Genomic DNA, 97,742 nt, shown 5'->3' with positions numbered 1-97,742 from the left:
TCGTCTCACCTCTTACATTTCGTCATCGTAGTTCATTTTCCATATCTTGTGTTTTATCCACCATTTTATCAACATCTTGTGGATAAAGAATCCCCCGCCAGGCTGTGACACCTGGCGAGGGACTGTCAAAGGAGGGTAAAATCAATGGGTTTGGGTCTATCCACTGCTTCCAGCTTATACTATAGCACTTAAAAACGGGACATTGGGGACAAATGGGACAAACTTTATTTTTCTGCCATAAATCTCTGAAATTCCTTCTTTACACTGTCCGCCGTCGCCTTCCGCCCCATCCTCTGAGCCACCTCTTCCCACGTCATTCCCTCGAATACCTTGTATCGGATAATGCGCTGCATCCGCAGCGGCACTGTCGCCAGCCACTCCTCCACCTGCAGCTTGATCGCCTCTGCAGCGGCCTTGCGCTCCTCCAGGATGCGCTCTTTTCGGTCCTGCATCTCACGGTCCTGGACATCATAAGGAATCCCGTGGATGGTGCAGCTGATCTGCCCGAAGGGAAACTCATAATCCGACATCTTGACCTTATCGGTGACAATCTCCCGCCGTCGGCGCCGGATCTGCTCAATCTCCCGCTCCGTCTCTTTGACCAGCTCGCAGGCGTCTATGTACTGGTACAGGATCTGCTTGTCCACTGGCATCACCTCCACACTCTCCCGGTCTCCGCATCCCGCAACACGATCCGCCCAACCACCTCAAAGCCCAGGCAGTCCGCCGCAAACTTCATCAGCCGGATGGCCCGGGACAGATCTTCTGGCGGTCGATCTGCTTCCCGGATGGCTTTGGCCGCCACGGGGTCACGCACACCGCTGCCGTTTACCTCATAGTCTTTCATTACCTGCCCTCCTCTAATTTCTGATTGGCTCGTACAGCTTTTTCTTTTTATTCCACGTAACTACAACTGGTGCCCCACATTCTGGACAGTTTACATCAAATTCCTCATCTGTCATATTTGTCATGTATTTTGCCCTGCGACCACACTCACAGTTTATGTATAACGGGACAAGGTCTTCCAAATCAGTCTTTCTGCCACATTCACGGCACAAATAATATTTAATGTTTATTTTAGTGCAGAACGCCTTGACCTTTCCACAGTGAGAACACTTGACGTAAAGAAATCCACTATATCCTCTTGGCTCCTCCTTTATTTCCGGATATTCCGTTTCCAGATCCAGTGCTTCCGGATCCAGTAGCTCAGGCTCTGGTTCGGTGGCCTCTCCGGAAGGTACTTCCATTGGAACCTCCCGTCCTGGTTCTGAAAGCTGTTCTTCCGTTTTTCGGAATGTAACGCCAAACCCTAACAACTGTAACGCCAATTCTTTATATACTTTCCCCGCTTTACTGTCTTCTATCTCCGCCATTGTGGCCATACCTGGCATAGATACCCTTACTTTCATCTGTCACTCCTCCTCAATCCCGCCTTTCCGGATAATTTCCAAAGCATCTTCGAGGGGCACATACACATCTAGTTCCTTTGCTTCCTGCAATTCCGATACCACCTTTTCCACGTCAAAGGCAGTCGGCTGATCCTCAATAGCTTCTTCAAGTTCCGGTGTAACATCAACCAACACATTTCCTCTAAGTCTATCCAACAACGCTTTCCGGCTGATTAAGTCGCTCATTCTGTACCGTCCTTTCCTAATAATTCTGGGTTGTCGAAGATATTTCCGATAACTTCAACCTCTCCATCATCGTATTCTAAAATGTCATACAGGTTATTGTTTGGTTCTCCGTCCACGTACCACATGCCACCATAAAATTCTACATTTCCAATTCCTTCGTCCATTGAATTTTCAATTCTTACAATATCATTCTCCCATATCCGATTACCGTTCTTGTCTTTCAGTTCGGTATATTGGCAGAGTGTTTCAGGATTAACTTCGACAATATCAAAATCTTCAATCCCGAAGATATATCCAATGTACGCCTTCTCCTTGTCTTGTTCGTCTGTGATATAATTTCCTTCAACCCAATCTCCGTTGTCTATCCTCTTCGCTTTAAAGAGTATCTCTCTCATTGACTCGCTCCCTCCCCTACTCATCAAACAAACTCATCTGCACCGCAGGATAATCCTCCCACGGCACTCCTATATAATCCAGCACCCGACCCCAGCCATATTTCTCACCGGTCACTGGATCCGTGCAGCACCGATACATCCAGAACTCCCATTCTTTGGGATTCCGCTCCCGAAGGCGGTCAAAACGATGCGGCCGCGACTCCAAATGGATTCCAAACCCACACATACTGCACCCAGTGCGCTGAGCACCAGTGGTATAGAGCGTCCCATCCGGTTTACGAACGATCTTCCCGTAGATTTCCGGAATCGGCGCATTCAGATCCAATGCAAGCTGCAGCAGGTCCTGCCTCAGGAACGGAGTAAACGGTGCGCTCCGAATCACTCCCTTGCCAAAGTAGTTGCAACTAGTTGCAACCGTGTTCTATCAACGCTTCCTCGCGCTGCCCTCCTTCTGACGCCATCAGCCCCAGGAAGGGGCGGCTCTTGTGCTCTTTTGCCCAGCGATCACAAGGCATCTCTTTCATGTACAGACAGCACTTATTGGACACCAGGAACGGCGCAATCTGATAGTTCACTCCCTCATTCTCGTTCTCATATCCTGCGAACAGTTCCAGCCATTTCTGTGGCAGTTTCATGCGGCTGTTCTTTGCGAAATGGCCCTGTGCGCCGCATTCGCCGGTGATAATCGCATGGCGAACCGTCTTATTCTTCTCCGTCGGGTGCTGCAGAGTGTCAATCCGTCCAGCAATCTTTTTGGAGATCACCGGAAATCCATACTCCTGCAAAATCTGCACCTTCGGTTTTCCGGGTGCCAGGGAAATCACTCCCAGCGCCTTATGTACCTTTTGAATGCTCTTGTCCTCCAGACTGGACACCGATATGGCCGGCACATCAATGCCTATTTTTCTCAGAAACATCAGCAGCACAATACTGTCCAATCCCCCAACACTCACGTGTGCCTCCAGGCCCATATCGTCCAGCTTCTCTATGAACTCAATAGCCCTCAACTCCGCTCGCTTGACCTTGACTTTATACGGGAGCGCCTGCATGGCTGCCATTTGCGCTTTCTTGCGCTTCTTCTCCGCTTTCCACTCTTCGTTTTCCATGACACCCTCCTCCTTTGCATACATTAACCGATCCATCAACTGAATCCATCAATTCATCAACTCGATACATCAACAGCTGATCACGATCCCCACTTCATCCCGCACTTTCTCTTTCAGCTGCTGTACGCTCTCTTTGCTGCTGACGTAGGGCTCCATGTAGCTGTCCACTCGTCTCAGCGCTCTCAGGCAGCGTTCTTTCCCGAAACCAAACTCCTCATGCAGCGCCAGCACGAAGCACGTCATCAGTGCCTCTACACGGTCATTTTCCACTTCCTGGAGGATTTGTCCAGTCAGCTCTTTCTGAAGCCTCCTGACCGCCTTCTGCTTCTCCACACGCCGTCTTTCTGCCCGGTTCATCGTACCGCCTCCCTACCAGCTGATTGTGTACGTGGTATCATTCAGGTAAAAGCTGCTGTCCACAGTAAAGCCATTCGCACGTAATTCTGCCATCAGCTCCTGCGGGATCGGCCCGCCGATATGGATCACGACCTCTCCTCTCGCAGCCGCTTCTGAAATCTCTTTTTCCACCCGTCTTCTGGATTCCCCTATCCGATTCTCCAGAAATTCATCTGCCATTTTTCTGGCTTTCTCTGCCGTTATCATGTTCACGCCTCCTCATTCTCTGATCCAGTTCTTCCACCATGCTGGCCACCGTATCCCGCAGGAAGGGATACTTTTTCATGAGCACCACGGCCCAGGTGTGCATCCGCTCCCACTCGTCCGAATCTTTCGGTAGCGGCTTGTCCCGGTAATTCAGCCAGAACCGGTTGTACACCTCCGTAAATCCTGCCTGCACCTCCGCGTTCGTCATATGTTCTCCACCTTCACGTAAATCCCCGGGATCTGTGCCCAATACTTTTCGATCACCTCACTGGCCACCTGGGCGTCATCCTTCCAGAACCCCAACTCCGTCATCACATCCTTGAGCATCTTCACCAGGTTGTCCGTGTCCGGCTTGCTGGTCCGGTATTCCCCGTCACGATGTTCCCCTCTGGGGAAGCACCACCAGGTCGTAAGCCGGACCGCCCCTTCAAACGGCCGCTCCATCTGATGGCGTCCCAGGTGGTCCCGCAGTTTCTGTCTGGCTGCCTTCAGCTCCGCCGGCTCGTAGAAGACCGGCTTCCCCTTCACGATCCGCACCTGTTTCTCCTGATGCGTTTTCGTGGGCGGGACCATCGGCATGAAAAATTCTTTGACCATGATCACCACTCCTCCCTCTTTGCTTTATCGAATTAACGTTTAAAACTTTTCTTTTTATCCACATCTGCGCCCTGTCATCGGGGAGGGGGAAGGGAGACGGGCCGGGCAGCCTTAGGCCCGTCCCTCTCCTACCCCCGTGACCACGCGACTGCGGGGGAAAATATTTACCCTTTAGGGTACAGTCTTCCCCGCACTCGGGGGAAGACTGAAAAGTATGTCTTCCCCGCACTCTGCTGCCCTGGAGGGGAAGACTGAAATTCAGTGTTCCCCGCACGGACCTCCTTGACGGGGAAGACTTAAAATTCAGTCTTCCCCCTCTTCCTCGTTTTGCGGGGAAGTCTTAACTTCCAGTCTTTCCCGCACTGGGATTTTTGTGGATAACTCCGTTTTGTGGATAACTTTTTCATTGTGGATAACTCTATTTCTTCTGAATGACTCCGTCCTCAATGGTATAACCCCCATGTTCTTTGACCCGATCCCGGACGGACCGCCCGGAAATTCCGAGGTAATTGGCCACCTCTTCTACCGCCGGTGCCTCCCCGAAACAGGCATTCTCCACAGCTTCCTCCAGGGATTTCCGGCGCTCCTCTTTCCGATCTTCGGCATTCTTTTTATTTTTCGCCGCGCCCTTTTTCCACGGCGGGAGATCCGTTTCCGGCTGGATATCTCCCAACGCCCCGCTGCGGTCAATGTAATGCACCGGGTACCCGAACCACACATTCACCGGCGAAAACTTCGGAAATTCCCGGAGGGTTCCTTCGATCCTCCAGGCCGTCATAGCTGCCACCCGCGCCCTTTCCGCATCCAGGATCCGGTTTAACGCCGCCATCTGCCACCGATCCAGATGGTCCTTACAGTACCGCAGCATCTGCGCGCTGCTGCACAGATCGTCCTGGGAGAGATCGTCTTCCCATTTAAAATGCGCGTCCAGATACTGCCTGCAGGCCTCACAGATAGCCTTGTTCTCCTCCTGTTTCATCAACGCTTCCGTGGTCTCCAGTTCGATCAGGTCCAGCAGAGCGTCCGGATCCCTGGCGAACACACCGGACCCGGATGCGCGGTCCATCGACCGCTTGCTCCCCTGGGCGCCCTTGCTGTGATGGTGGCAGTAGATCACCGCTGTCCCCAGCTCCGTGCATACCTTGTCAAACTGGTTGCAGAAGTTCGCCATCTGATCTGCGCTGTTCTCATCCCCGGTGAGGACCTTGTAAATCGGGTCAATGATCACTGCGATATAGTCCTTTTTCGCCGCTCTGCGGATCAGCTTCGGCGCCAGCTTGTCCATCGGGACGGACCGGCCTCTCAGATTCCAGACGTCAATGTTTTTCAGGTTATTTTCCGGGTATCCTAACGCCTGGTACACGTCCTTAAAGCGGTGCAGGCAGCTGGCCCGGTCCAGCTCCAGGTTGACGTAAAGCACCCTCCCCTGAGCACAGTCCCAGGACAGCCACTTCTTTCCCTCTGCGATGGCAATGGCCAGCTCGATCTGCAGGAAGGACTTTCCCGCTTTGGACGGGCCGGCGATCAGCATCTTGTGCCCCTGGCGAAGTACGCCGTGGATCAGCGCCGGCGCCAGGTCAGGAAGGTGGTCCCAGACCTCTTCCAGGGGCTCCGGATCCGGAAGATCATCGTTGATCCCCTCGATCCATTCCTGCCACTGGGACCAGCTCTCTTTTCCGATATTCACGTCCACCAGGAACTGCTTCTTCCCATTCCGCATGACTCCCGGCATCCGGGAGAGCCGGGACGGGTTCCGGTTCTGCTTGTCAATCTTTAAGCCGTTCTTCTCGCACACCTCATACAGGTAATCCACCCGTTTCCGGTATTCGCCGTAATCCGCGGCGTCCACCCGCACAATAGCGTGCAGGCTCTTCTTTCCGGAATGCACCAGGCAGGCCACCGGAAGCTCCAGTTCCCGGATGATGGCATTCTGTTTTTCAATCTCCATGCTGTCCGATTCCACCAGGGCATAACGGAAATCGGTCACGTTCTCATTCCGGACCCCGTTCCCATCCAGGGGATTGAATCGGATCCATGCCCCCACCTCCGGGTTATAGTCTCCCAGCACGCTGCCGATGTCCCCATTACAGTGGGACAGCTGTTCAATAAGTTGCCCGGCCGTGCGGTCCCAGCTCCCCTTGGTGGGCATATATTTTCCGTCTTTTTCAAAACTCTGGGTCACATACCCGACGTTTTCCGTGGAGTCAAACAGGGTTTCCAGGTAGAGGGTTAAGTCCCGGACCGGATCCCAGTGGGCCGGCTCTTCCACTTCCTTTCCCTCCACCCAGTTGCTGTCCACAACCACACCGTCCTCTGTGATCGCATCATCCCAGCCCAGGGGCGTCCCCAGGTCCGTCGGAGGCGTCCAGCCCTGCTCCCTGGCCAGCTGGACCAGCGTTCCTCCCTTGACGGGCGAACTGCTCCCGGAAAAGGACCTCCACTTCCGGATGCACTCCCCGGTATGAAACCGGCCGGGATCCCGCCGGCTCCAGTCCTCCCAGATCCCCACGTCGTACCCTTCATATTTCAGGGCCATTCCCACGTTGACCCAGTCCTGGTAGGACAACTCCGCCGGGTCAATCGATTGCAAGACCTCCAACAGGTCGTACTGGTTCTGTTCCATCTCTTACTCCTTACTCGGGGACATACTCCTGGGGGCGGATCCCCGCCGGGATCCTCCATCCATTCCCCGCGATCCGGTCGATCAGAGTCCGGGCCGCTTCAAATCTCCAGGTCCCCACGTGCTGGAACCCTCTCTGTTCCAGGAAACGGATCTGCTTCGGGGTCGTCAGTCCCTCTTCTTTCCGCTTGTGCAGCCGGTCCAGCAGCAGGCTGGCTTTCCCGGCATTGTCAATCTCATCCGGCAGAATCCCCAGCTTTTCCAGGGCCGATTTCTGTCCGTCTGACGGCGGCGCCATCTCCCAGCCAAACGCAGGCACGTAGCCTGACAGGTCTTCCGCCTGGATGCTCATCTCGAACTGCAGCGGATCCACCAGGGCCCGCTTTCTCCGCTTCATCTCCGACAGCTTTTTGGCCAGGGCTTCCTCCCTTTGCGCCACCACATCCTCCGAAGCCTGGTGCTCCGCTTCCTCCAGGTCCACCGGGCATCCGGCGGCCTCCTCCAGGTTCTCCGTCATCTTTTTCGCCACTTCCTCGCTCTCACAGATCAGGGAAGCCGGATGGCACAGCTCATGCCGCTCTGTGTGCCACAAAAAGTCCAATAACAGCAGATGGTCCTTTCCCGGCGCCAGGCGGGTGCCCCTTCCCACCATCTGGCAGTACAGGCTCCGCACCTTGGTCGGCCGGAGCACCACGACACAGTCCACGGACGGGCAGTCCCAGCCTTCCGTCAGCAGCATGGAATTACAGAGGACGTTGTAACGGCCGGCCTCAAAATCCGCCAGCACTTCCGCCCGGTCCCCGCTCTCTCCATTGACCTCCGCGGCCTGAAATCCTGCCTCGTTTAAGATGTCCCGGAACTTCTGGGAGGTCTTGACCAGAGGGAGGAATACCACGGTCTTCCGGTCCCTGCAGTACCGGCCCATTTCCTCCGCGATCTGGTGCAGATATGGGTCCAGGGCGGTGCTGATCTCCCCCGCCTTAAAATCCCCGGTCTGGATTCCCACGCCGGACAGGTCCAGCTTTAACGGGATCGTCAGGGCCTTGATGGGGGAAAGGTATCCTTCCCGGATGGCCCTGGGCAGGGAATACTCATAGGCCAGGCTCTGGAAGAATTCTCCCAGGTTGCGCATATCCCCCCGGTCGGGCGTGGCCGTCACTCCCAGCACTTTCGCGTTTGGGAAGTGTTCCAGTACCCGCTGATAGCCCTCCGACAGGCAGTGGTGGGCCTCATCGATGATGATGGTGGAAAAATATCCGGGCGGGAACTGTCCCAGACGCTTTTCCCGCATCAGTGACTGCACAGATCCCACGGTCACCCGGTACCAGCTTCCCAGACAGGTCTCTTCCGCCTTTTCCACCGCACACCGCAGGCCGGTGGCCTGCTGCAGCTTGTCCGCCGCCTGGTGCAGCAGCTCTCCCCGGTGGGCCAGGATCAGCACCCGGTCCCCCCGCCGCACACAGTCCTCCGTGATCTTCGCGAACACGATGGTTTTTCCGCAGCCAGTGGGCAGCACCAACAGGGTGCGCAGTGTCCCCGCCTCCCAGCTCTCAAACACCGCGCGTTTCGCTTCCTCCTGATAAGGCCGCAGTTCCATTAAAACTCACCTGCCACAAACTTTTTCGGTTCGTACGGAAGGTATTTCGCCACCCGGTTGTTTTTCCGGGCCTTCCCGTTCTTGTCTACATACTCATGAACCTCGATCTCTACTTTTCCGCAGGAAGTGGGCACCGCCGCCCAGTTGGGGCGCAGGGGCTCCCCCTTTTTCTTCTGCCCGATGGACAGGAAGAACTGGCTCAGCCTCCACTCTGCCTTGGAGTTTAAGTACAGGGTGTCAAACACCCGGCAGTCGTTTCCGGTCTCCGGGTTGCGGATCAGCAGGGTCAGGTTGGCGCAGTTGCAGGCGGCCATCCGCTCGCTTCCGGCGAACCTCCCCCGCGCCATACTCTCCACCGTGTAATCATAGGTTCCTTCCGGCAGGAGCTCAAACTCCTGCCCTTCGTTTTCGATCTGGTCATCCCAGCTCAGTTCTTTTCCCAAATCTTCTGCCATGTCATTACCTCCTAATTAAATGGAATCGCTTCTTTCTCTTTCATTTCCCGGATCATCCGGTAGACCTGTCCCCATGCCCCGACCAGTACACCGTCAATAAAGTCCGGATCGTATGCCTGGATCGGGGTATCTGCCGGATAATATCCCCTAGCTGCCACTACGTTCTGGATGTCCCACTCATCCACCTTGTTGGCCTCCATCAGATCCCGTAGTGCCTTGGGAATATTTTCCGGGAGGGACCGCGGAGCCATGGGCGCCGGCGGAGTGTCCGCAGCGTGGCGGCCTGGCGGATCCGGCATCCTCTCCGCACGTTTCTCCTGCGAAGGATCCGCCCTTGAAGATGTCTCCTCTTTTGGTCTTGCCTCCTCCCGCATCGTTTCCTGGCGCATAAACGGCGGGAGATCCGGATTCTGATCAGAAGGCTCTGCAGCTGCTTCTGATGGCTTTTCCGGACCCTTGCGGGGCGGAGAGGGAGTTTCTTCCGGTACTGCCGGCGCACCCTCGGAAATTGCCAAAATCGAAGCGATCTCCCTATAATCAAACGACAGTTCTTCCGGCAGCCCATACCGGTTTTTAGCATCCCAGCAGGGATGATGGGTGGTAAACATCACTCGTTTTCCGCCCTGAGCCTTGTTCTTTCCCTTCTGGGCACCCTGGCCGTCCACGTTGACCACGAACGTCTTATAGTTGGCGAACAGCACCATGTCCGCCCATTCCTTGACCATGGGAGCCGTCTGTTTCGTCAGCTTCATCTCCCAGCGGTCATAGGCCCCCAGTTCGTCCGGCTGCTCAAACTTGCGCATCTTCGCGTGGGCCGTCATCACCACATGGATCCCCAGCCCAACGACTTCCTCCAGCAGGTTCAGCAGCCGGCCGAATTCCTCCTGCACGTAGGTGTATCCTTTTCCATAGCCAAACTCCTCCAGTCCGTCCTTGTGGTACCGGGCACAGATATGGTCAATGCAGCGCATCTCCGCCCAGTCTGCCGTGTCCAGGACCAGCGTCCGGCAGATTTCCGGATGGGCTTTTACATAACGCACCTGCTCCAGGATCATCTGCCAGCTGGATGGAGCCTCAAACCGGGCTACATCCATGTCCTTGGTACTTCCCTCCGTATCGATAAACACCGGATCCGGGAACCGGGAAGCGAACGTGCTCTTCCCGATCCCTTCCGGACCGTACACCACGATCTTTTTTGCGCTGGGCTGCTTTCCGCGGATAATCTTCATTAAAATTCACCTGCTTTCCATTTGTTTGCCTTCGGCGCTGGCGCCGCGGCTGTTTCCTCCTGGCTGTAGCCGTCCTCAATGATGATGCTGCATTCCCCTCCGGTACTCACCCGGGTGGCAATGGCCTGCAGTCCTTCCTTCTCCAGCCAGGCGCCGAACTCCTTTAATGTCCGGACATCCATCTGCTCCAGCTTGTCCAGCAGGACGAACCCGCACTGAGGATTCAGCCGACGCACGACGGCGGTGGCCACCTTCAGCCGGTCCGATCCGGACATGTTGTCCCACTTCTGTCCCTGGTAAACCAGCTCCCCATCCTGGACGGACAGGCCGGGAAGGGGCAGTTCCGCCTGGTTTAACAGTTCCGTCTGGGCTTCCCTGACCCGGTTGATCTCTCCGGTCAGCCGGTCGTACTGCTCCGCATAATCCCTGGCGTCCTCCTCCGCCTTTTCCTTGTCCAGGTTGGCGCGCACCCTGCGGTTGATCTCATCAATCTGCGTAATACTCCTTTCCAGTTCCTCCGTGGATTCATCCATCAGATCCTGCGCCGATTTCCGGGCCGTGAACAGATCCTCTTCCAGGGAGGCCTGGCGCTTTAACAGCCGCGCCATTTCTTCCGTGACCTGCTGGTATTCCTGTTCCAGGCGGTGGAGGTTTTCCCGCTTCCTCTGGTTCTCCCCGTTCCTTGCCAGGATCTCCTGCTGCTTCCGGATCAGGTCCGCTGCGGAGATGATCTCCCTGGGTGCATCCGGATAATAGGTCTGCTCGTTTGCGAACTTCTTTTTCTGATCTGTGATCCGCCCGATGGCCAGCCGCTCATTGTAGAGCTGCTTCTCCTCCTGTTCCAGCTGGGTCAGCCGGTCCCCCACTCCGATGATCTGCAGAAGGATCTGGGCCTTTTCTTTTCCATTTGCCTCCATGAACTTCGGCAGATCCAGGGCCAACTGGTTCACAAACTCGTTGAGAAGCTGCTGGCCGGCTTTCTTTCCGCTGGGATCCGTGACTTTCAGATCGCTGTTCTTGCCTTTCCGTTCCACCACCAAACCATTATTCATCACGATATGTAAATACGGCGGAATGACAGATCCTTCCCGGACTGCCTGGGAAGGCCGGTACCGGTCCCCGCCCAGCGCCCAGGCGATAGAATCCAGCACGGAAGTCTTTCCCTGGTTGTTGTTCCCGCCGATAATCGTCAAGCCGTTCTCTGCCGGTTCCAGCTTGACCGCCTTGATCCGCTTGACGTTTTCGATCTCCAAACGGTTGATTTTCATGCTCATCAGTTCTCCACCTCCCTTAAGATTATTTTCAAGATTTTCCGGTTAATTTCATATGCCAGCAGACGTACCAGATCCCGCTTCTCCTTCGGGGATTCCCCTCGATTGGAAACCTCATGGACTACGGCATCAGCAACCGATACCACAAAATCTTCTGCTGTTAATCCGCTGCCCATGGCTGATGATTGTAAGCCAATCTTGTCATCCTTGTCCTTGATCCCGATCGCTACAATCGCGTCACATTCTTCAATCTCTATCTCGCGATACTTTCCGCAAACAGTTCCCCAGATTCTTCCTTTTACCATTGACTTATCCTCCTTAATTCGCTTAAAATAAAAATGGTTATTTACTCATGGCCCTGACCGGTTGCCGCCGGCGGGCCTTTTTCATTGCTTGCATGGCCTGTCCACGGCCGTTGCCCCAGCCGTAGGGGTTTAAGCCCAGCCGTGCCCCGGCCCGCAGGGTGCCGTTCTTCCGCTTGCTCATGTGGTCACCTCCTCTCACAATACGGCCCCCGGAGGAATCAGTTCAAACTCCTCCAGAAGTGTCTTGAATTCCTCTCGCGTGATCAAGTCCGCATAGAACGCGTAACACACGCCTCCGTACGCCCAATTCAGGCCATGGTTCTTACTATCCTCTATGGTTTTGCGGCAGTACTCCCGCAACCCCTCCGCTGCCTTCTTCGACATCTCGTAACCTCCTCTCACACTGGCACGTTGGCCAGCACATACCCCAGCGCCATACTTGCAATTACAAACATCCAAAACAGCACCGCCCGATCCCGCTCCAGCCGCTCCACTTTACCCTGGAGCTTGTCCATGTGGCGGGCCATCGCTCTCAGCTCCCTCGTCTCTACTATCTGACAATCAATCACATTCATCCAGATCACCTTCCTTCTCTCACCCGATTACCCCGGCTTTTTTCCGATACTCCTGCAGCATACTCTGTACCCGCAGAACCAACCCGCCGTTTGCGCTGCAAGGATCCTTTCTGATATTCCTGAGTGTGCGATCGGTTACTCCTAACCGCTGTGCAAACTCTTCGTCTGTCCAGCCGGTGTACCGTTTCACTCCATCCATAGCAATTTGGAATTCGATTATGTATGCCGGCAATTTCACCATACAAGCCACCTCCCTTCTATTATTTCAGGAGTTCTTCAATTGCCACTCCCAGATACTCGGCCACCTTCTGAACTTTGCGGATCCCAGGTTCATTGTCGTTCCATTTGCAGATACTACTGCGTGGAAAGCCAAGTGCTTTTTCCAAAGATAAAATTGACACTCCCTTTTCCTCGCATAGCTTTTTTACGTTGTCATATAACACCATCTCACCTCCCGTGATATAATAAATAATACGTGCCGCAAATCGCCTCTTGAAAGGAGGTGATAGCATAAAGAGAATCGTTTACTCCAAGTCTCTTGCGGACAAGTGGGTAAAGCTCGGATATAAGATAGTAGCCCTGTCTTACACCGGGTGCTTCGGAGAAACTCCGATGGCATTCCACTTAGAAAAGGCGCTGTAAAGCGCCTGCAACTATCAACCCTGCTCCAATGCGGCACGCATTTTAATGATTGCGTAAGATTTTGAGAATTATATATTGACATATTGCGTAAAATATTCTAAAATCAGAAGTACCACCAACCGATAACAGAATCTCGCAATAGTTTTTTATTCGCAAAATCTTGCGCAACTCATATCTTTATTATACACAAGATTTTACGTATGTCAAGGACTAATTGCGCAAAATTTTGAGGTATATTATGGGTTTATATGAGTGCATTCGCGATATTGCAAAATCAAGGGGCTATTCTATCAATCGACTTGAAAAAGAACTAGGATTTGCTAGAAGTTCAATCAACAAATTTAATAAAAACATTCCCAGCGTAGACAAGCTTCAGCAAATTGCAGATTTACTGGAAGTTTCTTTAGATGATCTCATGACTGGCGAGACATCATCTGATAAAAAAGGAACCGCGCTTACCGCGAAAGATGAGCGCGACATAGCAAAAGACCTAGATCGGATCATGGGAGAAATCCGCAAAGGCGATGACGGTCCTCTGTACTACAATGGTGTGGAGATCAGTGAAGCCTCTCTGGGATTGCTCCAGAACGCCATTGAATATGCTTTACGGGAAACCAAGAAAGAAAACAAAGAAAAGTACAATCCTAACAAAAATAAAAAGTAGGTGATGCCGTTTGGAGAATATTGAACATAAGATCCGGCGGTTAATACGGTATTACGATAGGATGATGGGCACTAGAGATCCGGTGAGCATCGCCCGCCAGTTGAATATAGGAATTGCTATTGTTCCGCTGGGAGAAATCGCCGGAAACTATAAACTGTTAAAAAGAAAGCGCTGGATCTTCGTCAACGAAGATATTGCCGATAGCCAACTTTTCCGCGTTGTTGTTGCCCACGAGCTGGGACACGCGGTTCTGCACCGGAAAGAGAACTGCGCTTTTATCAAGCATAAAACCCTGCTTCTCACGTCCGGAATTGAGCGAGAAGCAAACCAGTTTGCAGCATATCTCTTGATTTCTGATGATATGTTGGAGGAATATGCTGGATGCACGGAAGAACAATTTTGTAATTGTACCGGGTATCCAAAAGAACTGATTGAGTTAAGGTTAAAACAGCCTATGGCGTTTTAATAAAAATACTTTAGGAGGTAACTTTATGAAATGTCCGAAATGTGGGTGTGAAAATTGTCAGGTCACCACTGAAACAACTTCAAAAGGAAAGGATTTTTCTGTAGGAAAAGGATGCTGCGGGGCGCTTCTTTTAGGTCCGATCGGTATTCTTTGCGGAGCCTGTGGAAAAGGAAAACAGATTAATTCGACCACGTATTGGGTATGTCCCCAATGTGGGAATAAATTTAAGGCATGACTAAGGCCGATCAACGCTGGATATGGTGGATGGAATTTTCAAAAAAGTATTGCCATTGCCACCAGATGCCTGAAAGGAGTTTTTTTATTAAAGGGTATCAATTTCCCTTATGCGCGCGGTGCACGGGAATCGCGATAGGACATTTTTTTGCTTTTATGATTGCTCCTTTTCACACTTTTAAGCTATCAATCGTGGTACTAGCGTTGCCACTGGCACTTGACGGAACAATACAATATTTTACCCCTTACGAATCCAGCAATACAAAACGAGTTATATCTGGATTTTTATATGGCTTTGCTTTTACATCAATTATGTGTTTGTGCATAAAACGTATTTTTCGCAAAATTTTTTAACTCATCCATCAGGTCATACCAATAATACATAAAATGTCCGCAAAAAAGGCCCCTGCCCTAGCAGGGAGCCAATCCACCTTGACAATAATATACTTACCCGGGCAGCCGGGGGACGTGCTCCAGCCCGTTCCGAAATCCTGCGGAAAGGGGTGGTAATTATGAGTACATATGAAGAATTGCAATTAATTACATCTGTAGCAATGCTCATTGTTGCAATCCTGACTTATACCCATAAAAAATAGCCGTCCTGCCCTGACAAGCCGACGACTATTTTTTAGTTGAGCTTCGCCGGGACGGGTGAGGTGCATTCACCTTCCGGCTGTCCTGTTAAGTATATTATATGTCAAATCCCGTTAAATGTCAAATGACAAAAACCGGCTCTCCGCGCCAACGGAGAACCGGCCTGATCACTCCGGTGCCAACCGGAGCAGCACCCCGAAGAAGTGCTCTAAAATCCGATTTCTATTGTACCATCTTCGGGGGACAGTCGCAATCAGAACATTTGTGCGGCTGTTATTTTTGTACCCAAAAAGGAGGATAAGATTATGGCGAAAACCCCGAAGAAGAAAAAGAATCAGCTGCCCAGTGGCAGCTATCGTGTGCAGGTGTACGACTACACCGACGTGAATGGAAAAAAACACTACAAATCCTTTACCGCTTCCTCAAAAAAACTGGCTCAGCTGGCCGCCGCAGAATGGCAGACCGGCAAATCAAATCAGCAAACTACGCCTGAAAACTTAACTGTTTACGAGGCAATAAGGCGATATATGGAAGTTAAAAATGGAGTTTTAAGCCCGTCTACCATGAGAGGTTACAAAAGTCTTCACGAACAATATTTCAAGGGTCCTCTCGGGCTCACACGTCTTCCGGATCTCAGCAATACTGCGATTCAGATATGGATCTCTGATCTGGCAGTGAAGCTGACTCCGAAAACTGTACGGAATGCCTACGGGCTGCTATCCGCAACATTGGAAATGTTTGCTCCTGACTTCCGTCTGAACGCCACCCTCCCGGCCAGGCAAAAACCGGAGCTCTACTGTCCCAATGATAATGACATAAAAAATCTTCTTGATCATATCAAAGGAACAGAACTGGAAATTGCTGTATTACTTGCCGCCTTTGGTCCGCTCAGGCGGGGAGAAATATGTGCGCTGGACACCGATGATATTCATGGCAATATCATCACAGTATCAAAAAACATGGTATTGGGTCCAGATAAGGATTGGATCATCAAGCAGCCCAAAACCTACAGCGGCTACCGTGAAATTGAAATGCCGGATGTTGTTATACAGCGATTATCCGGATGTTGTGGGAGAATCATCCACTGTACTCCCAATCAGCTTACCGGCAAATTTCAAAGGGCTATAAAAGCTACTAAGCTGCCCCACTTCCGCTTTCATGATCTGAGACATTATTCGGCGTCGATCATGCACGCCATCGGTGTTCCTGATCAGTATATCCTGCAGAGAGGAGGATGGTCCAGCGACAATATCTTAAAGGGTGTGTACAGAAATGTTATTGATCTGGAAGCCAGAAAACAGAATCGAAAAATATTAGATCATTTTGAAAAAGTATCACACGATGTATCACACGAAGCCTGAAAAGCCGCGTAAATACAAGGTTTTATTGCGGGTTCGAATCCCGTATGCTCCACTGAGAAGAAACCTCGTATTTCGGTGACGGATACGAGGTTTTTGTTATAAGTGAATCTATCCGCCAGCCTTGCTTTTTTCCCCTGGCCATGGTATAGTTAAATCGTAAAAAGAACAACCGCCCACAAGGGGTTGGCCAAATAAGAAAGATAGAAATTCCACCCTTACTACTTCGCCAAAGTTTACAAGGGTGGTTTTTCTTTGCCCATCTCTGGGACTTAGAAAACGCTACTTACGATTATTAAAAATAAAGGTAAGCAATGCGATAATGAACATTCCAAACGCCATCAGGTCTTTGAAATCAAAATTCATCCGCACCACCTCCCCTCTTATGTATTCGAGTGGGAGGCCAACGCCCTTGCAGTGACACGGTTGTTCCTTGCGCTATTATAGCATAGCGGCAGTCATCCCGCAATCCGTTCAAGCCGTTCATTTATCGTGCTATTTATCGCTATTTATCGTGGGAATTTTTTTAATTTAAGTTGAATCCTTCAAAAATTTTATTTGTAACCTGACTGACATTGGCCATAAATTGTAACAATGCCCGGGCATTCGCCGCTGGGAAACCGCTGGAAAATTTTCATGGTATCTTGTAAATCTGATCTGCATATGCTATAATGCCGGTAGGCAAACGAAACTAGTAGTCCAATATGGGCACAAGTGAAAAGCCCCAGAGATGCGACCTCTGGGGCTTTTCTATTCCTATTTTATAGCGGGAAGGCTTAGGCCCGCAGGCCGGTTACCGGTTACTCATCACCGTCCAGCCATTTGCAGATGAGGTGGCAAACCACACCTGCCGCAACAGTGACGAAAAACGAAACTAGTACTTCCAATATGTGCACCCCCTTCCTGTTGCCAGTATCGGGGCGGTAACATAGGCATTATAGCATAGCAGCAGTCATCCCGCAATCAAATAGCCCCGGAGATACAACCTCCGGGGCCTTCCTATATCCATATTCATAACATTCCAAACTGCGTCCCAGCCTCTGGGGCCCCTTCCGTCACCACACAACCTTCACCCGCCCCAGCGGTTTCACCTGGGCGTCTGGGTGGCATTCCAGGTATTCCAGCACGGTGGACTGCATATCCCCCGAAAAGACCTCCGGCTCCGGACAGGACTGGAAACACTCATAGCCCCCGGTGCCCGTGGCCCGGTAATCGCTCATGGCCAGGCGGTAGGTCCGCTCCGGCTCCAGCGGGGCGCCGTTTACCAGGACGCCGCTCACCCGGTTCCCCACGGGACGGCGGATGTCGGCGGTGTACTCCACCCCCGCGTAGTAATCGTAGTTGTAGTGCTCCGCTTTCGGTTTCGTGAACCGTTCGGAGATCACCACCTGCCCGTCCTCCAGGTCAAAATAGGAGGCGCACCGCTCCAAAGCGGCCTTCAGCACCGCTCCCGTGACCGTGAGCGTCACCTGCCGGTTGGGGAAGGGAAATACCTTCAGCATATCCCCCAGGCGCACCTGGCGCTCCAGGCCAAGGGGCACGTTTGCCAGGCCGATGCAGGCCATGTCCGCCCCTGTTTTCCAAAGCTGCACCTGGTTTCCTAAGTCTGCCAGACGGGAACCGTTCATAGCCCGCTCCAAAAGAGGCTCTGGGGGGATCTCCTCCGCCAGGCTGCCGATCACCCGGTCTCTCCACCGGCTCTCCGCCTCCTGCACCGGCTTTAAGGCCTCGCTCATGGCCGCCGGCGTCTCCTCCCCGGGAGCGATCAGCTCCCCGGAAATCTTCCAGCCGCCTTCCCCTTCCTCCAGCTCCACCTTCCCGTACTTCCCTCCGTTTGGAGGAAGCTGCAGGGTGTAGGTGCCGTTTACCGTCCGCCCCGCCGTCTCCATGTGCTGGTGGGCGGTGAGCAGAAGGTCAAAATCCAGCTTCTCCAACATTTCACAGGCCACGTTTTCCTTCCCCTTGCAGAGCCGGTTTCCCGTCTCCAGGTCGCACTCGTAGCCGCCGTGATAGACGCAGACCGTCACGTCGCACTGCCCCTTCATCTCCTCCAGGGCCTTTTTCGCCGCCGTGAAAGCGTCCGTCACCTGAAGGTGCTCCAGATTCTCCTTCGCCTCCCACAGGTTCACACAGTCCGTCACCACGCCGCAGATGCCCACCCGCAGGCCATTTTCCAGCACCCGCAGGGTCCAGGGCTTGACCGGCAGGCGGCCCAGGCCGTCGATGAGGTTGGCCGTCAGGCACTCCGCCTCCATGGCTGTCAAAAATTCCTCCAGTTTTTCATATCCGAAGTTAAAATCGTGGTTTCCCAGGGTAAAATAGTCATATCCCGCCTGGTTGAAGGCCCAGGGAATGACCTTCGCGAACTCTCCCGTCTCCCGCAAATACTTGAGGAGAGGAGAACCCTGGATGGTGTCTCCCCCGTCTAAAATCAGGGTATTTCCGTCCTTTTTATATGCCCCGAAACACTGGAGCATACTTCCCCCGCCGTTTTCCGCCGGGAACAGGTTCCCGTGGGTGTCCGACGTATAGTAAATGGTCACTTTCCGTCCCATGTGCTACCCCCTTACCAGTTTATTCCGGATCCTGGTGGAGAACACCTCGATCACCAGAATCAGCACGATCAGGCCGATGAGAATGGATCCCACCTCGTTCCAGCGGTAGGAGTTCATGGCAAAGATCAGAGGAGCTCCGATACCGCCGGCGCCCACCAGGCCCAGCACCGTGGCGTCTCTTAAGTTCATGTCAAACCGGTAGATCACCGTGGAGGCAAAATCCGGCAGAAGCTGGGGCAGAATGCCGTAGCGGATCTTCTGGAAAAAGGTACAGCCCGCCGCGTCTAAGGACTCCAGAATCCGCTTGTCCAGGTCCTCGATGGTCTCAATGTACATCTTCGACACCATTCCCACGGAACAGAGGCTCATGGTCATCAGGCCCGCGAACGCGCCGGGGCCGGTGACGCGGATAAACATCAGTCCGTATACGAAGGACGGAATGGTGCGCACCGCCATGACCACCACGCGGCTGATCAGGGCCACGCCCTTAGGCACAATGTTGGACGCCCCCAGGAAGGCGAAGGGGATGGCGATCACCGCTCCTACTAGCGTTCCCATAAAGGCGATGCAGACCGTCTCCAAGAGCAGATAGGGCACGCCCTGGGAGGTAAAGTCAAATAAAAACTCCACGTCCGGCGTCACGATTCCCCTCAAAATGCTGGCCGCCACCGCCATGCCGTTTCCCACGGCGGAGGTAGACCGGATGCCCACGCTGCTCCAGATGAGCACCGCCAGGATCACCGCCGTCAGGATCAGCCGTTTCAGGAGGGGGGATTTCTCCGCGTTTAACTGCGCTGCTACTTTCTCATTCATCCTCGTTTCCTCCTTACGTCAGCTTTTTGCGAATCTGATGGCTGATAAACTCAATGACCACCACGGCTCCGAACAACGTCAGCAGAATCATTCCCACCTTGTCGTACTCTCTCCAGCCCACCTTCTCATTGATGATCAGGCCCAGGCCGCCAGCTCCCACGTAGCCTAAGATGGCGGCGTAGCGCACATTTCCCTCAAAGCAGAACAGACAGTTGGAAATGTAGCCCGGCAGGATCTGGGGAATCACCGAATACAGGAAAGCGTGGAACCTGGTGGCTCCCAAAGCCTCCATGGCCTCGTAAGCGCCCATGTCCACCGTCTCGATCTGCTCGTAAAGGAGCTTTCCCACGTAGGAAAAGGTAAATACGCCGATGGCGATGGTTCCAGCCATGGTGCCCAGGCCGAAGATATAGGTGGCGATCAGGGCCGTCACCAGAGTGGGCAGGGTGCGGACAATGCTGTAAAAAATCCTCACCAGGCTGATGACCACCCGGTTTTTCACGATGTTGGAGGAGGCGATCACCGAAAAAGGCACCGCCAGCACAGCTCCCGCCGCCGAGCCCAGGACGGACATTTTGATGGTATCAAAGAGCGGTCCCCACACCTTATCTAAGTAGGAGATATTGGGCGGGACCATCTGTTTTAAGATGTCAAAGAAACGGTAGCCTCCGTCCATCAGCACCGACATTTTAAATCCCGTCACCCGCACGGACAGGGCTGTCGCCGCCACCACAAGAAGGAGGATGGGCAGGGTGTAGGACCGGGGCCGTTCTACCGTCTTTCCGTTTGACAGGGTAATCTGTCTTCCTTCTCTCATCCTGCCGCCTCCATTTTCCCGTATTCCTTTCCATTATAAATAGAAGAAAGGACTGCCTCGTCCACCTGGGACGCCGGGCCGTCGTAGACGATCCGTCCCGCCCGGATGCCGATCACCCGATCCGCGTACTCCAGGGCCAGGTCCACATGATGGATGTTGATGATAACCGTAATCTTCATTTCTTTATTAATATGGCGGAAATCGTCCATAACCTGCTTGGCTGTCACCGGATCCAGGGCCGCCACCGGCTCATCCGCCAGGATGATGGACGGATTCTGGGCCAGAGTCCTGGCTAAGGCCACCCGCTGCTGCTGTCCGCCGGAGAGCTGATCCACACGGGAATAGGCCTTGTCTAAGATTCCCACCTTGTCCAGCGCCTCCAGGGCCGCGATCTTGTCCTCCCTGCGGTAGGCCCCCAGCAGGGAACGCCACCAGGGCAGGTCCGGCACACGGGAGGTGAGCACATTGTTGATCACCGTAGTTCTGGTGATCAGGTTGAAGGACTGGAAGATCATGCCGATCTTCCGGCGGAATTTGCGCAGCCCCTTGCCCCGCAGGCTGGTCACGTTTACGCCGTCCACCGTCAGGCTGCCGTCCGTGATGCCGTGCATCCGGTTAATGGAGCGAATCAGGGTGGATTTTCCGGCTCCGGAAAGGCCGATGATGGCCACAAACTCTCCCTGTTCAATGTCCAGTGTCACATCGTCCAGTCCCTTCACGCCGTTGCTGTATACCTTGCTTACGTGTTCAAATCGTATCATATCTCTACCTCATCGCATATTTTAAGCGCCGCCAAAAATGACGGCGCCTCTTATTCTGTCACAGGAAACCGTGTCTCCTGTGACACAAAAGCCTCCGGCCAAGGCGCACACGTTTTCGGGTTTCCTCGTGCTGTCCGTGCCGAACGTCCATACCGGACATTACTCGTTCATGCTGCGGATGATCTCCTGAGCCTTTCTCTCGTTGTCGTAGTCAGAATCCTGGGCTACCTGATAGCCGTTGTGAGAGTAGATGGCGATAACCTCTTTGCCCTCGTCGGTGTTGCCGATGTTGATGAACGCCTGCTGAAGGGCTGCCTTCAGGCCGTCATCCATAATGGGGGAGAACTTGCTCACGCTCACCGTATCGTTGTAGATGCCGGGGGTTACGCCGATCACGCCTACTTCCTCCCAGATGGAGCCCTCTCTGCCGTACTCAGCGTTCCACTGGTCCACATAGTCGTTGCGGACATCCGCGTAGCTCACCATCACGTCGATCTGACCGGATGCCAGACGGGCCATGGTGCTGCCGTAGGAGTCAGAGGTCACTACGTTGGAAAGGTCGGTGAGGGCTTTTCCGTAGTTGTCCTGCAGCCAGATGGACGGATAGATGTAGCCGGCCGGGGAGGTGGTGGACATCACGGCCCAGGTAGCGTTGTTTAAGTCGTCCCAGGTCAGCTCCTCGCCGCTGTTGACCTTCTCCACCAGAGCCTGTCCTTTCTCGGAGGGACCTGCAAGCACCAGGGCGCGGTAGTAGGTCACCTGCTCGTCGGTGAAGGGGTTGGGCTGATCGTCGTTCCAGTCTGCCGCGTTGTCAGAATCCTTGGTCAGGCCGTTTCTCGTAGCCGTCAGGATCACCTCTGCGCCGTCGTCATACATCACGTAGGTGCCGCCGGGGATCAGGCCCACATCCGCGGTTCCCGCGCTTAACGCCTCGCCAACGGCCTCGTAGTTCGTTCCAACAGTAATCTCCACATCCTTTACGTTGTAGCCAAGACCGGCTAACTCCTCCTGGAGCATTCCCTTTAAGGGCTCGGTGGCCGTCACGATCTCCTCCGGATCCTTGGACGGCACGAAGGCTACCGTCAGCTTGTCGATGTCCACGGCCTCTGCCGCTTCCGTGGCCTCTGCCTCATTTCCGGCCGTCTCACCGGATTCCGCGCTGGTCTCCGCCGGCTTGTCGGAGCCGCCGCAGGCGGTCAGGGTTCCCATTGCCAGAGCCAATGCCAATACTGCTGAAAGTGATTTCTTCATGTTTTTCCTCCTCTGATTGAGTATGAATTGATTGATATATGTTAAAGCGCAATGCCTTTAACCGCTGTTACTTCGCCCGCACGTACCGGGACGGGAAGATCATGGTAATGGTCTCCTGCCGTTTCTGCTCCACCCGCTCCAACAGGCAGCGGAGCATATTCTCCCACATGAAATCGGTGTAAATGCGGATCGTATCACAGGAACTGGTGGCAAACAGCCTGGTTTCTATATCCTTGTAGACCGTCACCGACAGATCCCTTCCGGGGGCCAGGCCCGCCTCTGAAAGGGCCCGCAGGGCTCCCTCCGCCACCTCGTCGCTCCCGATGAGAAGGCCCTCCGGCAGCTGTCCCGCCTCTATGGCCCCTTTTAACAGGCCGTAGCCGGACTCCGCCGTGCACTCCCCCACCAGGAACTGCTCCGGCCGGTAAAGTCCCTTTTCCTTTAACAGGCTCTCAAAAAACCGCATCCGTTTCTCCCCGATGCGCACCTGGGCGTCCTCATAAATCCCGCCCAGATAGCCCACGGTGCGGACGCCCTGTTCCTCCGTCATAGAGCGGACCATCTCCCTTACACCGGACTCGTGGTCAATGCGGATCTGGTCAAAGAGGTAATCCTTCCGGTTGGAGCCCACAAAAATCAGGGCACAGGACTGGCGCAGCAGGTAAGCGGTCTCATCCTCCGTAAAATACCCCAGGGCGATCACCCCGTCCACCTCCGCGTCCTGCCCGTAAAACAGCCGGATAAACCGCACCGGATACCGGCAGTCCCGCTCCGCCATCTTGGTTAAGTCCGCCAGTTTCTGATTGGTGCTCTCCCGGCGAAGGACGTGCCAGTCCGCCACGCCGATGGTAATGCCTTCCGACACGGACAGATGCCTGAGCTTTACAGGCACATAGCCCAGCTCATGGGCAATGGCAAAAATCTGATTCCTCACCCCGTCGGAAACCGCCAGGGTTTTATCCTTATTCAACACACGGGACACGGTTGCCATGGACACGCCGGCCTTCTGTGAAATCTCTTTTATGGTCGCCATCTCCCACCTCCGTTCCCTTTCCTTTTCGTTTCAATTACAGTGTATCCGCTGTGAGGAAAAAAATCAACTGGTTTAGTTAATATTTTACTAAAATTTTACCTGGGAATAGATTCAGACCTTTCCACAGATGGAAACCTGTGCCCTCCCGCCGGGAGCTTTTCTGCCATAACTGTCATAATTGTCATAGCTGCCATAGAGAACGTCCTTTCCTATGACGCGAAAAAAGGCGGCCCTGGCTTTCGCCAAAACCGCCTGACCTTCCACGGACTCCAGGCCATGGAGCCTTTATCAGAACTTCTTTATATTGTTTTCAGGGCCTTTACTCCCTGAATCAGATGATTCACCGCCTGTTCCACATAGGCCGGATCTGTCGCCAGGTTCACGCGGATAAATCCCCGGTACTCCGCCCCGAACCATTCGCCGTAATCCACGCCCAGGCGGCAGCGCCCCTGGACAAACTCCTCCACCTGTTCCGGATCCACATAGGCCCGCAGGTCTAAAAGGGCCAGATACGTCCCCTCCATGGCGCACACCGTGAGACGAGGCAGCTCCCGGTTTAAGGTCTCTTTTACGTAAGCGTAATTGTCCTTCACCACTGCCAGCAGCCCTTCCAGCCAGTCCTCTCCCGTCTCATAGCCCGCTTTCGCCGCCAGCATTCCCATCAGGCTCACCTCCGTCCGGTTCAGCCCGGCGGCGAAGGCGTCGTAGGTCTTTCGCAGCTCCTCGTTGGAAATCAGGATGTGGGAGTGGATCAGGGTGGCCAGGTTGAAGGTCTTGGAGGCGGAGTTTAAGGTCACAACCATGTCCCGGTATCTCCCTCCGGAAACGGCTGCCGCCGGCACAAAGGGATGGTCTCCGATCACAAGATCCTGGTGGATCTCGTCGCTCACCACCAGCACGTGATGTTTTTCGCAGATGGAGAGCACCCGGTCCAGCTCCTCCTCCGTCCACACCCGGCCCGCCGGATTGTGGGGGGAGCACTGGATCAGCATTTTCACCTGGTGTTCCACGATGGCCGCCTCTATGGCCTCATAGTTCATGGTGAAATAGCCGTGACCATCGTAGTCTAAGGGGACCGTCACCAAATTCCGGTGATTGTTGGTCACCACGTTGTGGAAGGGGTAATACACCGGCGTCAAGATCATGCAGCTGTCCCCCGGCTCCGTAAACGCGTGGATCATCCAGGCGATCCCCGTCACGCAGCCTGTGCTGAACCGCACCCACTCCCTGGGGATAGGCAAATGATACCGCCTCTCCATCCAGTCAGAAAACACGCGGTAGTAGTCCTCCGGCACAAAGCTGTAGCCGTAAATCCCGTGTTTCACCCGTTCCATGAGAGCCTCCGTGATCCCGTCGCAGGTCTGAAACTCCATATCCGCGATCCACATTCCCACCAGATCGGACTCTCCAAATTTCTCCTCCAGGCCGTCCCATTTGGAACAGTACGTCCCCCGGCGGTCTGTAAGATACCGTTTCAAAAATTCCTGTTTCTCCATATTCCTTCCCCTTTCTCTGCTCTGCCTAGATCACGCCGCTCCAGCCGGTGGCCGTTAAGAAAAACACGATCACGCAGGCCAGCACGATAAACAGCAGCACCTTCGGAAATACCCACTTCAGCCATGTGCTGTAGGGCACATTTGCCATGGCGCAGGAGCCGATCATCCAGCCAAGGAGGGGGGAGAGCAGGTTCGTAAAGCTGTCGCCCATCTGGTAGGCCACCACCGCCAGGTTCGACTGAAGTCCCAGGGCGTCCGCCACCGGTTTCATAATAGGCACCAGGATGGCCGCCTTGGAGGTGGCGGAGGGGATAATGGGGTTAATGATGGATACGATAACCGTAAGCCCCACGCTGGCCACGGACTTCGGCAACTCCAGCAAAGGTTTGGTCAGCACGTACACGATGGTGTGGATCACATTTCCGTTGTCCAGTACCAGGGAAATCACCTTTGCCATGCCGATGACGAAGGCCACAAAGGCCATGGACGCCAGTCCCTTGGCAAAGCTCTGGCCCAGCTCGTCGGCGTTCATGCCGCCGATGATGCCCACCAGGATCATGGTGCAGATCATCACCGCGATCATAAAGTCAAAGGTGAGGCTGGAATCCCCTCCCATCAGGGGATAGAGGGCGATGATCAGGTACTGAAGGATGAAAATGACGATCACGGCCATCTTTCTCCAGTTCATCTCCACCTTTTTTAAGAGCTGATCCTCCGATTCTCCCTCTGCCATCGTATCCGGACGCCAGCCCTGGGCGTACATCAGGGACGCCTGGGGATTTTTGCGGATCTTTTTCACATATAAGAGCATCATGCCGATGGCCACCGCCAGGAAAACATTCATGATCACCAGCCGGGTAAAGAACGCCGAGTAGGGGATCACCCCCATCAGCATCTGAGTGGTGGCCTGCTGGGCCGGGCCGGTGCCGAAACCGACCAGGGCCGCGAAGGTGGTCACTCCCAGGGCACAGATGGGATCCAGTTTCAGTTTCTTCGCAAACAGCACTCCGATGGGAACCACGGCGATCAGGGCGTCCGTTCCTCCAAAACCGCCCAGGTAAGCCATCAGAATCATCATCATGGCCACCAAAAGCCCCGCGCCTTTGTCCTTTAATTTATAAACGGCCCAGTTCATCAGATCGTCCAGCACTCCCGTGTCCAGCACCACGTTGATGGTGGCACCTGACACCATGACCACAAACATGATGGTGGCGGCTCCCGCCAGCCCGGACTTCATGCTCATCAGGGCATTCCAGGGGCTGACCGGCGTCTGGTATCCCAGATACTGAAACTCCGTCCCGATGATCTCCCCCGCCTCGTTCACCGCGAACTGTCCCGCGGGAATCAGATAGGTGGCCACGCAGGAGAGCAGGATAATCCCAAACATGATCCACAGCAAATGCGGCATTTTAAACGGTTTCTTCTCTTTCGTTGTTTCCCCTTTCATCTCATTCACCTTCCCTATGATTTATTCTCCCAGGGCAAACGCCATCTCGGCGCACACGCCCAGGTACAGTACCGACTCGTCGATGTCGAATTTTCCGTTGTGGTGGGCGGCCCCGCTGCCGTACTCCTCGCTGCGGATTCCCAGAAATCCCAGGGCACCGGGAAATTTCTCCAGGTAGGCGCTGTAGCACTCGGAGGCGTACCATTTATCACACTCTCCCAGCACTTCCTCCCCGCAGATGGCCGCCAGGTTTTTCTGCACCTTCAGGGCCGTCTCCCTGTCATTTACCACCGGATAGGGGCTGATGCCGTTTCTCCTTTCAAACTCGATCCCGCAGCGGTGGCTGGCAGCGGTGCTCTCCGCGATGCGGTTGACAATGGCCAGGGCCTTTTCCCCCTCCTGGCGGCTGAAAAACCGGGCGGTCCCCCCTACGTAGGCATCGTCGGGAATCACGTTGGTGGCCTCTCCCGCCTTCACCATTCCCAGGCCCAGGGTGACCGTCTCCTCCACGTCCAGCTGGTTCATAAAGGCAGAATTTAACTGGGTGATAATGTGGGCCGCCGGGATGATGGGATTTACGGCCTGGTCCGGACGGGAGCCGTGGCCGCTCTTTCCCTTGATGTGAAACCCGATCCCCACAGTGCCGGCCATCCTGGGGCCCGGGGCGATATTCACCTTGCCCGCCTCCAGGCCGCTGTAGACGTGGAGGGCAAAGCAGGAATCCACGGGATATTTTTCCAGGGCTTTGATCATGGCCTCAATTCCGCAGTTGGTCTCCTCTCCCTCCTCAAAGCAGCAGTACACCGTTCCCGGCAGCTCCTCTTTCATCCGGCACAGCAGTTTCATAGTCCCCAACAGCATGGCCATATGGGCGTCGTGGCCGCAGGCGTGGCAGACGCCGTCGGTCTGGGAAATACACTCCTTTTCCCTTTTTAAGTTCTCCCGTTCTTCCTGTAAGGGAAGGGCGTCGATGTCTGCCCGCAGCACCTTGTTTTTCCCCGGCTTTTCCCCCTTTATGACGGCGATCAGGCCCGTCCCGGGAACCTCCTCATAGGGGATCCCCATGGCCTCGAACTCGGCGATCAGCCGTTTTCTGGTCTCCCACTCCTTTCCCGATACCTCCGGATGTTTATGAAACTCCCTCCGCATCTGAATGACATAGTCCTGCTCTCCCAAAGCAAGCCCTTTGATCTCGCGAATATCCATCCTTCTCCTCCGTTTTTATGAATTTGTTTCCCCTGTGTACTTTTCCGTATGTTTCGTATTGACCGCCTCGCAGATCCGCTTTAAGCCTTCCGCCAGCACGGATTTCGGACAGGCTAAATTTAAGCGGATAAAGCCGTCGGAATTCTGTACAAACATATTTCCCCCCTCCAGCAGCACGCCCGCCCGGTAGGCGAAGAACATGGGAAGGCTCTCGTCCGGCTCAAAGTAAGCGTTCAAATCCACCCAGGCCAGGTAAGTGGCCTCTGAAATGCGGAACTTCGCCTTGGGAAGGTGCTCCGCCAGATATTCCTTCGTAAACCGGAAGTTTTCATCCAGATAAGCCCGCAGCTCCTGCACCCACGGCTCTCCCTTTTCGTAGGCCGCCTGGGCCGCGGCGATGCTCAACGGGTTGTCAAAGTTGTAATGGCGGCTCAGCCAGATCTCCCGAAGTGTTTCGTCCCGGATGATAATATTGGAAATCATCATTCCCGCCAGGTTGAAGGTCTTGCTGGGAGCCATGCAGGTCACCAGGCGCTTGTAGTCCGGCATCACCTTTCCCATGGGGATGTGGGTCTGATCTAACCGCAGCAGGTCGCAGTGGATCTCGTCGGAAATCACCCACAGCTCGTATTTTTCCGCGATCTCCGCCATCCGTTTCAGCTCGTCCTCCCTCCAGACACGTCCGCTGGGGTTGTGGGGGTTGCAGAGGATAAACAGGGTGGTTTTTTCATCCGCCGCCTTTTTCTCAAAGTCCTCGAAGTCGATGGTGTAGTATCCGTCCTCCACCTTTAAATCGGAGCAGATGTAGCCGCGCTTGTTAAAATCCGCCGCGTACTTAAAATAGGCGTAGGACGGAGTTAAAAACAGCACCTTTTCATCCGGCTCGCAGATGTACTCCACCAGCTCGTAGAGGGCCGGGATCACGCCGTTGGACATCACCAGCTCCTTCCGGTCAAAGCCCCAGCCATACCGTCTCTCGCACCAGGCGGACAAAGCGTCGTAGTAGCTTTTCTCAAATACTCTGGTATAGCCGAAAATCCGCTTGGAAAGCCGCTCCCTCATGCCGTCGATCACCACGTCCGGAGTGGCAAATTCCATGTCCGCCACCCACATACGGATAAATTCCTCATCTTTATAAGGAAAGGTCATGGTCTCATCCGCGTGGAAAATATAGTCCCGGAACCCGTCTGTGTTCATGGCGTTGGTGTGGCGTCTGTCAATGATCTCATCAAAATTATACATATGTTCTATCTCCCTTCTGAGCGGCCGTCTCTCTATGCGGCGATTTTACCAATTTTTTCCCTTCTCCGTCAAACCGGCCGAAGTTTACTCACAGGAAACTTTTTTGTCAATATTTTATTTACAGTGGAAATTTCGACTGGTTTGTGATAGATTTTAAGAAAGAAATGAAAAAATGACTGGTTTTCGCATTTTTGTTGATTTATAGGAAACTGTAAAACCGTGTGCGCCTGGCGCACACTCGCGCCGGAGCGCGGCTACGTAAACAGCCATATTCCTCCCCGCGGAGTGTGCCTCCTTGCGATTGCGGAAAACCGGTTCACGAAAGCTGAGAACGGGAGGGAAATGATGTCAGAAATCAGTATGCAGGTGGGCGAACGCATCCGTTCGTTCCGCAAAGGGAGAAAAATCACGCTGGAGGAGCTGTCCTCCCGGATTCACAAGTGCAAATCCACCATCTCCAAATACGAAAACGGGGAGATCGCCGTGGACATTGAAACCCTCTATGAGATCGCCGACGCCCTGGGCGTCCACGTGGAACAGCTCCTGTGGTGCCCGCCCCAGCGGGCGGACATGGCCTTTTCCGGCACTCCCACCTTCTTTAACGGGGTGTCCCAGTTTTTCTCCTATCTCTACGACGGGCGGAGCAACAGCCTGATCCGCTGCGTCTTCGACGTCCTGTCCAGATCGGAGACGGATCAGTACCGGATTATGATGTACATGAATTTCCAGGATTACCAGTGCTATCAACGGTGCGAGAACACCTACTGGGGCTACATCGAGCACTACGACGCTATCACCAACATCCAGCTCACCAACCAGGATATGCCCATGGAGAAGGCCAGCGCCCAGATCCTCGCCTCCTCCTTAAATTCCGATACGAAATGGGGGCTGTTCAACGGCTTTTCCTCCCGCCCCATGATGCCCATCGCCGTCAAAATGCTCTTTTCCAGGGAGCCTCTCCCGGAGGACGCCAAGCTGATCCAGAGCTTAAAGGTGTCCCGGGACGATATTCGGCTTTTGAAACTTTATAATATGCTGTCTGTGACGTGAGGACGGGGCGGGCGGCAAACGGTTTCGTTTTTTCGTAATTGAAACATCCGGACTACCATACAGGAGGTGCTGACATGAGCTACTGCGGCTAGAATTCCTCATCCGAACAGAACTAGCAGTATCATGACCCGGAGCAAGAAATCTCTCTTCACAACAACCGGAAACTATTTGAATTTCTGATGCTGGAGATCATGCAGTGTGGACTGGGCTGCGCCTGCTGTTTCACAAAAAAGAAATCTTCTACCTTTATTTCGACCAGTTCGACTACAACAAAATCTCACGGTACGAAGAACGAGATGTGGAACGAATTTGAACACAAAAAATAAACTGTCCCTCTAATAGCAAGGCACAGAGAATACTATGCTAAACTATTATAGAGGGACATTCGCCATATCGATAAAAATATAGAAAATTTTTAAAAATTCCAGACATATGTATTTGTAATATTAATAACTATCGCTAAAGAAGTTTGAATAAATGTTTTTTAATGTATATTATACTCTACTTCAAACAAATCATCTTAAAGAAATATTGAATCATAACCATGAAACAATATTTTCCTATTTTAAAAAAATATGTCTATCCTTTCCATTCTATTTTTGATTTTGTTTCATCTCTCAAAAAACTATTGTATTGGATAATATTTCCGTAATAAATCATTAATTTTTTCAACAGACTCACAAACAGACTGACGTTTTACATATTTATTATAGTTTTTCCTTTGACTAGAGTTATGTTTGTTTGTAGGTATCTCATCCATATCTCCCCAGAGAATGCACGAATCCATACTAACGTTTTTTATATTTAAATTTGGATCTCCTTCAACTTCAACTGAAATATTTATTCCTGGTCTTAATATAGTATAAAATGAAAATTTGGTATTTTCATGTTTTATCACATTATCAATATATTTTATTCCAGACATAAAATGCTTATCTATCGCAAGTATTTTCTGTTTATCTATTCTTTCATACAACGCGACCGCCCATGAAATCACTTCCCTTATTGCCAAAAATATCTCTGATTCTTCTGTTAAAATAACCACATTGTCCCTCGCTTTTTTACATTCATCCAAATAGGCTCTATTTATTGAGAAAAATCTCTCACGTGCCTTTACATATCCATCTACAGCAATTTCAATATTATTTTTCATTATTATTCCTCCTCTTACTATAAAACTACATTTTTACCAAAAATATTTATTCTTTATCATTTGGAGAACGATCTTTTAGAGGTATTTTATTAATTACAACACCGTTTTGAAATGTATATTCATTACCATCTTTTTCTAACTTCCCGTCAAGTTTTGCAATGCCTGATTCATCGAAATATCTTGTTTTACCGTTTATTGTTACAAATTGCTTTCTCACCATTGCTCCATTACTATCGACATAATATACTCTGTCACCATTTTTCTCAAAAATTAGTTTTTCTTTTTCAATGTACCCATCATTTCCCATATAAAACCACTTATCACCGCTCTTTTTCCATTGATTTCTCGCCAACTCTCCATTTAAATAATAAATCCATTCTCCATTTTTATTTTGGGACCAACCTTGGTTTCCTGTTTTAATCTCATTTATCTTCTCTTCCACTATTTCTTTTGCTTTATTTGCTTGCTCCACATTATAAAAACTAAGCCACAACGAAATTATACCAACAATTAGAGCAACCAGACCTAGGACAATACTAACCCAATTATTCATATCTGATAAAGTAATATTATCTTCCGATATGAGACTAGCAATAAACAGCCCTATAATACTTGTTGCTAATACATACACAATAAATTCTCCCCAAAAATTTCTGAACTTTTGGATTAAATCCTCTAAATTATTTCTCTTAATTTTTAGAAGTTTTACAATACATATACCTTGTATAATTATTATCAAAATCAAAATTATAAATACCACTATTATATAATTTGAAACCGTAGGCCACTTCGACATAATAATCTTCCTTCCTATCCAATATTTTTAATATTATACCATATCTATTACAACCCAAAAAGCAAACTAGTGTTCTGTTTCTTTGAATATAGTTTAGTATCATAGAATACATACTGCGAAATATTGAGAAATCCCTCTTATTTCTCAATGTTACACCCTTTCTATAGTATCTTGAATTACTTAACAGTATAATATGGATTTTTTGATTTTTGTGTCGAATTTTAGAATAAAGAAATAAAATTTATTTCTTTATATAGTCATCCACTTTCATATTTCTCTTTTCTTCAACCGCTAGACCATCCTACACCACGTTTCCCACTGCCCCAAATTCGCATTTTCTCATGATAACAGATCGCCACATCCCCAAAACAAAAGAGGCAGCAAACCGGATCCCCCGGCCTGCTGCCTCTTTTGTTTTCTCTGTTTTTCTGTTGCTACTCTATGATGGATTCATTTCTAAGGTTCCAGCTTATTCCGTTTCCTCTGCCGTCTCCCCGCCGCCTGTCCGTCTCCTTCCAAGAAAGACCAGCAGCCCCAAACCGGCCGCCGCCGTAAACAGGGAGATAAACTGGGATGTGGAAAGTCCTCCCACCGTTCCCCGCTCCAGATCCCCCCGAAGGAATTCGATCCCAAAGCGCCCGATGCTGTAAAACAGCAGGTAAAACGCCCCGATCCGCCCCGGCCGGTTATTGTTCCGGGCCAACAGGCAGAGCAGGAAGAAGTGGCCGAAATCCAGGGCGCTGGAGAGGAGCTGGGAGGGGAATAGAGCCACCCCGTTGGGGGCAAGCTGGGAATTTGTGAACGTGATGGCGCACACCCCGTCCCAGGGCATCCCATAGCAGCACCCCGCCAGGAAACAGCCGATGCGCCCAAAGCCCTGAGCCAGGGCCACCGACGGCGCCACCAGATCCAGATACCGCAGGAAATCAATCTTTCTCACCCGGCAGTACACCCAGCCCGCTCCGATCCCGGCGATAATGCCGCCGTAGACCACAAATCCTCCGGTCAGATCCAAAAGGCGGCTGGGATCCGCCAGAATCTCCTTCCAGATGGTGACGTAGTACAGCAGCTTGGCTCCCAAAATCCCGCTGCCCACGCCAAAAATCAGGATCCAGAACAGGTGGTCCGGATCCAGCCGGTACCGTTTCGACCGCCAGTCCGCCATCCAGTAAGCCGCCACAATGCCAATCCCTATCATAAGCCCATAGCCGTGAATCGTAAATCCACCTATGGTCAGAAGGTCATTTTTCATCTGCGTTCATCCTTTCTTTTGCATAGATGCTCCTTCACTATACCATAGGTGGGGGGTCTGGCTCAAGTAGGTTTTATCCTTTCTTCTTTTCGCTCATTTTGATAATTCCCGTCTTATACAGAACGTAGGCGCAGGCAACGCTCAGTGCCATACAGCCGATGACCACGTAGCCCTGCTTGCCGGAAAGGGGGTAAAACTGGTTTACCAGCAGGACGGCCAGGATGGGAACGATCAGGGTCAGGGTCTTGTTTTTTGCCCGGTATTCGCCGCAGTTGTCATTTACATAGTTTAAAAACAGACCGCCGAACAGCGCCGGGAGCAGGTAGGTGGTAGCCGTCTGCACCGTGGGGCTGGTGAGCACCGGGCGCAGGGGCACCAGAAGGATCACGCCTGCCACGATCACCAGAGTGGTGACTGCGGAGGAAACGGCCACGCTGATAGCGGCCACGGTGTCGCCCTCATCCGTTCCCTGGGCTGCCTCCGCCAGGGCCTGGGCGTTGACCACCACCGGGATTTTCAACTGGGTCACATTTCCTGTAAGGAAGGTGATGTAGGACGCAGAGCCGAGGATCGGCGTATAGCCGAATACCTCGGATACGTTGGTGGGAATGTATACTGCCAGCAGTCCCGCGCCCACGGCGAGGAGCTGGCCAAAACTCTCGGGCCAGACGTCATAAACAGCGCTGACCACGGCGGGAATGCCTAACATAAAGAGAATACCAACGATCACTCCGATTCTGCCAAGACGGTGTATGCTTTTCTCATATTTCTCATCCATATGCTTTTCTCCTTTTCCTGCTGCCCCGGCAGACCGTCTGCCCGGGGCAGTTTCTATTCTTAAAAACCTTCGTCTCTATATCCGTATAAAACCAAACGGCTCCGTCAGCCTTTCGCAGCAGCTCCCTGTTTTACAGAATCTGAACCCAGAACAGAGAGGACGCCATACCCAGGATCAGGGTCACCGCCATAATGAAACTCCGATACCATTTCAACCCGGTAATCCGCACAAACTGCCGCTGAAGGAAGGTGAGCACCAGGGCGGTAAAGGCCACTGCCAGGTACACCGGTCCCTTGATCATCTGGAGAGGCAGAAGGGCCTCGATAATAGCCATGGACAGCACGCTGGTGAGCAGGGCTCCCAGCATTCCGTTTTTACTTCTGGCGCTGGCCACTCCCTCCTGAATCTTCTTTCCAAACAGCAGCACGCCCACCATGCCGCCCATGATGCCAATACTCATGACAAACATCAGCGTTCCGATAATGCTGGTGTCCCCGGCCGCGTTCAGGGCGGCGATGGACTCATAACCGGCTCCCGTGGCCGCCATATCCGCGGCGGTCACTTCGTAAGCCACGGCTCCCACCACCGACAGGCGGAACCACGCCCACGGCACTCCGATTACCGTGGCCAGGCTGAACAGCCCCACCACGATGGACAGAGACGGCACGATGCTGTAAATCGCCGTGGAAACCATCACCGACCGCAGTTTCTCCTTAGACATCCCTATTTCCAGGGCATGACCGTAGGCCTTCCGGAACGTCAGCGCGCAAAAGATTAAAATATAGATGATTCCTGCTCCCACCAGACCGTAGAGCAGAGGACTGTTCATAATCTCATTAAACGTCATAGCTTATCCCTCCCGTTTCTTCTTACATTCCGTCCCCGGGAACTGCCCCTTCCGGCAGCGGGGAAATGTAGATTCCTTTCGTCTCGTCCAAAAGCTCCTTCTTCGCCGCCTCCGTCAGGGACGGGTCCGCGTACACCTTCGTGCAGGCGCGGGCAATGGCGCGGGCGATGGCCTGGCTTGCCTTGTCCCCTACGGTGGTTCCCGTCATGCCGGCAAACTGCCAGGTGTGGGTGGTGATTCCCGGGACTCCGATGGCCGCCCGGAACTGTCCCGTAGGCACGTTGTAGCTTACATCTCCCACGTCTGTGGAGCCGGTGGACAGCGTCTCCCGGTCCTTCTCCGAGAAGGGGATGACCGTGGTGCTCAGAGGCCGTTTCTCAAACTCCTCCGGGCTGATGCCGTTCGCCTTCGCTCCCGTCTGAATGGCCTTCTCCCGGTCCTCCGGCGTCATGGCATCCAGGAATTTTCTGGCGATGGCAAACTCCTCCTCGCCGAAATCCGGGGCGCCCTGCTCCACGAAGGCGTCGGACAGCAGCCTGGAGGCTGTGGGGTTAGGGATAAAGTCGCTCATTCCGCCCAGCACCTTAATGTTCACGTTGGTCTCCGTCATAAGGGCCGCTCCCTGGGCGATCTTTTTCACCCGCTCCAGGATCTCCTCACAGACGGCCAGCCTGGGGCCTCTCACAAAGTACAGCAGGGATGCCGTCTCCTGAACCACATTGGGCGCGTCGCCGCCGCAGTCCAAATACGCGTAGTGGATTCTCGCGTTGGAAACCACGTGCTCTCTTAAATAGTTCACTCCCACGTTCATCAGCTCGCAGGCGTCCAGAGCGCTTCTGCCTAGCTCCGGGGCCCGTCCCGCGTGGGCCGCCTTTCCCTTGAAGTCAAATCTCACCTTATAGTAGGCAGAGCTCCTGGTAAAGCAGCGGTTTAAGTCCATGGGATGCCAGGTAAAGCAGAGATCCAGCCCCTCAAAGCAGCCCTCTCTCACCATAAAGCACTTTCCAAAGCCGGTCTCCTCCGCCGGGCAGCCAAAGATTTTCACCGTGCCCTGCACTCCCGTTTCCTTTAAATACTCCTTTACGATAAGGGCCGCACCCACGGCACCGGCGCCCAGAGCGCTGTGGCCGCAGCCATGGCCGTACCGTTTTCCCTCGATGGGTTTCCGCTCCGCCTCCCCGGCCTCCTGGCTTAAATTGGGGAGGGCGTCATACTCCGCCAGAATGCCGATCACCGGCTTTCCGCTGCCGTAGGTTCCCACAAAGGCGGTGGGAATCCCCGCGATCCCCCGCTCTACCTGAAACCCTTCCGCCTCCAGCACCTCCGTCAGTTTCGCCGCGCTCTGAACCTCCTGGTAACCGTATTCCGCATAGCTCCAGACGGCACGGTTCATCTCCGCGATTCTCTCTCTCTTTTCCTCCGCGATCTCATGGATTCTCTGTTTTACATCACACATACGCGCCCCTCCTGTTAGAACAAAAGTTATCATTTTCTTCTTTTACTTGTAAGATTTTTTCAATTTCAGTCCGGATCTGATCTTTATATGGATAGATTACACGAAAATCTCTCTGCCGTCCAATATCAAAGCTTTACTTTTTGATAACCTTTTGTTATCATATAATCATACGAGATCAAATTGCCGGAAAAAGGAGGAATCCGGATATGAATTTAAACAAATATACCTATGTCATCGCCGTGGCGGAGGCCCAGAATATGCGCAGGGCCGCGGAAATGCTCTACATCTCCCAGCCGGCCCTCACCAAATCCCTAAACCTTCTGGAGGAGGAGCTGGGGGTGAAACTCTTTGACCGCAACACCTCCCCCATCCGCCTCACCTACGCCGGAGAGCTGTTTGTGGAGGAGGCCCGCAAAATCCTGGATTTAAACCGTCATCTCATGGAGGAAATCACCCACATCGCCACCGTCCAGAAAAGCCGCCTGGTCCTGGGCATCCCCAGCGACCGCGGCTCCGTCTGGCTGCCCCATCTGATCCCCGCCTTCAGCCAGAAGTTTCCCCTCATCGACCTCCAGGTGGTGGAGGGAAACAACCAGGAGATCGAAACCTTCCTCTTAAACGGCGACGTGGATCTGGCCTTAAACACCCTTCCCTTCCATTCAGACCAGATCTCCTTTGAGGTGATCGCCGACGACCCCATTGTCATCGCCGCCGCGAAGGAACACCCCTTCTGCCAGGCCTTCGACCTGTGCCGCAACACTCTGCCCTCTCCCTATCTCATCCCGGCCCAGCTCCTGAAGGGCCAGAATTTCATCGCTCTGAAGAAGGGGACGGGCATCCGCCGGATCTCAGAGTATCTGTTTGAGCGCTACGGATTGGAATACACCTTCAGCCAGGAATTTCTCCGGCATGAGACGACGGTGCGGCTGGCGGCGGAGGGAGTGGGGCTGGTGATCACCCCGGCCCACACCGTCACCCGTACCGGCACGGCCGGCCGGCTGGCCTTTTTCTCCCTGGACCAGCCCGTCCTCTGCCGCAAGATCGTGTTCGCCCACTTAAAAAGCCGCGGCGTCAGCAGCCACGGCCGGTTTCTCATCCAGCTAGCAAAGGATCTGACCGTCCGGATCCCCGGCCTGGTCTCCGGGCCTGTGCTTCCCGTTCTGCCCCTTTACCGGTGAGCGAGATGTCCCCTTCCCATGGGCGAAAGCTCTGCCAGGCCGCAGCCGGTTGACGGGCTGTTTTAAAACGGTGTTTGGAAAACATACGAGTTGTCATACGAGCTGAGGAATCGAATTTTCTTGCACTGCATTGCCAGATATGCTATATTGATAACAGAAAGGGGAAAGCCAGAGACACACGGCCTACCCTTGAATGATTAAAGCTAAATGTTTTTCAACATCAGCCGTCACTATTGGGAGTAGTGGCGGCTATTTTCTTCCCCGAAAAATTGTATAACACAATCCCACGAGGGCTACAATGAATATCCCTATCTGAACCAGGTCCTGATATGTAACATACATTGGCATCGCCCCCCTTTCTTTCGTCCGGAGGGTTCGCCCCTCCGATTGTGGGAGGGCAGGCCGCCTCTATGTGCTCTGACTTTCCGTATCGCCAGTATAGCATATGCGTTTCCGGTTCACAATCTCATTTTCTGATTTTATAATTCCTATTGTGCTGGCTGGACCCGTTTCCCGATATGTTGCCACCCCAGCCCCCTGCTTTCCCAACCAACCGCCCATCTCCGCACAAAAAGAAAACGGACTCCGCAGAGTCCGCAATCCATACTATGCTACTATACTCAAATCCCAATTTCCCCTTATGTATTGGAAATCAGCTGGAATCCTGCCTTCACAAGCTCTCTCTTGATCTCCTCCACCTGCTCCTTGTCCCTGGTTTCCATGCTCACCGTCAGGTAGCAGCTGGTGATGGCCATGTTGGTATCGCTCTGGTTGTGATGCACCCGCACCACGTTTCCGCCGCAACGGCTGATGATCTCGCTCACGTCCTTGAGCTGTCCCGGCTTATCCTCCAGCTGCAGGGTCAGAGTGCTGTTTCTGCCCGCCATCACCAGGCCGCGGGTGATGACCCGGCTTAAGATATTCACGTCGATATTTCCACCGGACAGGAGGCAGACTACCTTTTTCCCGGCCAGATCCACCTTTCCGAACATGGCGGCCGCCACAGCTACCGCCCCGGCGCCCTCTGTCACCAGTTTCTGTTTCTCCATCAGGGCCAGCACGGCGCAGGCCGTCTCGTCGTCTGTCACCGTCACCACCCCGTCCACATACCGGCTCACCAGGTCAAAAGTGAGATCCCCCGGATGTTTCACGGCAATTCCGTCCGCGAAGGTGGAAACCGATCCCAGGGTGATGGCCTCCTTCTTCTCCAGGGACTCCTTCATGCTGGGGGCGCCGGCCGCCTGAACGCCGTAGACCTTGCACTCCGGATGAAGCTTTTTGATGGCGAAGGCCACGCCGCTGATGAGTCCGCCGCCGCCCACCGGCACTAACACCACGTCCACGTCCGGCATCTGATCCAAAATCTCCAGGCCGATGGTCCCCTGTCCGGCGATCACCGCCGGGTCGTTGAAGGGATGGATAAAGGTGTAGCCTTCCTTTTCCTGGAGCTCACAGGCATAGTCGTAAGCGTCATCGTAGGCTCCCTTCACCAGGCACACCTTCGCGCCGTAGGACTTCGTGGCCTCCACCTTGCTGATGGGGGCGCCGTCCGGCATACAGATCACGCAGGGAATCCCGTTCTGCTTGGCTGACAGGGCCACGCCCTGGGCGTGGTTTCCGGCGCTGCTGGCGATCACGCCCTTCGCCTTCTCCTCCTCCGTCAGCTGGCTCATTTTGTAGTACGCCCCCCGCACCTTAAAGCTGCCGGTCACCTGGAGGTTTTCTGTCTTTAAATAAATATCGCTGCCGGGGCAGAGCCCCACCGCCTTTATGAGATCGGTCCTGCGCGCCACGGATTTCAGCACGTAGGCCGCGTGATAGATCTTATCCAACGTCAGATTGTCCATCGTCATCCTTCCTCTCTTTCCTGTTTCCCTTGCATCTCCCCCGTCAAACCGTTATACTGATAGCAGCACAATTCGACACAGGAGGTATTCAAATATGGAATCCACACATACGCTTTCTTCCGGCCTTCACAGCCTGGTGATCTTCCGGAATCTGTTAAACGACCCTGTCATCTCCCGTCTCCTGGCCCTGCTGGACACGGATCCGTCCTCCGGCGCCCCCTTTGTGGACGCCTACTGCGAGTTCGCCTCCGCCCTCCTGGCCAGAACCGACGATTTCAGCCAGTATCTTCTCGGCGCCGCCCTGGAGGACGAAAATTTTTACGTCACGGGAGCCGGTTCCAGAACATCCGGCCTTTTAGATTCCCGTCTGGAAACGGAGCTGAAATTCCTCCAGCGCCTCTCCCAGTTTGACGGCTCCGGCTGCCGGTCCGCGGCTCCGGACGGCGCCCTTCTTCCCGTCTGGACCACCTCTCCTCAGGACTTTGTGGCGGCCTACCGGGAAACCCTGGAAAACCTCCCCCAGAAGGGCTACGGCATCTACGCCAAATATCACGTATTCACCGTGTCTGACGGCCGCCTGGTGCCCGTCCGCCATCCCGACCCCCAGCGTCTCTCCCAGCTCTCCGGCTATGAAGCGGAGCGGGGAAAGGTCATTGCTAACACCCTGGCCCTGCTGGAAGGCCGTCCCGCAGTAAACGCCCTGCTCTACGGCGACGCCGGCACAGGAAAGAGCAGCACCGTAAAGGCCATTGCCAACGAGTACGCTCACCGGGGCCTGCGCCTCATTGAGGTGAAGAAAAACCAGCTCTACCAGATCCCGGACCTGATGGATTCCTTAAGCGCTAACCCGCTGAAATTCATCCTGTTCATCGACGATTTGAGTTTCTCCTCCAATGACAACGACTTCGCCGCCTTAAAGGCCATCCTGGAGGGCAGCGTCAGCAGCCACGGCCCCAACCTGGTGGTCTACGCCACCTCCAACCGCCGCCATCTCATCAAAGAGAGTTTTGCGGACCGAGAGGGAGACGACCTCCATTTAGCCGACACCATGCAGGAGCTTTTAAGCCTCTCCGCCCGGTTTGGCCTCACTGTCACCTTCTCCCGGCCGGATAAGGACCTCTATCTCCAGATCGTGGAGGATCTGGCGGCTCTCTACGAGCTCTCCATCGACCGGGACGAGCTGATCCGCAAGGCGGAAAGCTTTGCCATCCGCAGCGGCGGCCGCAGCCCCCGCACGGCAAAACAGCTCATCGAGCAGTTAAAATCCCTGGGCTGACCGCCGGCCCGCCGGAGCCATTTTCATCAAAATCAGACAAAAGGGGCAGAGGACGAACTCCCGCCCTCTGCCCCGATCCGTCTCGTCTTACTTTAACCAGCTCATCATCTTTCTAAGCTCAGCTCCCACTTTCTCCAGCAGGTGCTCATTCTCCATTCTGCGGCGAGCCAGGAATTTCACCTTCCGTCCGCCGGCCGGGGAGAACTCGGTCATAAACTCGCTGGCGAAGGTGCCGTCCTGAATCTCCGTGAGAACCTTCTTCATTTCCTTTCTCGTCTCGTCGGTGATCAGTCTCTTGCCGGTGCGGTAGTCACCGTACTCCGCCGTGTTGGAAATGGAGTATCTCATCATGCCGAAACCGCCCTTGTTGATCAGGTCCACGATCAGTTTCATCTCATGGATACACTCAAAATATGCCATCTCCGGCTCGTATCCGGCCTCCACCAGAGTCTCGAAACCAGCCTTCATAAGCTCCGTCACACCGCCGCAGAGCACTGCCTGCTCGCCAAAGAGGTCGGTCTCCGTCTCCTCCTTAAAGGTGGTCTCCAGAATGCCGGCTCTGCCCGCTCCGATCCCGGACGCGTAAGCTAAGGCCGTATCCTTTGCCCGTCCCGTGAAATCCTGATAAATGGCGATCAGGCTGGGAACGCCCTGGCCCTCGGTGTAGGTGCTTCTCACCACGTGGCCCGGTCCCTTGGGAGCTACCATGATCACATCTATGTTCTTTGCCGGGGTCACCAGTTTGTAGTGGATGTTGAACCCGTGGGCGAACATTAAGGTATTGCCCTCCTCCATGTAGGGAGCTACCTGGCTGTTGTAAATGTCAGCGGAGATCTCGTCGGGAACCAGCATCATCACCACGTCCGCGGCCTTGGCAGCCTCGGAAACCTCCATTACCGTAAGGCCGGCAGCCTCTGCCTTTGCCCAGCTGGCGGAATCCTTTCTTAAGCCTACGATTACGTCCACGCCGCTCTCATGCAGGTTCAGGGCGTGAGCGTGTCCCTGGCTGCCGTAACCCATGATGGCTACCTTCCGTCCGTCCAATACCCCTAAGTTGCAGTCTCCGTCATAATATTTCTTTACCATAGCTCTCATTCTCCTTTTCTTTTTTCGTTTTGCGTCCGCAGGTTTCCGCCTGTGGCCGTCCCCTGTCCCGCCGCATTTATCTGCACTCCAGGGCATATCCGCCCTGGAAAACGCATCCGCTGTCTGCCGTTAAATATTTAATCCCCCGTGGTAAATGGTCTCCTGACCGCCCCGCTCCAGGGCTGTGATCCCCGTCCGGCACATTTCCAGGATCCGGTAGCTGGAGAGGATCTTTAAAAACGCGTCGATCTTTTCCGGCTCGCCGGTGAGCTCCATCACCATGCTGTCCACGGAAAGGTCGATGATCTTCGCCTTGTAAATCCCGGCGATCTCCCGGATGGGGGAACGGGTCTTCTCATCTGCCGACACCTTTACCAGCAGAAGCTCCCGGAACAGGCTGTTTTCCCGGTGGAGCACGAAAATGTCCCTGGTCTCCTCCAGTCTGGCCGTCTGCTTGATGATCTGCTCCAGGGAATCATCGTCCGCCTGCACCACTACGGTAATCCGGGAAATTCCAGGATCGCTGGTGGCGGAAACGGTCAGGCTGTCAATGTTAAACCCGCGGCGTCCAAACATGGATGATACTCTGGTCAGCACGCCCGCGTGGTTGTCTACCAATATGCTAATGACCTCTCTTGCCATATGGCTGTCCTCCTTCTCTCTCCGTCTTAGTTGAGCATAATGTCCTCTACGCTGGCTCCCGCCGGGATCATGGGAAGCACCTTCTCGTCCTTCTCGATCCGGCAGTCGATCCACACCGGGCCATTTTCCTTTAACGCCTGCTCCATGGCCGCCTCAAACTCCGCCAGGGTCTCACAGTGGAATCCCTTGGCTCCGAATCCTTCCGCCACCTTGGCGAAATTCGTCTTTCTGTGGGGATCGGTGCTGGAATAGCGCATTCCGTAGAAGGCCGTCTGCCACTGGCGTACCATTCCCAGTACCTGGTTATTCATAATCACTGTGATAATGGGCAGGTTGTAGCTCACCGCCGTGCAGGCCTCGTTCATATTCATATGGAAAGAACCGTCTCCGGTGATATGGATCACCCGGCGCTCTCCCTTACATCCAAAGGTGGCTCCGATGGCCGCCCCGTAGCCGTAGCCCATGGTTCCCAGGCCGCCGCTGGTGAGGAAACTTCTGGGGCTTACGTGGCGCAGGTACTGGGCCGCCCACATCTGGTGCTGGCCTACGTCCGTCACGTAGATGGCGTCCTCTCCGGCCATCCGGCAGAGGCTCCTCATAAGCTGGTGGGGACGGATCACGCTGTCGTCGTCCACCGGCTGGTAGTCCGCCTTTTTCTGCTCGTTGATCCACTTCATCCACTCCTCGTGGCGGGTCTCCTTCACGTAGGGGAGCATGGCCCTCAGCACATCCCCGGCGTCTCCCACCAGGCTGTAATCCACTCTCACGTTTTTATTCACCTCGCTGGGGTCGATGTCAATGTGCACCAGCTTGGCGTTTCTGGCGAATTTATTGGTGTCGGAGGCTACCCGGTCGTCAAATCTGGTTCCAAAGGCCAGCACCAGATCCGCCTGGTCCACCGCGATGTTGCTCACCAGGCCGCCGTGCATTCCCAAAAGGCCCAGGTTGTGGGGATCCTCATATCCCACCACGCCGGCTGCCATCAGGGTGTAGGCCGCCGGGATGTCCGCCTTCTCGATCAGCTCTCTCAGCTGTTCTCCCGCTCCCGATGCCACCACGCCGCCGCCGAAGTAGATCACCGGCCGTTCAGAGGCATTTAAGGCCTCCGCCACCTGACGGATCTCCTCGTCGGGGATGTTGGTCACGTAGCCGTACCGGCCTGCCGGCTTTCTCTCAAACTCCGCCAAAGCCGCCGTCACATCCTTCGGCACATCCACCAGAACCGGGCCCTTTCTGCCGCTCTGGGCGATGCGGAAGGCATCCCGCAGAGTGTCCGCCAGATCGTCCACGTTGCGCACGGTGTAGTTGTGTTTTGTGATGGGCATGGTGATTCCGGTGATAAATACCTCCTGGAAACTGTCCTTTCCGATCAGGTCCGTTCCCACGTTTCCGGTGATGGCTACCATGGGGATGCTGTCCATATAGGCGGTGGCGATACCGGTCACCAGGTTGGTAGCTCCCGGGCCGCTGGTGGAGAGCACCACTCCCGTCCGGCCCGTCAGCCTGGCGTATCCATCCGCCGCGTGGGCCGCCCCCTGCTCGTGGGCCGTCATCACGTGACGGATCTGATCGCTGTATTTGTAAAGTGCATCATATATATTCAGTACGGCTCCTCCGGGGTAGCCAAAGATGGTGTCTACTCCCTGCTCAATGAGCACCTCGGCGATAATGTCCGCTCCTGTCAATTTCATTCTGTAACCTTCCCCTTTCTACTTTTACTTTAAAACCGCCCCCGTATTGGCGCTGCTCACCAGTCTGGCGTACCGTCCCAGCCATCCGGCGGTCTCCTTGGGAGCCGGCGCCTTCCAGGCCGCCCGTCTCGCCTCCAGCTCCGCCTCGTCCACCAGGACGTTTAATTTTCCTTCCGGAATGTTGATGGAAATGGTGTCTCCCTCCTGCACCAGGGCGATGGCTCCGCCCTCTGCCGCCTCCGGGCTCACATGGCCAATGGAGGCTCCTCTGGAGGCTCCGGAGAACCGTCCGTCGGTGATCAGGGCCACCGATTTATCCAGTTTCATCCCCGCCAGGGCGCTGGTGGGATTTAACATCTCCCGCATTCCAGGGCCGCCCTTGGGGCCTTCGTAGCGGATCACCACCACGTCTCCCGGCTTGATCTGGCCGGCGTAGATGGCCTCGATGGCCTCCTCCTCACCGTCAAACACCCGGGCCGGGCCCTGGTGCACCAGCATCTCGTCGGCTACGGCGCTTCTCTTGACCACGCAGCCGTCCTTTGCGATATTGCCCCACAGTACGGCAATGCCGCCGGTTTTGCTGTAGGGGTTATCCATGGGGCGGATGGACTCCGGATCCCGGTTCACCGCTCCCTCTAAGTTTTCTCCCACCGTCTTTCCCGTCACAGTCATGAGAGAGGTATGTAACAGGCCGCCGTCCGCCAGCTGTTTCATCACCGCCTGCACGCCGCCGGCCTCGTAGAGGTCCTCGATGTGGGTGGGGCCGGCCGGAGCCAGATGGCAGTAGTTGGGGGTTCTGGAGCTTACCTTGTTGATGGTCTCCAGATCCATGGGAACTCCGGCCTCGTTGGCGATGGCCAGGAGGTGGAGCACGCTGTTGGTGCTGCAGCCTAAGGCCATATCTGTGGCCAGGGCGTTCTCAAAGGCCTCCGGCGTCAGGATGTCTCTCGGTTTCACGTCGTTTTTCACCAGATCCATCACCTTCATGCCGGCGTGCTTTGCCAGCTGGAGCCTGGCGGCGTACACCGCCGGGATGGTGCCGTTTCCAGGGAGAGCCATGCCGATGGCCTCGGATAAGCAGTTCATGCTGTTGGCCGTGTACATTCCGGCGCAGCTGCCGCAGCCGGGACAGGTGTGCTGGGTATAATCATCCAGGGTCTCCTGGTCGATCAGTCCCGCCTTAAAGCCGCCTACCGCCTCAAACATCTGAGACAGGCTCACTTTCCGCTTTCCCTGCCGTCCCGCCAGCATGGGGCCGCCGCTGACTACGATAGAGGGGATATTCAGTCTGGCCGCCGCCATGAGCATGGCCGGCACGATCTTGTCACAGTTGGGAACCAGCACCAGGCCGTCAAAGCAGTGGGCCTGCGCCATGGTCTCGATGGAGTCGCAGATCAGCTCTCTGCTGGGAAGGGAGTATTTCATTCCCTTATGTCCCATGGCAATTCCGTCGCAGACGCCGATGGCGGGAACCAGAACCGGGGTTCCCCCTGCCAGGCGGACGCCGTCCTTGGCCGCCTGGGCCACTTTATCCAGGTGCATATGCCCCGGAACGATCTCGCTGTAGGCGCTGACCACGCCGATCAGCGGTCTCTCCAGCTCCTCGTCTGTATATCCCAACGCGTAAAACAGGCTTCTGTTCGGAGTTCTCTCCGGACCCTTCTTCACGTTATCGCTTCTCATTCTTCATATCCTCCTCATACCATATTTTCTTTCACAAACGCACCGCGGACAAAAACGCAGGTGTTCCTCAGACAAAGCAAACTGTATCCGCCAGACGTACACTCCCATTGCGGCTCACCCATCCCCCAGGATTTTCCCTAAGATGGAATGCTCTTATGGGCAGCTATTTCATTTTGTGAAAAACGCCTGCCCGCCGAATGTTTGCCCTTCCGCGCAGGGGTCTGCGGTTTCAGCCGGATACCTGCCGGATTGCTCCCTGCTGTACACTCCCGCCGGAGCGCGGCTGCGTCAGCAGCCATTTTCCTTTGCGCGGAGTGTGCCTCCTTGCGGAGCATTGTTCTTTAACAGGAAACAAAGTTTCCTGTTAAAAAATGAAAAAAGCCTTCGTCTCTTATTATGCTAAGAGACAAAGGCTTATACTTCCTCTGCGGTACCACTCTTTTTGCCTGCCGGGCGGCAGACCACTCACTCCCTACCTCCCGCTGGCGTCAGGCCGCGTTTTAGTATGGAAACACGGTAACGGGTGTCGGCCGTCCCCACCTACTCTCCAACGATTTCAACGGGCTGCTCAGAGGTGACTTTCATCAGGAACCGGTACCGCCTCGCAGCTCACGGCGGCTCTCTGAAACCAAATTGTCTGACTACTTCTCCTCGTCATCGCTTTTCACTGATTCTGTGTGTTTTGTGATTAATTGTTCTCTATTATACACGGTTCCCAAAAATTTGCAATACCTTTTTTTAAAAAACAGAGCTGCGGTACTCCTGTTTCCAGCGGGTCACCAGCTCCGCCGCGCCGGCGTCCCGTTTCTCCTCCTCCTGGCCAAACAGCTGCTCCAGCTTGAGGATTTCCCTGGACTGGGCGGCCTTTTCCTGAGCCGCGTCCGCCTCCCTTTCCCAGGCTTTCCGCGTTTCTTCCTTCACGGCGGACAGGGGGCCTTCCAGCTGCTCCAGCTGGGGATTGAAACGGGTGAGGAAATACATCCGTTTCACCATGGCCTCCTCTCCCAGGCAGCCGTAGGCCTTCTCAAAGGCGTGATAGGCCTTGGCCGTCTGAAACAGCCTGGCGTAGGCGGCGCCCAGATTGTTCCACACCCGGCCCAAAAAGGCATCGTCCACCACCTGGTCCTTTGGGGACTCCGTCAGGCCCTCGTAAATCTCCACGGCCCTTCCGTACTGGCGGATGCCAAATAAGTAGTCCGCCCGCTCCTTTTTGTACTCCGCCGGGTGTTTTTTCCGCAGGGCGGCCACCTGCTGGCGGTACTGGTTCACCTCCGCCGGGCCGTAATAAAAGCACTCCGCCAGAATGGAAAACAGCATCTCGTCCGGGTTTTCCCCGCTGGCCTTCCACTTCTCCAGCTTTCCCGCCAGAAAGCCCATATTCAGCTCATCCCTGATAAACTCCAACAGCCCCTCGTCCACAAAATCCTCCATCACCAAAAAAGGGTGATGGTAGATCACGTAGCACAGCTCCTGGGAGGAGTACAGATGGAGGTCCAACGCCTCCACGTAATAGGGGCATTTCACCGGCTCCTGCCGGCACAACAGTAAGCTCATATCGTAACCTCTTGGCGCACTACGGCGTCCGTAGCGGGAAACAGCTCCCCGAATCCTTTGTCCCGGATGGCCACCGCCATGGTATTTTCATCCAGAAATCCCACAGTGACCGCCAGCCGGGTAGTCCGCTCCGGCCGCTCCGGAAATCCCTCCAGAGGGATCCGCACCGTCCGTTTCTTCTTCACGTCCAGGGGAGTGATGGCAAAATCCACGTAATCTTGGCCGTCCGCGATCAGCTCCACGCTGGTCTTTGCCTCATACCAGCTGTCCCCGGCAGAGGCCATCACCAGCTGGATCTCCCTGTCCTTCTGGCGCACCGCCATGGACACGGTGGCTTTCAGCCGCCCCTCGCAGATGCAGGCAAAGGGGTAAGCCGTCTTCGGCCGCAGGCGGTCGGCGGCATGGTAGGCCGCACCCCTGGCAAAGAGATCCGCCTCCCCGTACACTCTCCGCTTGGAACAGATCAGTTTCCTAAATCCGTCCGCCCAGTCCAGATTGTCAAAGCCCTTTCCCGTGAGGAATACGGCGGAGTACAGTTTCTTCTGCAGCAGCCGCTCCCCGCAGGAGCAGAGGATCCGGTCCGCCATTTTCCCTCCGGCGGCGTTTTCCAGGATGTCCAGATTGAAGGATTCCTCCATCTCCTGGCCCTCCGCCTGGACCACCATCCGTTTCATCCCCCGCTGCACTTTCAGCTCGTGGTAGGAAAGACCCTCGTCAGATAAGTCAAACAGGCCCACCTGGGTGGCCCAGATCTCCTTTTTCTGGCTCATCACGTAGTAGACAAAGCTCTCCGTATGGCTGATCACATGGAGGCGCTGCCTGGAAAGGCGCAGGCCGTCAGCGCAGGTGAGGAGCACGTCCATGAGGCGCCCTTCCGCCCTGGGAAGGGAAACGGTCAGCTGGGCGATGCCCTCCTGGCCGTACTCCTCCTTCGGCAGCCGCAGCACCCGCTCCAGGAATTTCTCCAAAAGCTGGGCCGCTCCGTATTTCACGCCCTCAATGGTGGCCGTACCGTCCTTCATCACCAGGCTGATCAGCTTGTCCACCATGATGCCGGTCCCCGTGAGAACCAGGCCGTAGGCTTCCTTCCCCACGTACCACTCATCCGTCTGCTTTTTCTTGCAGATCACCGTGGGGACCGTCCACGATTGTTCCTCCTCCCCGCAGCAGACCTTTGTATAGGTGTCGCACAGGTCCATGCCGATTACCAGCTCATCCATTCCTTCCATCTCCTCCAGCCGGTCACATCAGGTCAAACATTTCTTCCACAGTTCCGGTCTTTATCAAATAGTCTCTCATTTCTCGTTTCAGCCCGTCCATATCACCGTCCGCCAGGCAGACGCCCATACGGTTTAAACTGGAAAAACGGCTGCCGCCGCCTTTTCCCGCCGCGGCGTCGATCTTTCCCTTCTGGCGCAGCTCCCTGCCGCGCTGTCCGTCGTCGTAGATCTCGTACTCCAGGACCTCCCCGTCAAACAGCACCGCCTGTTTCACAAAGATCCCCTGGTATACCCGTCTCATCCCGTCGCTCTTAAACTCCGTCTCTCCCGGCAGCACCCGGAAACGGATCACCGGCCGGGAGTCCTTCCTGCCGTTATACTGGACCATCACCTTGGTGGTAATGTCCTCCGGCAGAGGAATGCGGCCGGACAGCTCCTGCATATAGGGGAAGGCCATTCCCGCCCGCAGGAGGATGTCCATCAGCGTCCGGCAGAGGGCTGTCTGCTCCTTTGTGAGCGCCGGACAGGACGCGTAATATTTTGTCAAGGCCAATAAGTATACCACAGGTACCTTATCCTTTTCAAGACTTCCCTGCACAACTTCTTCCAAATAATCGCAGACCCGCCGCGACAGGGGTGCGCGGCCCGCGAAATACTCCAGGCTCCGCAGGGTGAAAAAGGCCTTGACCAGGCTCTCCGACACCCGTTTCCGCTCCGCGTAAAGCTCAAATACCCGGTCCATGTCCTTCGTCTGGGAGCAGAACAGCATCTGAGCCAGCAGCCGCTCCTCCAGGTCGTAGGTCTCCACCTGGGCCTTCACTCCCGCCTCCAGGATCTGGTACATGGTTTCCGTGGCCCCGTTGTAATGCTCGCAGAGGTAATCCAGCACCACGCTGTCCGCCTGCCCCTGGGAGAACACGTCCGCCGCCATCCGCAGCAACACCTCGTCGGCGTCAAAAAGGCTTTGAAGGATCATTTTTCCGCAGAGTCTGGCTAACAGTTCCACGTCCAGCTGCCCCCAGCCGTAGGTCTTTAAAATCTCGTAGCTTTCCAGATAGTAGCCCCGTTTAATAAACACCGCGGCCACACGCATCCGCTGACGTTTGGTCAGGGTTTCCTTATCCACCCGCAGCAGATACCCCAGCCCCCGCTCCATGCCGTCGGGAGCCGTATCCAGACGGTCGTAATAGGCGATGATCTTATCCAGGAGCAGACGCCGGTAGAGAGGACTTAAGCTGTCCTGCTCCAGGGCCTGCTCCAATACCGCGATGTCTGCCTCGCCGCCGATGCCGCTCCCCAAAATCTCCCGCACTTTGGCAAGGAGCAGCATGGGATGGGCCGGATACACCTCGAAACACCTGGTTTCCAGGTCCGGGCGGTTCATCACTCTGGTCTTTTCATAGGGCACGTTCATATAGCGCACGCCGGCGGCATCCTGGAACACCAGCACGCACTGGTCGGAAAACAGAGGCACGTAGGCCGCCCCGTCCTGGAGCTGGTAAATGTCCTCCCGGCTCAGCTCCTCGTGACAGATGATCACCTGTCTCATAACCGGGTTCTTGCACTGGATCCGGTAGGAGCGCAGCAGGGACGGCAGAATCCGGGCCACGGGAATATCAATCATGTCCCGGTACAGCATCCGCTCGTAGAGGACGGCCAGACGGCTGTCCACCCTGGCTGAAAACACCTGCTCCATGGTAAACTGCTCCATGTCCCGCTCATAGCTTTGATAAAGGGGATCCTCCTCCGGCAGGTACAGAAGGATGTTCCGGTACAGCTTGCTTTTTAACGTCCCGTCCATGTCCTTGGCATAGGAAAAGTACAAAAGCACTTCCTTGGGGAGCAGACGGCCGTAATCATCCGGCAGGGACGCCAGGTAATACTCGTAAAGCCGGGTGAGGCCAAGCCCCGCGTCCATTCCCTTCCCGTACCAGGAAAAGGCCTGGGCAGAGACGTCCTCCCCACGGATGAGCATGGCGCAGACTGCCGCCAAAAGCTCCTTCTTTTCGTAAGCGCCGTAAAGCTCCATGAGCAGGCGGCAGTACAGCCGGTGATAGCGCCCGGCGTCCGCGGCCAGATCCGCCACCCGGTCCGCCAGGGCCTCTCCCACCAGCCCCCGTTTTAAGCCCAGTCGCAGGGCGTGGATCACAAAGGCGTCCATCTCCCGCAGCAGGGACGGCTCTTTCTCCAACAGCCGGCAGGCCTCAATGTATAAAAAGGGGCTGGCGCAGCCGTTCCGGAAATACTCCCGCATCCACTCCAGCAGCACGCCCGGGTTGTCATACACGCTGGCGTCCAGCTTTAAAAGCAGCAGGAACAGGTAAAAATGACGGCCGGCACGGCCGGTGTAGGTGTGGAGCAGACGCACCAGCGATTCCAGCTGACCCGGTTTCTTCTCCACCTCCATGGTCAGATACTGATAAAAGCAGTAAAGCTCCGGATCCTCCTTTTGCCGCTCCCGGATCTGGTCCCGGCACTCCGCCAGGGCCGCTGCCGCCCGGTCTGTCTTTCCCGCCATCACTGCCGTCTCCGCCGCCAGAAGGTCCAGCACCGGCTCACTGCCGGCGGTGTCCCGTAGCCTTAAAAGCTCATTTCCCATCTCCTCCGCCAGGCGGGAGCGGTCTCCCCGGCCGGACTCCCAGTCCAGACGCAGGGCCAGATACCGCTGAAACTCCCGCCGCCTGGCGATCCGTTCCATCCCCTGCAGCTCCTCCTGCTCGTGGCCGTCCGCCACAATGTACACCCGGTACTCCCGGCGGGGGCTCTTTATGGTGATGGAGCCCAGGTTGCGGCCCCGGTGCATTTTATCCGGGTCCATGCGGTAGGTGAGCGCATACTCCCCGTTCTTAAAGTCCCGGTCTGTGAGCTTTTCCCTGGCCGCCTCCAGAAACTCCCCCTCCGTCTCGATGGAAAGTTTCACATAGCCCCAATTCTGCTTGCGGATCACCAGGGTGTCGTCAAACTCCCCCACGTGCTCCCCGTACCGTTTCGTTTCCTCTTTTACATGGATTTCCACCGCCGGTTTCATGTTCATGGCCACCAGAAACTCCTCCAGGGCCGCGAACCGGTCCCGGCCGCCCCGCAGGCCCTCATAGGCCGCCCTGGCCTTTAAGCCCTGCATAAACGGGGCGGACGGAAATTCCTGACACTCAAACAGGCGGGCCGCCAGCTCCATATTTTCCCGGGCCAGGCGGGCAAAGTCCGCCGGGCGCAAAAGCTTAGAGACAGCCCGGGCCGGGGCCCCGGCTTCCGCCCGGAATACGTAAGGGAGGCGAATCTCCCCGCCGTTGGTCACCAGGCAGAACTCCCCGCGGATCTCCTCCCCGTCGGAAAGCCGCTCTGAATCCACCTCGTAGGCCACCCGGCTGCGCAGCCCGCCGAAGGAATTGTCCGGGATCCGCACCCGTCCGTCTGTGGAGTATACCAGTCCCTTCACCATCAGCCCGTTGCCGCTGAGGACAAAAAATTCGCCCCGCGCAGGCTCCCCCGCACGGACCGCCTCGTCCACCGCCCCTGGTTTTAACACACATTCCGGGCTTTCCGTATCCACGATTCCCCTGGCAAGCCGGTTAATTCTCTCTCTCATCGTACCACCTGTTCCTGTCTTTTTCTGTCCGTTTTTGTCTCATCCATTCTAGCATATTTCTCCTTGATTTAAAACCCTAAACTTGCTATGATAGAAACAAAAGCAACCGTTTAGCCATGCCATTCATCATTTGACGGATTTTACAAACCGGCTAACGCGAAATGGTATTAGACGTCAAAGGATTCCCGTGGGGCGTCCGCCCTGCAGAGACATACGGAAAACACTGCTTAGCGAGCAAGCTCCCGGGCAGCATTTTGCCATATGGTTCTGCATAGCTGAACGGTTACCAAACGCGTAGCTTGCTGCGGGGGTTTTCATCCCGCGGATTGGAGGAATTTATGACAACCAACGAAAAGGCCCTGCTCCTTCACGAAAAATGGCAGGGAAAGCTGGAAACTGTTTCCAAGGCGAAAGTGGCCTCCAGGGAGGACCTGGCCCTGGCCTACACCCCCGGAGTGGCCGAGCCCTGCAAGGTAATCGCCAAAGACCGGGAAGCCGCCTATACCTATACCTGGAAATCCAACACCATCGCCGTAGTCTCCGACGGCAGCGCCGTCCTGGGACTGGGAAATATCGGCCCCTACGCCGCCATGCCTGTCATGGAGGGAAAGGCCGTCCTCTTTAAGGAATTCGGCGGTGTGAATGCCGTCCCCATCTGCCTGGACACCCAGGACACGGAGGAGATCATCAAAGCCGTCACCTATCTGGCTCCCGGCTTTGGTGGCATCAACCTGGAGGATATTTCCGCTCCCCGCTGCTTTGAGATCGAGGAGCGCTTAAAAGAGATCCTGGACATCCCTGTATTCCACGACGACCAGCATGGCACCGCCATCGTTGTCTTAGCCGGTGTCATCAACGCCCTCAAGGTGACGGGCAAGAAGAAGGAGGACTGCCGCGTGGTGGTAAACGGGGCCGGCAGCGCCGGAATCGCCATCTCCCGCCTGCTCCTCTCCTACGGCTTTGCCCACCTCACCCTCTGCGACCGGGCCGGAATCCTCTGCAAGGGCATGGAGGGCCTAAACTGGATGCAGGAAAAGATGATGGACGTGACCAACTTAGAGCACAGCACCGGCTCTCTGGCGGACGCCATAAAGGGAGCTGACATTTTCATCGGCGTCTCCGCCCCCGGCATCGTCACGGAGGAGATGGTGGCCGCCATGAACCGGGACGCCATTTTATTTGCCATGGCAAACCCCGTGCCGGAGATCATGCCGGATCTGGCAAAGGCGGCGGGCGCCAGGGTGGTAGGTACGGGACGCTCCGACTTCCCCAACCAGGTAAACAACGTGGTGGTGTTCCCCGGCATCTTTAAGGGCGCCCTGGAGGGACGGGCAAAAGCCATCACCGAGGAGATGAAACTGGCCGCCGCCGAGGCCATCGCAGGCCTGGTGGACGAGGCGGATTTAAACGAGGACAACATTCTGCCGGAGGCCTTCGACCCGCGGGTGGCAGATGTGGTCAGCAGAGCGGTGAAGGAACACATTTAGGAGCCGCTTATGTTGACAGACCCGATCACGCTCTATAAATTAATGGTGCTGTATATGCTGAAACAGGTGAATTTTCCCCTGACCAACTCCCAGCTCACCTCCTTTTTCCTGGACCATGAGTACACCACGTACTTCAGCCTCCAGCAGGCGTTAAATGAGCTTTTGGAGGCCGGGCTTTTAAAGAAGGAGGCCAGCCATAACAGCACCCGCTATGAAATCACCAGAGAGGGGGAGGAAACCCTCTCCTTCTTTGGCAAAAATATCAGTCCCACCATCACGGAGGACATGGATCAGTATCTGAAGGAAAACCGGTTCCGCCTCCGCAACGAGGTGAGCACCATCGCCGACTACTACAAGTCCACCAATCAGGACTACATTGTCCACTGCGAGGTGCGGGAAGGACGCGCGCCGGTCATCTCCCTGGATCTGTCAGTGCCGGACAAGGAGCAGGCGGAGGCCATGTGCAGCAAATGGAAGGGGAAAAATCAGGAGATTTACGCGTTTATCATGAAAACGCTGATGAGTATGTCTTAGGGGGGAACAGGATGAAGAAGGGATTTTACCAGGATTGGGAACGGGAGTGGCGAAAGCTGAAACGGATGCGCTTTTTTTATTTAGTGCTGCCGGTCTTTGTGACCATGCTGTCGGTGCGGATCATCCAGGTCTATTTCCATCTGAAACTGGAGCAGGTGAAAAAGCAGGCGGCGAGCTACCGCCGGGAGGCGATGCAGGACGCCGATGGCCAGGAAACGGCGGAAACAGGGGAAACGGCCGGTTCCGGGGCGCAGCCGCCTGCCGCTAACGAGGCCGGGAGCGAGGAAAAGGCAGCGCAGGCCAGCGAAGGCATCCCGATGGACGCGGCTAAAAAACCGGTTCCTGTCCCAGCGAAAAAGGCGGAAATGGAATTGTTCACGCCGGAGCCGGCCGGAGAGCCGGCGGATGCGGTGCCCGTTTCCTCCTGCACGGTGACGGAGGACGTTTAGCCAATTATCCTCAGACGCAGCCGGAGCTGCCTGGGCGGCAGAAAGGAAGGTTTCTGCTGTCCCGGCAGCTCCGGTTTTGTGTCGTAGAAAAAGGCGCTCCCTGTGGCCGGAAAGCCTCCGGCGGGATGGGCGCACTTTTTCATTTTCCTGTTTTATTCTCACTTTTTCGCCGGACTCCGGTACTTTCTATCCCACTCCGGCTCCTCTCCCGGCTTTGGCGGGCGGCATCCGGAGACCCGATACAGATCTTCCGCCATAGTTTCGATCACGTCCCGCAGCTCCAGATGATCCAGGGAAAAGGCCTGCTCCACCGCCTCTTTTCCCAGCCACGCCCCCAGGATGTTGCCGCAGATAGCCCCGGTGGAATCGCTGTCTCCCTTGTGGTTCACCGCCGCCCGGATGGCCGCGGCAAAATCGTCCTGGTAGCGCACCGCGCAGAACACGGCGATGGCCAGGGCCTCCTCCGCCACCCAGCCTTCTCCCAGGGCATGGATGGCGGCCAGATCGGAGAGCGAGTCCTCGTTGGCCAGCCAAATCGCCTGTTTCGTCAGCTTGTCGATTTTCCCCTCCGGATCCGCCTCCCTCGGCAGAGAAATCTTCATGCAGTCCTCCAGACGCTCATATTGCCGGTCCTGGACGGCACGGAACACACAGGCCGCCAGCCAGCCGGAGCTGCCCCAGGCCAGGGGATGGCCGTGGGTGAGGGCCGCGTCCTCGCAGGCCAGTTTCACGCAAAGGGATTCCGTCGGGTTCTCAGGATCCCCGTCTGCCACCAGACCGTAGGGGGCGGCCCGCATCACCGTTCCGCAGCCCTTGCTGTTATTTACCGGCTCCTCCATGGTTCCGCCGTCAGGGCTGTTGCGGATGGCGCTTAAGCAGGTGTTTCCGGGAGCGCGGCAGGCGTGGAGGCGGCTGTCGCTGTAAATCCACATTTTCGGCCCGTCCTGTTCCATCCGGGAGACATTCCCCTGGGTTCCCAGCCACTCCCGATAAGCCAGCCATACATCCGGCATTACTCCCCCTGCATGGACATGATTTTTGTAATACACTATGGCATTGGCGGCAAACAGGGTCATCTGGGTATCGTCGGAAATCACCGCCGGGTTTCCCGCCTGTTCCAGCGTCTGAATCCCGCTGGGACCGTACTGATCAAAAATCGCCGCCTCATTCTGAAATTCCACGGGATACCCCAGGGCGTCGCCCACCGCCCCGCCTAACAGGCAGCCGGTGAAACGGCTTTGCACCGAGGTTTTCGGCCTGGGGATCGCCGGCAGACCTTTCCCGTCTCCCCGCGTTCCGGGCATGGGGTCATCTCCTTCCCGTTCAAACCGGTTTTTCCCGCCATTCGTTTCCGGATCATCTGGATCCGGGAGCTGCTGCTGCCCGTTCTCCTGTTTCTCCCCCCAGGCAAGAAAAAACTCCAGATCCCAGCGCATTTCTTCTGGGCTCTGATACCGTTTGTTCCGGTCATACTCACAGGCCCGCAGGATGATCCGCGCCAGAGGCCCCCCGGCGCGGGTGGGCACAGGAAAAGACTCTCCGTTCATGCGGCGGGCAAAGGCATTTTCCTGATCCTGGCCGGTGACAGGCACTGGCGGCTCTGGCCAGAAGGGCAGGCGGCCGCCGTTTAGCAGCTGATACAGCACCAGGCCCAGGCTGTAGAGACCAGCGGTGGTGCTGTCGGGCCCGCCCTTCCACACCTCCGGCGCCATGTAGGCGGCAGCGGCAGCCTTACCCGCGGCTGTTTCCGCGCTTTCTGCGCTTTCCACGGCGGTGCCAGCTCCTCCCAGCTGAAACACGCCGTCCCTGGTGACATAGATGTTTTCCGGTCTCACGTCCCCGTGGAGAATGCCCTCCCTTTCGCGGGCCTCCAGCGCCCTGCACAGATCAATGGCCAGCTGGAGCACGTCATTTCCGTTAAATCCCGGCCTTTTTTGGTACTCCTCTAAAGGCGTCAGGGCCTCCGCCTGGACCGGCACGTCCCATCCTGCCTTCGGTTTCTTGTTTTTTCTCCCAAAAAGCATGGCTCTCCTCCTCGTCTGTATCCCAGGTTTTGTTTCTGCCATTATATCATAGGAAGATTCGGCGGACAATATTGGGCGCCGCAGCATTGCGATATGCTACGGCGCCCTTTGTCTTTTAGGTTTCCTCCGTTGGTTCTATTTCTGATTCTTTTAGCTCGGTTTCAGAGGGATCTTCGGAAACTGGCTCTTCCGGCTCTGTCGGTTTTTCTGGTTCCTGGCTTTCCGGCTCCTCCGGTTCAGACACCTCGTCCAGGTCTCCTTCCTCCTCGGAAGGTTCCCCGGCGTCTGGATCGGATTCCGCATCCGGGTCTTTCCCAGAATCCGGCTCCAGTTCTTCCTCATCTTCCCCGGCATCTGGTTCCAGTTTTCCTGTTTCAAGGTTCTCTTCAGCCTCCGGTTCTTCCGGCTCTGCGCCGTCGTCCGGTTTCTCTACCGGGTTCGCCGGTTCTTCGCTATCCAGGACGGTATCCGGTTTCTCATCGTCATCGTCCTTGTCCAGGTCTGTCTCCGGCAGATCAGATGGGGTTGCCATCGGTTCCTCTGGGATCTCCAGGCTTAGGAGCAGGGCGTTTGTTTCCTGGGGGATTACAGTCAATGTGACGTCAAATACTGCATTGCTCTCGTTTGTTTTATCAATCGTCACTTCTTTCGTATGCGATTCACACATATTCTCCCCTACGTAAATGGAATCCATATTAAGCATATAGGTTCCATACCACAATTCTGCCTTAAACGTATCCCCTTCTTTTTCAAGACTACCAAAATGATGGTTATCTAACCAATACTTGCCTTCCACCATATCGAAATAGACTTCCATCGTATCCGGAATATCTCCATCGCCCGTCTTGATATTGAATGTAACCGGATATTTCTCTATTTCCAAATTAATTTCATGAACGAAATCCCCCAGGGAAGTGGGCACTGCATTCGTTTCCTTCGTAACATATCCGTCCGCAGAAACACGCATGGAGTACTCTCCCTCCGGCAGCTCACATTCAAAATATCCCTCTGCATCAGAATACATCGTTTCCACTAACTTCCCGCCGCTATAGAACTCTACTTTCGCATCAGGAACGTACCAGGAGCGATCTTCCGAACATATGGTATATCCCCGGACACCACAGTCGATCCCCGACTTCCGGTATGGCTGAAGGTTCCATCTGCACTCAGCGGTCCCGCTCTCTGGTATCTCTACAGTAGTGACATAAGTCTCGTAGTAATCTGCACGCACCCATACCCGGTATATGCCAGGATCCAGCCGGTTCTGATTCACACAATACCCATCGTTTTTCGTGTAGACGCTGTCCATCACATCCTCTGCCAGTAGCCATACAAGAGCCTGGGGAATCGGTTTTCCGGTTTCCGCGTCTGTCACGTAAGCCTCCCATCCGTCTGATACCATTGTCTGGGTTTTCACCATTGTGGCCTGCAACTTTTTCTCCGCTCCATCCGTGATTTCCAACGGTATCTCCACATCGTCATATCCGTCTGCGGATATAAGCAGCGTATACGTTCCATCCGTCAGATACATAGCCCCTTTGCAAAGACCATTCCCATCGCTGGTGGCCTCCTCCAGGATCTCTGTCTCCCCATCCCTCCGGACTTTTACTGTGGCATTGGGAATTGCAGTATTCGTATTCTTTTCATAGATCTGAACCGACCACAACGCAGTTCCAATGGGCTGCAGCGGAACCTTTAACACGTTTTCCTTATCCTGTTCTATGGTTAATGACGTTTTATACGTGCTATACTTTTCTTTCGACACAGTGAGGGTATACGTTCCCTCCGTCAAATCCTTCCCCTTGCAGAATCCGTTTTCGTCGGTCGCGTATTCCAGCAGCAGCACATCATCCTGCAAAATATTCACCGTTGCTTTCGGGAGTGCAAGGCCCGTACTAGAGTCTGTAACCGTAACCGACCATCCCCCCTTCGGTTTCTCATCAGGAGTCAGCTTTACCACCAGATCCGAGACCCCTCCAGACTGGGACATCACATCCATCTCACAGGGCACGTAGCCATTGGAAGTAACCCGGATTTTGTGATCCGTGCTCACCAGGGAAAGGCCTCCGAAACGGCCATCCGCTCCCGTATAAAGGACTTCCGGGATGGAGCCGTTCCAAAGCAGCTCGACCCGCGCCTGGTCGATGGGATCACCGGTTTCCGCATCGATGACCGTTCCTTTGTAGCTGTAGTTGATCTCCCCCTTACGGGTACATTCCTTTACGATTCCGGTCTCCTCAATGTGGATAGAGCGCGGCGGATCCGGTATATCAAACAGCGCCCATTCTGCGCTGAGCACCTTGCTCAATTCCGCATACACACTGCCGAGAAAATGAAATTTTCCATCAAGACAGAACTGAAAAAGACCTCCCGGTATGGGTTTCGCTTCCCCGTCTAATCCAATTCCTATCTTGCCGCCCACATCCGACAGCTTTAAACCCAGGAACGAAAGGGGAAATCCCGCCACAAACATCAGACGCGCACTGCCATACAGCTCCAATTCATTTAAAGAGGGGTCTGACTCAAACAGAGGAGTCCACTCCCCATCCTCTTCAAGGGTAATTCCGGCTTTTAAATCAAAATGGCCTCCAATGGTACCGCCGCCTTCCAGACTCGGTTCCAGCCCGATGGATACGCCTGCTAAAAAACCCGGTATGGAACCAAAGGGGATTTTTATCTCTCCTAGTGGAATCCTCTCTCTTTTATTATCGGGATCGAAATCCGTCTCCTTCAAAGCGGAAAACATCAGATCTGCCTCGGCATCTATCTCCATCGTACATCGTTCAATCTGAAACTCCCCGTCTATCGTTTCCGCCTGGTAATCATAAAATATGCGGTTCAGCAGAAAACTTCCCTCAACCTTGATCCCGTTATTCGAGTACGTGAGGGCGATCGGGCCTCCTATTCCATGAAAGGTTCCGCTTTCCCTGCTCCTGGCCATCGCCCTGGCCGCAGGCTGTACCGTCACTCCCTCCGCAGGGATGAACTCTCCCCCTGTCTCCACAACGCCAGAGATGTGGATAGAATCCACCACTTCCTCCAATAAGGGCTGCTCATAGTGCACCACAGCCCCGGAATCAGTCTCTTCCACGCCGGTCACCCGAATGGCGATATCATTCCACGGGGACTCCTCGTCGTGGAGAATGCGGATTTCTCCGGCTTTCCAGTTCTGCACCTCCGCCTGGTCGGGAACCGTCACGATGCCGGCCTCCGGATCGTCGGCAAACTCCAGGGTCTGCATGGTGACGCTGCTGTCAAATTCTACGCCCTCATACTCCGGGAAGGTGATGCTGCCCTGGTTTCCGGAGCCGGAGCTGCTGCCGCCGGAACTTCCCCCGGAGTGGCTACCGCCACCGCCACCGCCGCCCCCACCGCCGGAACCTCCGCCGGAACCTCCGCCGCTGAAGGGATTGGCGGCGCCGTTTCCAGCCGCCAACGGGGCGGTCAGAATCCCCTTTCCTTCCACGTACTGCACCACGCCGTCCACCGTCCATTTGCCGTCGGCGTTGACCTCATAGCCGTCCGGGGTGGTGCAGTTTGCGTACATTTTTCCCTCTGTGTCAAAGAGATAGCAGTACCCGTCGATCCACGCCCACTGACCGGTCAGAGCCCGGCCGAAATAGCCGTCATGGGCCATATTCAGGAAATACCAGGTCTGACCGTCCAGATGCCAGCCGGACTGGAGTTTTCCATTGTCATCCAGAAGGTATCTCCCCGTCTCGTCGCTGACCCATCCCTTCTGCCGCACTCCGTCCTGCTCATAATACCAGTCCGTACTCTCCTGTTTCCATTCGCCTGCATAGGCTACGTTCTGAAACAGCATGGTGCAAATGAGCATCCACACCAATATTCTCATTTTTGTTCTTGCTTTCAGATACAATTCCTCCCTTTTTGGCAGCCAGTGTTCCGTTTTCCTCTGTCCTCCTTTTCTCTCTGACACTGGTTCCGTAATTTTAAAAATTTTCAGACTATTTCCGTCTGTGTCCCTATATTTTAGAATATCAGAACCTTGGGGACTGCGCAAGCAGATTACCCCCCCCCCGGTATTTTTCAGCGATTTTTGTAAAATATGCACAAAAAAACAGGGCCCCCGCGGCGGCCAAATGACCGGTCTCCGCGGTTTCCCTGTCTCTCTCTTTCCTTTTCTCCTGTTTTCCAGCCGTCCTATTTCTGGTTTTCCCCCGTTTCGGGAGCCTCAGCCGGCATTTCCGGTTCCTCCGGTTTCAGATAGGACTCCAGATACTCCCAGATCTCCTCCCGCCCCTGCTTTGTCTCCGCGGAGAAGGGGATGATCAGGCCCTCTTTCTCCATATTCAAAGTGGTGCGGATCAGCTTTACCTGCTTTGCCACCTGGCTGCGCTTGATCTTATCCAGTTTGGTGGCGATGATGATGGGGTGGTAGCCGTTGTCCACGATCCAGTCGTACATCATCCTGTCGTTGGCGGAGGGCTCGTGGCGGATGTCGATGAGGAGGAATACGCATTTCAGCGCTTTGGAATTCCTCAGATACCGCTCGATCATTTTCCCCCACTTGGCCTTCACCTCCACGGACACCTTGGCGTAGCCGTAGCCGGGCAGATCCACGTAGTACATATCCTTATTGATCAGATAAAAGTTGATGGTCTGGGTCTTTCCCGGCTGGGAGGAGGTTCTGGCTAAGGACTTCCGGTTCATCAGCGCGTTGATCAGGGAGGATTTCCCCACGTTTGATTTTCCCGCGAAGGCAAACTCCGGCAGCTCGTTTTCCGGCAGCTTGCTGGTGATGCCGCACACGGTCTCCAGCTCGGCGCTCTTTATGATCATGTTCGTTCTCCTCTCCTGTTTACACAAATGCTTCCCGCAGCACATCCTCCATGGCCTTCACGTAAACGATCGTCAGGCCTCCGGTGATCTCCCTGGAGAGCTCGGAAATGTCCCTGCGGTTCTTATCCGGCACCAGCACCTTTTTCATGTGGGCCATCTTCGCCGCCAGCACCTTTTCCTTTAAACCGCCGATGGGCAGTACCCGGCCCCGGAGGGTGATCTCCCCGGTCATGGCCACCTTGGCGGACACCTTTTTCCCGGTTACGGCGGAGAGCATGGCCGTGGCCATGGTGATGCCGGCAGAGGGGCCGTCCTTGGGCACTGCCCCCTCCGGGATATGGATGTGAATGTCGTGTTTCTCAAAATACTCCTCGTCCACCCCGTACTCCGCGCTCACGGAGCGGATGTAGCTGAGAGCCGTCTGGGCGGACTCCTTCATCACGTCTCCCATCTGGCCGGTGAGCTTTAGCACGCCCTTTCCAGGCATGACGTTCACCTCGATCTGCAGGGTGTCCCCTCCCACGCTGGTCCAGGCCAGGCCGCGGACGATACCCACAGCGTCCTCCTCGTTGGCATCCTCAAAGGATACCCGCTCCTTGCCCAGGTATTTCTCCAGCTGGGCCTCGGTGACGTGGACGGAATCCCGTTTCTCCTCAATCACCTGTCTGGCCGCTTTCCGGCAGACGTCGCCGATGCGCCGCTCCAGGCTGCGGACTCCCGCCTCCCTGGTGTAGTTGTGGATGATTTTCTTCAGGGCCTTGTCGGAAATGGTAAACTGGCCTTCTTTTAAGCCGTTTCGCTCCATCTGCTTTTTCACCAGGTACTCCCGGCCGATGTGGAACTTCTCGTTCTCCGTGTAGCTGTTGATCTCGATCAGCTCCATGCGGTCCAACAGGGGGCCGGGGATGGTGGCGGTGGTGTTGGCGGTGGCGATGAAGAACACGTTGGACAAGTCGATGGGAGTCTCCACGTAGTGGTCCCGGAACTTCACGTTCTGCTCCCCGTCCAGCACCTCCAGCAGGGCGGAGGCCGTATCTCCCTTGTAGTCGCTGCTCACCTTGTCGATCTCGTCCAGAAGCATCAGGGGATTGGCCACCCCCGCCTGCCGCAGGCCGTCCACCAGGCGGCCGGGCATGGCGCCCACGTAGGTCTTCCGGTGGCCGCGGATCTCCGCCTCATCCCGGATGCCTCCCAGGCTGATGCGGACGTATTTCTTATTCAAGGCCCTGGCCACAGAGCGGGCGATGGAGGTTTTTCCCGTTCCAGGAGGACCCACCAGGCAGAGGATGGTGCTACCCTGCTTTTTCGTCAGGGTGCGCACCGCCAGATACTCGATGATCCGCTCCTTCACCTTTTCCAGGCCGTAGTGGTCGTGGTTTAAGATCTCCTCCGCCCGTTTTAAATCCTGGTTGTCCTTGGACATCTTGTTCCAGGGCAGCTCCAGCAGGGTCTCAATGTAAGTGCGGAGCACGTTTGCCTCCTGGCTGCCGCTGGGCATGGTCTTAAAACGGCTGATCTCCTTGCGGATCTTTTCCTTTGTCTCCTTGTCCGCCTTCAGCTGCTCCAGCTGCCTCTCGTACTCGTCTCCTTCCGTGCCGGGGCTGTCCTCCCCCAGCTCGTCCCGGATCACCCGCAGCTGCTCCCGCAGGATGTAATCCCGCTGGTTCTTGTCAATGGCCTCCTTCACCTTCATCTGGAATTCCCGCTTGATCCGCACGATGGAGATCTCGTCCATGAGGGCCTTTAACACCCGCTCATATTTTTCCGTCACAGTCATGCTCTCCAGGATGGTCTGGCGGGCCCGGTACTCGAAGGGCAGCTGGACCGCCGTCTCCTCCAAAAGCTCCTCCAGGTTATTGGTTCCCAGCAGGGCGGGGAGAATTTCCTTGGCCGCCCGCTGGTTTTCCTTTCCGTACTCCTCCAGCTTTTCCTTCAACACCCGGCTCATGGCCTCGGCGGTGAGGTAGTCCAGATCCTCCTTCTCCATGGGAAGATCCTGGATCTCTCCCATCAGCATGGGCTCGTCGGAATCCAGGCACACCAGCTCTCCTCTGCCCATGCCGTCCACCATCACCCGCACGATGCCGCCGGGGAGTTTTACCAGCTGTTTTACCATGGAAACGGTGCCGATGGGGCAGAGCTGATCCACTGTGGGATCCTCGATCTCCGGATCCTTCTGGGCCGTGAGAAAGACCTTCTGGTCTCCCACCATGGCCTTCTCCACCGCCTTCACCGACTTCTCCCGGCTCACGTCAAAATGTATGGTCATTCCAGGAAGTACCGTCAGGCCCCTCAGGGCCACCACCGGCATGGTTATGTTTCTTTCTTCCAATCTGTTTCCTCCTCCTGTATCCAATATATCTCATACGCAAAATGGGAGCGGCGCTCCCATTTCACGTGAACATTTCCTCTGTTTTATTTTACAGGACGTCCAGACGGCCGCCCTCGGTTTCCCTCTGCCGCCTTAGGCGATCTCCCCTGTCCTGTCCTTTTTCAGGCGCTGGCCAAAGGCTTTTCTGGGAACGGCCGTATCCCGGTAAACGATCTCCGGCTTTCCCGTCTTTTCCACCACGTCCCTGGTGATGGTGCAGATTCCGATGGTGCTGTCGGAGGGGATCTCGTACATCAGATCCACCATCACCGACTCCATGATGGCCCGCAGGCCTCTGGCTCCGGTCTTCCGCTCCACCGCCAGCTCCGCGATCTTCTCGATGGCGTCGGGGGTGAACTCCAGCTTTACGTCGTCCAGCTCAAACAGCTTCTGGTACTGCTTGGTCAGGGCGTTCTTCGGCTCCGTGAGGATCCGCACCAGGGCCGCCCGGTCCAGAAGATTTAAGGACACGGTCACCGGCACACGGCCGATAAACTCCGGAATCAGGCCGAATTTCACCAGATCCTCCGGCAGGGCCTGATGGAGCAGCTGGTCGATGTCCATGGTGTTCCGATCCATGATCTCCGCGTTAAAGCCGATGGAGCTGGTGGAAATCCGTCTCTCCACGATCTTCTCCAGCCCGTCGAAGGCTCCGCCGCAGATGAACAGGATGTTGGTGGTGTCGATCTGCAAAAGCTCCTGGTGGGGGTGCTTTCTGCCTCCCTGAGGCGGAACGCTGGCCACCGTTCCCTCCAGGATCTTTAAGAGGGCCTGCTGTACGCCCTCGCCGGACACGTCCCTGGTAATGGAGACGTTCTCCGACTTTTTCGTAATCTTGTCGATCTCGTCGATATAAATGATGCCGTACTCCGCCCTGGCGATGTCATAGTCTGCCGCCTGGATGAGCTTTAACAGGATGTTCTCCACATCCTCGCCCACGTAGCCCGCCTCGGTGAGAGCCGTGGCGTCGGCGATGGCAAAGGGCACATTTAAGATCTTCGCCAGCGTCTGGGCCAGATAAGTCTTTCCGGAACCGGTGGGGCCTAACATCAGAATGTTGCTCTTTTGCACGTCTACGTCCATGGTTTTCCTGGATGTCACTCTCTTGTAATGGTTGTAAACCGCTACGGAAAGAACCTTTTTCGCCTCGTCCTGGCCGATGACGTACTCATCCAGAAATTCCTTGATCTCCTTGGGTTTCATGAGGTTGATGTCGTTTACGTCAAAGCCATCCTCCTCACCGGCCAGCTCCTCCTCCAGAATCTCCGCGCACAGATCAATGCACTCGTCGCAGATATACACATTTCCGGAGCCGGCGATCAGCTTTCTGACCTGGTCCTGCGTTTTCCCGCAGAAGGAACAGCGTATCTTGTCCTCTATCCTGCCTGGCATATTGCTACCTCGCTTTTTTCAAATTAAAATCATCTTACCGGCTGGTGATGACCCGGTCGATCAGGCCATAGGCCATGGCCTCCTCCGCGGTCATGTAGTGATCCCGCTCTGTATCCCTTGCGATCACCTCGTAGGGCTGGCCGGTGTTGGCCGCCAGGATCTCGTTTAACTTCCGTTTCGTCTGGAGAATCTTCTCCGCCACGATCTGGATCTCCGTGGCCTGGCCCTGGGCGCCGCCGGAGGGCTGATGGATCATCACCTCCGCGTTGGGGAGCGCCAGGCGCTTGCCCTTCGCGCCGCCTGCCAGCAGGAAGGCGCCCATGCTGGCCGCCATGCCGATGCAGATGGTGGAAACGTCACACTTGATATACTGCATGGTGTCATAGATGGCCATGCCCGCCGTCACGGAACCGCCGGGGCTGTTGATGTAAAGGCTGATGTCCTTGCCCGGATCCTCAGACTCTAAAAACAGCAGCTGGGCCACGATCAGGCTGGCGGACACGTCCGTCACCTCCTCGCCCAGGAAAATAATGCGGTCTTTTAACAGCCGGGAGTAAATGTCATAGGAACGCTCCCCGCGGCTGGTGGATTCAATAACATAAGGTACTAAACTCATCTTTATTACCTCCCGTTAAGAGAAAGGGCTGCCGCAATCCTTTGTGTGCAGCAGCCCGTAAAAATCTTATGCTAACTTTGCTTCTGCTACCAGGAAATCTACGGCTTCCTGTACAGCAAGATCTTCCTTCATGCTGGCGATCTCCGCCTCGCCCATGTAGCCCTTTAACTTCTCCGGCTCCATCTTGTAGGCTGCTGCCATCTTGCCGATCTCCTCATCTACCTTCTCGTCAGAAACCTGGATGTTCTCAGCCTTCGCAACTGCCTCAAGCACCAGTCTGGTCTCGATTCTCTTGACCGCCTGCGGACGCATCTGCTCCTTGATCTTGTCGATGGTCATTCCGGTGTACTGCATATACTGATCTAAGGAAATGCCGTGGCTCTGCATATTGCGGGCATACTCATTTACCATGTTGTCCAGCTGGGCGTCGATCATCGGCTCCGGGATCTCCATGGTGGCGTTCTTTACAACAGCCTCTACTACGCGGTTCTCATTCTCCGTAGCGGCCTGTTTCTCCTTCGCCTCCGCCAGTTTCGCTCTCACGTCAGCCTTGTACTCCTCCAGGGTCTCAAACTCGGAAACCTCGCCGGCAAACTCATCGTTTAACTCCGGGAGCTCCTTGTACTTGATCTCCTTTACCGTTACCTTGAACACGGCCGGCTTTCCTGCCAGCTCTGCCGCGTGGTACTCCGTGGGGAAGGTCACGTTTACTTCGCACTCCTCGCCGGCGTTCTTGCCGATGAGCTGCTCCTCAAAGGTGTCGATGAAGGTGTGGGAACCGATGGTCAGGGGGTAGTCCTCGCTCTTGCCGCCGTCGAACTGCTCTCCGTCCACATAGCCGTCAAAGTCGATCACCACCTGGTCTCCGTCCTGAACGGCTCTGTCGTCCACGGTCACCAGTCTGGAGTTCTGCTCCTGTACCTTCTTTAACTCTTTCTCCACGTCCTCGTCGGTCACTTCCGCGCTGGCCTTTTCTACTTCAACGCCCTTGTACTGGCCCAGGGTCACTTCCGGCTTTACGGCAACCGTAGCGGTGTAGATGAAGTCCTTGCCCTTCTCGATCTGCACCAGGTCGATCTCCGGTCTGGAAACGATGTCCAGTCCGCTCTCCTTGGCAGCGGCGTCGTAGGACTGGCCGATGGCCTCATTGGCAGCGTCCTCATAGAACACTTCCGGGCCGTACATTTTCTCGATCATGGCCTGCGGCACTTTTCCTTTTCTGAAGCCCGGCACATTGAATCTGTTTTTATTCTTTTTATAGGCATGGCCGATGGCCTCGATAAACTTCTCTGCCGGCACCTCCACCGTCAGCTTCGCCATATTCTTCTCTAATTTTTCTACCTGTAAACTCATCTCGTGGGTTCCTCCTTGAAATATATGTGAACCGCCTTCCATCAGGGCGTTGCACCTCAAGTTTGCATTATATCATACTACTTTGGTAAATATCAATAGGAAATTGCCTTTTTCTCGCTAAAAGTCCTTATTTTCCGGGCTTTCCAGACGTTGTTTTTTCCGGACATAAAACGGACATGACCGCTAACGCGGTCATCACGAATCATGAAAGCCAGATGGCTCCACGCCTGCGGCGTTCCCGCCATCTGCCGACGGTATTCGAAATACGGGCTATCGCCCTCCTTTCTCATACCGTCTTGCCCGTCTGATGCCGATATATCTGTGCGTGCAAGCACGCCCATCTATATCGTCGCCATCCGGGGCTTTCACAGTAAAATTCCGAATACCGGAAAGGAACCGCCGTCCCTCTCATGGTATCCGGAATTCTTCCATTTTATACCTTTATCCCTGCTGTTCTCCGCTTATACCTGGTCGTACTGGATGGCCGCCTTGATTTTAGCCGCCGCCTCCGGGGAATCCAAAAGCTTTAAAAGCTCCAGGCCCAGATCCAGGGCGTAGCCCAGTCCTCTGGCCGTGGTGACGTTCCCGTCGGTGACCACGCCCTGTCTGGTGTACTCCGCTCCCGTCAGCTTGTCCTCAAAGCCCGGGAAACAGGTGGCCGTCTTTCCCTCCAGGATTCCCAGTCCGCCCAGCACGGACGGTCCGGCACAGATGGCCGCCACCCGCTTGCCGGCCTCATACGCCTGCACCAGGTGCTCTCCCAGCTCTTTGCAGGCAGCCAGATTCGGGGCTCCGGGAAGTCCTCCCGGCAGGAAGAACACGTCTCCGTTCTCCCAGTCCACATCCTTTAACAGGCAGTCCGCCTTTACGGTGATCTTGTGGGAGCTCACCACCTCCAGGCTGTCGGTGATGGACACCAGGTTCACCTCCACACCGCCTCTGATCAGCACATCCGCAACTGCCAGGCACTCCACTTCCTCCATGCCCGGAGCCATAAACGCATATACCTTTGCCACAGTCAACAACTCCTTCCATCCTATATTTTCCGCATCGTCCCGGACCGCGCCGGGACCTCGCCTTGATTATAGTATACCCCGCGGGAAAAAGCAACCGCCTGGCCGGATGGCCGGTGGGTTGGCAGGTTCCCTCGGGGTTTTCGTCACAGTTTCACGCCGCCTGGTTTCAGACGCCGGGATCCTCGCCCGTCTCCAGGATCCGTCTGGCCCTGGCGTACTTTTCCCGCCAGCGGCGGATCTGCTCCTCAGAAACGAAGGCGCAGCCCGCCAGCCTGGTCTCGTCGCTGTTGTGGGCTAAGTCGGCCAGTTTCACCGCCTTTGCCACAGGATTTTCCCGGATGGCCCGCACGTAATCAAAGTAGTCCGTTCCCTCCTCGTGGGTTAAGAGCCGCAGAGCCTCTGTCACCTCTTTCGGAAACTCCTTTTCCAGCTCCTCCAGGGTGACGGGCGTGTCCTCCACCACGTCGTGGAGCAGGGCCACGCAGACGGTAATCTCGTCTGTCATCTGCTCCGCTAAGTGGAAGGGATGAAAAATGTATGGCAGTCCGCCGGTGTCCGTCTGTCCGTGATGGGCGGTGTAGGCCAGTTTCATGGCTTTGTTTGTAAGCGCGGTATAGATCATGGTTTTATTTCCCCAGCTGGCTCAGGCGTTCCTTCACCTGCTCCATCATGTGCGTGTATTTTTCCAGTTTCGCCCGCTCCTCCGCTACTTTTGCTTCGGGGGCGCGGCTCATGAATTTTTCGTTGTTCAGCATTCCGTTGACCCGGGCCAGCTCTCCGGCCAGGCGTTTCTCCTCCGCCTGCAGCCGCTCGATCTCCTTCTCAATGTCCACCAGCTCCGCGAAGGGCAGGTAGATATTGGCCTGGGGGATCACCGCGGAAACGGCGTCGTCGCCGATGCCCGCCTTATCCTTCTGCAACAGGACCTCGCTGGCGTAGCCCAGGGTGGCGAAGAACACCTTGCTGTGCTCAAAGATGGCTAACAGCTCGTCGTTTTCAGACACCACGTACACCTTCGCCTTCTTGCTGGGGGGCACGTTCATGGAGGTTCTCACGCCGCGGATGGCGCGAACCGCCTCCTTGATGGTCTCCACCGCTTTCTCCTCGGCGGCGAAATCCCACTCCGCCCGGTACTCCGGCCATGCGGAAATCATGATGGACTCCTCCTCATCCTGCAGGTTGCAGAAGATTTCCTCCGTGATAAAGGGCATGAAGGGATGAAGCAGCTTTAAGGACTGGATCAGCACCGTCTTTAAGGTCCAGATGGCCGCCGCCTTGGTGGCGTCGCCGTCGCCCCAGAGACGGGGCTTTACCATCTCGATGTACCAGTCGCAGAACTCCTCCCAGATGAAGTCGTAGACCTTCTGGAGGGCGATTCCCAGCTCGTACTTGTCCATATTCTCCGTCACGTCCTTCGCCAGGCGGTTCACCTTGGAGAGGATCCACTTGTCGGCCATGGTCAGATCGCTCATTTCTGCCGTGCCTTCCGGAGCTTTTTCAATGTTCATCATGATGAAACGGCTGGCGTTCCACACTTTATTTGCAAAATTGCGGCTGGCCTCCACTCTCTCCCAGTAGAAACGCATATCGTTTCCGGGGGCATTTCCCGTCATCAGGGTCATGCGCAGGGCGTCGGCGCCGTATTTTTCCACTACCTCTAGGGGATCAATGCCGTTTCCTAAGGATTTGCTCATCTTCCGTCCCTGGGAATCCCGCACCAGGCCGTGGATGAGCACGGTGTGGAAGGGAACGGTTCCCGTCTGCTCCAGGGCGGAGAACACCATGCGCACCACCCAGAAGAAAATGATGTCGTAGCCGGTCACCAGCACGTCGGTGGGGTAGAAATACTTCATCTCCTCCGTCTGCTCCGGCCAGCCTAAGGTGGAGAAGGGCCACAGGGCGGAGGAGAACCAGGTATCCAGGGTATCCTCGTCCTGGGTCATGTGGGCGCAGCCGCACTTCGGGCATTTCTCCGGCTGCTCTCTGGCCACCACCAGCTCTCCGCACTCATCGCAGTAGTAGGCCGGGATGCGGTGGCCCCACCAGAGCTGTCTGGAAATGCACCAGTCCCGGATGCCCTCCAGCCAGTGAAGGTAGGTCTTTCCAAAGTTTTCCGGCACGAATTTCAAATCGCCGGTGTGCAGGGCCTGGATGGCAGGCTTTGCCATCTCCTCCATCTTTACAAACCACTGCTGCTTGACCATGGGCTCTACGGTGGTCTTGCAGCGGTCGTGGGTGCCTACGTTGTGGGAGTGGGGAACCACCTTTACCAGCAACCCCTGCTCCTCCAGATCTGCCACCATGGCTTTTCTGGCCTCGTAGCGGTCCATGCCGAAGTATTTGCCCGGCACGGAAATGGTGGCGTCGTCGTTCATCATGCAGATCTCCGGCAGGTTGTGGCGGCGCCCCACCTCAAAGTCGTTGGGGTCGTGGGCCGGGGTGATCTTCACGCAGCCGGTTCCGAACTCCTTGTCCACGTACTCGTCGGCGATCACCGGGATCTCCCGGTCTGTGAGGGGCAGGCGCAGGGTCTTTCCGATTAAATCCTTATACCGCTCGTCCTCCGGGTTTACGGCCACGGCCGTATCTCCCAGCATGGTCTCCGGGCGGGTGGTGGCGATCTCCACAAACCGGCCTTCCTCCCCGACGATGGGGTAGTTGATATGCCAGAAATATCCGTTCTGCTCCTGGTGCTCTACCTCGGCGTCGGAGATGGAGGTCTGGCACACCGGGCACCAGTTGATAATGCGGGAGCCTTTATAAATGTAGCCTTTCTCGTACAGCTTGATGAAAACCTCCTGTACGGCCTTGGAGCAGCCCTCGTCCATGGTGAAACGCATCCGGTCCCAGTCGGGGGAAACGCCCATCTTGTACATCTGGCTCACAATGCGGCTCTCATACTCCTCTTTCCACTTCCAGGCCTCCTTTAAAAAGCCCTCTCTGCCCAGGTCGTGCTTGTCAATGCCTTCTTCCTTCAGCTTGTTGATGACCTTGACCTCCGTGGCGATGGCGGCGTGATCCGTGCCTGGCTGCCACAGGGCCTCATAGCCCTGCATCCGCTTGTAACGGATTAAAATGTCCTGCATGGTATTGTCCAGGGCATGGCCCATGTGCAGCTGGCCCGTTACATTGGGCGGCGGCATCACGATGGTGAAGGGCTTTTTCCCTTTCCGCTCCCCTTCCTTCGCGTCTGCGTGGAAGTATTTTTTGTCCAGCCACTTCTGATAAATGCGGCTCTCAATCTCTCCTGGAGTGTAGGTTTTTTCCAGTTCTTTCATGGTCGTCTCCTTTTGTTTTCCTATTTTTATATGGTTTATATCTGTTTTCTCACAATGCGGTACTCGTCGTCCAGGCGGTAGAAGGGGCAGTCAAACTGCCGGCCCGCCAGAAAATGGGCCATCTCATCCTCGTCCAGCTGGGCTTCACACACGTAATAGCCGTAGTCCTCGTCGTAGACGTAGTTTTCACAGCTTTCACAGCTGCTACTCTCTCTCCGGCAGGAACTGTCTCTTTTCATCGGCGCTCCTCCTGATCCCTTCCGGGTCCTCTAAATACGCCTCCAGAATGCGGTAGGCGATCTCGCTCCCCTTCAGTTTCTCCAAAGCCTCCTTTGCCGGCACCCAGACGGCGGAATCCACCTCGGTGGAAAGGTTTAAATCCACCTTGTCTCCAAATCCTACATAGCCCAGCATCAAAAGCTCCTTCTCCGGGATGGCAAAGCTGCGGACGCGGCTGATGGAATCCAGCTTTACGCCGATCTCCTCCTCCACCTCCCGGAAGGCCGTCTCCTCCGCCGTCTCCCCCGGCTTTATGTATCCGGCCACCAGCACGTAGTTGTTTTCCATAATGTAGTCCTGGCGCAGCAGGGCCACCTCCTCAAACTGGTTGACCGCCAGGGTGATGATGCAGGGCGCCGGATGCTCATACCAGGCAATGTCACAGCCGTCGCAGAAGGGCACTTCCCCTTCGTCCCACATCTTCCGCATCCTCAGTTTTTTCCCGCATTCCGGGCAAAATTTATACAGCATATGCCTCTCCTTTCCTGATGGCAGCGCCGGTCCGGTCCACACGGGGCGCGCCGCGGCGCCGGTTCGCGCCAGGGCCATTTCCTTTCACAGGGACGCAAAAGAAAACACGTCCTGATAAAAGGAAAAAGCCCTCTGCACGCAGCATCTGCGTACAAAGGGCGAATCATCGCGGTACCACCTTTGTTTCTGCCGTCCTACCTTGAACCGGCAATCTCTTTTAGTCCTGTAACGGGGACCATCCGGGAACGGCTGATCACGCAACGCCTGATTTCACCGCCCAGCTCCAAAGCTACCTTCGGCCTCTCCTCCCCGGCGCGCCTTCCAGCCTGTGAGCGCCCCTCTCTGTCGGGATCGGAAGACTTACTCCTCTTTTTCCCAGCCTGTGGTCTATTCTTTCCCTATCATATAGAGTTTGGGCCGGTTTGTCAAGCCTTGATCCGCGGTTCTACACCTTAATCCGGGCAGCCACCTCGCCGCTTAAAGCGATGCGCCTGGTTCCGGTGCCGATGATCAGGCTACCGGCGCGGTTCTGGATCACGCTCACCGTGGTCCCCACCTCCACGCCCCGGATTCTCAGAAACTCCAAAAATTCCGGGATGCCAAGCATCCATTTGATCTCGCAGCGCTCCCCCGCCTTTGCCTCCGACAATGATTTCATAACGAATCCCTCCTCCATCCAGCATAGGACGGAGGAAGGATATTAGTCAAGGGTAATTCTCTCCTTTTCCGGCCGGAACCGTTTCGCGAACCGTTTTCCCACCGCTCCCGTTCCCGGTGGGAGCGGCGAAACACCGTCAGGCTAAAAACCGCTCCAGATCCTCCTCCACGGTGGAGATCCCTCCGATGCCGAACTGCTCCGCCAGAAGGCCGGCCACGCCGGGGGAGAGGAAGGCGGGCAGAGTGGGGCCCAGATGGATGTTTTTCACTCCCAGGTGAAGAAGGGCCAAAAGCACGATCACCGCCTTCTGCTCATACCAGGAAATGTTGTACACGATGGGCAGGCCGTTGATGTCCTCCAGGCCGAAGGCCTCCTTTAGTTTCAGGGCGATCACCGCCAGGGAGTAGGAATCGTTGCACTGGCCGGCGTCCAGGACTCTGGGAATGCCGCCGATGTCCCCCAGATCCAGCTTGTTGTAGCGGTATTTGGCGCAGCCGGCGGTGAGGATCACCGTGTCCTTGGGAAGGGCTTTCGCAAACTCCGTGTAATACTCCCTGGAGCGGCTCCTGCCGTCGCAGCCGGCCATCACCACGAATTTTCGGATGGCGCCGGATTTCACCGCCTCCACAATGGGGCCGGCCAGGGCCATCACCTGGCTGTGAGCAAAGCCGCCCACGATCTCCCCCGTCTCCAGCTCCTCCGGCGGGGCGCACCGTTTGGCATGGCGGATCAGAGGGGAGAAATCCTTTTCCTCCCCCGGCTCCCCCGGAATGTGGACGCAGCCGGGATACCCGGCGGCCCCGGTGGTGTACACCCGGTCTTTGTAGCTGTCCTTCGGGGGCACCAGGCAGTTGGTGGTGAGGAGCACCGGCCCGTGGAAAGCCTCAAACTCCTCCCGTTGTTTCCACCAGGCGTTTCCGTAATTTCCCGCGAAATGGCTGTACCGTTTAAAGGCCGGGTAATAGTGGGCTGGCAGCATTTCCGAGTGGGTGTAGACGTCCACGCCGGTGCCCTCCGTCTGCTTTAACACCATTTCCAGGTCCCGCAGGTCGTGGCCGGAGACCAGAATGGCCGGATTCTTTCTCACGCCGATGTTCACCTTCGTGATCTCCGGCTCCCCGTAGGCCGCCCGGTTGGCCTGGTCCAACAGGGCCATGGCGTCCACTCCGTATTTTCCAGCCTCCAGCACCAGGGCCGTCAGGGTTTCCGCCCCCGCGTCCCCGTCCAGGGTCGCCGCCAGGGCCCGCTGGAGGAAGGCGTCGATGTTTTCATCTCCCATCCCCAGGGCACCGGCGTGTTTCAGATAAGCGGCCATGCCCTTTAAGCCGTAGGTGAGAAGCTCCCGCAGGCTCCTCACGTCCTCGTCCTCCGCCGTCAGCACCCCCGCCGCCGGGTGAACGGTCTTCTCCTCCGTCCAGAGGGCCGCCTCTGAGAGGGTTCCCGCCGCCTTCGCCGCCTGAAGGGAGGGCCGGGTTTCCAAAAGCCCTGCTTTCTCCCGCTGGACCTTCCGGATGTCTTTTTCTATAGCCCGGTCGTCAAAGTTGGCATTTGTGATGGTGACAAAGAGGCCGTCCCGCACCAGACGGCTGTCCTCCTCCGGCACCGGCTCCCCTGCCTCCCTCATGCGGGTCAGCAGCTCCGCCAGGCCTTTGACGCTGTAAATCAAAACGTCCTGGAGCCTGGCTGTGGACGGTTTCTTTCCGCACACTCCCGCCCTGGTGCAGCCGCTGCACCCCGCCGTCTCCTGACACTGATAGCAAAACATTTCTCCGCTGTTCTTCATAATCTAGTCTCCTTTCCGCCTCTTGGGATAGGGATAGGATAACAGAACAGCGGGGAAGATTCTGTTGGAATTCCAACAGTTTTAGAAAATCTTTGAAATGGGGATGAAATCGCAGCCGCTCTGGCCTCCCTTACGGATGTCCATAGGCAACCAGCGGATCGCCCCTGCCCACCCCCAGGGCCGTGGTATAGTAGAGTACAATGCCGTCAAATTCCGCCCGCACCTCCTGAACCGTCTCCCCGTCCCCGTTCTCAATCCGCCCCAGCAGATGGCCGGAAAAGACCGGCATATTGGCCGAGACCTCCGGATACCAGAACCCTTGCGTTTCCGCCTCCACGTAAACCATTTCCACGATCTCCGTCTGCTCTCTCTCCCAGGTTTCTCCCGGGAGGATGCCAAGATGCCTTAAAAGCGCCTCCACATCCTGGACGCAGGCGTCCACCTCCTCCCTCGACCATCTCCCCTGCCCGCCCCGTTCCAAAAGCAAGGCCGGGATCCCTTTCTGGACTGCCCAGCTGTAAAGCCCGTTTTTCGCCGTGGAACGGACGCGGTAAGGGACGGACAGGGCCTTCGCCGCAGCCAGCGCCTCCCGGTTTCCCTTATCTTCTCCCGCCGTGGGGAAAAACACCAGCGGATGGAGGGCCTCATTGCAGTCCCCGCTGTGGAGGTCCGCCAGGAAGTCGGCGGCGGGATAGAGATACCGCTCCACCGCGTAAGCGATCCGGTAGGCCAGGCTCCCGTTTTCCTCTCCCGGAAAGGCCCGGTTCAGATTGACGCCGTCCTCCGGCACCACCTGCTTTGCCCCCTGGTAAAATCCGCTGGGATTGGCCACCGGCAGCAAAATCACGGCTCCGGAAAGCATTTCCGGGGACAGTTTCCTAAAAACGGTCCGCAGGGCCTCCACCCCCACATATTCACAGCCGTGAACGCCGGAGGTCAGCACCAGGGTCTTTCCCGGTTTCGCCCCGCAAACGAAAAAAGCCTCCAGAGGCTCCGCCCCCTTTACGGGAATCTCTATTTTCCTTTTCTCACCGTTCTCTATGGTTTCTCCGCAAATTATCATAGAATTCCCCCCTTTTCCAATAAATCGTTTTCTCCGCAATCTTCCCTGTCCTCTGTGTCAAACACCACGATGGACTCCAGCAGCTTTCTGGCGTACTCGTCCTTCGTCCCGCTGATCCGGCTGACCGGAAGGTGCTCCGATACCCGGCCCTGGTACAGAAACAGGACGTCGTCGCACAGATAGGTGATGGAGGTCAGGTCGTGGGTGATAAACACGTAGGTCAGCTTTAGTTTCTCCTTTAATTCCCGGAGCAGATCCATCACCTGCACCTGGGTATGGGCGTCCAGGGAGGAAATGGCCTCGTCAAATAAAATCACTTCCGGCCTGCAGGCCACCGCCCGGGCGATGCACACTCTCTGGAGCTGGCCGCCGGAGATCTCATGGGGGAATCTTCCCGCAAATTCCCAGGAAAGCCCCACAAGGTTTAGCAGCTCCCGGACCTCCTTTGGCCGGTCAAGGGCTCTCCCCTCCCGGCGTTCCCGCACCGCAAGGCCTTCTCCGATAATATCCTTCACCTGAAACCTGGGATTTGCCGAGGTAGTATAGTCCTGAAAGACCACGCTCAGCTTGTTTTGCAGATTTTTCCGACCGGCCCGGGAGGCGTAAACCGAAACGCCGTCCAGCAGGACTTCTCCCCGGTCCGGCTTTAACAGGCCGCAGAGCACCCGCCCCATGGTGGATTTCCCGCTCCCCGATTCTCCTAAAATCCCAAGGCATGACCCCTCCCTTACGGAGAAGGATACGTCAAACAGCACCTGCCGTCTGGTATGGCCGAACAGTTTGTCCTGCCGCTCCCTGCGAAAGCTCACGCAGATCCCTTTTAATTCAAGCATGGTCCGCCTCCTTTCCCTCCAGAACGCTTCGGTAGCGGCGCATTACCGCCGCCCGTTTTTCCACCAGCAGCCGGGTATAGGGATCCGCGGCGTGGTGGAGAATGTGGTGAAAATCCCCACGGTCCACCACCTGTCCCTGATTCAGCACCACAATCTCGTCAGCAATGCGGGAGACCGCATTCAGATCATGGGAAATGAAGACCATGGCCGTCTGGTTTTCCCGTTTGATCCGGATTAACTCGTCCAAAATCTCTGCCTGGGTGATGGCGTCGATGGCGGTGGTCGGTTCGTCCGCGATCAGCAGGGCCGGTTCCATGGCGGCGGCGATTCCGATCATAATCCGCTGGAGCATCCCGCCGGAGAGCTGGTGGGGATATTTTTCCAGAACCTCCTCCCGGTGGCGGATCCTCATGGTCTTTAACATTTCCATGGAACGCTGGCGGATCTGGGCCGCGTTCAGGCTGGTGTGGGCTGCAAAGGTCTCAGAAATCTGGGCTCCCACACGGTATAAGGGGTCAAAACAGGTCATGGGGTTCTGGAGGATCATCCCCACCTTTCCCCCTCTCAGCCGGCGCAGCTCCTCCGCGCTTTTTCCTAACAGCTCCTCCCCCTGGAATCTGGCGCTGCCGGAGACAAAGAACCCTTTATCAAGCAGACCCATGGCCGCTTTTATGGACATGGATTTCCCGCTCCCCGACTCCCCTAAAATCCCCAGGCACTGACCGGGGCTGACGGAAAAGGATACCCCCTTTACCAGCTCCGTCTGCCGGTGCCGCTGACAGAGGGACACCCTCAGGCCCTCCAGTTCAAACACGGGCGTCATCGCTCCACCTCCTTCGGATCCAGCACATCCCTTAACGCATCCCCCATCAGGTTAAAGCAGCATACCAGCACCACAATGGCGACGCCGGGAGCGACCATCTGCACCGGATTGCTGGTAAGCACCTTTTTGGCCTCATTTAACATGGCCCCCCACTCCGGGACAGGCGCCTGGACGCCAAGCCCTAAAAATGAGAGGGTGGAAATATTGATAATGGCCCAGCCCACATCCAGGGAGGCCAAAACCGCCAGGTCAGAGGTGATGGAGGGCAGCAGATGGCGAAAGAGGATGAACCGCTCCGGCATCCCCACGCAGCGGGAAAACTGCACGAAGTTGCGGTCCCGGTACTGCATCACTCCCGTGCGGATCATGCGGGCGTACCACGCCCATTTGATAAACACGTTGGCGATAATGACATTCTGGACATTGATCCCCAGAAGTCCCACCACGGCAAATACCATGATCTGGCTGGGAAAAGACAGCATCACGTCCACCACCCGCATAATGACCTCCTCCACCGCGCCGCGGAAATACCCCGCAAGCACCCCCATCACCGCCCCAAGGGCAATGGTCCCCAGCATGGTGAGCAGCGCCAGGCCCAGGGTCGGGCGGATGCCGTAAATGAGCCGGGACAGCACACAGCGTCCCAGATGGTCCGTCCCCAGGGGATACTCCGCGCTGTACCGCGCAAACTTGTTCAGAATGTCGGTTTCATAAGGGTCGTGGGGAGAAACCACCGGGGCGAACACCCCAACCAGCCCGATCAAAAGGACAAAGGCCACTGTGGCCACCGCCGTGCGGTTATGAAAAAATCGGCGTTTCACGCTTTAATCCTCCTTTCGCAGTCTCGGATCGGACACCGTCTGAAGAATGTCAAACACGAGGTTAAACACCACAAACAGCACGCCGATCAGCAGCACATAGGCCTGAATAATGGGAAGATCCCGGTTAAAAATGGAGCTGATGCAGAGCGTTCCCAGCCCCGGCCAGGAGAACACGTTTTCCACCACGATGGTGCCCGCGATCAGCTGGGGGATGCTCATTCCCATGGCCACGATGCAGGTGTGCATGGAATTTTTTAAAATATGCTTTACCAGAATGGACCTTTGGGGAAGGCCGCGGACATTGGCATAGAGCACGTAGTCCTGTTTCATATTTTCCAGCATATTGTTCCGGATCAGGCGGATATAGGTGGAAATGTAGCTGAGGGCTACGGTAAACGACGGGAGGATCATATGTTTCCAGGTCCCGTTTCCATTGGTGGGAAGAAGGCCTAATTTGACGCTGATTCCCCACATCAGCAAAAGTCCGGCCCAGTAGGCGGGCATGGCGGTGGTAATAAAAATAATGCCCCGCATCAGTTTATCAAACCAGCCGTCCTTATACACCGCGCAGAGAAAGCCGATGGGGATGCTGAGCACGGTCACGATGACAAAGGACGCGGCCGCCAGCTGCAGGGTGGCCGGCAGGCTGCGGGCCAGTTCTCCCGCCACTGTACGGGCGGGATTTACATAGCTGATGCCAAAATCCCCCTTCAGGCAGCCCAGCACCCAGTGAAAATACCGGACGAGAAACGGCTTGTTGAGCCCTAACATTTCCTCCATCTCCGCCACCGTTTCCTCCGTAATAATCGGGGTCTGCTGCACCCGGAGAGCCACCTCCGCCGGATTGGAGGGGATCATATTGATAAAAACAAAACAGACAAAGGAGATTGCCATCAGCAGCGGGACTGCCATCAGCAGCCGCTGTATCACATAGCGTTTCACACGCACCTCTCTTTCTAATGCTGCCGGTTCCCTGGAAAGGCGTGCATGGCAGCGCGCGTCTCACACCGGAGCGCGGCTGCGCCAGCGGCCAGGTTCCTTTGCGCGGAGCGCGCCTTTGCCGGAGGCTTTTCTGTCACAGGAAACGCCATTTCCTGCGACACAAAGAGAAGACCGCTTCGCCTGGAAACGATCTTCTGGAAAGCAGCATATTCGAACATTTATTCAAAATACATACTTGCAAAATCTACGTCATACTGATCCGTTCCAAAATGAACCCCATGCAGGCCGGACGTATAAAGGGCCTTGTTGGTTTCATATGTAAGGGGAAGATAGACGGCGTCCTCATGGAGGCGGGTCAGCACAAACTCATACAGCTCCTGCCTCTCGGCTTCGTCGGTGGATGTGAGGATCCTGGTTATGGCCTCGTCGATTTCCGCCTTGTCCTCCAGGCCCTGCTGGGCCGCATAGTCCCCGTACACCGGCGCTCTCATGGCCGCCAGGGAGGACTGGGGATCGTAGGGCATTCCCCAGCAGATGTTAAACACCATGTCGAAGTTTCCGGCCTTCATGTTATCCCGGTAGGACTGTTCCTCCTCGCCGTGGATATTCAGGCTGATCCCCAGCTTCAGGTATTCGCTCTGGAGGTACTCGGAAATGGTCTTCTCCGTCACGCTGTCGCTGTTATAGAGAAGGTCCAGCTCCAGCCTGCGGCCGTCTTTCTCGCGGATATTTCCCCGGCCCATCACCCAGCCCGCTTCGTCCAGCAAACGCCCCGCTTCCTCTGCGCTGTACGCGTAGGGCTCCAGCTTTACGTCACAATACGGCACGGTGGGGGCGTAAAGCGTCTCCGCCGCCGGCTCCAGGCCGTAGAAAATGCCTTCGGAAATCACCTGGCGGTTGGTAGCGTGCTGCAGCGCCTTTCTCACATCGGCGTCCTTTAAGATCTCGTGGGTTGTGTTCAGCACAATGTGCCTGGTGGAGGTGGGAGCCGAGATGCCTACCGTAAATTCCTCTCTGTCCGTGTACTGGCTTATGGCGTCCGCGTCCAGCATATTTTTGCCGAAAATCAGGTCGATCTCCCCCTTTTCCAGGGCCAGGATCCTGGTCTGGTTGTCGGGAATGACCTTGACGGTGATCTTCTGGATGGCAGGCGCCTCGCCCCAGTAGTTCTCGTTCCGCTCAAAAACGGCGTACTCGTCGGTCACGAAATCCGTGAGCACATAGGGGCCGGTTCCAATATAGCCGTTTACCCCGTTTTTGGTGCTGCCGTCAATCATGCACTCCGGAGAGATCATGGCAAAGGGGCGGATGCAGGCCAGCTCCGTCAACATGGGATAGTACGGCTCGCTCATCTCGATCACAAAGGTATTGGGATCCGGCGCGGATACGCCAACCAGCAGGTTCATCATCTCCAGCCAGGTATGGCGCTCCCTGTTTTCTAAAATAGCGTTGAAATTGGCCAGGATGGCATTGGCGTCACAGGGCGTCCCGTCGGAAAACTGCACCCCTTCCCGGATATGGAAGGTGTAAACCCTTCCGTCCTCGCTGATGGTCCAGTCCTTCGCCAGACAGCCCACGTATCCGTCCTCGGTGTTGCTTACTAAGGTATCGTAAAGAATGCTCTGGGCATACATTTCTCCCGCGTACAGATGGGGATTTAGGTCTCTGATGTCCCGGTAATTCACAAACACCAGCTCGTCCCTTACGGCCTCCTCCTCTTTTGCCGCCCCGGCCGCCGCGGACACGCTTTCCTGCTGTCCCTTTCCGCCGGTGGACGAGGTGCCGCAGGCGGCAAGGGCAGCTATGGCAAACGCGCCGCAGAGAGCCGCGGTGATTCTTCTTCTTTTCATCTTATTCCTCCTTGTGTATCGGTCAAATACTACAGGAGATAGCATAGCATAGGTTAGTCAATCCTAACAGATGGCAAAATGTTATGAATTCCCATAACATTTTGTTATAGCTCGTTTTTCAGCATCTCACGAAAACGGTCGATCACCCACAGCGCCTGAGGGCTTAGGAGGCGGTCCGGCGCCTTTACGTATCCCACCTGCAAAAACGGCTCGCACCCATTGATTTCCAGGGCTTTAATGTCATACTGCTGATAGGGGCCATACATAAATTTCAGCCCCAGATTGCAAATATCCGTATGAAGCAGCAGATTGATGTTGAAATGGTCGCTGTTCGTATAAATGATATAATCCAGCAGATTCGTGTCCACTGCCCCCATACTCGCCTTTTCCAGATGGTGCTCCATGGAAAAAAAGTCCCGGATCCCCCGGATAAATTTCAGCCTTGGAAGTTCCTCAAAATCAATGCTGTCACTCTGGTACAGAGGATGGTTCGGCCCCACATAGACGCAGAGCTTTTTCACGTCCTGGGGAACAAACTCCAGGTTTTTGTGGGCCAGAATATGCTGAAACGACGCCACCTGGTTCTGCGCCACGTATACGATGGCAAGTTCCGAAATCCCCTGGTGGACGTGATCCGTGATTTCCTCCACCGCGCCCTCGTGGTACTCGATGGGAAACCGGCTGCCCCACTCTTTGTAGAAATCCACCAGAAGGCGGGAAATCATGTTGCTGGGATAGGCGGAAATGCGAAGTCCTTCCCTCTCATCCGGCAGGGCCAGGGCCCCAATGGCGGCGGAAAGCTTTAGCATAAGCCTGGCGTGTTCCAGCACCGATTTTCCGAAGGCCGTGGGCCGCACCCCTTTTCCGTGGCGGTTTAAAAGGGGCCTTCCCAGCTCGTGCTCCAGCGCCCGGATCACCTTGCTGACGTTGGGCTGAGAGGTGTACATACAGGCCGCCGCCTTGGAAAAGCTACCGCATTCACAGGTGACAGTAAAATATTCCAGCTGTTTCAAATCCATCGTTTTTCTCCTTAGTTCGTTATAACTAACTAAAAGATACCTTATTTTTGTGGCGCTGTAAAGGATTTCATGAAAAAGTGTGCGCCTCCCGCAGGAGGCTTTTGTGCCGTAGGGAACGCGGTTTCTCATGACACAAAAAACCGGCTGACTGTTTTTCTCACAGCCAGCCGGTCGCAGCCTTTTTTATTTCCGAAATGTTATACGCGAATTTTGTATGCGCCCGCGCCAGGGCCCGCTCCTGCCGGAGCGCCGCCCTGCGAACAGGTATGTTTCTCCCCGCGAAGTCCCCATGAGCCAGGACATTTCTGTCACAGGGAGCGCGGTTTCTTATAGCACAAAATGTAAGCCGCCATCACCACCGTAGCCGGTACGCTCAGTACGATGCCGAAACTGCCGGAAAGGCCCTGCATCACGGCGATGCCGATGTTGTTGGAGTTGATGATCTGCAGGAACGGCAGGTCGTAGGCGTAATTCATCACCAGCATGGAAAGGCTGGTGCCGGCGAAGGCCAGGATCAGGGTGTTGGAATCTGTGCCCATCATGTCCCGGCCCACCCGCATTCCCGCCCGCATCAGCTCCATCCTGGTGATGGAGGGATTCTGGTCGCACAGCTCCTGCATGGAGCTGGAAATGGACATGGCCACGTCCATCACCGCTCCCAGGGCGCTGATTAAAAGGCCGGAAAACAGCAGGCCGCCCACCTGGATCCCATTTACCTGCTGCAAAGTCATCAGGCTCTCAATGTCCGACACATTCCAGCCAGTGATGCCCGCCATATGGGAAAAGGCCGTAGCCGCCGCCCCGGCGATCACCACCCCCGCCATGGTCCCCAGGGTGGCGCAGGCCGTTTTCCTGGTAAACCCGCCGATGAGCGCCATGGTAACCAGGGTGGTGATCACGCAGATAAATACGGACACCCAGAAGGGGGAATGGCCCAGGTACACCAGGGGCAGATAAATATAGAGGATAGCCGCGAAGGTAAAAATCAGCCCCAGGGCGCCGCGGACGCCCTGCCAGCCGCCCACCAGGCAGAGGGCCAGGATGTACAGCAGGGCGAAACCGATGATGACCTCCTTGCGGTCCATGGAATAGACGCTGGTAATCACCGTCTCTCCCGCCACGCTCTGCAGGATCACCACCCGCATCCCCACCTCACAGGGAGCGCCAAACAGATAGCCGGAGTTGCTGGTAGTCACCAGGTCCTCCCCCTGTTTCGCTCCGCTGGTCATGTGCACCACCACCGTCTGCTGGCCCACCCGGGTGCCGTCCTCCTGGAGGTTGTCCTGCAAAATTTCCGTCACCACACCGGTCTCAAAGGTCTGGCCGGTGCGGTTTACCAGCTCCGTCCTGACAACGCCGTGAAGGCGGACGATCAGTCCGCCCACGGCCGCCAGAACGAGAACCGCAAGGATGATGGTTCTGGAATGTCTGCGAATTCGTTCTGTCAGTGATTTCATTTATCTGCCCGCCGTCTTCTGAATGGTAAAGGTGCTGTCGATGGTCTCCACCGCGCCGCTGTCCGTGATCTGGTAGGTGGCGATGCTGAAATGATTCTGATCCATGTTGATCACAGAGTAGCTGGGCAGCCAGTTCTGGCTCCGGTTGGCGATGTAGTCCTGCTGTGCGTTGGTCAGCTCGTAATATTTGGAACCGGAGGCGGAGTTTGCCGTCATGTACAGAGTTCCCTTGGGATCGGTAACCGTCATCTCGCCGGCGGTTTCGATGGTGTAGCAGCGGTTGTCGGCGGTGAAACGGTCCTTTGCCTCCGCGGCTGCCGCGTCGCCCTCTGCCGGGTAGAGGCTGATCTTCTCGCCGGTCTCCTTATTGTAGGCGTTGTCCCAGTCGTAGTCGTCCCCGGCCTCGTTTAAGCGGAACTCGTAGCTGTTATGCTCCTTCTGGTCGCCGTAGAGCAGCTTGGAGCGGCTGTAGGTGTGGTCGTGTCCCTGGAGCACCACGTCGATGTCAAACTCGTCGAAAATGGGAGTGAGCTGGGTGCGCAGGATCATGCCGTCCGTGTCAGAGTGATCCAGGCCGGAGCCGTAGATGTCCTGATGGATGGTCACCACCCGCCACTGAGCGTCCGGATAGGCCTCCACAGCCTGGCGGATGGCCTCCTTGTGCTCCGCCGCGTTGTAGTTATTGGTGTTTAACATAATGAACAGGCCGGGGCCGTAGCTGTAGTAGTAGTCTCCCCCCGCCTGGGTCATTCCCAGACCGGTGGGGTTGGGGTTATTAAAATGGTAGGAATAATCCGGGTTTAAGGAGTCGTGGTTTCCAATGGTGGTGGCTGCCGGCAGGCTCTTTAACGCGCTGGCGGACAGGTAGGCCGCATACTCCTCCTCCTTGGCGTTTCCCGTATTGTTCACCTGGTCGCCGGCGGAGATCATGAAGTTTAAGTCCGGGTTCTGCTCCAGAGCGATGTCCAAGGTGCGGTCCCAGGCAAAGCCGTCATTTCTGGCCGCCGTGTTGGCCGCGCCGGTGCCCTGAACCAGCTTTCCCTCTCCCTGAGGCTGTCCCTTGGAGGCGCCCACCTGGGGATCTCCCACGTAAAGGATGTTTACGCTGTCAAAGTCTCCGGTACGGTACACCTCCGTGGCGGAAACCGTATCCCCCTTCGCCACCGCGTAGTAGTAAGTGGTGTTCTCCGCAAGGCCGGTGACGGTCACATAGTTGTAGCAGTACGATTTCCCGCCGGTGAGGCTTGGGTCCACGCTGTTTGACGTGCCGTGATAGGCCTTCAGATTCTGGGGATCCGTGCCGAAATATACGATAGGGCTGCCTTCCGTCCCCTGGTTGTACCAGGCAAAGTTTATCTCTGTGGCCGCGCAGCCGGGCGTTAAGGAAACCTGGGTGTAGTCGTTTGCCAGGTTTTCCCAGCCGGCCACGTAGGCGTTCCACTCCTCCGGGTCGCCCGTAAGGCTGGAGTCGTTATAGTGGACGGTGGCTGCCCATGCCTGCTGAGCTCCCACCAGCATGGCGCCAATTAAAAAAGCCGAGATGATCTGTTTTCTTCTCATATTCTTCCTCCTGAACCGTTGTCGTTGTGGTTTTGTCTTACGGTTTCCAATTATAGAAAGAAAATGTAAAATCTATCATCTCGGTTTTGTATGAAATTTGTAAAATAACACGGAGGCCCTATGGCCCGCGCCAGAGGGCGGCTGCGCCACAAAAAACGCCGGTTCCCGTGATGCAGCCCGGCGAAATCCGCCTACACCCGCAGCGCCCACTCTGAGCAGTCCATCACCTTGGTGGCCAGGCCCTCGTAAAACTCCGGCTCATGGCAGATGAGGAGAATGGTGCCCTTATATTCCTTTAAAGCCCGTTTCAGCTCCTCCTTGGCGTCCACGTCCAGGTGGTTGGTGGGCTCGTCCAAGAGCAGCACGTTGGTCTCCCGGTTCATCAGCTTGCACAGCCGCACCTTGGCCTGCTCGCCGCCGGAGAGCACCCGCACCTGGCTCTCGATGTTTTTCGTGGTCAGCCCGCACTTTGCCAGGGCAGAGCGGACCTGGTACTGGGTGAAGGAGGGAAATTCCTTCCAGATCTCCTCGATGCAGCTGGTGGTGTTCCCAGGATCCGCCTCCTGCTCAAAATAGCCGATGGAGAGGTAATCCCCCTGCTCCACCTCCCCGGACAGGGACGGGATCAGGCCCAGCAGGCTCTTTAAGAGGGTGGTTTTTCCGATGCCGTTTGCCCCCACTAAGACTACCCGCTCCCCTCTCTCCATGGAAAAGTTTAAGGGCCTGGAAAGAGGCTCGTCGTACCCGATCACCAGCTCCTTCGTCTCAAATATCAGCTTTCCGGAGGTTCTGGCCTCCAGGAAGTGAAACTCCGGCTTCGGTTTCTCCTTCGCCAGCTCAATGACCTCCATTTTGTCCAGCTTTTTCTGCCGGGACATGGCCATATTCCTGGTGGCCACCCGGGCCTTGTTGCGGGCCACGAAGTCCTGGAGATCGGCGATCTCCTGCTGCTGCCGCTTGTAAGCCGCCTCCAGCTGAGCCCGTTTCATGGCGTAGACCTCCTGGAACTTGTCGTAGTCCCCTACGTAGCGGTCCAGCCGCTGGTTTTCCATGTGGTAGATCAGGTTGATGACGCTGTTTAAAAACGGGATGTCGTGGGAGATGAGGATAAACGCGTTCTCATACTCCTGGAGATACCGTTTCAGCCACTCGATGTGCTGTACGTCCAGGTAGTTGGTCGGCTCGTCGAGAAGCAGGATGTCCGGCTTTTCCAGGAGCAGCTTTGCCAAAAGCACCTTCGTCCTCTGGCCGCCGGAAAGCTCCGTCACATCCTTGTCCAGCCCCAGCTCGTCTAAGCCGAAGGCCCGGCCCACCTCCTCCACTTTGGAGTCGATCACGTAAAAATCATGGGCCATGAGCAGGTCCTGAATGGTCCCCAGCTCCTCCATCATGGCGGCCATCTCCTCCTCCGACGCCTCTCCCATGGAATCGCAGATGGCGTTCATCCGCTCCTCCATCTCAAATAGGAAGGAAAACGCGCTCTTTAGCACGTCCCGGATGGTCATTCCCTTCTCCAGGACCGTGTGCTGGTCCAGGTAGCCCACGCGGACGTTTTTCGCCCATTCCACCTTTCCCTCGTCCGGCTGCATGGCCCCGGTGATAATATTCATAAAAGTAGACTTTCCCTCGCCGTTGGCCCCGATGAGGCCGATGTGCTCCCCCTTTAACAGGCGGAAGGACACATCGTGGAAAATGGCCCGGTCGCCGAACCCGTGGCTCAAATGCTCTACATTTAAAATACTCATACTGACACTCCTTTTGTGTGAATCCAGACGGCCCCATAGCCGCCAGCGTCCATTCTACCTGACAGCGGCCGTTCTGGCAAGAGGAAACCGTCTATTTTCCCGGGAAATGCGCCATTTTCCCGGGAAAACGCCAGACGTTGAATTTCAGGACGATATTTGGTATACTATGGGAATACTGACCGGGGAATCCCGGAAAGGAGGTTATATGAACTACGGAAAACGCGGAACGGAACAAAAGCTGAAAACGCTCCAGTCCAGGAGGAAAAAATACTTCTCCAAGATGAGCTTTTCCCTTGTCAAGCTGCTGTTCGTGCTGTTTTTGTTTCTCGGCGTCACCGGAGCGGGCATGGGCCTTGGCATCATCAACGGCATCATTGAGAAGGCCCCGGAGTTAAATCTGGAAAGCATCGTCCCCGCTGGCTACGCTACCACGGTCTATGACAGCGCCGGAAACCTGACCGACACCCTGGTCAAAACCGGCTCCAACCGGGAGGAGGCAGAGTACGAGGAGATCCCCAAGGATCTGATCAACGCCTTCGTGGCCATCGAGGACGCCCGGTTCTGGAAACACAACGGCATTGACCTGCGCTCCATCGCCAGGGCCGCCTGGGGTGTCCTCACCCACGACTACAGCGGCGGCGCCAGCACCATCACCCAGCAGCTTATCAAGAACAACGTGCTGGGAGGCGGCGGCGAGGACAACTGGGGTGACCGCATCGAGCGGAAAATCCAGGAACAGTACCTGGCCCTGCAGCTGGACAAAAGCATGAGCAAGGAGCTCATTATCACCAACTATTTAAACACCATCAACCTGGGAAACAACACCCTGGGGGTAAAGGTGGCAGCCAAACGGTACTTTAATAAGAACCTCTCCGATTTGACCCTGTCGGAGTGCACCGTGCTGGCGGGCATCACCCAGAACCCCACAAAGTACAACCCCATCTCCGGCCGGGAGGCCAACGAGGAGAAACGGCGCATCATCCTGCAAAACATGGTGGACCAGGGCTACATTTCCCAGAAGGACCAGGAGGAGGCCCTGGCGGACAACGTCTATGACCGCATCCAGGACGTGGATCTCCTCACCAAGGAAAGCATCACCCCTTACAGCTATTTTACGGACGAGCTCATCGACCAGGTGATGGATGCCCTGATGAACCAGTTAGGCTACACAGAGAGCCAGGCCTCCAACCTGATCTACAGCGGCGGCCTGCAGATCTACACCACCCAGGATCCGGCCCTCCAGGCCATCGTGGACGAGGAGGTCAATAACCCGGACAACTACACGGCAGCCAAATACTCCGTAGAGTACCGCCTCTCCGTCACCCATGCCGACGGCACCACGGAGCATTTCTCCGAGCACGACCTGGACAAGTGGCACGCCGAGGTGTTAGGCGACTCCCACGACGGCCTCTACGGCAGCCAGGAGGCGGCTCAGAACGACGTGGAACAGTACCGCTCCTGGCAGTTAAAGGAGGACGACGAGGTCATCGGCGAATCCCTGACCATGATCCTCCAGCCCCAGGTATCCTTCGTGCTGATGGATCAGTACACCGGGGAGGTGAAGGCCATCAGCGGCGGCCGCGGGGAAAAGACCGCCAGCCGCACCTTAAACCGCGCCAGCGACGTGGTGCGTCAGCCCGGCTCTGTATTTAAGGTGCTGACCTGTTTCGCCCCGGCTCTGGACACCTGCGGCTCCACCCTGGGAACGGTCTACTACGACGCCCCCTACACCGTGGGGACCAAGACCTTCCGCAACTGGTACTCCTCCGGATTCCTGGGCTACTCCAACATCCGGGAGGGCATCATCTACTCCATGAACATCGTGGCAGTGCGCTGCCTGATGGAGACGGTGACACCCCAGCTGGGCATTGAGTACGCGAAAAACCTGGGGATCACCTCCCTGGTGGACACCGACGTGACCGCGGCGGCGGCCCTAGGCGGCCTGACCAAGGGCGTCTCCAACCTGGAGCTGACGGGAGCGTTTTCCGCCATCGCCAACGGAGGCGTGTACACGAAACCCATTTTCTTCACGAAGATTTTAGACCACAACGGCCGGGTGCTCATCGACAACCAGCCGGAGACCAAGCGGGTGCTCAAGGATTCCACCGCCTTCCTGCTCACGGACGCCATGTCCGAGTCCCTGGAGGCCAACCGCCATTTTTCCAGCTCGGGAATGAGTGTAAATTCCACCAGCACCAGGGCGGCCCTCTCCGGGATGTCCGCCGCCGGAAAGAGCGGCACCACCACAGCCAACAATGACATCTGGTTCGTAGGGTTCACCCCCTACTACACCGCAGGCGTCTGGGGCGGCTGTGACAACAACCAGAAACTCACCGCCAGCAACGGCGGCACCAGTTTCCACAAGGACATCTGGAGAAAGATCATGACCAGGGTCCACGAGGGCTTATCTGACCCCGGCTTTACGGTGCCGGACAGCATCGAGACCGCGGAAATCTGCCGGAAATCCGGCAAGCTGGCCGTGCCCGGCGTCTGCTCCGCCGATCCCAGAGGAAACGCGGTGTACACGGAATATTTCGCCAAGGGCACCGTCCCCACAGAGGTCTGCAACAACCATGTGCGGGCTACGGTCTGTTCCGAGTCGGGAATGCTGGCCACGGAATACTGCCCCACCAAGACCACCGGCGTATTTATGAATATTCCGTCGGGGGAGACGGCCGTCACCGACGACTCCCAGTTCGCCCTGCCGGACTACTGTACCATCCACTCCGGCTCCAGCGTGATCATCAACCCCAACACCACCATCACGCCTCCCGTGAGCCCCGGCTCCACCCCACAGGCGCCTCAGGCCACCTTCCAGCCCCCCTCCTTCTCCGGAGGAGCGGTGATCAATGAGTTTGAGGACGACGTAATGAACGTAGAGCCGCCGCCAGGCTGACCTGGTATTTTATAAATGCTCCATCAAATGAGAAAAATAGGAAAGGATGTGTTTTTATGTTTCGGGAAATGAGAAGAAACCGGCAGGCACTCTCCCATGAGGAGTGCGAAACTATTTTAAACCGGGCTACCTCCGGAGTTCTGGCCGTGAGCGGGGATGATGGCTACCCCTATGCCGTGCCCCTAAGCTTTGTATACGCGGATTCCAAAATCTACTTTCACTGCGCCCTCACCGGCCACAAGCTGGACGCCATCGCCGGAAATGACAAGGTTTCCTTCTGCGTCATCGACCAGGATCAGGTGGTCCCGGAGAAATACACCACCTTCTTCCGCAGCGTGATCGCCTTCGGCCGGGCCAAAGTCCTCACCGACGCTCAGGAAAAGCGGGCCGCCCTGGAACTCCTCGCCGCCCGCTATTCCCCCGATCAGCCGGAGGGACGGCAGCAGGAAATGGATGCCCTGTTTAAGAACGTCTGCATGGTGGAAATCTCCATCGAGCATATGACCGGAAAAGAGGCCATTGAGCTGGTGCGGGAAAAAGCGAATCAGAACGGCTGATCAGCCGCGGAAACGCCTACGGGGCTGCGCATTCCCACCAGAGCATGGCTACGCCGGCAGCCAGTTTCCTATGGGCGGAACGCCCATCCTAGGGGACACTTTCATGACATCTTTTATGGTATGGGGAACGCCGTTTCCTATGTCATGAAAAAACAGAGAGCAGGATTCCTTTTCGGATCTGCTCTCTGTTTTTTATTTATGAAAATCTCAAATCTGGAAACCGAATCTTAAAAACCTCAGTTTCCGGAATTTGCTCCGTCCGCCTCCTGGGCGCTCTCCCTGGAAATGTCGATTCCAAAATACGTTTCCGACAGGGCGGACAGCTCTCCCGCCTCCTCCAGCTCCGCCAACGCCTGGTTGACGGCCTCCCGCAGGCTGGCGGTCTCCTCCCCTTTCCTCATGGGGATGGCCACCTGGGTGGCGTTCTCGTCCAGAACGGCGATCTTTACGTCCGCCTCCGGATGGGCCTTCACATAGTCGTAAAAGGACACCTCCGCGTTCAGGGTGGCGTCAATCCTGCCGCTGAGCAGCAGCTCAAAGGTCTGGTTTAAGTCGTCCACACCCGTCACCTGGGCCCCGTAGCGCTCCGCCAGCTCCGCGTAAGTGCTGGAGATGGTGTTGGCGGTGTGTTTCCCTTCCAGATCCTCCATGGACTGGATTTCGTCGTAGTCTCCCCGCACGATCACCGCTGTGCGGTTGTAGGCGTATGGGGTGGAAAAATCGTATTTTTCCTCCCGCTCCGGGGTGATGTCCACGCCGTTGATCATCAGGTCATAGCGGCCGGCATCCAGACCCGCCAGCAGTCCGTCCCATTCTCCCTCGACAAATTCCGGCTCCACTCCCAGCTTTTCCGCCAGTTTCCTGCCCACTTCCACGTCGTAGCCCACCAGCGTCCCGCTCTCCTCGTGGTAAGTCCAGGGCGCCCAGGTGCCTTCCATGGCAATGGTGATTTTCCCCCTTTCCTGAATCCTGGCAAGAAGGTCGCTTTCCCCGCCTGCCTGGCCTGTCTGCGTTCCCGTTCCATTTCCGCCGCAGCCAGCCAGTACCGTCACCGCAAAGGCTGCCGCCGCTGCTGTAATCCAAAAATTTTTCCGTCTCATATCATTCTCCTCCTTCCCATCCGCGGCGGTTCAGCTGAAGGAATTCCTTCGTCCGCTCCTCCTTCGGATGTTCAAAAAATGTCTCGGAGTCTGCCTGCTCCACAATCTTTCCGTGTTCCATAAAAATCACCTGGCTGGACACATTCCTGGCAAAGCCCATCTCGTGGGTGACCACCACCATGGTCATCCCCTCCGACGCCAGGCGGCGCATCACCGCCAGCACTTCCCCCGTCAGCTCCGGGTCCAGGGCGGAGGTGGGCTCGTCAAACAGAATGATCTCCGGGTTTGCCGCCACCGCTCTGGCGATGGCCACCCGCTGTTTCTGTCCCCCGGAAAGCTGGCTGGGATAATAGCCGCAGCGGTCGGAAAGCCCCACCTTCTCCAGGGCCTGGCGGCCGATGTCCTCCGCCTTTGCCCGGGGCATTTTCCGGCCGATGATCAGCCCCTCCGTCACGTTTTCCAGGGCGGTTTTGTTGAGAAACAGGTTGTAATCCTGAAATACAAAGCCGGTGTGACGGCGAAATTCCATAGCCTCCCGCCTGGAGACATGGCCCAGGTTCCAGACCCGGCCGTCTAACTCCATGGTTCCCCCGTCCGCCTGTTCCAAAAAGTTAATGCAGCGCAGCAGGGTGGTCTTTCCGGAGCCGCTGGGCCCTAAAATGGCGGTCACGTCCCCCTTTTTTACGGAGAGGTCCACCCCGTCGAGCACCACCTGATTTCCAAAGGATTTCCTGAGTCCGCGTATCTCTAACATTCTGTCACCTTCCCTTCTCCACTACGGTATTCATCCGTGTCTCCACCATATGCTGCACCTTGGTAAGCACAGTGCAGAACAGGAGATAAACGGCTCCCACCTCCAGATACAGCAGCAGCGGCTCATAGGTTCTGGCCACAATCCGCTGGGTCACCATAAACATCTCCGTCACCGTAATATTGGCCGCCAGGGAGGTGTCCTTCACCATGGCGATCAGGGAGTTGGACAGGGGCGGAAAGGCGATGCGCATCGCCTGAGGCAGCACGATCCGCCGCATGATCTGCAAATAGCTCATGCCCACGCACTGCCCCGCCTCCATCTGACCCGCCGGCACCGCCTCCAGGGCCGCCCGGATGGTCTCGGCGCAGTACGCCCCCTCATTCACGGAAAAAACCAGCACCGCCGCCGGAAATGCCTCTATCAGGATCCCCACCCTGGGGAGCCCGTAGAACACCACAAACAGCTGCACCAGCAGCGGCGTCCCGCGGACCACCCAGATGTAGAACCGGGCCACCGTCCTCCAGACAGGCACCTTCGCGAACTGCACCAGAGCCGCTGCCACCGCGATCACCAGGGCCAGGGCGAAGGAAATCACCGTCAGGGGGATGGTCACCGTCAGTCCCGGCAAAAGAATATCCCAAAAGGAATCCACCAAAAGCGTTAAGATTCTGCTCTCTGTCATCGTTCTCCTCTCATCCTTCCGATTTTCATACCAGCTCATCATACAACTTAAAGTGAACTTTAAGTCAAGTGTTTTTTCTCATTTTCTCCGCCCCGTTGCCACCACCCTTTCGTCATGGTAAAATGATTACACAGGAGACGGCGCAAAACGGCGCGCATTCCAGGAGACAGTCCGACAGCATTCAGGCGGGCCGCGAAAGATTCCGCCGCCCGCCCGCAAAGAGCCATTCTGGCCATCCGTTTCCCATTTTATCCTCTGAATTCATGAAATCAAAAAGGAGACTAAACCATGGAAATTGAACGAAAATATGTGATTGACCGCCTGCCGGAGGGCTACGCCTCCCACCCATCCCGTCTCATCGAACAGGGCTATCTTTCCACCGACCCGGTAGTACGGGTCCGGCGGGACGGCTCCTCCTTCTATCTCACCTATAAATCCAAGGGCCTCATGGCCAGGGAGGAATACAACCTTCCCCTTACGGAGGAGTCCTACCTTCACCTTCTGGCAAAGGCCGACGGAAACATTCTCACCAAGCGCCGCTATCTCATTCCCATAGAAGGGACGGCGCTCACTGTGGAGCTGGACGTCTTTTCTGGGAAGTTTGAGGGGCTGGTACTGGCGGAGGTGGAGTTTCCCGACGAGGAAACCGCCAACGCCTTCACACCCCCGGCATGGTTTGGACGGGAAGTCACCTTCACGGGAGAGTATCAGAACAGCCGGTTAAGCCAGCTCTAAGACCGGTTTTCTACCTCCGGTCCCGCCGCCCGTCTCAGCAGGCGGCGGTAGCTCACTTCCATCCCGATGGCCCCCAAAGGCGCTGTGATCAAAATGGCCAGCACCGCCACCGTGAGCACAATCTGGCCGCAGCCCAGCCCCATGGCCAGGGGAACGCCGCCGATGGCCGCCTGGACTGTGGCCTTCGGCAGATAGGCGATCATGCAGAACAGCCGCTCCCGTCCGTTTAAAGCCGTGCCCAGCACGCAGAGGAATACCCCGGCCACACGAAACAGCAGCACTCCAAAAATCAGGATTACCGCCGCTCCTCCCGCCTGCAGGGCGTAGGATGGATCCACCATAGCTCCCACCAGCACAAAGAGGAGTACCTCCGAGGCCACCCACAGCTTGGAATACTTCCCGGAAAGCCGAACCGCCAGCTCCCGGTTCCGTCTCTGCAGCCCCAGCCCCAGGCTCATCACCGCCAGCAGGCCGGAAAAGGGCAGCCAGCCCTTCAGTCCGTCCTCCGCGGACACCAGGAGAAAGGAAAGGCTCAGCAGCACCACCACCTTCGCCGAATCCCTCATGTGAACCCGTTTCACAAAAGCCGCCAGAACCGCTCCCACAGCGGCTCCCGCCGCCGCCCCGGTGAGAATGGACACCGGCACCTGAAACAGGCTCACAGGCGAAAAGCCCTCTCCCTGGGCCAGCCCGGTGAAGGCGGAAAACATCACGATCACAAACACGTCGTCCACAGAAACTCCCGCCAGAATCATCTGAGGGATCCCCTGTTTCACCCCGTATCCCTCCTCCATGAGGGACAGCATCTTCGGCACAATCACCGCCGGGGACACAGCCCCCACCACAGCTCCCATAATCGCCGCGTCCAGCAGGGACACCCCCAAAAGCCGCGGCGCCAAAAGCGCCATCCCCGCCATCTCAAAGCAGGCCGGCACAAAGCACAGAAGCACCGCCGGACGTCCCACCTTTTTTAGGTCCTCCAGCTCCAGGGACAGACCGGCTCTGGTGAGGATGATCACCAGGGCAATCTCCCGCAGATCCGCGGAAATCCCCAAAATAGACGGATCCAGCAAATCCAGGACAAAGGGCCCCAGCACCATTCCCGTAAACAGCATCCCCAAAAGCCCCGGCAGTCTCAGCCGTTTCAGCAGCCCTCCCAGGCACATTCCTGTTAAAAAAATCAGTGCAAGACTTATCAGCATTTTTCTCTCTCCTATTCATCTCTATGTTTTTGCGGTTTTACATCTCTGGAAAATGTGTCCGCGCTGCGTGCCCTTTCGTCGCCATCCGGGGCTTTCACAGGAAAAAGTGTGCGCCTGGCGCACACTCGCGCCGGAGTGCGGCTGCGTAAACAGCCATATTCCTCCCCGCGGAGTGCGCCTCCCGCCGGAGGCTTTTGCGTCATAGGGAACGCCGTTTCCTATGACACAAAAAAAGAGCCAACAACCCCTGTATTCACAGAAGTCATCAGCTCTCTCAAGCGGTTTTACCAATTACGGTTACGGGAGCACTTCATTCCCGAATGTGTGATTTTTATTCCTGCTCAGCGGCAACTGCGTCTACGTCCACATCAGCCACTTCTGGCTCGCGGGCGCTGTTCTCCAGGGCCTTCATGCTGAGACTGATCTTCTTGTCTGCCTCGTTGAAGTCCACTACCTGGGCCTCGATCTCCTGGCCGATGCTTAACACGTCAGACGGTTTGTCAACGTGATTTCTGGAAATCTGGGAAACGTGCAGCAGCGCGTCTACGCCCGGCTCCAGCTCTACGAATGCGCCGAAATCGGTCATGCGGGCTACCCGTCCGCTTACCACATTGCCGGCTGCGTACTTCTCAGCAGCGTTTACCCACGGATTGGTCTCCGGGAACTTTAAGCTTAAAGCGATCTTGTCGCCGTTGATGTCCTTGATCAGAACTTTTACTTTCTCGCCGGTCTTGAAGGCCTTCTTCGGGCTCTCCACTCTGCCCCAGCTCATCTCAGAGATGTGCAGCAAGCCGTCAGCTCCGCCTAAGTCGATGAAAGCGCCGAAATCGGTCACATTCTTCACAACGCCCTCTACGGTATCGCCAACATGGATACGCTCAAACAGCTCTTTCTGCATCTCAGCCTTCTTCGCAGCCAGCAGCTGTCTGCGATCACCGATGATGCGTCTTCTTCTAGGATTGAACTCGGTGATTACAAACTCAATCTCCTGATCCTTGTACTTGCTTAAATCTCTCTCATATACGTCAGATACGAGGCTGGCCGGGATAAATACTCTGGTCTCCTCTACATTTACGCTTAAGCCGCCGTCTAATACCTGGGAAACCTTCGCCGTCAGAACCTCGTGGTTCTCGAATGCCTCCTCCAGTCTGCGGTTGCCCTTCTCGGCCTGCAGTCTGCGGTAGGAAAGGGCTACCTGGCCCTCGCCGTCATTTACCTTCACAACCTTGGCCTCCATCTCCTCGCCAACCTGAACAACGGTTCTTAAATCCAGATTGGAATCGGTGGTGTACTCGTTGCGGGAGATGATGCCGTCGGATTTATAACCAATGTTTAAAACGATCTCGTCCTCTTTTACATCAATGACTTTACCGGTAACGACCTCTCCTGAACGTATTGTCTTTAAAGACTCCTCCAACATTTGTTCAAAACTCATTTCTGCCATAACAGTATGAACCTCCTCGATAATATAATTTGGGGTTGATGCCCCCGCTGTTATACCTACGCTGCTCACAGAACTTACACATTCAGGATTAAAATCGCCCAGTGTCTGAATATAGTGTGTGTTTTCACACTCCCTTTTGCAAATTTCGTAAAGCTTCTGGGTATTGGAGCTGTTCTTCCCGCCAATCACAATCATGGCATCTACCTTAGAAGCAACTTCCTTCGCCTCCACCTGTCTTTCCTGTGTTGCATTGCAAATCGTATTTAAAACAAGTATATCATAACGCTTTTCGGAAAATTTTTCAACTAATTCTTTAAATTTATTGTAATTAAATGTCGTCTGGGAAACGATACACACCGAATCTCCCTCCTGAAAGGGGAGTTTTTCCACCTGATCCGGGGAATCTACAACAAAAGTATCGGCATTTCCCCAGCCTTTAATACCTTCCACCTCCGGGTGGCTGGCATTTCCAATGATAACCACCTTTCTGCCGGCGGCCGCCTGCTTTTCCACAATCCGGTGGATTTTGCGGACGAAGGGGCAGGTGGCGTCCACCACCCGGACGTTTTTGCCTGCCAGGAGGTCGTAGACGCGCCGGCTCACCCCGTGGGACCGGATCACCACCACGCCGCTCTCGAGAGCCTCCAGCTCCTCCTCCGTGGACAGGACGCGGACGCCACGTTCCTCCAGATCCCGCACCACCTCCTCGTTATGGATGATGGGGCCGTAGGTGTAAATGGGGCCGTCTCCCGCCTCCGTCTGCTCGTAAACCTTTTCCACTGCCCGTTTCACGCCGAAACAGAAACCGGCGGTCTTTGCCACAATCACCTCCATGACTACGCCTCCAGCCCTCTCTCCCGGGCCAGCTCCTTGATGCGCTCCACCACCTGGTCGATGGTCATGGCGGAGGCATCCAGGTAGACGGCGTCCTCCGCCTGGATGAGAGGAGCCGTTTCCCTGGTCATGTCCCGGTTGTCCCGGTCGATGATTTTCTGTTCCACTTCCTCCAGGCTGACGGCCTCGCCCTTGGCCTCCAGCTCCTTGTAGCGACGGACGGCCCGCACCCTGGTGCTGGCGGTTAAGTAGATCTTGCAGTCGGCCTTCGGAAGAACCAGGCTGCCGATGTCCCGGCCGTCCATGATCACATTATAGGAGGCTGCCAGTCCCCGCTGCAGGTCCATGAGGGCCGCCCGGACTGCCGGGTAGGCGGAAACCTTAGAGGCGGTATTTCCCACAGCCTCCTCCCGCAGGAGAGCGGTGACGTTCTCCCCGTTTAACAGCACCTGCTGGACGCCGTTTTCGTAGGCGATGTCCACGGAAATTTCTCCGCAGGACGCGGACACCGCTCCCTCGTCCTCCAGGGGAATGCCCTTGCGCAGAAAATACAGGCCCATGGCGCGGTACATGGCTCCTGTGTCCACATACACAAAGCCCAGCTCCTCGGCCACCCGCTTGGCGATGGTGCTCTTTCCGGCTCCCGCGGGACCGTCGATTGCAATATTATATGTTTTCTTCATGTGATTTACTCCTTGAATTTGTTGCGGGCGCGGACGTTTTTTCGTTTTGACGCCGGAGCCTGCACCTGGGTATTATATCACAAAATCGGGGGGGACTGCAATATGGGATGGTGCATTTGAGGGAGGCGGCGGTGGTGGTTGGATGGGGGTTGGCGGCTTTCTGGGGG

The 97,742-nt window shown here is 55.8% G+C and carries 91 protein-coding genes, 1 pseudogene, 1 riboswitch and 1 other annotated feature; of the genes and pseudogenes, 15 read left to right on the top strand and 77 right to left on the bottom strand.

Features of this window, described 5'->3' with window-relative positions:
* Positions 1-224: 224 nt before the first annotated feature.
* The 21 genes from B5E84_RS10040 to B5E84_RS09950 all read right to left on the bottom strand — a co-directional run bounded on the left by B5E84_RS10040 (position 225) and on the right by B5E84_RS09950 (position 12,833).
* Complete coding sequence (locus B5E84_RS10040) at positions 225-653, bottom strand: RNA polymerase subunit sigma-70 (protein ID WP_334293412.1); 429 nt, start codon at positions 651-653, stop codon at positions 225-227.
* A complete protein-coding gene (locus B5E84_RS10035) occupies positions 653-847 on the bottom strand; it encodes a hypothetical protein (RefSeq protein WP_087222278.1) in 195 nt (64 codons plus the stop codon). The genes B5E84_RS10040 and B5E84_RS10035 overlap by 1 nt, the downstream gene beginning before the upstream one ends.
* 13 nt (positions 848-860) lie before the next feature.
* The gene (locus B5E84_RS10030; protein ID WP_087222276.1) at positions 861-1,409 is read right to left on the bottom strand and encodes a hypothetical protein; all 549 of its coding nucleotides are present in this window, start codon (positions 1,407-1,409) and stop codon (positions 861-863) included.
* 3 nt (positions 1,410-1,412) lie between these two features.
* Positions 1,413-1,634 (bottom strand): hypothetical protein, encoded by a 222-nt coding sequence (locus tag B5E84_RS10025; RefSeq protein WP_087222274.1) that lies wholly within the window; start codon positions 1,632-1,634, stop codon positions 1,413-1,415.
* Positions 1,631-2,029, bottom strand: a complete 399-nt coding sequence (locus B5E84_RS10020) for a YopX family protein (RefSeq protein WP_162612842.1) — start codon at positions 2,027-2,029, stop codon at positions 1,631-1,633. Before B5E84_RS10020 ends, B5E84_RS10025 begins: the two co-directional genes overlap by 4 nt.
* 16 nt (positions 2,030-2,045) lie before the next feature.
* On the bottom strand, positions 2,046-2,354 hold the full coding sequence (locus tag B5E84_RS21305; protein ID WP_330374226.1) for a hypothetical protein: 309 nt from the start codon (positions 2,352-2,354) through the stop codon (positions 2,046-2,048).
* 79 nt (positions 2,355-2,433) lie between these two features.
* Positions 2,434-3,135 (bottom strand): hypothetical protein, encoded by a 702-nt coding sequence (locus B5E84_RS21300; protein WP_330374225.1) that lies wholly within the window; start codon positions 3,133-3,135, stop codon positions 2,434-2,436.
* 69 nt (positions 3,136-3,204) lie between these two features.
* Positions 3,205-3,492, bottom strand: coding sequence for a hypothetical protein (locus B5E84_RS10010; RefSeq protein WP_087222270.1), 288 nt, complete (start codon positions 3,490-3,492; stop codon positions 3,205-3,207).
* Positions 3,493-3,504: 12 nt separating this feature from the next.
* On the bottom strand, positions 3,505-3,738 hold the full coding sequence (locus B5E84_RS10005) for a hypothetical protein (protein WP_143469203.1): 234 nt from the start codon (positions 3,736-3,738) through the stop codon (positions 3,505-3,507).
* Positions 3,701-3,946, bottom strand: a complete 246-nt coding sequence (locus B5E84_RS10000; protein ID WP_087222266.1) for a hypothetical protein — start codon at positions 3,944-3,946, stop codon at positions 3,701-3,703. The genes B5E84_RS10005 and B5E84_RS10000 overlap by 38 nt, the downstream gene beginning before the upstream one ends.
* The gene (locus tag B5E84_RS09995) at positions 3,943-4,335 is read right to left on the bottom strand and encodes a RusA family crossover junction endodeoxyribonuclease (protein ID WP_087222264.1); all 393 of its coding nucleotides are present in this window, start codon (positions 4,333-4,335) and stop codon (positions 3,943-3,945) included. The genes B5E84_RS10000 and B5E84_RS09995 overlap by 4 nt, the downstream gene beginning before the upstream one ends.
* 418 nt (positions 4,336-4,753) lie before the next feature.
* Positions 4,754-6,958, bottom strand: coding sequence for an AAA family ATPase (locus B5E84_RS09990; RefSeq protein WP_087222262.1), 2,205 nt, complete (start codon positions 6,956-6,958; stop codon positions 4,754-4,756).
* A 10-nt stretch (positions 6,959-6,968) separates the two neighbouring features.
* Complete coding sequence (locus B5E84_RS09985; RefSeq protein ID WP_087222260.1) at positions 6,969-8,552, bottom strand: DEAD/DEAH box helicase; 1,584 nt, start codon at positions 8,550-8,552, stop codon at positions 6,969-6,971.
* A complete protein-coding gene (locus B5E84_RS09980; RefSeq protein ID WP_087222258.1) occupies positions 8,552-9,007 on the bottom strand; it encodes a DUF669 domain-containing protein in 456 nt (151 codons plus the stop codon). Before B5E84_RS09980 ends, B5E84_RS09985 begins: the two co-directional genes overlap by 1 nt.
* An 11-nt stretch (positions 9,008-9,018) precedes the next feature.
* Complete coding sequence (locus B5E84_RS09975; RefSeq protein ID WP_087222256.1) at positions 9,019-10,236, bottom strand: ATP-binding protein; 1,218 nt, start codon at positions 10,234-10,236, stop codon at positions 9,019-9,021.
* Positions 10,236-11,510 carry an AAA family ATPase gene (locus B5E84_RS09970; RefSeq protein WP_087222254.1) on the bottom strand — a complete coding sequence of 425 codons (1,275 nt, stop codon included), beginning with the start codon at positions 11,508-11,510 and terminating at the stop codon, positions 10,236-10,238. Before B5E84_RS09970 ends, B5E84_RS09975 begins: the two co-directional genes overlap by 1 nt.
* Positions 11,510-11,812, bottom strand: a complete 303-nt coding sequence (locus tag B5E84_RS09965) for a hypothetical protein (RefSeq protein ID WP_087222251.1) — start codon at positions 11,810-11,812, stop codon at positions 11,510-11,512. Before B5E84_RS09965 ends, B5E84_RS09970 begins: the two co-directional genes overlap by 1 nt.
* 37 nt (positions 11,813-11,849) lie before the next feature.
* The gene (locus B5E84_RS20620; protein ID WP_162612841.1) at positions 11,850-11,993 is read right to left on the bottom strand and encodes a hypothetical protein; all 144 of its coding nucleotides are present in this window, start codon (positions 11,991-11,993) and stop codon (positions 11,850-11,852) included.
* Positions 11,994-12,007: 14 nt separating this feature from the next.
* On the bottom strand, positions 12,008-12,196 hold the full coding sequence (locus tag B5E84_RS09960) for a hypothetical protein (protein ID WP_087222250.1): 189 nt from the start codon (positions 12,194-12,196) through the stop codon (positions 12,008-12,010).
* A gap of 14 nt (positions 12,197-12,210) precedes the next feature.
* Complete coding sequence (locus tag B5E84_RS20615; protein ID WP_162612840.1) at positions 12,211-12,387, bottom strand: hypothetical protein; 177 nt, start codon at positions 12,385-12,387, stop codon at positions 12,211-12,213.
* 260 nt (positions 12,388-12,647) lie between these two features.
* Complete coding sequence (locus B5E84_RS09950) at positions 12,648-12,833, bottom strand: helix-turn-helix domain-containing protein (protein ID WP_242963338.1); 186 nt, start codon at positions 12,831-12,833, stop codon at positions 12,648-12,650.
* A gap of 434 nt (positions 12,834-13,267) precedes the next feature.
* On the opposite strand from B5E84_RS09950, the gene B5E84_RS09945 reads away from it, so the two are divergent.
* From B5E84_RS09945 to B5E84_RS09925, 5 genes are all read left to right on the top strand, one after another.
* A complete protein-coding gene (locus B5E84_RS09945; RefSeq protein ID WP_087222246.1) occupies positions 13,268-13,693 on the top strand; it encodes a helix-turn-helix domain-containing protein in 426 nt (141 codons plus the stop codon).
* Between the two features lie 10 nt (positions 13,694-13,703).
* Positions 13,704-14,159 carry an ImmA/IrrE family metallo-endopeptidase gene (locus B5E84_RS09940; RefSeq protein WP_087222244.1) on the top strand — a complete coding sequence of 152 codons (456 nt, stop codon included), beginning with the start codon at positions 13,704-13,706 and terminating at the stop codon, positions 14,157-14,159.
* Positions 14,160-14,184: 25 nt separating this feature from the next.
* Positions 14,185-14,394 carry a hypothetical protein gene (locus B5E84_RS09935; protein ID WP_087222242.1) on the top strand — a complete coding sequence of 70 codons (210 nt, stop codon included), beginning with the start codon at positions 14,185-14,187 and terminating at the stop codon, positions 14,392-14,394.
* Complete coding sequence (locus tag B5E84_RS09930; protein ID WP_087222240.1) at positions 14,391-14,747, top strand: DUF2085 domain-containing protein; 357 nt, start codon at positions 14,391-14,393, stop codon at positions 14,745-14,747. Before B5E84_RS09935 ends, B5E84_RS09930 begins: the two co-directional genes overlap by 4 nt.
* Positions 14,748-15,292: 545 nt before the next feature.
* Positions 15,293-16,348, top strand: a complete 1,056-nt coding sequence (locus B5E84_RS09925; protein WP_204248569.1) for a site-specific integrase — start codon at positions 15,293-15,295, stop codon at positions 16,346-16,348.
* A 279-nt stretch (positions 16,349-16,627) separates the two neighbouring features.
* Here the strand turns inward: B5E84_RS09925 and B5E84_RS21395 are convergent, their stop codons facing one another.
* The 11 genes from B5E84_RS21395 to B5E84_RS09875 all read right to left on the bottom strand — a co-directional run bounded on the left by B5E84_RS21395 (position 16,628) and on the right by B5E84_RS09875 (position 28,966).
* Positions 16,628-16,687: a putative holin-like toxin gene (locus B5E84_RS21395; protein WP_268875580.1), complete on the bottom strand. Its 60-nt coding sequence runs from the start codon at positions 16,685-16,687 to the stop codon at positions 16,628-16,630.
* A gap of 713 nt (positions 16,688-17,400) precedes the next feature.
* Positions 17,401-18,900: a bifunctional metallophosphatase/5'-nucleotidase gene (locus B5E84_RS09920; protein WP_087222236.1), complete on the bottom strand. Its 1,500-nt coding sequence runs from the start codon at positions 18,898-18,900 to the stop codon at positions 17,401-17,403.
* A 3-nt stretch (positions 18,901-18,903) separates the two neighbouring features.
* The gene (phnE, locus tag B5E84_RS09915) at positions 18,904-19,713 is read right to left on the bottom strand and encodes a phosphonate ABC transporter, permease protein PhnE (RefSeq protein WP_087222234.1); all 810 of its coding nucleotides are present in this window, start codon (positions 19,711-19,713) and stop codon (positions 18,904-18,906) included.
* Between the two features lie 13 nt (positions 19,714-19,726).
* Positions 19,727-20,530, bottom strand: a complete 804-nt coding sequence (gene phnE / locus B5E84_RS09910; RefSeq protein WP_087222232.1) for a phosphonate ABC transporter, permease protein PhnE — start codon at positions 20,528-20,530, stop codon at positions 19,727-19,729.
* A complete protein-coding gene (phnC, locus tag B5E84_RS09905) occupies positions 20,527-21,291 on the bottom strand; it encodes a phosphonate ABC transporter ATP-binding protein (RefSeq protein WP_087222230.1) in 765 nt (254 codons plus the stop codon). The genes phnE (B5E84_RS09910) and phnC overlap by 4 nt, the downstream gene beginning before the upstream one ends.
* 159 nt (positions 21,292-21,450) lie before the next feature.
* Complete coding sequence (locus B5E84_RS09900; RefSeq protein WP_087222228.1) at positions 21,451-22,542, bottom strand: phosphate/phosphite/phosphonate ABC transporter substrate-binding protein; 1,092 nt, start codon at positions 22,540-22,542, stop codon at positions 21,451-21,453.
* A 67-nt stretch (positions 22,543-22,609) separates the two neighbouring features.
* On the bottom strand, positions 22,610-23,575 hold the full coding sequence (locus tag B5E84_RS09895) for a LacI family DNA-binding transcriptional regulator (protein WP_087222226.1): 966 nt from the start codon (positions 23,573-23,575) through the stop codon (positions 22,610-22,612).
* 299 nt (positions 23,576-23,874) lie between these two features.
* Positions 23,875-25,071 carry a MalY/PatB family protein gene (locus tag B5E84_RS09890; RefSeq protein WP_087222225.1) on the bottom strand — a complete coding sequence of 399 codons (1,197 nt, stop codon included), beginning with the start codon at positions 25,069-25,071 and terminating at the stop codon, positions 23,875-23,877.
* Positions 25,072-25,096: 25 nt separating this feature from the next.
* Positions 25,097-26,518, bottom strand: coding sequence for an AbgT family transporter (locus B5E84_RS09885; RefSeq protein ID WP_087222223.1), 1,422 nt, complete (start codon positions 26,516-26,518; stop codon positions 25,097-25,099).
* Positions 26,519-26,539: 21 nt separating this feature from the next.
* Positions 26,540-27,724, bottom strand: coding sequence for an amidohydrolase (locus B5E84_RS09880; RefSeq protein WP_087222221.1), 1,185 nt, complete (start codon positions 27,722-27,724; stop codon positions 26,540-26,542).
* A 15-nt stretch (positions 27,725-27,739) separates the two neighbouring features.
* Complete coding sequence (locus B5E84_RS09875; RefSeq protein WP_087222219.1) at positions 27,740-28,966, bottom strand: MalY/PatB family protein; 1,227 nt, start codon at positions 28,964-28,966, stop codon at positions 27,740-27,742.
* Positions 28,967-29,311: 345 nt separating this feature from the next.
* Between B5E84_RS09875 and B5E84_RS09870 the strand changes: the two genes are divergently transcribed.
* Together B5E84_RS09870 and B5E84_RS21495 are read left to right on the top strand one after the other, a co-directional pair.
* A complete protein-coding gene (locus B5E84_RS09870) occupies positions 29,312-30,016 on the top strand; it encodes a helix-turn-helix domain-containing protein (protein WP_087222282.1) in 705 nt (234 codons plus the stop codon).
* A 128-nt stretch (positions 30,017-30,144) separates the two neighbouring features.
* Positions 30,145-30,342: pseudogene (locus tag B5E84_RS21495) on the top strand (hypothetical protein); the annotation flags it as partial.
* Between the two features lie 299 nt (positions 30,343-30,641).
* Here B5E84_RS21495 and B5E84_RS09865 read toward each other — a convergent pair.
* The 6 genes from B5E84_RS09865 to B5E84_RS09840 form a co-directional block, all read right to left on the bottom strand.
* Complete coding sequence (locus tag B5E84_RS09865; RefSeq protein WP_087222217.1) at positions 30,642-31,169, bottom strand: hypothetical protein; 528 nt, start codon at positions 31,167-31,169, stop codon at positions 30,642-30,644.
* A gap of 46 nt (positions 31,170-31,215) precedes the next feature.
* Positions 31,216-31,965 (bottom strand): hypothetical protein, encoded by a 750-nt coding sequence (locus B5E84_RS09860; RefSeq protein WP_087222215.1) that lies wholly within the window; start codon positions 31,963-31,965, stop codon positions 31,216-31,218.
* Between the two features lie 469 nt (positions 31,966-32,434).
* On the bottom strand, positions 32,435-33,217 hold the full coding sequence (gene lgt, locus B5E84_RS09855) for a prolipoprotein diacylglyceryl transferase (protein WP_087222213.1): 783 nt from the start codon (positions 33,215-33,217) through the stop codon (positions 32,435-32,437).
* A gap of 73 nt (positions 33,218-33,290) precedes the next feature.
* Entirely contained in the window at positions 33,291-33,995 is a 705-nt protein-coding gene (locus B5E84_RS09850; protein ID WP_087222211.1) for a hypothetical protein, read from the bottom strand.
* Between the two features lie 130 nt (positions 33,996-34,125).
* Positions 34,126-34,842, bottom strand: a complete 717-nt coding sequence (locus tag B5E84_RS09845) for a DUF5058 family protein (protein WP_087222209.1) — start codon at positions 34,840-34,842, stop codon at positions 34,126-34,128.
* A 22-nt stretch (positions 34,843-34,864) separates the two neighbouring features.
* Entirely contained in the window at positions 34,865-36,298 is a 1,434-nt protein-coding gene (locus B5E84_RS09840; RefSeq protein WP_087222207.1) for an amidohydrolase, read from the bottom strand.
* Positions 36,299-36,504: 206 nt separating this feature from the next.
* On the opposite strand from B5E84_RS09840, the gene B5E84_RS09835 reads away from it, so the two are divergent.
* On the top strand, positions 36,505-37,476 hold the full coding sequence (locus tag B5E84_RS09835) for a LysR family transcriptional regulator (protein WP_087222205.1): 972 nt from the start codon (positions 36,505-36,507) through the stop codon (positions 37,474-37,476).
* Positions 37,477-38,114: 638 nt separating this feature from the next.
* Here B5E84_RS09835 and ilvA read toward each other — a convergent pair.
* Positions 38,115-39,329, bottom strand: a complete 1,215-nt coding sequence (ilvA, locus tag B5E84_RS09830) for a threonine ammonia-lyase (protein ID WP_242963337.1) — start codon at positions 39,327-39,329, stop codon at positions 38,115-38,117.
* Between the two features lie 88 nt (positions 39,330-39,417).
* Here ilvA and B5E84_RS09825 point away from each other — a divergent pair, with 88 nt between their 5' ends.
* Positions 39,418-40,599, top strand: coding sequence for an ATP-binding protein (locus B5E84_RS09825; protein ID WP_087222202.1), 1,182 nt, complete (start codon positions 39,418-39,420; stop codon positions 40,597-40,599).
* A gap of 87 nt (positions 40,600-40,686) precedes the next feature.
* Here the strand turns inward: B5E84_RS09825 and ilvC are convergent, their stop codons facing one another.
* The 7 genes from ilvC to B5E84_RS09790 all read right to left on the bottom strand — a co-directional run bounded on the left by ilvC (position 40,687) and on the right by B5E84_RS09790 (position 52,061).
* Complete coding sequence (gene ilvC / locus B5E84_RS09820; protein ID WP_087222200.1) at positions 40,687-41,685, bottom strand: ketol-acid reductoisomerase; 999 nt, start codon at positions 41,683-41,685, stop codon at positions 40,687-40,689.
* A gap of 129 nt (positions 41,686-41,814) precedes the next feature.
* A complete protein-coding gene (gene ilvN, locus B5E84_RS09815; RefSeq protein ID WP_087222198.1) occupies positions 41,815-42,327 on the bottom strand; it encodes an acetolactate synthase small subunit in 513 nt (170 codons plus the stop codon).
* A 26-nt stretch (positions 42,328-42,353) separates the two neighbouring features.
* Positions 42,354-44,018 (bottom strand): biosynthetic-type acetolactate synthase large subunit, encoded by a 1,665-nt coding sequence (gene ilvB, locus B5E84_RS09810; protein WP_087222196.1) that lies wholly within the window; start codon positions 44,016-44,018, stop codon positions 42,354-42,356.
* A 24-nt stretch (positions 44,019-44,042) separates the two neighbouring features.
* Positions 44,043-45,701 carry a dihydroxy-acid dehydratase gene (gene ilvD / locus B5E84_RS09805; protein ID WP_087222194.1) on the bottom strand — a complete coding sequence of 553 codons (1,659 nt, stop codon included), beginning with the start codon at positions 45,699-45,701 and terminating at the stop codon, positions 44,043-44,045.
* A 399-nt stretch (positions 45,702-46,100) separates the two neighbouring features.
* Positions 46,101-46,368, bottom strand: a binding site (T-box leader).
* 71 nt (positions 46,369-46,439) lie between these two features.
* On the bottom strand, positions 46,440-47,255 hold the full coding sequence (locus tag B5E84_RS09800) for a hypothetical protein (RefSeq protein WP_087222192.1): 816 nt from the start codon (positions 47,253-47,255) through the stop codon (positions 46,440-46,442).
* Positions 47,252-48,475, bottom strand: coding sequence for a DUF5716 family protein (locus B5E84_RS09795; RefSeq protein ID WP_087222190.1), 1,224 nt, complete (start codon positions 48,473-48,475; stop codon positions 47,252-47,254). Before B5E84_RS09795 ends, B5E84_RS09800 begins: the two co-directional genes overlap by 4 nt.
* Positions 48,476-48,497: 22 nt before the next feature.
* Positions 48,498-52,061, bottom strand: coding sequence for a DUF5717 family protein (locus B5E84_RS09790; protein ID WP_087222188.1), 3,564 nt, complete (start codon positions 52,059-52,061; stop codon positions 48,498-48,500).
* Between the two features lie 338 nt (positions 52,062-52,399).
* On the opposite strand from B5E84_RS09790, the gene B5E84_RS09785 reads away from it, so the two are divergent.
* The 3 genes from B5E84_RS09785 to B5E84_RS09775 are packed head-to-tail and all read left to right on the top strand — an operon-like array spanning position 52,400 to position 54,531.
* Positions 52,400-53,548: an NAD(P)-dependent malic enzyme gene (locus B5E84_RS09785; protein WP_087222186.1), complete on the top strand. Its 1,149-nt coding sequence runs from the start codon at positions 52,400-52,402 to the stop codon at positions 53,546-53,548.
* Positions 53,549-53,557: 9 nt separating this feature from the next.
* The gene (locus B5E84_RS09780) at positions 53,558-54,082 is read left to right on the top strand and encodes a DUF4364 family protein (RefSeq protein ID WP_087222184.1); all 525 of its coding nucleotides are present in this window, start codon (positions 53,558-53,560) and stop codon (positions 54,080-54,082) included.
* Positions 54,083-54,093: 11 nt separating this feature from the next.
* Positions 54,094-54,531 carry a hypothetical protein gene (locus B5E84_RS09775; RefSeq protein ID WP_087222182.1) on the top strand — a complete coding sequence of 146 codons (438 nt, stop codon included), beginning with the start codon at positions 54,094-54,096 and terminating at the stop codon, positions 54,529-54,531.
* A 158-nt stretch (positions 54,532-54,689) separates the two neighbouring features.
* On the opposite strand, the gene B5E84_RS09770 is transcribed toward B5E84_RS09775, so the two are convergent.
* The 25 genes from B5E84_RS09770 to B5E84_RS09640 form a co-directional block, all read right to left on the bottom strand.
* A complete protein-coding gene (locus tag B5E84_RS09770; protein ID WP_162612839.1) occupies positions 54,690-56,555 on the bottom strand; it encodes an ADP-ribosylglycohydrolase family protein in 1,866 nt (621 codons plus the stop codon).
* A 115-nt stretch (positions 56,556-56,670) separates the two neighbouring features.
* Complete coding sequence (locus B5E84_RS20835; RefSeq protein ID WP_143469202.1) at positions 56,671-60,411, bottom strand: carboxypeptidase regulatory-like domain-containing protein; 3,741 nt, start codon at positions 60,409-60,411, stop codon at positions 56,671-56,673.
* Positions 60,412-60,719: 308 nt separating this feature from the next.
* The gene (gene yihA, locus B5E84_RS09755; RefSeq protein WP_242963336.1) at positions 60,720-61,358 is read right to left on the bottom strand and encodes a ribosome biogenesis GTP-binding protein YihA/YsxC; all 639 of its coding nucleotides are present in this window, start codon (positions 61,356-61,358) and stop codon (positions 60,720-60,722) included.
* A 19-nt stretch (positions 61,359-61,377) separates the two neighbouring features.
* Positions 61,378-63,690 (bottom strand): endopeptidase La, encoded by a 2,313-nt coding sequence (gene lon, locus B5E84_RS09750; RefSeq protein ID WP_087222172.1) that lies wholly within the window; start codon positions 63,688-63,690, stop codon positions 61,378-61,380.
* Between the two features lie 132 nt (positions 63,691-63,822).
* Entirely contained in the window at positions 63,823-65,121 is a 1,299-nt protein-coding gene (clpX, locus tag B5E84_RS09745) for an ATP-dependent Clp protease ATP-binding subunit ClpX (protein WP_087222170.1), read from the bottom strand.
* Positions 65,122-65,155: 34 nt separating this feature from the next.
* The gene (clpP, locus tag B5E84_RS09740; RefSeq protein WP_087222168.1) at positions 65,156-65,737 is read right to left on the bottom strand and encodes an ATP-dependent Clp endopeptidase proteolytic subunit ClpP; all 582 of its coding nucleotides are present in this window, start codon (positions 65,735-65,737) and stop codon (positions 65,156-65,158) included.
* 66 nt (positions 65,738-65,803) lie between these two features.
* Positions 65,804-67,090: a trigger factor gene (gene tig, locus B5E84_RS09735; protein WP_087222166.1), complete on the bottom strand. Its 1,287-nt coding sequence runs from the start codon at positions 67,088-67,090 to the stop codon at positions 65,804-65,806.
* 92 nt (positions 67,091-67,182) lie between these two features.
* Positions 67,183-67,431 (bottom strand): hypothetical protein, encoded by a 249-nt coding sequence (locus B5E84_RS09730; RefSeq protein WP_087222164.1) that lies wholly within the window; start codon positions 67,429-67,431, stop codon positions 67,183-67,185.
* A 120-nt stretch (positions 67,432-67,551) separates the two neighbouring features.
* Positions 67,552-68,106, bottom strand: coding sequence for a DJ-1 family glyoxalase III (locus B5E84_RS09725; RefSeq protein WP_087222162.1), 555 nt, complete (start codon positions 68,104-68,106; stop codon positions 67,552-67,554).
* Between the two features lie 166 nt (positions 68,107-68,272).
* Entirely contained in the window at positions 68,273-68,728 is a 456-nt protein-coding gene (locus B5E84_RS09720) for an HD domain-containing protein (RefSeq protein ID WP_087222160.1), read from the bottom strand.
* Between the two features lie 4 nt (positions 68,729-68,732).
* Positions 68,733-71,384, bottom strand: a complete 2,652-nt coding sequence (locus tag B5E84_RS09715; protein ID WP_087222158.1) for a valine--tRNA ligase — start codon at positions 71,382-71,384, stop codon at positions 68,733-68,735.
* Between the two features lie 35 nt (positions 71,385-71,419).
* The gene (locus B5E84_RS09710) at positions 71,420-71,623 is read right to left on the bottom strand and encodes a DUF6472 family protein (protein WP_087222156.1); all 204 of its coding nucleotides are present in this window, start codon (positions 71,621-71,623) and stop codon (positions 71,420-71,422) included.
* Positions 71,589-72,134, bottom strand: coding sequence for an NAD(+) diphosphatase (locus tag B5E84_RS09705; protein WP_162612838.1), 546 nt, complete (start codon positions 72,132-72,134; stop codon positions 71,589-71,591). Before B5E84_RS09705 ends, B5E84_RS09710 begins: the two co-directional genes overlap by 35 nt.
* Positions 72,135-72,579: 445 nt before the next feature.
* Positions 72,580-72,792, bottom strand: coding sequence for a FeoA family protein (locus B5E84_RS09700; RefSeq protein ID WP_087222153.1), 213 nt, complete (start codon positions 72,790-72,792; stop codon positions 72,580-72,582).
* Between the two features lie 136 nt (positions 72,793-72,928).
* Positions 72,929-74,575, bottom strand: a complete 1,647-nt coding sequence (gene hcp / locus B5E84_RS09695) for a hydroxylamine reductase (RefSeq protein ID WP_087222151.1) — start codon at positions 74,573-74,575, stop codon at positions 72,929-72,931.
* A 130-nt stretch (positions 74,576-74,705) separates the two neighbouring features.
* Positions 74,706-75,638 carry a M14 family metallopeptidase gene (locus tag B5E84_RS09690; RefSeq protein ID WP_087222149.1) on the bottom strand — a complete coding sequence of 311 codons (933 nt, stop codon included), beginning with the start codon at positions 75,636-75,638 and terminating at the stop codon, positions 74,706-74,708.
* Entirely contained in the window at positions 75,635-76,471 is an 837-nt protein-coding gene (locus tag B5E84_RS09685) for an ABC transporter ATP-binding protein (protein ID WP_087222147.1), read from the bottom strand. Before B5E84_RS09685 ends, B5E84_RS09690 begins: the two co-directional genes overlap by 4 nt.
* A complete protein-coding gene (locus tag B5E84_RS09680; RefSeq protein WP_087222145.1) occupies positions 76,464-77,294 on the bottom strand; it encodes an ABC transporter ATP-binding protein in 831 nt (276 codons plus the stop codon). The genes B5E84_RS09685 and B5E84_RS09680 overlap by 8 nt, the downstream gene beginning before the upstream one ends.
* Positions 77,291-78,115, bottom strand: coding sequence for a nickel/cobalt ABC transporter permease (opp1C, locus tag B5E84_RS09675; protein WP_087222143.1), 825 nt, complete (start codon positions 78,113-78,115; stop codon positions 77,291-77,293). The genes B5E84_RS09680 and opp1C overlap by 4 nt, the downstream gene beginning before the upstream one ends.
* A gap of 3 nt (positions 78,116-78,118) precedes the next feature.
* Positions 78,119-79,057 (bottom strand): nickel/cobalt ABC transporter permease, encoded by a 939-nt coding sequence (gene opp1B / locus B5E84_RS09670; protein WP_087222141.1) that lies wholly within the window; start codon positions 79,055-79,057, stop codon positions 78,119-78,121.
* Positions 79,058-79,275: 218 nt separating this feature from the next.
* The gene (gene nikA / locus B5E84_RS09660) at positions 79,276-80,907 is read right to left on the bottom strand and encodes a nickel ABC transporter substrate-binding protein (RefSeq protein ID WP_087222137.1); all 1,632 of its coding nucleotides are present in this window, start codon (positions 80,905-80,907) and stop codon (positions 79,276-79,278) included.
* Between the two features lie 104 nt (positions 80,908-81,011).
* On the bottom strand, positions 81,012-81,926 hold the full coding sequence (locus B5E84_RS09655; protein WP_087222135.1) for a LysR family transcriptional regulator: 915 nt from the start codon (positions 81,924-81,926) through the stop codon (positions 81,012-81,014).
* Between the two features lie 308 nt (positions 81,927-82,234).
* Positions 82,235-83,383, bottom strand: a complete 1,149-nt coding sequence (locus B5E84_RS09650) for a YibE/F family protein (protein WP_242963335.1) — start codon at positions 83,381-83,383, stop codon at positions 82,235-82,237.
* Positions 83,384-84,943 (bottom strand): purple acid phosphatase family protein, encoded by a 1,560-nt coding sequence (locus B5E84_RS09645; RefSeq protein ID WP_087222133.1) that lies wholly within the window; start codon positions 84,941-84,943, stop codon positions 83,384-83,386. It lies immediately after the preceding gene.
* Positions 84,944-85,134: 191 nt separating this feature from the next.
* Positions 85,135-86,688, bottom strand: coding sequence for an ABC-F family ATP-binding cassette domain-containing protein (locus B5E84_RS09640; RefSeq protein WP_087222131.1), 1,554 nt, complete (start codon positions 86,686-86,688; stop codon positions 85,135-85,137).
* A gap of 205 nt (positions 86,689-86,893) precedes the next feature.
* Between B5E84_RS09640 and B5E84_RS09635 the strand changes: the two genes are divergently transcribed.
* Both B5E84_RS09635 and B5E84_RS09630 read left to right on the top strand, forming a co-directional pair.
* Positions 86,894-89,584 (top strand): transglycosylase domain-containing protein, encoded by a 2,691-nt coding sequence (locus B5E84_RS09635; RefSeq protein ID WP_087222129.1) that lies wholly within the window; start codon positions 86,894-86,896, stop codon positions 89,582-89,584.
* 56 nt (positions 89,585-89,640) lie between these two features.
* Positions 89,641-90,141, top strand: a complete 501-nt coding sequence (locus B5E84_RS09630) for a pyridoxamine 5'-phosphate oxidase family protein (protein WP_087222127.1) — start codon at positions 89,641-89,643, stop codon at positions 90,139-90,141.
* Positions 90,142-90,377: 236 nt separating this feature from the next.
* Here the strand turns inward: B5E84_RS09630 and B5E84_RS09625 are convergent, their stop codons facing one another.
* Genes B5E84_RS09625 through B5E84_RS09615 form a run of 3 tightly spaced genes read right to left on the bottom strand, consistent with a single transcriptional unit; the run spans position 90,378 to position 92,677 of the window.
* Positions 90,378-91,241, bottom strand: coding sequence for a transporter substrate-binding domain-containing protein (locus B5E84_RS09625; RefSeq protein WP_087222125.1), 864 nt, complete (start codon positions 91,239-91,241; stop codon positions 90,378-90,380).
* Between the two features lies 1 nt (position 91,242).
* Positions 91,243-91,995 (bottom strand): amino acid ABC transporter ATP-binding protein, encoded by a 753-nt coding sequence (locus tag B5E84_RS09620; RefSeq protein WP_087222123.1) that lies wholly within the window; start codon positions 91,993-91,995, stop codon positions 91,243-91,245.
* 4 nt (positions 91,996-91,999) lie between these two features.
* Positions 92,000-92,677, bottom strand: a complete 678-nt coding sequence (locus tag B5E84_RS09615) for an amino acid ABC transporter permease (RefSeq protein ID WP_087222121.1) — start codon at positions 92,675-92,677, stop codon at positions 92,000-92,002.
* A 288-nt stretch (positions 92,678-92,965) separates the two neighbouring features.
* Between B5E84_RS09615 and B5E84_RS09610 the strand changes: the two genes are divergently transcribed.
* Complete coding sequence (locus tag B5E84_RS09610) at positions 92,966-93,412, top strand: CYTH domain-containing protein (protein WP_087222119.1); 447 nt, start codon at positions 92,966-92,968, stop codon at positions 93,410-93,412.
* Here the strand turns inward: B5E84_RS09610 and B5E84_RS09605 are convergent.
* The 3 genes from B5E84_RS09605 to cmk form a co-directional block, all read right to left on the bottom strand.
* Positions 93,409-94,614: a cation:proton antiporter domain-containing protein gene (locus B5E84_RS09605; protein WP_087222117.1), complete on the bottom strand. Its 1,206-nt coding sequence runs from the start codon at positions 94,612-94,614 to the stop codon at positions 93,409-93,411. The genes B5E84_RS09610 and B5E84_RS09605 overlap by 4 nt on opposite strands.
* Before the next feature lie 249 nt (positions 94,615-94,863).
* Positions 94,864-94,941: riboswitch (Fluoride riboswitch) on the bottom strand.
* Positions 94,942-94,945: 4 nt separating this feature from the next.
* Positions 94,946-96,892, bottom strand: coding sequence for a bifunctional 4-hydroxy-3-methylbut-2-enyl diphosphate reductase/30S ribosomal protein S1 (locus B5E84_RS09600; RefSeq protein ID WP_087222115.1), 1,947 nt, complete (start codon positions 96,890-96,892; stop codon positions 94,946-94,948).
* Between the two features lie 2 nt (positions 96,893-96,894).
* A complete protein-coding gene (cmk, locus tag B5E84_RS09595; RefSeq protein WP_087222113.1) occupies positions 96,895-97,575 on the bottom strand; it encodes a (d)CMP kinase in 681 nt (226 codons plus the stop codon).
* Positions 97,576-97,742: the final 167 nt, after the last annotated feature.

Source organism: Lachnoclostridium sp. An14 (assembly GCF_002160755.1).
Taxonomy (GTDB): Bacteria; Bacillota; Clostridia; order Lachnospirales; family Lachnospiraceae; genus Lachnoclostridium_A.
Note: the sequence above shows the minus strand (reverse complement) of the source record. Positions and strands in the feature narration are given on the sequence as shown.

Bases quoted from the DNA above. Each gene is read 5' to 3' on its own strand.
- B5E84_RS09730 (WP_087222164.1), bottom strand. From the start codon at position 67,431: ATGGGCGTGCTTGCACGCACAGATATATCGGCATCAGACGGGCAAGAC.
- yihA (WP_242963336.1), bottom strand. From the start codon at position 61,358: ATGATCATAAAGAGCGCCGAGCTGGAGACCGTGTGCGGCATCACCAGC.
- phnE (WP_087222232.1), bottom strand. From the start codon at position 20,530: ATGAGAGAAGGAAGACAGATTACCCTGTCAAACGGAAAGACGGTAGAA.
- B5E84_RS09640 (WP_087222131.1), bottom strand. From the start codon at position 86,688: ATGAGTATTTTAAATGTAGAGCATTTGAGCCACGGGTTCGGCGACCGG.
- hcp (WP_087222151.1), bottom strand. From the start codon at position 74,575: ATGAAGAACAGCGGAGAAATGTTTTGCTATCAGTGTCAGGAGACGGCG.
- B5E84_RS09690 (WP_087222149.1), bottom strand. From the start codon at position 75,638: ATGATAATTTGCGGAGAAACCATAGAGAACGGTGAGAAAAGGAAAATA.
- B5E84_RS09975 (WP_087222256.1), bottom strand. From the start codon at position 10,236: ATGAAGATTATCCGCGGAAAGCAGCCCAGCGCAAAAAAGATCGTGGTG.
- B5E84_RS09960 (WP_087222250.1), bottom strand. From the start codon at position 12,196: ATGTCGAAGAAGGCAGCGGAGGGGTTGCGGGAGTACTGCCGCAAAACC.
- B5E84_RS09720 (WP_087222160.1), bottom strand. From the start codon at position 68,728: ATGATCTATACCGCGCTTACAAACAAAGCCATGAAACTGGCCTACACC.
- B5E84_RS09700 (WP_087222153.1), bottom strand. From the start codon at position 72,792: ATGAAATCATTGTCGGAGGCAAAGGCGGGGGAGCGCTGCGAGATCAAA.
- B5E84_RS09900 (WP_087222228.1), bottom strand. From the start codon at position 22,542: ATGAAGAAATCACTTTCAGCAGTATTGGCATTGGCTCTGGCAATGGGA.
- phnE (WP_087222234.1), bottom strand. From the start codon at position 19,713: ATGAATGAGAAAGTAGCAGCGCAGTTAAACGCGGAGAAATCCCCCCTC.
- ilvN (WP_087222198.1), bottom strand. From the start codon at position 42,327: ATGGCAAGAGAGGTCATTAGCATATTGGTAGACAACCACGCGGGCGTG.
- B5E84_RS09645 (WP_087222133.1), bottom strand. From the start codon at position 84,943: ATGAGAAGAAAACAGATCATCTCGGCTTTTTTAATTGGCGCCATGCTG.
- B5E84_RS09825 (WP_087222202.1), top strand. From the start codon at position 39,418: ATGGAATCCACACATACGCTTTCTTCCGGCCTTCACAGCCTGGTGATC.
- B5E84_RS10030 (WP_087222276.1), bottom strand. From the start codon at position 1,409: ATGAAAGTAAGGGTATCTATGCCAGGTATGGCCACAATGGCGGAGATA.
- tig (WP_087222166.1), bottom strand. From the start codon at position 67,090: ATGAGTTTACAGGTAGAAAAATTAGAGAAGAATATGGCGAAGCTGACG.
- B5E84_RS20615 (WP_162612840.1), bottom strand. From the start codon at position 12,387: ATGAATGTGATTGATTGTCAGATAGTAGAGACGAGGGAGCTGAGAGCG.
- B5E84_RS10020 (WP_162612842.1), bottom strand. From the start codon at position 2,029: ATGAGAGAGATACTCTTTAAAGCGAAGAGGATAGACAACGGAGATTGG.
- B5E84_RS09655 (WP_087222135.1), bottom strand. From the start codon at position 81,926: ATGGATTTGAAACAGCTGGAATATTTTACTGTCACCTGTGAATGCGGT.
- B5E84_RS09615 (WP_087222121.1), bottom strand. From the start codon at position 92,677: ATGACAGAGAGCAGAATCTTAACGCTTTTGGTGGATTCCTTTTGGGAT.
- B5E84_RS09770 (WP_162612839.1), bottom strand. From the start codon at position 56,555: ATGCTTTTTGGGAGAAAAAACAAGAAACCGAAGGCAGGATGGGACGTG.
- B5E84_RS09990 (WP_087222262.1), bottom strand. From the start codon at position 6,958: ATGGAACAGAACCAGTACGACCTGTTGGAGGTCTTGCAATCGATTGAC.
- ilvD (WP_087222194.1), bottom strand. From the start codon at position 45,701: ATGAGAAGCGATAACGTGAAGAAGGGTCCGGAGAGAACTCCGAACAGA.
- B5E84_RS10040 (WP_334293412.1), bottom strand. From the start codon at position 653: ATGCCAGTGGACAAGCAGATCCTGTACCAGTACATAGACGCCTGCGAG.
- B5E84_RS09875 (WP_087222219.1), bottom strand. From the start codon at position 28,966: ATGTATAATTTTGATGAGATCATTGACAGACGCCACACCAACGCCATG.
- ilvA (WP_242963337.1), bottom strand. From the start codon at position 39,329: ATGACGATGGACAATCTGACGTTGGATAAGATCTATCACGCGGCCTAC.
- B5E84_RS09865 (WP_087222217.1), bottom strand. From the start codon at position 31,169: ATGAAAAATAATATTGAAATTGCTGTAGATGGATATGTAAAGGCACGT.
- B5E84_RS09800 (WP_087222192.1), bottom strand. From the start codon at position 47,255: ATGAGCTTACTGTTGTGCCGGCAGGAGCCGGTGAAATGCCCCTATTAC.
- B5E84_RS09790 (WP_087222188.1), bottom strand. From the start codon at position 52,061: ATGAGAGAGAGAATTAACCGGCTTGCCAGGGGAATCGTGGATACGGAA.
- B5E84_RS10000 (WP_087222266.1), bottom strand. From the start codon at position 3,946: ATGACGAACGCGGAGGTGCAGGCAGGATTTACGGAGGTGTACAACCGG.
- B5E84_RS09925 (WP_204248569.1), top strand. From the start codon at position 15,293: ATGGCGAAAACCCCGAAGAAGAAAAAGAATCAGCTGCCCAGTGGCAGC.
- lgt (WP_087222213.1), bottom strand. From the start codon at position 33,217: ATGAAAAATGACCTTCTGACCATAGGTGGATTTACGATTCACGGCTAT.
- B5E84_RS09850 (WP_087222211.1), bottom strand. From the start codon at position 33,995: ATGGATGAGAAATATGAGAAAAGCATACACCGTCTTGGCAGAATCGGA.
- B5E84_RS09965 (WP_087222251.1), bottom strand. From the start codon at position 11,812: ATGGTAAAAGGAAGAATCTGGGGAACTGTTTGCGGAAAGTATCGCGAG.
- B5E84_RS09785 (WP_087222186.1), top strand. From the start codon at position 52,400: ATGACAACCAACGAAAAGGCCCTGCTCCTTCACGAAAAATGGCAGGGA.
- B5E84_RS09840 (WP_087222207.1), bottom strand. From the start codon at position 36,298: ATGTGTGATGTAAAACAGAGAATCCATGAGATCGCGGAGGAAAAGAGA.
- B5E84_RS09930 (WP_087222240.1), top strand. From the start codon at position 14,391: ATGACTAAGGCCGATCAACGCTGGATATGGTGGATGGAATTTTCAAAA.
- nikA (WP_087222137.1), bottom strand. From the start codon at position 80,907: ATGAAAAGAAGAAGAATCACCGCGGCTCTCTGCGGCGCGTTTGCCATA.
- B5E84_RS09610 (WP_087222119.1), top strand. From the start codon at position 92,966: ATGGAAATTGAACGAAAATATGTGATTGACCGCCTGCCGGAGGGCTAC.
- B5E84_RS09715 (WP_087222158.1), bottom strand. From the start codon at position 71,384: ATGAAAGAACTGGAAAAAACCTACACTCCAGGAGAGATTGAGAGCCGC.
- B5E84_RS09920 (WP_087222236.1), bottom strand. From the start codon at position 18,900: ATGGGACGGAAAGTGACCATTTACTATACGTCGGACACCCACGGGAAC.
- B5E84_RS09620 (WP_087222123.1), bottom strand. From the start codon at position 91,995: ATGTTAGAGATACGCGGACTCAGGAAATCCTTTGGAAATCAGGTGGTG.
- B5E84_RS21300 (WP_330374225.1), bottom strand. From the start codon at position 3,135: ATGGAAAACGAAGAGTGGAAAGCGGAGAAGAAGCGCAAGAAAGCGCAA.
- B5E84_RS09780 (WP_087222184.1), top strand. From the start codon at position 53,558: ATGTTGACAGACCCGATCACGCTCTATAAATTAATGGTGCTGTATATG.
- B5E84_RS09775 (WP_087222182.1), top strand. From the start codon at position 54,094: ATGAAGAAGGGATTTTACCAGGATTGGGAACGGGAGTGGCGAAAGCTG.
- B5E84_RS09885 (WP_087222223.1), bottom strand. From the start codon at position 26,518: ATGAAAGGGGAAACAACGAAAGAGAAGAAACCGTTTAAAATGCCGCAT.
- B5E84_RS09650 (WP_242963335.1), bottom strand. From the start codon at position 83,383: ATGAAATCACTGACAGAACGAATTCGCAGACATTCCAGAACCATCATC.
- B5E84_RS09950 (WP_242963338.1), bottom strand. From the start codon at position 12,833: ATGGTGTTATATGACAACGTAAAAAAGCTATGCGAGGAAAAGGGAGTG.
- B5E84_RS09605 (WP_087222117.1), bottom strand. From the start codon at position 94,614: ATGCTGATAAGTCTTGCACTGATTTTTTTAACAGGAATGTGCCTGGGA.
- B5E84_RS09870 (WP_087222282.1), top strand. From the start codon at position 29,312: ATGTCAGAAATCAGTATGCAGGTGGGCGAACGCATCCGTTCGTTCCGC.
- B5E84_RS10025 (WP_087222274.1), bottom strand. From the start codon at position 1,634: ATGAGCGACTTAATCAGCCGGAAAGCGTTGTTGGATAGACTTAGAGGA.
- B5E84_RS10035 (WP_087222278.1), bottom strand. From the start codon at position 847: ATGAAAGACTATGAGGTAAACGGCAGCGGTGTGCGTGACCCCGTGGCG.
- B5E84_RS09685 (WP_087222147.1), bottom strand. From the start codon at position 76,471: ATGCTTGAATTAAAAGGGATCTGCGTGAGCTTTCGCAGGGAGCGGCAG.
- B5E84_RS09795 (WP_087222190.1), bottom strand. From the start codon at position 48,475: ATGGATGAGCTGGTAATCGGCATGGACCTGTGCGACACCTATACAAAG.
- B5E84_RS09980 (WP_087222258.1), bottom strand. From the start codon at position 9,007: ATGGCAGAAGATTTGGGAAAAGAACTGAGCTGGGATGACCAGATCGAA.
- B5E84_RS09635 (WP_087222129.1), top strand. From the start codon at position 86,894: ATGAACTACGGAAAACGCGGAACGGAACAAAAGCTGAAAACGCTCCAG.
- clpP (WP_087222168.1), bottom strand. From the start codon at position 65,737: ATGAGTTTAGTACCTTATGTTATTGAATCCACCAGCCGCGGGGAGCGT.
- B5E84_RS09630 (WP_087222127.1), top strand. From the start codon at position 89,641: ATGTTTCGGGAAATGAGAAGAAACCGGCAGGCACTCTCCCATGAGGAG.
- ilvC (WP_087222200.1), bottom strand. From the start codon at position 41,685: ATGGTAAAGAAATATTATGACGGAGACTGCAACTTAGGGGTATTGGAC.
- B5E84_RS10010 (WP_087222270.1), bottom strand. From the start codon at position 3,492: ATGAACCGGGCAGAAAGACGGCGTGTGGAGAAGCAGAAGGCGGTCAGG.
- B5E84_RS09845 (WP_087222209.1), bottom strand. From the start codon at position 34,842: ATGACGTTTAATGAGATTATGAACAGTCCTCTGCTCTACGGTCTGGTG.
- B5E84_RS09710 (WP_087222156.1), bottom strand. From the start codon at position 71,623: ATGAAAAGAGACAGTTCCTGCCGGAGAGAGAGTAGCAGCTGTGAAAGC.
- B5E84_RS09680 (WP_087222145.1), bottom strand. From the start codon at position 77,294: ATGACGCCCGTGTTTGAACTGGAGGGCCTGAGGGTGTCCCTCTGTCAG.
- B5E84_RS09945 (WP_087222246.1), top strand. From the start codon at position 13,268: ATGGGTTTATATGAGTGCATTCGCGATATTGCAAAATCAAGGGGCTAT.
- B5E84_RS09835 (WP_087222205.1), top strand. From the start codon at position 36,505: ATGAATTTAAACAAATATACCTATGTCATCGCCGTGGCGGAGGCCCAG.
- ilvB (WP_087222196.1), bottom strand. From the start codon at position 44,018: ATGAAATTGACAGGAGCGGACATTATCGCCGAGGTGCTCATTGAGCAG.
- B5E84_RS10005 (WP_143469203.1), bottom strand. From the start codon at position 3,738: ATGATAACGGCAGAGAAAGCCAGAAAAATGGCAGATGAATTTCTGGAG.
- B5E84_RS20620 (WP_162612841.1), bottom strand. From the start codon at position 11,993: ATGAGCAAGCGGAAGAACGGCACCCTGCGGGCCGGGGCACGGCTGGGC.
- B5E84_RS09895 (WP_087222226.1), bottom strand. From the start codon at position 23,575: ATGGCGACCATAAAAGAGATTTCACAGAAGGCCGGCGTGTCCATGGCA.
- B5E84_RS20835 (WP_143469202.1), bottom strand. From the start codon at position 60,411: ATGAGAATATTGGTGTGGATGCTCATTTGCACCATGCTGTTTCAGAAC.
- B5E84_RS09880 (WP_087222221.1), bottom strand. From the start codon at position 27,724: ATGGATATTCGCGAGATCAAAGGGCTTGCTTTGGGAGAGCAGGACTAT.
- B5E84_RS09985 (WP_087222260.1), bottom strand. From the start codon at position 8,552: ATGGAACTGCGGCCTTATCAGGAGGAAGCGAAACGCGCGGTGTTTGAG.
- B5E84_RS09995 (WP_087222264.1), bottom strand. From the start codon at position 4,335: ATGGTCAAAGAATTTTTCATGCCGATGGTCCCGCCCACGAAAACGCAT.
- B5E84_RS09935 (WP_087222242.1), top strand. From the start codon at position 14,185: ATGAAATGTCCGAAATGTGGGTGTGAAAATTGTCAGGTCACCACTGAA.
- B5E84_RS09890 (WP_087222225.1), bottom strand. From the start codon at position 25,071: ATGGAGAAACAGGAATTTTTGAAACGGTATCTTACAGACCGCCGGGGG.
- B5E84_RS09705 (WP_162612838.1), bottom strand. From the start codon at position 72,134: ATGCTGTATAAATTTTGCCCGGAATGCGGGAAAAAACTGAGGATGCGG.
- B5E84_RS09600 (WP_087222115.1), bottom strand. From the start codon at position 96,892: ATGGAGGTGATTGTGGCAAAGACCGCCGGTTTCTGTTTCGGCGTGAAA.
- phnC (WP_087222230.1), bottom strand. From the start codon at position 21,291: ATGATACGATTTGAACACGTAAGCAAGGTATACAGCAACGGCGTGAAG.
- cmk (WP_087222113.1), bottom strand. From the start codon at position 97,575: ATGAAGAAAACATATAATATTGCAATCGACGGTCCCGCGGGAGCCGGA.
- B5E84_RS09970 (WP_087222254.1), bottom strand. From the start codon at position 11,510: ATGAGCATGAAAATCAACCGTTTGGAGATCGAAAACGTCAAGCGGATC.
- clpX (WP_087222170.1), bottom strand. From the start codon at position 65,121: ATGCCAGGCAGGATAGAGGACAAGATACGCTGTTCCTTCTGCGGGAAA.
- B5E84_RS09860 (WP_087222215.1), bottom strand. From the start codon at position 31,965: ATGTCGAAGTGGCCTACGGTTTCAAATTATATAATAGTGGTATTTATA.
- B5E84_RS09625 (WP_087222125.1), bottom strand. From the start codon at position 91,241: ATGAGACGGAAAAATTTTTGGATTACAGCAGCGGCGGCAGCCTTTGCG.